Source organism: Flavobacterium sp. KACC 22758 (genome assembly GCF_028736135.1).
Taxonomy (GTDB): domain Bacteria; phylum Bacteroidota; class Bacteroidia; order Flavobacteriales; family Flavobacteriaceae; genus Flavobacterium; species Flavobacterium johnsoniae.
Window position 1 is genome coordinate 4208806 of the sequence record NZ_CP117878.1, and the last position, 115343, is coordinate 4324148.

94 protein-coding genes and 1 other RNA gene (2 of these 95 only partly in view) are annotated in these 115343 nt (G+C 34.1%); 51 read left to right on the forward strand and 44 right to left on the reverse strand.

Going from position 1 to position 115343, the window contains the following annotated elements:
* The 4 genes from PQ462_RS17520 to PQ462_RS17535 all read left to right on the forward strand — a co-directional run.
* On the forward strand, positions 1-1131 hold the 3' portion of the coding sequence (locus tag PQ462_RS17520; RefSeq protein WP_274250971.1) for an SRPBCC family protein. The gene continues 51 nt to the left of window position 1, outside the view; the window shows 1131 of its 1182 coding nt (coding positions 52-1182); its start codon lies off the left edge, out of view; its stop codon occupies positions 1129-1131.
* Positions 1132-1208: 77 nt separating this feature from the next.
* On the forward strand, positions 1209-1751 hold the full coding sequence (locus tag PQ462_RS17525; RefSeq protein ID WP_274250972.1) for an RNA polymerase sigma factor: 543 nt from the start codon (positions 1209-1211) through the stop codon (positions 1749-1751).
* Positions 1752-1784: 33 nt separating this feature from the next.
* Positions 1785-2198, forward strand: coding sequence for a hypothetical protein (locus PQ462_RS17530; protein WP_274250973.1), 414 nt, complete (start codon positions 1785-1787; stop codon positions 2196-2198).
* Between the two features lie 19 nt (positions 2199-2217).
* Entirely contained in the window at positions 2218-2676 is a 459-nt protein-coding gene (locus tag PQ462_RS17535) for a hypothetical protein (RefSeq protein WP_012026742.1), read from the forward strand.
* Between the two features lie 76 nt (positions 2677-2752).
* Here PQ462_RS17535 and PQ462_RS17540 read toward each other — a convergent pair whose 3' ends face one another.
* Entirely contained in the window at positions 2753-3814 is a 1062-nt protein-coding gene (locus PQ462_RS17540; RefSeq protein ID WP_274250974.1) for a WD40/YVTN/BNR-like repeat-containing protein, read from the reverse strand.
* 239 nt (positions 3815-4053) lie between these two features.
* On the opposite strand from PQ462_RS17540, the gene PQ462_RS17545 reads away from it, so the two are divergent.
* From PQ462_RS17545 to PQ462_RS17555, 3 genes are all read left to right on the forward strand, one after another.
* Positions 4054-5331 carry a hypothetical protein gene (locus PQ462_RS17545; RefSeq protein ID WP_274250975.1) on the forward strand — a complete coding sequence of 426 codons (1278 nt, stop codon included), beginning with the start codon at positions 4054-4056 and terminating at the stop codon, positions 5329-5331.
* A gap of 135 nt (positions 5332-5466) precedes the next feature.
* The gene (locus PQ462_RS17550) at positions 5467-7440 is read left to right on the forward strand and encodes a KUP/HAK/KT family potassium transporter (protein ID WP_274250976.1); all 1974 of its coding nucleotides are present in this window, start codon (positions 5467-5469) and stop codon (positions 7438-7440) included.
* 150 nt (positions 7441-7590) lie between these two features.
* The gene (locus PQ462_RS17555) at positions 7591-8805 is read left to right on the forward strand and encodes an RsmB/NOP family class I SAM-dependent RNA methyltransferase (protein WP_073408590.1); all 1215 of its coding nucleotides are present in this window, start codon (positions 7591-7593) and stop codon (positions 8803-8805) included.
* Positions 8806-8989: 184 nt separating this feature from the next.
* Here PQ462_RS17555 and PQ462_RS17560 read toward each other — a convergent pair whose 3' ends face one another.
* Together PQ462_RS17560 and PQ462_RS17565 are read right to left on the reverse strand one after the other, a co-directional pair.
* Positions 8990-10036 carry an AMP-binding protein gene (locus PQ462_RS17560; RefSeq protein WP_274250977.1) on the reverse strand — a complete coding sequence of 349 codons (1047 nt, stop codon included), beginning with the start codon at positions 10034-10036 and terminating at the stop codon, positions 8990-8992.
* A gap of 8 nt (positions 10037-10044) precedes the next feature.
* Positions 10045-10998 carry a CPBP family intramembrane glutamic endopeptidase gene (locus PQ462_RS17565; protein WP_274250978.1) on the reverse strand — a complete coding sequence of 318 codons (954 nt, stop codon included), beginning with the start codon at positions 10996-10998 and terminating at the stop codon, positions 10045-10047.
* 111 nt (positions 10999-11109) lie between these two features.
* On the opposite strand from PQ462_RS17565, the gene arsC reads away from it, so the two are divergent.
* Together arsC and PQ462_RS17575 are read left to right on the forward strand one after the other, a co-directional pair.
* Entirely contained in the window at positions 11110-11454 is a 345-nt protein-coding gene (gene arsC, locus PQ462_RS17570) for an arsenate reductase (glutaredoxin) (protein WP_073408594.1), read from the forward strand.
* Between the two features lie 94 nt (positions 11455-11548).
* Positions 11549-14017: an outer membrane beta-barrel family protein gene (locus PQ462_RS17575; protein ID WP_274250979.1), complete on the forward strand. Its 2469-nt coding sequence runs from the start codon at positions 11549-11551 to the stop codon at positions 14015-14017.
* A 124-nt stretch (positions 14018-14141) separates the two neighbouring features.
* Here the strand turns inward: PQ462_RS17575 and PQ462_RS17580 are convergent, their stop codons facing one another.
* Entirely contained in the window at positions 14142-14315 is a 174-nt protein-coding gene (locus PQ462_RS17580; RefSeq protein ID WP_044048118.1) for a hypothetical protein, read from the reverse strand.
* A 344-nt stretch (positions 14316-14659) separates the two neighbouring features.
* Between PQ462_RS17580 and fumC the strand changes: the two genes are divergently transcribed.
* Positions 14660-16045 (forward strand): class II fumarate hydratase, encoded by a 1386-nt coding sequence (gene fumC / locus PQ462_RS17585; protein ID WP_073408596.1) that lies wholly within the window; start codon positions 14660-14662, stop codon positions 16043-16045.
* Positions 16046-16223: 178 nt separating this feature from the next.
* On the opposite strand, the gene PQ462_RS17590 is transcribed toward fumC, so the two are convergent.
* Complete coding sequence (locus PQ462_RS17590; protein WP_274250980.1) at positions 16224-17426, reverse strand: NAD(P)-dependent oxidoreductase; 1203 nt, start codon at positions 17424-17426, stop codon at positions 16224-16226.
* 241 nt (positions 17427-17667) lie between these two features.
* Here PQ462_RS17590 and PQ462_RS17595 point away from each other — a divergent pair, with 241 nt between their 5' ends.
* Together PQ462_RS17595 and ssrA are read left to right on the forward strand one after the other, a co-directional pair.
* A complete protein-coding gene (locus PQ462_RS17595; RefSeq protein WP_274250981.1) occupies positions 17668-18870 on the forward strand; it encodes a serine hydrolase domain-containing protein in 1203 nt (400 codons plus the stop codon).
* 155 nt (positions 18871-19025) lie between these two features.
* Positions 19026-19423: a transfer-messenger RNA gene (ssrA, locus tag PQ462_RS17600) on the forward strand.
* Between the two features lie 42 nt (positions 19424-19465).
* On the opposite strand, the gene PQ462_RS17605 is transcribed toward ssrA, so the two are convergent.
* The 8 genes from PQ462_RS17605 to PQ462_RS17640 form a co-directional block, all read right to left on the reverse strand.
* Positions 19466-21229 (reverse strand): hypothetical protein, encoded by a 1764-nt coding sequence (locus PQ462_RS17605; RefSeq protein ID WP_274250982.1) that lies wholly within the window; start codon positions 21227-21229, stop codon positions 19466-19468.
* Between the two features lie 11 nt (positions 21230-21240).
* Complete coding sequence (locus tag PQ462_RS17610) at positions 21241-22215, reverse strand: FecR family protein (RefSeq protein ID WP_274250983.1); 975 nt, start codon at positions 22213-22215, stop codon at positions 21241-21243.
* Positions 22212-22760, reverse strand: a complete 549-nt coding sequence (locus PQ462_RS17615; protein ID WP_274250984.1) for an RNA polymerase sigma-70 factor — start codon at positions 22758-22760, stop codon at positions 22212-22214. Before PQ462_RS17615 ends, PQ462_RS17610 begins: the two co-directional genes overlap by 4 nt.
* Before the next feature lie 349 nt (positions 22761-23109).
* A complete protein-coding gene (locus tag PQ462_RS17620; protein ID WP_274250985.1) occupies positions 23110-24402 on the reverse strand; it encodes an HlyD family secretion protein in 1293 nt (430 codons plus the stop codon).
* 3 nt (positions 24403-24405) lie between these two features.
* Complete coding sequence (locus PQ462_RS17625; protein ID WP_274250986.1) at positions 24406-26631, reverse strand: peptidase domain-containing ABC transporter; 2226 nt, start codon at positions 26629-26631, stop codon at positions 24406-24408.
* Between the two features lie 12 nt (positions 26632-26643).
* Positions 26644-27474 (reverse strand): DUF6625 family protein, encoded by an 831-nt coding sequence (locus tag PQ462_RS17630; protein WP_274250987.1) that lies wholly within the window; start codon positions 27472-27474, stop codon positions 26644-26646.
* A gap of 11 nt (positions 27475-27485) precedes the next feature.
* Positions 27486-29042: a vitamin K epoxide reductase family protein gene (locus PQ462_RS17635; RefSeq protein WP_274250988.1), complete on the reverse strand. Its 1557-nt coding sequence runs from the start codon at positions 29040-29042 to the stop codon at positions 27486-27488.
* Positions 29043-29260: 218 nt separating this feature from the next.
* Positions 29261-29437, reverse strand: coding sequence for a hypothetical protein (locus tag PQ462_RS17640; protein ID WP_274250989.1), 177 nt, complete (start codon positions 29435-29437; stop codon positions 29261-29263).
* Between the two features lie 377 nt (positions 29438-29814).
* Here PQ462_RS17640 and PQ462_RS17645 point away from each other — a divergent pair, with 377 nt between their 5' ends.
* From PQ462_RS17645 to PQ462_RS17670, 6 genes are all read left to right on the forward strand, one after another.
* Positions 29815-30168 (forward strand): helix-turn-helix transcriptional regulator, encoded by a 354-nt coding sequence (locus PQ462_RS17645; protein ID WP_012026763.1) that lies wholly within the window; start codon positions 29815-29817, stop codon positions 30166-30168.
* Between the two features lie 432 nt (positions 30169-30600).
* Positions 30601-32010 carry an NADP-dependent phosphogluconate dehydrogenase gene (gndA, locus tag PQ462_RS17650; protein WP_012026764.1) on the forward strand — a complete coding sequence of 470 codons (1410 nt, stop codon included), beginning with the start codon at positions 30601-30603 and terminating at the stop codon, positions 32008-32010.
* 31 nt (positions 32011-32041) lie between these two features.
* The gene (gene zwf / locus PQ462_RS17655) at positions 32042-33571 is read left to right on the forward strand and encodes a glucose-6-phosphate dehydrogenase (RefSeq protein WP_274250990.1); all 1530 of its coding nucleotides are present in this window, start codon (positions 32042-32044) and stop codon (positions 33569-33571) included.
* Positions 33555-34271 (forward strand): 6-phosphogluconolactonase, encoded by a 717-nt coding sequence (gene pgl / locus PQ462_RS17660; RefSeq protein ID WP_274250991.1) that lies wholly within the window; start codon positions 33555-33557, stop codon positions 34269-34271. The genes zwf and pgl overlap by 17 nt, the downstream gene beginning before the upstream one ends.
* A gap of 329 nt (positions 34272-34600) precedes the next feature.
* On the forward strand, positions 34601-35824 hold the full coding sequence (locus PQ462_RS17665; protein ID WP_274250992.1) for a hypothetical protein: 1224 nt from the start codon (positions 34601-34603) through the stop codon (positions 35822-35824).
* On the forward strand, positions 35815-36846 hold the full coding sequence (locus PQ462_RS17670; protein WP_274250993.1) for a hypothetical protein: 1032 nt from the start codon (positions 35815-35817) through the stop codon (positions 36844-36846). Before PQ462_RS17665 ends, PQ462_RS17670 begins: the two co-directional genes overlap by 10 nt.
* Positions 36847-36936: 90 nt before the next feature.
* Here PQ462_RS17670 and PQ462_RS17675 read toward each other — a convergent pair whose 3' ends face one another.
* The 10 genes from PQ462_RS17675 to PQ462_RS17720 form a co-directional block, all read right to left on the reverse strand.
* Complete coding sequence (locus tag PQ462_RS17675; RefSeq protein ID WP_274250994.1) at positions 36937-38049, reverse strand: acyltransferase family protein; 1113 nt, start codon at positions 38047-38049, stop codon at positions 36937-36939.
* Between the two features lie 53 nt (positions 38050-38102).
* Positions 38103-39509: an MFS transporter gene (locus PQ462_RS17680; protein ID WP_274250995.1), complete on the reverse strand. Its 1407-nt coding sequence runs from the start codon at positions 39507-39509 to the stop codon at positions 38103-38105.
* 622 nt (positions 39510-40131) lie between these two features.
* Positions 40132-41271 (reverse strand): exo-beta-N-acetylmuramidase NamZ family protein, encoded by a 1140-nt coding sequence (locus PQ462_RS17685; RefSeq protein WP_274250996.1) that lies wholly within the window; start codon positions 41269-41271, stop codon positions 40132-40134.
* Between the two features lie 307 nt (positions 41272-41578).
* The gene (locus tag PQ462_RS17690; protein ID WP_274250997.1) at positions 41579-42883 is read right to left on the reverse strand and encodes a serine hydrolase domain-containing protein; all 1305 of its coding nucleotides are present in this window, start codon (positions 42881-42883) and stop codon (positions 41579-41581) included.
* A 3-nt stretch (positions 42884-42886) separates the two neighbouring features.
* Entirely contained in the window at positions 42887-45391 is a 2505-nt protein-coding gene (locus tag PQ462_RS17695; protein WP_274250998.1) for a beta-N-acetylhexosaminidase, read from the reverse strand.
* A 12-nt stretch (positions 45392-45403) separates the two neighbouring features.
* Positions 45404-46885, reverse strand: a complete 1482-nt coding sequence (locus tag PQ462_RS17700; RefSeq protein WP_274250999.1) for a glycoside hydrolase family 10 protein — start codon at positions 46883-46885, stop codon at positions 45404-45406.
* A gap of 281 nt (positions 46886-47166) precedes the next feature.
* Entirely contained in the window at positions 47167-47988 is an 822-nt protein-coding gene (locus PQ462_RS17705) for an alpha/beta hydrolase (RefSeq protein WP_274251000.1), read from the reverse strand.
* Between the two features lie 42 nt (positions 47989-48030).
* The gene (locus tag PQ462_RS17710) at positions 48031-50946 is read right to left on the reverse strand and encodes an FAD-binding and (Fe-S)-binding domain-containing protein (protein ID WP_274251001.1); all 2916 of its coding nucleotides are present in this window, start codon (positions 50944-50946) and stop codon (positions 48031-48033) included.
* A gap of 234 nt (positions 50947-51180) precedes the next feature.
* Positions 51181-53109: a glucosamine-6-phosphate deaminase gene (gene nagB / locus PQ462_RS17715; protein ID WP_274251002.1), complete on the reverse strand. Its 1929-nt coding sequence runs from the start codon at positions 53107-53109 to the stop codon at positions 51181-51183.
* Positions 53110-53248: 139 nt separating this feature from the next.
* Positions 53249-53998 (reverse strand): DeoR/GlpR family DNA-binding transcription regulator, encoded by a 750-nt coding sequence (locus PQ462_RS17720; protein WP_274251003.1) that lies wholly within the window; start codon positions 53996-53998, stop codon positions 53249-53251.
* A 244-nt stretch (positions 53999-54242) separates the two neighbouring features.
* Here PQ462_RS17720 and PQ462_RS17725 point away from each other — a divergent pair, with 244 nt between their 5' ends.
* From PQ462_RS17725 to PQ462_RS17760, 8 genes are all read left to right on the forward strand, one after another.
* A complete protein-coding gene (locus PQ462_RS17725; RefSeq protein ID WP_274251004.1) occupies positions 54243-57530 on the forward strand; it encodes a SusC/RagA family TonB-linked outer membrane protein in 3288 nt (1095 codons plus the stop codon).
* A 24-nt stretch (positions 57531-57554) separates the two neighbouring features.
* The gene (locus tag PQ462_RS17730; RefSeq protein WP_121360454.1) at positions 57555-59288 is read left to right on the forward strand and encodes a RagB/SusD family nutrient uptake outer membrane protein; all 1734 of its coding nucleotides are present in this window, start codon (positions 57555-57557) and stop codon (positions 59286-59288) included.
* 260 nt (positions 59289-59548) lie between these two features.
* Positions 59549-60748: an exo-beta-N-acetylmuramidase NamZ family protein gene (locus PQ462_RS17735; RefSeq protein ID WP_274251005.1), complete on the forward strand. Its 1200-nt coding sequence runs from the start codon at positions 59549-59551 to the stop codon at positions 60746-60748.
* 130 nt (positions 60749-60878) lie between these two features.
* Positions 60879-61706 carry an N-acetylmuramic acid 6-phosphate etherase gene (murQ, locus tag PQ462_RS17740; RefSeq protein WP_274251006.1) on the forward strand — a complete coding sequence of 276 codons (828 nt, stop codon included), beginning with the start codon at positions 60879-60881 and terminating at the stop codon, positions 61704-61706.
* 329 nt (positions 61707-62035) lie between these two features.
* Positions 62036-63541, forward strand: coding sequence for a sodium:solute symporter (locus tag PQ462_RS17745; protein ID WP_274251007.1), 1506 nt, complete (start codon positions 62036-62038; stop codon positions 63539-63541).
* Positions 63542-63619: 78 nt separating this feature from the next.
* Entirely contained in the window at positions 63620-66613 is a 2994-nt protein-coding gene (locus tag PQ462_RS17750; protein WP_274251008.1) for a glycoside hydrolase family 3 N-terminal domain-containing protein, read from the forward strand.
* Between the two features lie 69 nt (positions 66614-66682).
* Positions 66683-67954 carry an acyltransferase family protein gene (locus PQ462_RS17755; protein WP_274251009.1) on the forward strand — a complete coding sequence of 424 codons (1272 nt, stop codon included), beginning with the start codon at positions 66683-66685 and terminating at the stop codon, positions 67952-67954.
* A gap of 45 nt (positions 67955-67999) precedes the next feature.
* On the forward strand, positions 68000-68854 hold the full coding sequence (locus PQ462_RS17760; RefSeq protein ID WP_274251010.1) for a penicillin-binding transpeptidase domain-containing protein: 855 nt from the start codon (positions 68000-68002) through the stop codon (positions 68852-68854).
* A gap of 72 nt (positions 68855-68926) precedes the next feature.
* On the opposite strand, the gene PQ462_RS17765 is transcribed toward PQ462_RS17760, so the two are convergent.
* Entirely contained in the window at positions 68927-70792 is a 1866-nt protein-coding gene (locus tag PQ462_RS17765; RefSeq protein WP_274251011.1) for a TonB-dependent receptor plug domain-containing protein, read from the reverse strand.
* A 66-nt stretch (positions 70793-70858) separates the two neighbouring features.
* On the opposite strand from PQ462_RS17765, the gene PQ462_RS17770 reads away from it, so the two are divergent.
* On the forward strand, positions 70859-72346 hold the full coding sequence (locus PQ462_RS17770) for an aminotransferase-like domain-containing protein (protein WP_274251012.1): 1488 nt from the start codon (positions 70859-70861) through the stop codon (positions 72344-72346).
* 61 nt (positions 72347-72407) lie between these two features.
* Here PQ462_RS17770 and PQ462_RS17775 read toward each other — a convergent pair whose 3' ends face one another.
* Entirely contained in the window at positions 72408-73607 is a 1200-nt protein-coding gene (locus PQ462_RS17775; RefSeq protein WP_274251013.1) for an MFS transporter, read from the reverse strand.
* Positions 73608-73669: 62 nt separating this feature from the next.
* Positions 73670-74251, reverse strand: a complete 582-nt coding sequence (locus PQ462_RS17780; RefSeq protein ID WP_274251015.1) for a TetR/AcrR family transcriptional regulator — start codon at positions 74249-74251, stop codon at positions 73670-73672.
* Between the two features lie 203 nt (positions 74252-74454).
* On the opposite strand from PQ462_RS17780, the gene PQ462_RS17785 reads away from it, so the two are divergent.
* From PQ462_RS17785 to PQ462_RS17800, 4 genes are all read left to right on the forward strand, one after another.
* The gene (locus PQ462_RS17785) at positions 74455-75333 is read left to right on the forward strand and encodes a helix-turn-helix domain-containing protein (RefSeq protein ID WP_274251016.1); all 879 of its coding nucleotides are present in this window, start codon (positions 74455-74457) and stop codon (positions 75331-75333) included.
* Positions 75334-75407: 74 nt separating this feature from the next.
* Positions 75408-76238 (forward strand): SDR family oxidoreductase, encoded by an 831-nt coding sequence (locus PQ462_RS17790; protein ID WP_274251018.1) that lies wholly within the window; start codon positions 75408-75410, stop codon positions 76236-76238.
* A 4-nt stretch (positions 76239-76242) separates the two neighbouring features.
* The gene (locus PQ462_RS17795) at positions 76243-76638 is read left to right on the forward strand and encodes a DUF5367 family protein (protein WP_274251019.1); all 396 of its coding nucleotides are present in this window, start codon (positions 76243-76245) and stop codon (positions 76636-76638) included.
* Positions 76639-76971: 333 nt separating this feature from the next.
* The gene (locus PQ462_RS17800; protein ID WP_121360445.1) at positions 76972-77862 is read left to right on the forward strand and encodes a helix-turn-helix domain-containing protein; all 891 of its coding nucleotides are present in this window, start codon (positions 76972-76974) and stop codon (positions 77860-77862) included.
* A 70-nt stretch (positions 77863-77932) separates the two neighbouring features.
* Here PQ462_RS17800 and PQ462_RS17805 read toward each other — a convergent pair whose 3' ends face one another.
* From PQ462_RS17805 to PQ462_RS17860, 12 genes are all read right to left on the reverse strand, one after another.
* Entirely contained in the window at positions 77933-80155 is a 2223-nt protein-coding gene (locus PQ462_RS17805) for a TonB-dependent receptor (RefSeq protein WP_274251020.1), read from the reverse strand.
* Positions 80156-80208: 53 nt separating this feature from the next.
* Positions 80209-81471 carry a hypothetical protein gene (locus PQ462_RS17810; protein WP_274251021.1) on the reverse strand — a complete coding sequence of 421 codons (1263 nt, stop codon included), beginning with the start codon at positions 81469-81471 and terminating at the stop codon, positions 80209-80211.
* 34 nt (positions 81472-81505) lie between these two features.
* Complete coding sequence (locus PQ462_RS17815) at positions 81506-82366, reverse strand: urea transporter (RefSeq protein ID WP_274251022.1); 861 nt, start codon at positions 82364-82366, stop codon at positions 81506-81508.
* A 12-nt stretch (positions 82367-82378) separates the two neighbouring features.
* Positions 82379-83080 (reverse strand): membrane protein, encoded by a 702-nt coding sequence (locus PQ462_RS17820; protein ID WP_012026795.1) that lies wholly within the window; start codon positions 83078-83080, stop codon positions 82379-82381.
* Positions 83080-83913, reverse strand: a complete 834-nt coding sequence (locus PQ462_RS17825; protein ID WP_274251023.1) for an urease accessory protein UreD — start codon at positions 83911-83913, stop codon at positions 83080-83082. Before PQ462_RS17825 ends, PQ462_RS17820 begins: the two co-directional genes overlap by 1 nt.
* Before the next feature lie 33 nt (positions 83914-83946).
* Positions 83947-84585: an urease accessory protein UreG gene (ureG, locus tag PQ462_RS17830; RefSeq protein WP_012026797.1), complete on the reverse strand. Its 639-nt coding sequence runs from the start codon at positions 84583-84585 to the stop codon at positions 83947-83949.
* A gap of 70 nt (positions 84586-84655) precedes the next feature.
* Complete coding sequence (locus PQ462_RS17835) at positions 84656-85342, reverse strand: urease accessory protein UreF (protein WP_274251024.1); 687 nt, start codon at positions 85340-85342, stop codon at positions 84656-84658.
* 29 nt (positions 85343-85371) lie between these two features.
* Positions 85372-85869, reverse strand: a complete 498-nt coding sequence (ureE, locus tag PQ462_RS17840; RefSeq protein WP_274251025.1) for an urease accessory protein UreE — start codon at positions 85867-85869, stop codon at positions 85372-85374.
* Between the two features lie 149 nt (positions 85870-86018).
* The gene (gene ureC / locus PQ462_RS17845) at positions 86019-87740 is read right to left on the reverse strand and encodes an urease subunit alpha (protein WP_274251026.1); all 1722 of its coding nucleotides are present in this window, start codon (positions 87738-87740) and stop codon (positions 86019-86021) included.
* 2 nt (positions 87741-87742) lie between these two features.
* Complete coding sequence (gene ureB, locus PQ462_RS17850) at positions 87743-88111, reverse strand: urease subunit beta (RefSeq protein ID WP_012026801.1); 369 nt, start codon at positions 88109-88111, stop codon at positions 87743-87745.
* Positions 88112-88129: 18 nt separating this feature from the next.
* Positions 88130-88432, reverse strand: a complete 303-nt coding sequence (ureA, locus tag PQ462_RS17855) for an urease subunit gamma (RefSeq protein ID WP_012026802.1) — start codon at positions 88430-88432, stop codon at positions 88130-88132.
* Positions 88433-88623: 191 nt separating this feature from the next.
* Positions 88624-89013: a hypothetical protein gene (locus tag PQ462_RS17860; RefSeq protein WP_274251027.1), complete on the reverse strand. Its 390-nt coding sequence runs from the start codon at positions 89011-89013 to the stop codon at positions 88624-88626.
* Between the two features lie 300 nt (positions 89014-89313).
* On the opposite strand from PQ462_RS17860, the gene PQ462_RS17865 reads away from it, so the two are divergent.
* Positions 89314-90057: a hypothetical protein gene (locus tag PQ462_RS17865; RefSeq protein ID WP_121360438.1), complete on the forward strand. Its 744-nt coding sequence runs from the start codon at positions 89314-89316 to the stop codon at positions 90055-90057.
* A gap of 76 nt (positions 90058-90133) precedes the next feature.
* Here the strand turns inward: PQ462_RS17865 and PQ462_RS17870 are convergent, their stop codons facing one another.
* Positions 90134-91570 (reverse strand): glycosyltransferase, encoded by a 1437-nt coding sequence (locus PQ462_RS17870; protein ID WP_012026805.1) that lies wholly within the window; start codon positions 91568-91570, stop codon positions 90134-90136.
* Positions 91571-92118: 548 nt separating this feature from the next.
* Between PQ462_RS17870 and PQ462_RS17875 the strand changes: the two genes are divergently transcribed.
* Together PQ462_RS17875 and PQ462_RS17880 are read left to right on the forward strand one after the other, a co-directional pair.
* Positions 92119-92568 carry a response regulator gene (locus PQ462_RS17875; protein WP_274251028.1) on the forward strand — a complete coding sequence of 150 codons (450 nt, stop codon included), beginning with the start codon at positions 92119-92121 and terminating at the stop codon, positions 92566-92568.
* An 11-nt stretch (positions 92569-92579) separates the two neighbouring features.
* A complete protein-coding gene (locus PQ462_RS17880; RefSeq protein ID WP_274251029.1) occupies positions 92580-96599 on the forward strand; it encodes a PAS domain S-box protein in 4020 nt (1339 codons plus the stop codon).
* A gap of 79 nt (positions 96600-96678) precedes the next feature.
* On the opposite strand, the gene PQ462_RS17885 is transcribed toward PQ462_RS17880, so the two are convergent.
* Together PQ462_RS17885 and PQ462_RS17890 are read right to left on the reverse strand one after the other, a co-directional pair.
* The gene (locus PQ462_RS17885) at positions 96679-97095 is read right to left on the reverse strand and encodes a lipocalin family protein (protein ID WP_012026808.1); all 417 of its coding nucleotides are present in this window, start codon (positions 97093-97095) and stop codon (positions 96679-96681) included.
* Positions 97096-97228: 133 nt separating this feature from the next.
* Positions 97229-98338: a hypothetical protein gene (locus PQ462_RS17890; protein WP_274251030.1), complete on the reverse strand. Its 1110-nt coding sequence runs from the start codon at positions 98336-98338 to the stop codon at positions 97229-97231.
* Positions 98339-98693: 355 nt separating this feature from the next.
* Here PQ462_RS17890 and PQ462_RS17895 point away from each other — a divergent pair, with 355 nt between their 5' ends.
* From PQ462_RS17895 to PQ462_RS17970, 16 genes are all read left to right on the forward strand, one after another.
* Entirely contained in the window at positions 98694-98891 is a 198-nt protein-coding gene (locus tag PQ462_RS17895; protein WP_044048132.1) for a hypothetical protein, read from the forward strand.
* 175 nt (positions 98892-99066) lie between these two features.
* A complete protein-coding gene (locus PQ462_RS17900) occupies positions 99067-100662 on the forward strand; it encodes a tetratricopeptide repeat-containing sensor histidine kinase (RefSeq protein ID WP_337992965.1) in 1596 nt (531 codons plus the stop codon).
* 6 nt (positions 100663-100668) lie between these two features.
* Positions 100669-101337, forward strand: a complete 669-nt coding sequence (locus tag PQ462_RS17905) for a response regulator transcription factor (RefSeq protein ID WP_121360433.1) — start codon at positions 100669-100671, stop codon at positions 101335-101337.
* A 142-nt stretch (positions 101338-101479) separates the two neighbouring features.
* The gene (locus tag PQ462_RS17910) at positions 101480-101638 is read left to right on the forward strand and encodes a hypothetical protein (RefSeq protein ID WP_187775497.1); all 159 of its coding nucleotides are present in this window, start codon (positions 101480-101482) and stop codon (positions 101636-101638) included.
* 91 nt (positions 101639-101729) lie between these two features.
* Entirely contained in the window at positions 101730-101954 is a 225-nt protein-coding gene (locus PQ462_RS17915; RefSeq protein WP_274251032.1) for a DUF4236 domain-containing protein, read from the forward strand.
* Between the two features lie 8 nt (positions 101955-101962).
* Positions 101963-102214: an excalibur calcium-binding domain-containing protein gene (locus PQ462_RS17920; protein WP_274251033.1), complete on the forward strand. Its 252-nt coding sequence runs from the start codon at positions 101963-101965 to the stop codon at positions 102212-102214.
* Between the two features lie 15 nt (positions 102215-102229).
* Positions 102230-102625: a tellurite resistance TerB family protein gene (locus PQ462_RS17925; protein ID WP_274251034.1), complete on the forward strand. Its 396-nt coding sequence runs from the start codon at positions 102230-102232 to the stop codon at positions 102623-102625.
* A gap of 3 nt (positions 102626-102628) precedes the next feature.
* On the forward strand, positions 102629-103897 hold the full coding sequence (locus PQ462_RS17930; RefSeq protein ID WP_274251035.1) for an ABC transporter permease: 1269 nt from the start codon (positions 102629-102631) through the stop codon (positions 103895-103897).
* Between the two features lie 4 nt (positions 103898-103901).
* On the forward strand, positions 103902-104801 hold the full coding sequence (locus PQ462_RS17935) for a hypothetical protein (protein WP_274251036.1): 900 nt from the start codon (positions 103902-103904) through the stop codon (positions 104799-104801).
* A 167-nt stretch (positions 104802-104968) separates the two neighbouring features.
* A complete protein-coding gene (locus PQ462_RS17940) occupies positions 104969-105199 on the forward strand; it encodes a hypothetical protein (protein WP_274251037.1) in 231 nt (76 codons plus the stop codon).
* Complete coding sequence (gene yidD / locus PQ462_RS17945) at positions 105196-105474, forward strand: membrane protein insertion efficiency factor YidD (protein ID WP_274251038.1); 279 nt, start codon at positions 105196-105198, stop codon at positions 105472-105474. The genes PQ462_RS17940 and yidD overlap by 4 nt, the downstream gene beginning before the upstream one ends.
* 91 nt (positions 105475-105565) lie before the next feature.
* A complete protein-coding gene (locus PQ462_RS17950; protein WP_274251039.1) occupies positions 105566-105976 on the forward strand; it encodes a hypothetical protein in 411 nt (136 codons plus the stop codon).
* Positions 105977-105987: 11 nt separating this feature from the next.
* A complete protein-coding gene (locus tag PQ462_RS17955) occupies positions 105988-106197 on the forward strand; it encodes a hypothetical protein (RefSeq protein ID WP_012026821.1) in 210 nt (69 codons plus the stop codon).
* 210 nt (positions 106198-106407) lie between these two features.
* A complete protein-coding gene (locus tag PQ462_RS17960; protein WP_274251040.1) occupies positions 106408-107760 on the forward strand; it encodes a GH1 family beta-glucosidase in 1353 nt (450 codons plus the stop codon).
* 1044 nt (positions 107761-108804) lie between these two features.
* The gene (locus PQ462_RS17965; protein ID WP_274251041.1) at positions 108805-108951 is read left to right on the forward strand and encodes a hypothetical protein; all 147 of its coding nucleotides are present in this window, start codon (positions 108805-108807) and stop codon (positions 108949-108951) included.
* Between the two features lie 56 nt (positions 108952-109007).
* A complete protein-coding gene (locus PQ462_RS17970) occupies positions 109008-110762 on the forward strand; it encodes a tetratricopeptide repeat-containing sensor histidine kinase (RefSeq protein ID WP_274251042.1) in 1755 nt (584 codons plus the stop codon).
* Between the two features lie 73 nt (positions 110763-110835).
* On the opposite strand, the gene PQ462_RS17975 is transcribed toward PQ462_RS17970, so the two are convergent.
* On the reverse strand, positions 110836-111369 hold the full coding sequence (locus PQ462_RS17975) for a 5' nucleotidase, NT5C type (RefSeq protein ID WP_012026824.1): 534 nt from the start codon (positions 111367-111369) through the stop codon (positions 110836-110838).
* 90 nt (positions 111370-111459) lie between these two features.
* On the opposite strand from PQ462_RS17975, the gene PQ462_RS17980 reads away from it, so the two are divergent.
* Entirely contained in the window at positions 111460-112209 is a 750-nt protein-coding gene (locus PQ462_RS17980) for a DeoR/GlpR family DNA-binding transcription regulator (protein ID WP_274251043.1), read from the forward strand.
* Between the two features lie 72 nt (positions 112210-112281).
* Here PQ462_RS17980 and PQ462_RS17985 read toward each other — a convergent pair whose 3' ends face one another.
* Together PQ462_RS17985 and PQ462_RS17990 are read right to left on the reverse strand one after the other, a co-directional pair.
* Positions 112282-113721 (reverse strand): TolC family protein, encoded by a 1440-nt coding sequence (locus tag PQ462_RS17985; protein ID WP_012026826.1) that lies wholly within the window; start codon positions 113719-113721, stop codon positions 112282-112284.
* Positions 113714-115343, reverse strand: the 3' portion of a protein-coding gene (locus PQ462_RS17990) for an efflux RND transporter permease subunit (RefSeq protein WP_012026827.1). The gene runs 1538 nt beyond the window's last position; only the last 1630 of its 3168 coding nucleotides appear in the window; its start codon lies beyond the right edge, outside the window — the gene reads right to left on this strand; it ends in the stop codon at positions 113714-113716. The genes PQ462_RS17985 and PQ462_RS17990 overlap by 8 nt, the downstream gene beginning before the upstream one ends.

A 115343-nucleotide genomic window follows, 5' to 3' on the forward strand; every position in this document is an offset into this window, starting at 1 on the left:
CTAACCGTTTTTGTTGCTACCCAAAAAGGGATTTTTTCTGTAGAAAGAAGCAAAGTCATCAATTCGCCAAAAGCTGCTGTATATAATTATGTAAATGATTTTAGAAATTACGAAGATTTTGAATCGTGGGCAGTTGAAGATCCAACATTACAATTTACTTTCCCAAATAAAACTTCCGGTAACGGAGGTTCTTTTTACTGGTCTGGCGAAGAAGGAACAGGAAATGCCGTTACCCTAAAAACAAAAGACGGAGAAAGCATTGAGCAAAAAATGAAATACGACGGTACAGAAGCTGATGTTACCTGGACTTTTAAAGATACTTTAGCAGGAAAAACAAAAGTTACCTGGAAAGCAAAAGGAACAATGAGCTTTTTATTTAAAGTTTATGCAGCCTTAAACGGCGGTTCTGATAAAGTTATTGGAACTATTTATGAAAAGAGTCTTGCCAACATCGACAAGAATCTGGATTACGAAACTAAAACATATGCCGTACAGGTAAACGGAGTAGTAAAAAAAACTGAAACTCCTTATATCAAGCAGACTTTTACAAGTGAAATCCCAAAGATTAATAAAAATGCCCGAATTGTAATTCCAAAGCTTATCCACTTTAGCGAAACTAACGGTTTAAGCACAAGCGGAAAACCTTTCATTATCTATCATACTTATGATACTGCAAAAGGACTGGCGAAAATTTCTATTTGTTTACCAATAAACAAAGAAATTTCTATTAGTTCCGGAAGTGATATTTTATCTGGAAAACTAAATGCTTTTGATGCTGTAAAAACAACTTTAAAAGGCGATTACAGTCATACAAATGAAGCAATTGCAAAAACAACAGCTTATATTAACAATGAAAAAATAATCCCTGAATTAAGCTGGTCGCATCTGGAAGTTTTAGAAGCAAGCAGACTCGATGTAAAAAGTCCGTCTAAATTAATTACAGATATTTATTTCCCTATTAAACCAAAAGTGGTTCCTGCTGCGGTTACCACACCAGATTACTCAACAGAAACAGGAACCGAAACTGCTCCGGCAAAACCAGCGGTGCAAAAACCTGTTACACAAAAGCCTGCAGTACCTGCAGCGGCTACTCCAGCCGCAAAACAAGAAGAAGAACAGTCTGAATTTTAATTTTTTTTTGAAGGTTGATTAAACCTTTTGTATAAATTGTATTCTAACTGATTATAAAGTTTGATAAATCAAGAAGTTTGATCGACGAGAAGGAATTTATACAACAATTATTAGATCCTAAAACGCAGAACACAGCGTTTCAAAAACTTATATCTGATTATCAAAAACCTTTGTATTCTCATATTCGAAACATTGTTTTGAATCATGATGATGCAGATGATGTTTTGCAGAATACTTTCGTAAAGGTATTTCAGTACTTAAAAAACTTTAAGGGAGAAAGTAAACTTTTCTCGTGGATGTATCGAATTGCAACAAACGAAGCGTTGACTTTTTTAAATCAAAAAGCAAAATTAAAAGGCATAACTTCTGAAGATTTACAAAATAAAACTATCGACAATTTAAAGTCTGATGTTTATTTTGACGGCAATGAAATCCAGATCAAACTTCAAAAAGCAATTGTTACACTGCCCGAAAAGCAGCAATTGGTTTTTAAAATGAAATATTTCGAAGAATTAAAATACGAAGAAATCGCAGAAATTTTAGGAACGTCAGTTGGCGCCTTAAAAGCATCTTACCACCATGCGGTAAAAAAAATTGAATTATATGTTACGTCAAATTAAACCTTTTATAGCTAATATTATCTTATAGACATTATGAAAGAATTTAAATTAGAAAACGAACCGAAATTAGCTGCTGGATTTAAAACCCCAGATCATTATTTTGATACTTTTTCGGCAAAAGTTTTAGAACAGATAAATGAAAGAGAAGTAAAAGTAATTCCTCTTTATAAACGAAAAAAAGTCATTTCGATCGCAGCGGCGGCAGCAATTTTTATTGCCTTTATGATTCCAACTGCGAACCATTATTATAAGGCATCAAAAGAACTCGACGAAGCAACTTTAGAAAATTACCTTGCTTATCAGTCAAATTTAAATCAATACGATTTAATTAAAGAATTAGACACAAAAGACATTGACAAACTAAATAAAAATGTTGCATTAGAAGAAGAAACCTTAGAGGATATTTTAGCAACAAATCCAAATATTGAAAATTTAATTTCTGAATAAAAAACAAAATTATATAAATATGAAAATCAAAAATATATTAACGGTAGTTCTGTTTTTAGCGACTTTATCATTTTATGCTCAAAGTGATAAAATCGATGAAAAGCGAGAAAAAGTTAAAGCGTTTAAAGTTTCATTTTTGACAACAGAACTTGAGCTTACTTCGACAGAAGCAGAAAAATTCTGGCCAATTTACAATGCATACGATGACAAACAGTTTGAACTGCGTCATGATAAAATGAAAACGTATCTGCGTAAACTGGATGACGATAATTTGAATTCTCTTTCAGAAAAAGAAGCGGTAGTATTGCTGTCACAAATTGAAAGCACAGACAAAGAATTATATCTTTTACGCGAAAAATTCATGTCAAACCTAAAAAAGGTGCTTCCGGCAAAAAAAATATTAAAGCTTAAAAAATCTGAAGATGATTTTAATCGAAAATTGTTAAAGCAATACCGAGATAAAGCAGGCAAAAATTAATTGCCATTACAATACAACAGCGATAAGAACCCTATATAATAATACTTACTTTATTATTTAGGGTTCTTGTTTTTTTTTATTTAAAGTTAAGACGAACAACTTTGTTATACCCGGCTGCAATTGCAGTATTTCTATTTACGAAACGAATCGTAAAAAACTTTGAATCTGTAGAAAGCTGTGTCCAGTTTTCTCCTCCATTTTGAGAATATTGTATCCCCTCAGAACCTACGCAAATGATTTCTCTTCCATTTCCTCCTGGAACATACTGTACACATGATGCGTAGCCAAAGCCCATTTCCTGTCCTATTAATTCCCAGGTTTTTCCGCCGTCTTTAGTAAAAGCTTTATTATTAATTTTACTATTTGGTTTGTCGTAATCTCCTCCCGCAATAAATCCTTGCTTAGAATCGTAAAAATCTGCTGTAAAAATACCAGTCATTTGTTTGCCCTGAACAATTGGAGTTTCAACCACTTTCCAGGTTTTTGCTTTATCAGGAGAATAAAAAACACGTGCTTTTTTTCCGCCCGAAACCAGCCAGGTATCGTTTCCTTTTATCACGATATTGGTATTACTTGCAGCAAAAGCGGCCTCACCGGCTGCATTTGTCGGCAGTTTATCTGACAATAATTTTGTCCAGGTTTCTCCACCGTCACGCGTTACAATTACTGAAAAAGTATCTTCTGTTGGATCGCCAATAGCAATTCCTTCCTTATCGTTCCAAAACTGCATACTGTCGTAAAACACCTTTGGATTAACTTCTTTATAAACCAATTTAACTTTATGATCTTTTTTGGAAACAGAATATAGGAGTGCAGGATTTGCAACACTCAGTAAAAAAATATCTTTAGAAGTTTGTGCAATGCTTCTAAATTCTAATTTAAGTGTATCACGGTAAATATGCTCTTCAAATTTTTCTTTTTTATCTAAATCATAAAATCCAAAACGAGAGTTATCTCCGCCATACCAAACTTTATTTTTATCTATTACAATTGCTCTTATACTAATTCTATCATTAAACAAAGTATCAATTGTCATAGAGGTAAATCCGCCGTAAAATGTTTTTTTACTATTGTAATTAAATGAAGTAAAAGACATTAACAAAACAAAAAGACCACAAAATAAAATCAGTTTTTTCATATAAATTAAAATTTGTTTCATGCTAAAATACGATTATTTATAACATCTCAAATAGGTTTCCTTTTTTTTCAGAAAATAATAATTTTCAGGCCTTATTTGTTCAATAAAATCAAGCCCAAAATTCAACAAATCAATAACACCTTAAAAACATGATAGTTAACATCATGAAAGCATAGAAATAAATTTGTGGCACAGTAATTGGACATCTCCTGATACAAATAATTTAATATGATTTTATCATGAAAACGAAATTACTTTTAATAGCCTTTACAGCATTAGTTTTTGGTTCTTGTGCCGCACAAAATCAAACTACGGTGTATGCAAAAAATTCAGATATAAGCGATAATTTAGATTTAAGAGCCGTTGCTTCTATGTTTGGTGAATCTGCAAATCTTCAGGATTTTGAAAGAAGATTAAACGATCCAAAATATCAAATTTCTAACCTTGACTTAAATGGTGATGACCAGGTAGATTATTTACGTGTAATCGAATCTGTAGAAGACAGAACTCACGTTGTAATTATACAAGCGGTTTTAGATCGTGATGTGTATCAGGACGTTGCTACAATTGATGTAGAAAGAGACAACTACAACAAAGTAAGTGTTCAGGTTGTAGGTAACACCTATTTATATGGTGATAATTACATCTACGAACCCGTTTACAGTGTTGCTCCGGTAATTTATACTTCATTCTGGGTTACAAATTACAGACCTTATTATTCTACATGGTATTGGGGATATTACCCAACTTATTACACAGCGTGGAGACCTTATCCTGTTTACAGATACAGAAATAACATAAATGTGTGTATTAATGTTCATAACAGCTACAACTATGTAAATACCAGAAGAAGCTATAGAGCTCCTGTTATTTATGAAACAAGACGTACTTATGGTTACGAAAGAATGAGACCAAACTACAGCTTTGCTGACAGACATTCAAATGTAAGTAACAGATATGACTTAGATCAAAGAAGAGTGGCCAGCAGAGATCTAAACAGAACTCAAAATACGTACAATTATAACAGATCTAACTCAGGAAGAGTTTCTGCAGAAAACAGAAATTATACTGATAACAGATCAACAACTAACAGAAGTTACAACAATACAAATCGTGTAACCAGCAGAGAAAATTCTGCGGCTGTAAACACACCAAGAACTGACAATACTCCAAGAGCAGATTACGGAAGAAATAATTCTAATGCAACTGCGCCAAGAGGAAACTCAGAAAACAGAAATTACACTAACAGAACATCTTCATCAGCAAGTGAATCGCCAAGAAGTTATTCTGAAAACAGAAATACAAACAGATCTTCATCTGCTGCTCCTGTTCAAAGATCAGAATCTCCAAGAAGCTATTCTGAAAGCAGAGGGAATTCTGAAAACAGATCAAATGCATCAAGATCTCAAAATACACAGCGTTCTGAATCTCCTCGTGCAAGCCAGGAGTCAAGAGGAAACAGCCAGCCGCAAAGAGAAAGCGGTTCAAATTCTAGAGGAGGCGGGAGAAGAGGATAATAAATATATTTCAATTTTTACTTAAAATTAAAAGCACAATTTGGGGATTGTGCTTTTTTTTATCTTTTTAATTATTATTGCCGCTAATTTGTTTTAAAACAGTAAATTTGCAACCGTCTTTTATTAAAAATATACATGAGCGCATCGCATAAAAACTTACATAGTAAGTTGTCTATAGGGGGTTTATTGATAACATTAGGGATAATTTATGGAGACATTGGTACTTCTCCATTATATGTAATGAAAGCCATTCTTGGCAATCATACAATTAATGCCGACATTGTTTTAGGAGGTATTTCATGTGTATTTTGGACTTTAACATTACAAACTACAATAAAATACGTTCTTATTACTTTAAGCGCTGATAATCATGGCGAAGGTGGTATTTTTGCACTTTATGCCTTAGTCAAGAAAACTAAAATTCAATGGCTCATTGTACCCGCCATAATTGGAGGAAGCGCACTTCTTGCCGATGGTATTATTACGCCGCCAATTTCAATTTCATCAGCTGTTGAAGGAATCAGGGCGTTTTATCCAACAATGCAGACGCAAACTATTGTTTACATTGTAATTACAATTCTTTTTATACTTTTTACCATACAACAATTTGGAACAAAGCTTGTTGGAAAGTTTTTTGCACCAATGATGCTGATTTGGTTTGCCATGCTTGGTACTTTAGGTTTTATCCAAATTATGCATTTTCCGGAAGTTATTAAAGCTATAAATCCTTATTATGCTTATCACCTTCTTTCGGTTCACCCTGACGGATTCTTCGTATTAGGCTTTGTATTTTTATGTACTACCGGAGCTGAGGCTTTGTACTCTGACATGGGACACTGCGGACGAAAAAATATCCGAATCAGCTGGATCTTTGTAAAAACAACTTTAGTATTAAACTATTTTGGTCAGGCTGCTTATTTAATTCATCACGAAGGAAGTACATTACAGCAATTAGGTGGAGAAAACGGAAATCCGTTTTACCTCATTATGCCGCATTGGTTTTTACCATTTGGAATTGTAGTAGCAACTTTAGCAGCCGTAATTGCATCTCAGGCTCTTATAAGCGGATCATTTACTTTGATCAACGAGGCAATGCGTTTGAATTTCTGGCCTAAAGTAAAAATTAAATACCCTACCGAAGTTAAAGGACAATTATACATTCCGTCAATCAACTGGCTGTTGTTTTTTGGTTGTGTTGGAATTGTATTACACTTCGAAAAATCAGGAAATATGGAACATGCTTATGGTCTTGCCATCATATTATGTATGATTATGACGACTATTTTGCTGAATTATTATTTAATTATGAAGCGTGTAAAACTGTACTTTATGGTACCGCTTATCACGATTTATTTATTAATCGAATTTAGTTTCCTAATTGCCAACATCACCAAATTTGCCGAAGGCGGTTATGTAACTTTAATCATTGCGATCTTGCTTATCTCAATCATGACGATTTGGTATTTAGCTAAGAAAATCAATAAAAACTACACAAAAGTTATCAAAATTGACGACTATAAAAAGGTATTAATGGAATTAAGTGAAGACTTATCAATTCCTAAATATGCTACGCATTTAGTATACATGACAAATGCAAATCGTGTTGATGAGCTGGAGGAAAAAGTAATTTATTCTATTTTACAAAAACGCCCAAAAAGAGCCGATATTTATTGGTTTGTACACGTAAACATCCTTACAGAACCTTATAAAACACAATATAAAGTTACCGAAATTGCTAAAGACGATATTTACAGAATCGATTTTAACTTAGGTTTTAGAGAGCCAACTAAAATCAATTTAATGTTTAGAGAAGTAATTCGTGATATGGTAAAACGCGGCGAAGTGGACATTACCAGCCGTTATGAGTCATTAAACAAAAACAATATTATTGGAGATTTTAAATTTGTATTGTCTGAGAAGTTCTTATCTAATGACAACGATTTAAGATGGCACGAAAATATTATTATGAACTCTTATTTCTTCATTAAAAAACTGAGTTTATCTGAAGAAAGAGCTTTTGGTTTAGACAGCAGCTCTGTAAAAATAGAGAAATTCCCAATGGTGCTTCATGCTCCGGAAAACATTGGACTGACAAGAATAACAAAATAAAAACTGCCTGCAGAAATCTATTTACAAAACACTCTTTTAAAACTTTATCAGAGTGTTTTTTTGTTTTGAGAATGAAAGCTAAACAACAATCCTAATTAAAAATTTAACTTTCAACCAATTAATAGTACCTTTGCAGCTCAAATATTAGAAATGAGATTACACAGAAATTTAGTTTATACTACCATCGACTCTTTAAATGCAATTTTCAATGAAGGAGAATATGCAGATAAAGTGGTAGCCAGAGCATTAAAAAAAGACAAACGTTGGGGAAGTTCTGACAGGAAGTTTGTTGCTGAAACGATATATGAGATTGTTCGCTGGAAACGTTTATACGCAGAAATTGCCGAAGTAAAAGAACCTTACGACAGAGATAATTTATGGAGAATGTTCGCGGTTTGGGCAGTTTTAAGAGGATATCCAATTCCAGATTGGAGACAATTAGAAGGAACTCCTGAAAGAAAAATCAAGGGACGTTTTGACGAGCTTTCAAAAGTTAGAGCTTTAAAGGAATCTATTCCGGACTGGATGGACGAATTGGGCGTAAAAGAACTTGGAGAAAAAATCTGGTCAAAAGAAATTACGGCTCAAAATCAGCCGGCTAAAGTTATTTTAAGAACAAATACTCTTAAAGGAACTAAAGAAAGTCTTAGAAATACTTTGATGGATTTAAATATTGAAACAGAATATTTAAAAGATCAGCCCGAAGCTTTAGTTTTAAAAGAAAGAGCAAACGTATTTTTAACAGATGCTTTTAAACAAGGACTTTTTGAGGTTCAGGATGCTAACTCACAATTAGTTGCTGGTTTCCTTGATGTAAAACCGGGAATGCGTGTTGTAGATACTTGTGCTGGAGCTGGAGGAAAAACATTGCATATTGCTTCTTTAATGGAAAATAAAGGGCAGCTGATTGCAATGGATTTGTACGAAAGCAAACTAAAGCAGTTAAAGTTAAGAGCCAAAAGAAATGGTGCTTTTAATATTGAATACCGCATTATTGACACTACAAAAGTGATTAAAAAACTGCATGAAAAAGCAGACCGTGTTTTAATTGATGCGCCTTGCAGCGGATTAGGTGTTTTAAAAAGAAATCCTGATTCTAAATGGAAATTACAACCTGAATTTATCGATAACATTCGCAAAGTTCAAAGTGAAGTTTTAGAAAGCTATTCTAAAATTGTAAAACCAGGAGGAAAATTAGTTTATGCGACTTGTTCTGTTTTACCATCTGAAAATCAGGAACAAGTAGAGAAATTCTTAAAAACAGAAATAGGACAGCAGTTTACCTTTATTGAAGATCGTAAATTACTGGCTTCAGAATCTGGTTTTGACGGATTTTATATGGCACTTTTGGAAAGAAAAAAATAAGATCAAATTCCAATTTACTTGGAAATCCCAATACAACAAATCCCAAATTTCAATTGTAAAAATTAAAATTTGGGATTTATTTTTTATGGGGTTCTTATCTAGATCTACAACTCCAAAAGGAGTTCTCAAAATATCTCTTAGAGATTATATATTAATAAAAAAGAATACTCCTCAAATTAAAGTTTTAAACTTTCAAACTAGATTTGCGTAATAACTTTCCGTTTTCATTTTCTTTAAATTTCGGAACAAAAACTATTTCTTTGGGTTTTTCAAACTTTCCTAAAACATCAAAAAAATCAGCCGAAAAATCATACTTCTCCCCTTCAATTACTAAAATCAATTTTTCTCCTAAAACTGTATCAGGAACACCAGTTACAAAAAATCGGCTTGTAATTCTGCCTGTTAATTTAGCTTCAATTTGCTCAGGAATCAGCTTTACTCCCCCGCTGTTAATGACATTATCGATTCTTCCCAAAAAAACAAACTGATTTTCATTTACTAAATCAACTAAATCATTGGTTACAATTGGTTCATCAGAAATCGAAGCAACATAAATAACCAGACAACCGCGGTCATCTTTCTCAATTTTGACATTTGGCAGAATCGTAAAAGCAGTTTCACCTACTTTTTTAGCTGCAATATGCGTAATTGTTTCTGTCATTCCATAGGTTTCGTAAATTTCTGTTTTCTTTAACGGTAAAAGCTTTTCTTCGAGAGCACTATCCATTTTTGCACCGCCAATAATCAGCTTTTTGATGTTTCCCAGCTTTTCAATTGAATTTTGCACTTGTAACGGAACCATTGCTACAAAATCATATTGCTTATTATTGTAAGCCAAAGGCTCTGTACTTGGTAGTGTAACATCTAATTCCAGACCTAAAATCAAACTGCGCACAAGCATCATTTTTCCTGCAATAAACTGAGTCGGAAGACATAATAATGCTTTATTTCCCGGCTCTAATCCGAAGAAATCTCCTGTTGCCAATGCAGACTGAATCATGGCTTGTTTTTCTAACCTTACTAATTTAGGAAGTCCGGTTGTTCCGGATGTTGTCATTTCGATATAGTCCTTATGATCGAACCAATCCAGAAAAAATTCACCAATTGCGCGCTCATAGGCATCGCCTTCTTTAATAAAACTGTAGCCAATTCGGCATAAATCAGCTGCGTTTAAATGGTAGCCGTCGAGCTTAAAATAGTTATGTACGTTTTTATGAGTTAAGTTTAGCATAATAAATTTTAATTTAAGTTTAAAAATTCTGCTGTTTCATTATTTTTTTCGTCAATTGTTCCGGTTAGTTTTTCTTTCCAGTTCGTCCATTTGTATTTTTTGCTGAAAATAAAAAGCAAAATAGGATAAACTATAACAACCGGTAAAATGACATCGGCCCCAGCAGAAGGCTCCGACATATCTTTAAAAATAGAATGCGTTTGAAAAACAGACCAATCTGAGGTTACTAATAAGGCTCCAACAAGATTGTTAGCCGCATGAAATCCCAAAGCAAGTTCCATTCCTTCATCCATCAATGTAATTACTCCAAGAAACAATCCGGTTCCTATATAATAAACCATAATTACATATCCCATTTTTTCAACCTCAGGGTTCAGGATGTGCATTGAACCAAATATTATGGAAGTCATCATTAAAGGAAACCATTTATTGCGGGCCAGATTAGCAAATCCCTGCATTAAATATCCTCGAAAAACATATTCTTCGGTACTAGTTTGAATAGGAATTAAAACTGTACCTAACACTACTAAAATTAAAAAGGGAATTAGTTTAAAATTCCACACAAACTCTTCAGGAGATTGAAAATATAAAACTGAAAAACTTATAATGGAGAAAAGTGCCCATAAGAGAAAAGAAAAAACAATTCTGTTCCAATCTACTTTTGCCCTTGATGTTGTTACTGACAATAGCGTTTGATTGTGCAGATATTTTACCACAAAATAAATTCCGGCAAAGGCAAAAAGAAACGAAATCATAACTAAAAACAAAGTCAAATTAGGTTCAAATATTTTTAATGCAGCATCATTATCCGTTGGAAAACCTTTTTTGTCCTTAAAATGTTTAACAAGAACTGCTGCCGAAAAAGGAATCTGACCAATAAATGAAGCTGTTATAATAAAAACTGATCCTATAAGATATTTCCAAAATTTATTTTCTGGTTTAACTCCTTGCTCTAAAAACATATAATTAAAAGTTTTAAAATGAGATTTTAATTTAAATAGTAAGTTCTATTTTTGTTATTCCTAAAATGTAATTTTTAATAAATCAATTTAGTAGACTTTAAATATAAGAAAATGATACAAATTTACCATAACCCACGCTGTGGAAAATCAAGAAATTGTCTGGCTTTTGTTGAAGATACAAAACAAGAGTATGAAATAATTCCTTATTTAACAGAAACTCCAAGTTTTGACGATCTGAAAGAACTTCTTAAAAAACTAAATTTAAAACCAGCTGAATTAGTTCGAACAAAAGAAAAAATCTGGATTGAAAATTACAAAGGAAAAGATTTAACTGAAGATGAAACGATTCAGGCTATGGTCGATAACCCAATTTTAATTGAAAGACCAATTGTTGTAAAAGACGGAAAAGCTATTATTGGGCGAGATTTAGATAAAGTCGCTTCTTTTTTAGATTGATTCTAAAATACACTGTTAACATTTTTTTGTGATCTTTCTCTTTAAACCAAAAGGTACATTTGCCATCTAAGAAGAAAAAGAAACCAGAAAAAAAATGAAACAAATCAATTTTGCTGTAATGCTTGTGCTGTTTTTTACAAGCTTTTACAACTATGCACAACAAGGACCTCCTGCAAAAAACAAGGTTAAGGTTACCGGAAAAGTTTTTGAAAAAGTAACTAAACAACCTCTAGAATATGCTACGATTTCGATCATGGCACCAAATGATACAAAAGTTATTGCAGGCGGTATAACCAACCCTAAAGGAGAATTTGAAGTTGCCGTTGCTCCGGGAACGTACAATATAAAAGTAGAATTCATTTCGTTTAAATCTACTGAAATTAAACAAAAAAGCATTCAGGACGACACTAATTTAGGTGTTGTAAACTTATCCGAAGATGCTGCACAGCTAAATGAAGTTGTGGTTCGTGCCGAAAAATCGACAGTAGAAATAAAACTTGATAAAAAAGTTTACAATGTTGGTCAGGACATGATGGTAAAAGGCGGAACAGTAAGTGATGTTTTAGATAACGTACCTTCTGTTTCTGTCGATTCTGAAGGAAATGTAAGTTTAAGAGGAAGTGACAATATCCGTATTTTAATTGACGGAAGACCTTCACAAGCCATAAACGTGGCTGAAGCATTGCGTCAGCTTCCTGCAGATGCTATCGAAAAAGTAGAAGTTATCACCAATCCATCTGCACGTTATGACGCCGAAGGTGGATCAGGGATTATTAATATAGTTCTTAAAAAAGGTAAAAATCAAGGTTTCAACGGAACTTTTATTGCTTCAACAGGGCTTCCTGAAACGTATGGTTTAAGTGCCAACGTAAATTATAAAACTGAAAAATTAAACTACTTTACTACCGCAGGTTATAACTACAGAACCAACGAAGGCGGTGGTTTAACAAACACATCTTATTATAATGCCGACGGGTCTCCTAAAGGATATTTAGATGAAGATCGTGACACTAAAAGAATTAGAAATGGTTTTAATGCCAGAGGCGGTGTTGAATGGACAATTACTCCTACTACATTCTGGACAAACGCTATCAATTATCAAAAAAATACAGGAGAAGACAAAGACCTGATTAACTACAATAATTTTGATGCTGCACGTGCTTTTACAGGAAGCACCTATCGCTTAAACAATACTGATACTGGAAGCGAGAACGTAGAATTTACTTCGAACTTAATCAAAAACTTCAACGATAAAGGACATAAACTTACTGCTGATTTATCAGTTTCCAGAAACACTGATAACAGTGATGGTATTATTACAGCTTCGCCAAATTTTAATACAACTTTAAACGATCAGGTACAAAAACAAGTTTTACTACAAGCTGATTATGTACTGCCTTTAGGAAAAGGAAGCCAGTTTGAAGCAGGTTATAAAGGAAGTTTTGGAGACTTAAACAACGAATATTACGTTACAGACGAAAACTATGTTAAAGATCCAAACAAATCAAATACTTTAGAATACAAAGAGAACATCAATGCGCTTTATACACAATATGGTTTAAAAGTGAACAAATTCTCTTATTTATTTGGTTTACGCTGGGAAGACACAAATATTCAGGTAAACTTATTGGATAACAGCCAATTCAATACAAAAAAATACAACAATCTGTTTCCAAGTGCTTTTATCAGCTACGAAATTTCAGATCAGAGCAACTTGACTGCCAGCTATAGTAAACGTTTAACCAGACCAAGAGGACGTTTCATGAATCCGGCGCTTAACTATTCAAGTAACATTAATATTTTTCAGGGAAATCCTGACTTAGATCCATCATTAACAGATAAATATGATGTAGGATATATTAAAAGATGGGAGAAAGTAACTTTCAGTACTTCTGCTTATTTCGAAAACACAAAAGATGTTTTCAGTTTTGTCAGAACGCCAAATGGTGATAATGTAGATGGAATTCCAGTTATTTTAAGCCGTCCTATTAACTTAGGAAGAGAGCAAAAATATGGTTTCGAATTTACCTTTAATTACACTCCATTTAAATGGTGGAGATTAAACAGTAACTTCAATCTTTACAATGTAAAAACAACCGGAGAAAACACTTACACAGATACGCAGGGTAACTTAGTTGTGCAAAATCTTGACAATCAAGCCAACACTTGGTTTGCGAGAATCAACTCAAAAGTTACATTGCCATACAAAATTGACTGGCAGTTAAACGGAACTTACAACGGAGAACAAAAAACTGCACAAGGAAAAAACCTTGATCAGTTTTCAATGAATACAGCTTTAAGCAAAGATATTTTAAAAGACAAAGCTACTATTGCTTTTAACATCAGCGATATCTTTAATTCACGAATTATGAGATCATATACGTATCTTCAAAATGATACTACTCTTGAAAGTCAGAAATCGTATAGTGAAATGCAGTTCCGTAAACGTCAATTTAACTTGTCATTTACCTATCGTTTCAACAAACCGAAAAGCGAAAGAGACAAAAACGCACAGCCTAAAAATGATGGCGGCGGTGAAGGCGGCGGAGATTTCCCTGGATAGCATTTGCTAAATTCCAATATAAAAAATCCAAATTCCAATTGATTAACTCTCATTGGAATTTGGATTTTTTTTGGCACAAAAAAAAGAACCCAAAAGGGTTCTTTTTTAATGAAATCAATTTTAATTAAATTGATTGTTCTTCTTGTCTTTTTTTAGCTCTCTTTTCTTTGATCATTTCCCAGCTAGCTCCCGTAACCCAATAAGATACGAAACCAACCAAGAAAAACATTAACCAAAACCCTATAGTTAGTATGGTTAAGAAAAGTAAAAAGCCTAAGTACTGTGAAAATTCAAACATGTTTTCCGGAATTTTTGAATGTTACCACAAATGTAGGGTATATATTTTTCCTCAGCAATAAAATCTAAATCAATTTTCGTGAAATAACATTTATCCGTATATTTATACTCATTTTAAATAAGGATTTTTTTCGCATATTATTCAACTATCTAAATTAGAAGAACATGAGTATTTTAAGGAGCTGAAACCTGCTGTCCGCTACATCTTTTGCAGCGAACACCGCCACAAAAGGATGCCGCTTCCATCAGGGCTAGACCATCCTTTTCAAAAGAACTTCATTTTTCAACTCAGAAAATCAAAAATTTAACTGAATACATTTTTACAAACAACATATTTACAACAAAATGAAATACAGAATAGAAAAAGACACCATGGGCGAAGTTCAGGTCCCAGCCGATAAATATTGGGGTGCGCAGACAGAACGTTCTCGAAATAATTTTAAAATTGGAAATTCAGGATCGATGCCTCAGGAAATCATCGAAGGTTTTGCATATCTAAAAAAAGCGGCAGCTTACGCCAATTATGATCTAGGTGTACTGCCAATAGAAAAAAGAGATGCTATTGCCGCTGTATGCGACGAAATTCTGGAAGGAAAGCTGGACGATCAATTCCCTCTTGTAATCTGGCAGACAGGTTCAGGAACGCAAAGCAATATGAATGTTAATGAAGTAATTGCTAACCGCGCTCAGGTTCTTAAAGGTTTTGAAATTGGCGAAGGCGAGCAATTCATCAAAGCAAATGATGATGTTAATAAATCGCAGTCATCAAATGACACTTTCCCAACCGGAATGCATATTGCTGCTTATAAAATGGTTGTTGAAACGACAATACCTGGAGTTGAAAAACTGCACGCTACTTTAGTTAAAAAAGCAGCTGAATTTAAAGACGTTGTAAAAATTGGACGTACACACTTAATGGACGCTACGCCTTTAACTTTAGGACAGGAAATTTCAGGTTACGCAGCTCAATTAGCATTTGGATTAAAAGCTTTAAAAAATACTTTAGCACATTTGTCTGAAATCGCTTTGGGAGGAACCGCTGTTGGAACCGGACTGAATACTCCAAAAGGTTACGATGTAAAAGTTGCCGAATATATTGCGAAGTTTACAAATCATCCTTTTGTAACAGCTGAAAATAAATTTGAAGCTTTAGCTGCACACGATGCAATAGTAGAAACACACGGTGCTTTAAAACAACTGGCTGTTTCGTTAAATAAAATCGCAAACGATGTTAGAATGCTGGCATCAGGGCCGCGTTCCGGTATTGGCGAAATTCACATTCCCGAAAACGAACCGGGATCCTCTATTATGCCTGGAAAAGTAAATCCAACGCAATGTGAAGCTTTAACAATGGTTTGTGCTCAGGTTATAGGAAACGATATGGCAATTGCGGTTGGCGGTATGCAGGGACATTATGAACTAAATGTTTTTAAACCTGTTATGGCAGCCAACTTTTTACAATCTGCACGATTATTGGGAGATGCCTGCGTTTCATTTGATGAACATTGCGCGCAAGGAATCGAGCCAAATCATAAACGAATCAAAGAACTGGTAGACAATTCACTTATGCTGGTTACGGCTTTGAATACTAAAATTGGCTATTATAAAGCGGCCGAAATCGCTCAAACTGCTCACAAAAACGGAACTACTTTAAAAGAAGAAGCGGTTCGCTTAGGTTATGTAACATCAGAAGATTTTGATGCCTGGGTTAAACCCGAAGATATGGTTTAATTTAATGTGAATTGTTAATGGTGAATTGTTAATTATCATCATTCAGAAAAAAATGATTCATTGTCAAACTGAGCGAAGTCGAAGTCTTTTATGTGTAAAGCCCTTCGACTTCGCTCAGGGTGACAAAAAATAAAAGCCTGAAATATCAATTTCAGGCTTTTTAATTTATAATTTACAATTAACCATTATTAACATAGTCTTGCAGATAGCTAAATCTCTCCGTCAATTTCCCGTTTTCAGTGATTTTGGCACGTTTTAAGATTCCGTCTTTATCTCCGTTGAAAAAAGCCGGAATAACATGTTCCATAAACTGTTCGCCAAAACCTTCGCTGGCGTCTTTTGGAATTTCACATGGCAGGTTATCAACCGCCATAACGGCAACAGCTGCAGGATGAAAAAAGTCTACTTCTTTATCTTCAAAAGGAAAATAACCGTATAAAGGTTCTTCAATCGTCGAAGAACGAATTGTACATGCAATAGGTCCGTTTACATCACAGGAGATATCGGCTACAACTTTTAATTTACAATCGCTCGCGTTCAGCATTTCTCTCGTTAAAATCATTGGAGCATTATTTGCATGAAAATGACCCGCAAAATAAATATCAGACACTTTTGTAAACTTCTCGAAATCTGAAGTATACTCTTGCGGATGATCGACAAAATCCTTGAAATCTAAAACCTGTCCGTCAAGACGTTTATTATATTCTAAAACATCTAACTGAACATATACAGCTTGTGTATATTTTTTAGTTAGATAATTATCAACTGTAATTTCTTTTACTTTAATAGCGTCCAGAATTTCTTTTGCTCCGCTCCCAACTTTTCCAGTTCCGGTAACTACAAATTTTAAGGCTGGCATTGTAATACGTTTCAGCTGTGCAATTAATGCATCTTTTCCTGAAAGAGATTCAGCTTTTGGCAGTTTAAACAATTCAAACTTAATTCCAAAAGCACGGATTCCGTTATAAACCCCAACCATTCCGGCATATTTCCCAAAACCAATTAAACGATGATCATTTGCATCAACAATGGTTTCGTGATCGTATAAATCAATATTTTTCTCTAAAACTGCCTGAAGTAATTTTCTATTATGAGGCTGTTTTTTAATTGTATGCGAAAAGAAGAAATAGGCTTTATTTGGAATTAAATTTTCTACAGGAACTTCTTTTACTCCAAATAAAACGTCACAGTTCGAAATGTCATCAGTAACCGTTATTCCCATATTTTTATACGCTTCATCAGAGAATATCCTGATATCTGAGCTTTCTACCTCAACAGATGCTTCGTGATAAGACTGCTTTAATTTTGTCAGTTCATTAGGAGAAAAAACAACTCTTCTATCCGGCGGATTTTTTCTTTCTTTAATAATTCCAAACTTCATTTAAATAGGTTTTTGATAGTTTAATAATATAACTTTTTAAAGGTTATTTGTTTCAAATATAACAAATATAGTTAAAATTTTGTTTCGAAAATGTAATTTAGAATGTTTCGAAACCGTTACTAGCTGAAAAACAAAGCTCTAAAAAAACAACCTGTTAAAACTATGTTAAAAAACACGTTTTTAAGCCTCAAAATTGAGAAAACAACAAAATTGAATTCGATATATTTGTTTTTAAAGAACGATGCAAATGATTTTCCTTAAAAAAACAAAGATACCACAAATACTTTTTACAGTATTAGTTTTAAGTTCTTGTGGTAATGACAAAAAAACACAAACAGCTGCTACCCAAACAGTCGAAGATACTTTACCTAAAATGAAGCCGTTAGGTCCTGAACCTAAAGTTTCTCAAGCTTATAAAAACTCCGTTGTTGGAAGAATAAATCATTTTTACAACAAAAACTGGCCTAATAATACAATGAACGGAAGCTTTTTAGTTGCCCGAAATGGCCAGATTATCTTCGAAAGATATAATGGTTTTGCTAATAAAAACGAAGGGACAAAAATAACACCCGAAACTCCGGTACAAATTGCTTCTGTTAGTAAAGTTCTAACTGCTACAGCCGTTTTAAAACTGGTTAATGCAGGTAAAATAGAATTAGACCAAAAAGTAAATACGATTTTAAAAACGTTTCCTTACGAAGAATGCACGATTAGAATGCTTTTAGACCACCGTACCGGAATGCGTAATTATGCTTATTTTACAGATAGAGATAAATCTATTTGGGATAGACACAACCAGCTTACAAACAAAGATATTTTAGATATTCTTGCCACGAAAGATATTGGTTTAGAATCTAAAACAGGAACACGTTTCAGCTATTGCAATACTAATTATGCAATGCTGGCACTTATTATTGAGAAAATTACAGGCTTAAGTTATAAAGAAGCAATGTCTGAAATGATTTTTAAACCTTTGGGAATGACTCATACCTATGTTTTTGATGATGATAAAGACAGAAAAAAAATTGTTCCTTCTTATAAAGGAAATGGTGTAGAAATAGGTTTTGATTATTTAGATAATGTTTACGGAGATAAAAACATTTTCTCGACTGCACGAGATTTGTTAAAATTTGACCGCGCCAGACAATCACCTGACTTTTTGAAACCTGAATTACTGAAACAAGTATATACCGGCTACAGCAACGAGCGTAAAGGAACTAAAAATTACGGTTTAGGAATTAGAATGATTAATTGGGAAACCGGTCAGAATTTTTATTTCCATAATGGCTGGTGGCACGGAAATACCTCATCTTATATTACTTTGATGAAAGAACATGTTACGATCATTGCATTGTCTAATAAGATGACAAGAAACACTTATGCAGTTCGTAAACTGGCTCCTATTTTTGGCGATTATCCTTTTAATTTTAAAGACGAAGAGTAAAATTATTGTCGTAAAGACGAAAGTCAAAAGTCGTAAAGTCTTAAAAACATTGCCAATGCTGACTTTGGACTTTCGACTTTGGACTTTATGACTTTTTTTTAAAAATTTTAGCAGAAAGTAATTTCAAATACTCTAAATTTGCAGACTTATTTTTTGGGGTCGACTGGTTTTGACAGCAAGTCGAATTGAACAGTAAGCACGTCGAGCATTGAGACCTTGCTCGTAAATATAAGATCTCAAACTTTTACACGGCGAAAATAATTACGCTTTAGCTGCATAATCCGAATCATAGTAAGATTGCGCCACGTCTCTACAAGGTAGAGAAGCTGGATTCTCCTGGAAAGCCTTGGTTTGTGGCGTTCCGTTCAGGGGAACCGTAAAAATAAACCTAGATATCCATGAGCTTCGGGTGGGTTTCGAAAATTAAGAAGATAAGTGTTCGGTGGCTGTTTCTGGCCTAGCTTAACATCGAAAATCTAATCAGGAAATAAGCGTGTAGAAAGCTCTTTAGTTGCTTGTTTGGACCCGGGTTCGATTCCCGGCGACTCCACAAAAAAGCGGAAAAACAATATGTTTTTCCGCTTTTTTTATATCATTAAAACAACGTTATTCCAAAACTCCAGCCTATCCATCCAATAATGTCTTTGCTGTTATTATTGATTATATTATAACGTTTGGTACGATCCTGAACAAATGTAGAAGTATTTACACTGCCATTTTTATCTTTCTTTTCAGACCAGTATAAATTAAAAGATGGTCCTGCAGATATAGCTAAACCTTTGAATAATTGAAAAGAAAAAGCAGAATCAAATTTAGATAAGGAATTGTATCGATCCCAATTTCCCAAATAAAGATATTGCGAACTAAATTCGGGATTATAAGTAAAACGTTTCCCTAACGGAATGCTTTTTCCTACTCCAATTCCAAAAGAAAACATTTTTTCTTCTTCTTTTTGTTCGCTTGCGCCAGCCATCAAAATAGTATACATTTTGTGATCTCCGGTTTTTATAGAGAGATTTATATCTGAAATTTCATTACTTGTAATACTGATTTTTTTATAACCGCCTTTTTTAAAGTTTAATAAACCAAAACTATATCCAGATTCTGAATCTGTGATATTTACCAATCCAAACTGAACTCCATGTAATTCTTTGGCATAATTAAAAAGTCCGGTAATTTGAGCACCTCGCACAGTATCTTTTCCAATATTATAAATACCGGATAACTGCAATCCGTTTTGAGAACCATTTACAGTATTATGAATTCCTGCAATTTGAAGTCCTTTTGAATCTTTATAAACATTGTTATAAATACCACTCATTTGCAGACCAATTTGTGAACCTTTTACACTATTATGAATTCCGCTTATTTGTAAACCGTTAAGATTACCAAAAACATTATTATAGATTCCGGCCAATTGAAGTCCGTTTACAGATCCTCCAACAGTATTAAATATTCCTGCTATTTGAAGCGCTTCAACATTCATACGGTTAATATTGTAAAGCCCTGCCATTTCTAATCCGCGCACGCCCGCATTATAACCGCCTAACACATTTAAAGAAAAATTGTTGACAATCTGCGTATTCATCATACCTCGTGTACTGATACTCGGAATTAGGGAAGCCTGTACAGGAACTTTAGAAATAAATCCTCCCAAATTAAGCGATTGTATTTTTTGTTTAGAAGAAATAAAAAAACGGCCAATTCCTGATCTTTCTATTGCCGAAAAATCCCCATCTATATAATCTGATGTCGATTTTCTATTTCCCATCTGAATCTTAATTTCAGAAAGAAACAGCATCGTCACGGTTTTATAATTTTCTTTCACAGCCGTGAGTTCGATAGTCTGGGGAGCATTTTTTAATCGGAGTTCAAAAGCCCCATCTTTATTGGTTAATGTAGACTGCAGGACATTCTTCTCCAGTACACTCACATTTTCGATACGATTGTTAGTCTCTGTATCTATAATATAACCGCTGACGATCTGCTGTCCGTCACTGGTACTATTATTCTTTTCTAACACAAGAGCAAGCTCTAATGGAGCATAACGTACAATAATAAACCCCGGCGATTCTTTATACTCGTATTTATTGCTTAACAGCTGATCTAAAACTCCTTTTATGGTAGATTTATCGGCATGAATGCTGACAACACTATCCTTTACAACTAATTTGCTGTAATAAGCAAATCTAAAATTTCCTTTTTCTTCCATTAAATCCAAAATACTGCCTAATGGTTTCTTATCTGCATGAACAGATATTTCGTTATCTAATATAGATTGAGCATTTACTTTAAAAAAAACACCCGAAATAAGTAGAAATAAAATGGGTGCAAAAATAAACTTTGTGTTGCTGAGCATATAAAAAAGAATTACTCTAATAGTATTTGATTATTTGTACGTTCGATTTTAATGGTAAATGTTTCCTGAATCACTTCTAAAATCTGATCTAATGATTGATCTTTAAATGTTGTCGTTAATGGTTTTTCCTGTAAAGACGTTGATTTAATAACAATGTTAACATTGTATATTTCGTTAAGAGCATCTACTAATTCCTGCAGCGGTGTTTCATCACAGACTAATTCTCTATTGCGGTAAAAATTGTATAAACGGCCTTTGCTGACACTTTTAAATAATCCTGCCAGCTGATTGGCAATGACTACTTTTTCTCCATGTATTAATTCTACCTCATCTTTATTTCTGCTCACTTTTACAATTCCAGTTTCCACATTTACGGTGGTTTTTCCGTTTTTGTTTTTCACATTAAAAGATGTTCCTATTACTTTAACTGTGACATCATTAATATGAATAATAAAAGGTTTTGTTTTATTGGGAGAAACCTTAAAAAAAGCCTCTCCTTTTAGAGTAACAGGTCTGGTACTGCCTGTAAATTTTTTATAAGACAATAACGAGTTTTTGTTCAGTGTGACAATTGTACCATCTGGTAAAGTATCATTTTTAGCCCTGTTTGATGCATATATCTGAATTATTGCATCATCTGATTTATTTTCAAAATAAGTATAACCAAACCATCCTAAACCAATAATTAAGATAATCGAAGCTGCTATCTGCCAATAACTGTATGATTTGTTTAAAATAACCGATGTTTCTTTTTTATGGATACGGTTTTGAAATCGCTCCCACGCTTCATTTTCATTTACAGTTGTATTTTTGGCAGCAATTAAAAGACTATCTTCCCATATTTTCTTAAAATCGTTGTAGTATTTTAAATTGTTATCACTGGCATCCAGCCATTTTTTTACCATTGCATTTTCGTCTGCATCAGTTTCGCCAACTAGATATTTCACTAGTACATCATCATTCATATTCCTATTATTTTGGCTCATGATCTTCGAATTAAATTGATTAAGAACAATAAAAAAGGAAGATATTCAATTAGTTTTAAACGCATTACTTTAAGAGCTTTACCCATTTGATTTTCAACTGTTTTGATGGAAATATTCAATTGATCTGCAATTTGCTGGTATTTAAGCTGCTCAAAACGGCTCATTTGAAAAATGATACGGCACTGCTGTGGTAATTCATTAATTGCTTTTTGAATTTTGGTTTCAAGTTCGGCGGCAATCATTTGATTTGATGCATCCTGATTTAAAGGTTCCATATTACCTGAATACTCTAATTGAAAAGAAGTTTTTACTTTTAAATGTTTAATGTGATTTAAACTTTCGTTATGAACAGATCGATACAAATAAGACTTTAATGAATCATCAATCTGCAATTGTTCCTTTTTTTCCCAAATTCGAAAGAATACATTCTGCACAATTTCTTCTGCAATAATTTCATCTTTTATAAAAGTATAGGCAAATGCATGAAGGCCTTTGAAGTAGGCTTTAAAAACCTTTTCAAAAGCAGCTTCATTTTTATTATTCATAAAAATATGATCTGTATTACTATACTTCACAAAAACAGTTTGACATTCAATCAAAGATAGATACTTTTTATATTTAATATATTTTTTTGATTAAAGCAGACCATTCACAAAAAACATCAACTTAAAAAATAGATAATTAATGATTTTAACCATGATCGAAATAGGTTTTAATTAAATGCACTTTAGAAGTAATACAACCGAATCTTGTTTTACCCCTATTCTATTTTTTTTATTTTTTCAAGTTTTTATAAAATAATTTGAATTAGAAACTCGATTACAATCTCATTAATCCATAAAAAAGCCTGTAAACATTAAGCTTACAGGCTCTATATATAAAAAAAGCAGAAGACTAAACCTGCTCAAAAATACTTTTGAACTGATATAAAATCCTTTCTATTAATCTTAAGTCTTCTGTCAGGATTTCTGCTTTTCCTTTCATTTCCTGCTGAAATGGTATTTTTTTCCTGTAAGATGTCTGCAAACCATCTGGAAGTGAAACGTCTAACAATAAGTTTCCATCTTTGTCCGGAACCAGCGAAATATTATGAATTTTGCCCCTTAAAACACCAAATTCCCTATCGGGAAAATTAGCCAGTCTTATGTTTACGTTTTGACCAACTTTTATTTTTCCTGAGTTTAAAGGTGTTGCTTTTACTTTTCCAACAAAACCATTTTCTTTATCCGGAATAATCGAAAAAACATTATCTCCTTCATTAATCGTTTGGTTTTCTGTCCAAACCTGCAAAAAAGTGACTACGCCGCTAACCGAAGATCTTAAGGTATTTGTAAGCTCCCATTCCTTTATCACTTTTTTCAGCTGATAAAAAGACTGTGCCATATTCCTGTTTAGATTCACTTCTTCTTTAGTGCTGCTTATCTGCAAATTATGTCCCATTTTTGTATTATCGATCAAAGAAGATTTTAACTGTGAAATCGATGACAATAAGGTTTTGTAATTTTTCTGAGCCTGCAGATAGCTGAGCTTTTTAGTTTCCATTTCCTGAGCCGATATAATTCCTTTATTAAAAAGAATTCCAAATCGGCCTATTTCGTTTTTCTGAAGCTGAAGTTCGCTTTCATTAATTTCTTTTTGCTGCTGTAAAATTTCTAATCTTTCTTTAATTTGAGTTTTTTCAGAAACCTGAGCTTTATTTTCAACGTCAAAAGGATGTAAATTTTCATTTAGTTTTTCAACTTCATAGTCTTTTTGAAAAATAGCAAAAGCACTTTCAATTTCACCCAGTTGTTTGTTTTTCATTACGGCAAAAGGAAATTCTTTTTTTGTATCGTTAATATCAAAATCAGCAATAATCTTTTTGAGTAAAAACACATCTTTATAATTTGCCGAATTTTCAATAACTGCCAGTGTCGTATTCTTTTTAACTGTTGCTTTATCGTTAATTAATATGGCTTCTATTCGGCCGGATGATTTAGAGACTAATTTTTCCGGCGGAATATTAGTTGTAATCACAATTTCTGTACTTACAACATCCGGATATCTTATAATGTATGATACATAAAACAGTATAACGATTATTGAAAATATTACAATCGTCCCCCATCGAATCATCCAAATGGGTGTTTTTGAAAGCACATCCTGAATTTCTTCACTTCTTAATTCTAGTGTAATATCCTGCTCCATAATTTAATTTCCAAGCTGTAATTGATTTTTAACCAACTCAAAATAATTTCCTCTCTGCTCTACAAGAGTAGTATGATTTCCTATTTCGATAATTTTTCCTTTGTCTAAAACTACAATCTGATCAGCATTCATTACTGTACTTAATCGGTGTGCAATAACCACAACGGTTTTATCTTTAAAAAAAAGATTCAGTTTATGCATAATTTCTTTTTCATTATTCGCATCAAGTGCCGAAGTAGCTTCATCAAAAAACAACATTTCGGGATTTTTGTAAACCGCTCTTGCAATAAGAAGTCTTTGTTTTTGTCCTGTACTCATTCCTATTCCTTCAGAACCAATCATAGTATTAAAACCCAAAGGCTGTTCATTAATGTAACTCATTATATTAGCCACATCTGCAGCATACAGCAGTCTTTTTTTATCAATCCTGTCTTCACCAATTGCAATATTGTTTGCGATTGTATCATTAAAAATAAAGCCTTCCTGCATAACAGCGCCAATACAGCCGCGCCACGCTTTTTGCGCTATCATTGAAAGAGATGTTGAATAAAAGGCATTTTCACTTTGAGCCGCAAGAATTATCTCTCCTTTATCCGGCTCGTAAAACTTGAGCAGCAGTTTCATTAAAGTTGTTTTACCGCTGCCGCTTGTTCCTACTATAGCCGTAATTTTATTGGCTGGTATGGTAAGATTTAAATCTTTAAGAACAGGGGTGTCTGATCCTGTGTAACGAAAAGACAAATTATTAATAATCATATCAAAATCTTTTGGAACATCATGAGTCTGATGCTGTTCCTGCTCAACCTCGTCTTCTCTTTGGTGTATTTCAGATAAGCGCCCCATCGATATTTTAGCATCCTGAAATTCTCTCACAAAATCAACCAGCTGCGTTATCGGGCCGTTTAAGCTTCCAACAATTGAACTAATTGCGAGCATCATACCTAGTGTAATGGAACCGTCAATAACCAGTTTTGCCGAGAAGAAAATTATAATTATGTTTTTTAATTCATTAATAAAGTTTGAACCTACGGTTTGTGTCTGTTCTAATATTAATGCTTTCATAGAAACTCTAAAAAGTCTTGCCTGTATATATTCCCAGCCCCAACGTTTTTGTTTTTCGGCATTATGAAGCTTTATTTCCTGCATACCGTTTACAAGCTCAATAACTTTACTCTGCTCGTTGCTTATTTCTGCAAAACGTTTATAATCGAGAACTTCTCTTTTTTTAAGAAAAAGTGCCATCCAAAGAAAATAAAAGAAACTCCCAAGAAAAAACACTACAAAAATCTGGATATTATAATACGCCAAAACGCATCCCATGATTACCATATTAATCGTAGAAAACAAAACATTAAGTGACGAAGTGGTTAATATACGCTCTATTCTGTGATGATCATTAATACGCTGCAGAATATCTCCAGTCATTCTTACATCAAAAAATGAAATGGGAAGATTCATTAATTTAATAAAGAAATCTGAAATAAGCGAGATGTTTATTCGGGTAGAAAGATGCAGCAGTATCCAGCTGCGGATAAGATCTAAAGCTGATTTTCCAAAAAACAGAAATAACTGCGCAAAAAGAATTAAATAAATAAAATGAATACTTCTGTTTTGTACACCAATATCTATAATACTCTGCGTAAGAAAAGGAAAAATAAGCTGCAAAAAACTCCCCGCTATTAAGCCAATAACCAGCTGTACAACAAAAGACTTATAAGGCAGTATGTATTTGGCTAACAAAGAAAATCCAACTGTATTTTTTTCTTCCGCATCAAATTCACTTTGATAAAATTTTGGAGTAGGTTCTAAAAATAAAGCAATTCCCTCTGATGTTGTTTCATTGGCTTTTCTCCCAATCCAATTTTTTACAAAATCTTCTTTAGAATATTTCACCAAACCAATCGCCGGGTCAGAAACGTAGTAAAAATTATTTTTAATATTATACAGTACAACATAGTGGCAGTTATCCCAAAACAAGATACAAGGCAGAGGCATTTCATCAAGTCTTTTTAAATTTAACTTAATACCTATAGACCTAAACCCTATTTTTTCGACAGCATCACTTAATGATAATAAATTACTCCCGCCTCGATTTGTCTCACTGTAATCACGAAGTTCCTGAATATTAACAGTTTTTCCATAATATTTTGCAATCATTTTAATGCAGGTTGGCCCGCAGTCTTTAGACTCTTCCTGTTTAAAATTCGGAAACTTTTTTAAATTTTTCATTTATTTCTACACTTATCTTGAATGATAAATTTTGGTTTTACTTAAATAATATTTGTTTGGAATTTTTCTCTGTGTTTTCTCAGGTATATAATCCTTTTTAAACCAAAACAAATGATACATTATTCCTTCAAATTGATTTTTATAGTAAATCCGTCCATTATCAAAAGTTATTCTGCCGGTTAATCCTTCCAGAAGAATAAAATCAAAATGAGCTTCAATCTCTTTTTCCTGTTCGGCTTTTTTAATAAGATGCGTAAAACTTTCAACCTCTGTTTGTAAATCAAATATTGACATTCCGGCTGTCAACGCATCCCAGGCAAAACTGCATTCGTCAAAACAAAAATGTTTTGATTCAGAAAATACCTTCTTATAATCTTTACTTCTCATAAAAAAAGTATTCATTACTTCATTATTTCTGTATAAAGCAAAACATCCCGTTGTGTAATCATGTCTCACACTGATAAAATCAAACTTATCGAGCATTTCGTCTGTTATAAAATCCCTGACATTTCCATAAATAATATCCAAATCGCTCTGGCCCCAAAAATCATAACCTTTAATAATTTCCGGAAAAAAGAAACCATACGCAGGTTTAAAATCACAAAGCTTGTAAGGGTCGTCAATATTTACAGTAAATCCCAATTTTGCAGAAGCATTGGCAATTATCTCGGCTTTTGTTTTATATATAATGATAACATTATCCGGTTTTCCGGGTATAAAGTCAGTATTGTCTGTTATAATATAAAAATCCACAGTTGGATTAAATGTACAGGAGTGTATAAAATAGGGAAAATACCACGGATATTTTCCATACCAGCAGGTTAGTACAGCTATTGATTTCATTTTGTCAATATTTAAAATTCGTCTTCGATGAAATCCTTTATAAAAAATGGCAAAGTCTTTCTATCATACATTTTTGGATATTCATATCCGTTTATAAGAATAGCCGGCGTGAAATTAAAATCGTTTTCTTCGCACCATTTGTATTGAAAATCAAATATTGAATCAAATTCTGATGTTATATTTCTAGGAAATCTTTCAAGCCATACTGTTAGGTTCGTATTTTCAAACCATGCCTGCAGTGCTGTCAAAAAGCTTTTTTCGCCTTCATTCATATAAATATTGATCAGACTTCTAAATAATTTTACAGAATGCTCGTTTTCGCGTTCCAGGTCTGCTTTTAAAACAAGTTCTATTTGTACATCATCTGAATATTTTTCCAGAATAGTTTCTATTACAGTATGTGCATCTTTGCAATAACCACAGAAAGGATTTGAGATAAGAACAATTTTTGTTGAACTTTCTCTGTTGCCAAATAACAGCGGACTTTGCAGCATCTCTGTTTTTTCTTTTGCGAGCAGAGAATTTCTAAAAACATCATAATTTTTTTCAAATCGAATGGCTTTTAGCTGATATTCTTTTAATTCTTTTTGTTTGATAAGTATTTCTTTAAGCGAAATCCAAATGGTTACAACAGTCAGAACAACCAATGAAAAAACAATTATGGAAACAGGAGAAAAAGCCAAAACAGTATTCTCAAATACAAACAAATAAGTTAACTCCAGCAGTACAACGCTCATTATAGTGAGACAAATTGGACACCATTTTTTTTCTACCATTTTTTGAAAGTACAAAGACAACAATAAAATAGGCAGTGCCCCTAAAAGCAGGACTTTTTGTATTGAAAAATAGGTTGCTGTGTCACCCAGAAGCAGTAAAGAAAAAAAGCCTGTTAATTGAGAAACAAAGAAAACTACACTTAAATCACTAAAATTTATGATTTCAAAAATTTTCCATTTATCAGAATTTACAACCGTCGAACAGCTTGTTGACGAAGCCATATTGCAAAAACTATTCAGCAGTTTTATTTTTGTTCCAAATAAATCCTTAAGCGCTGCAATAGAAAACAAAATTCCCATAGCAGGAAAAACAAAAAATAGTTTAGTTATCAGATTACTTGGCGTATAAAACAAATAAGAAGAAAACAAAACAAAACACAAGACTGGTAACAGCCAGCTAAAACTTTTTTTAGAAGCTGTTGGCAATACTTCATTTTCTGGTTTTTCTAATAACAAAATAAATCCGCTCCATACTTCGGGTGTAAGCGTATACTCATCAGTTGTATTACTTACTTTTTTATAAATATAGTTTTCTCCTTTTTTTTCTATAAAACAAAGCTGCTGCCCGCCCAGATTTAAGAGTGCGACGAAATGATCCGGTAAAGCATCAATTTCTGCATAATCAACCTGAAGAACACCATTTTTAATATTAAAAAAACTTAAAGTATCAACCACAGATAATAAAGTTGGGTAATCCGGATGTGACTGTATCTGAAAATCAAATTCAGATTTATCAATAACTATATTTTCTTTTTCCAAATATTGAAAAAGGTAATTAAAATCTTCATTCATAAAATTTTATATTTCTGTGTGGCAAGGAATATTTAACAGCATTTTGCCCAGTAATTACCTGGCATCTTTATATTAAATAAGCTATAAGCAAAATTTTGAAATAGTGCTTATAGCTTAAAAAATTATCAATTAGTAAGCATTCAAAAATTCTTGACTTGTTTAAGTATAATTTAAAAACACTTTACTAAATATTAACTTTAGAAGTTAACGATCACTTATTATCTAGGACAAGCATCCCAGCATTCTTGTACACTGCTTTTACATCCATTATAATTACCATTACAGTAGCAAGGAAAAGTTCCAGAAGGACATCCGCTTCCTGCCATAATTGTTTTCATTTCGTTTCTTGATAATTTTCCCTGTGCGTTAGCAAGGCTCATTTTTTGAGTTTTCATAATCTGATTTTTTTGTTATTGTTAATAATAATGTTTAAAAAATGTAGTATTGAAAATTAAGAAACGACTCTGCGCACAAATCATTAGAAAATTAACAGTTGTTACATTTTTTCCAAAATTGAAATTTAAATATTTCTCCTACAATGCTTTTTCAAGCATAAAATATGCTTATTCTGACATATTTGTTGTCAATATTAAATTTTTAATGGTGTTTGATGTGTTTTTGTAGTGCTTTTTATCTTATATATCCTACGATTTTTTTTCTTCGATAAAATAAAATTTTCTAAGTTTCCACTCTCTTAAAGTCAGAAAAAACATAGAAAAATACCCTGATTTTAAGAGAAACCCAAAAAACAAAATATCAAACAATAACCACTATGATTAAACAAAAACTAATTACTAAACGAATTGAGAAAAATAAAACGCAGGAAGAAATTGCGCATCTTTTAGGAATGACACAATCTCAGTACAGCCGCAGAGAATCTGGAATAACTAAAATTACCAAAAGTGAATGGGACAGTCTTGCAAAAATTTTGGGAACAAATATGGAAGCAATTTATGAACCTGAAGACGGCATATACATTCTAAACAATGAAAAAAACACTAGTAATACAAACAGCCAAAATACTGACTACAATAACTTTACACTTGATGTAATGAAAAAATATATTGAAAAATTAGAGTATGAAAACAGATATCTAAAATCACAGCTTGAAAAATTCTCATTATAATGTTAAAATAAATCAAGATTTTTAAATTTAAAGCATAATTAGTCCTTTAGTAAGCATAAGCAATTCTAGAAAAAAGCCTGTAAACAAATAAGTCTACAGGCTTTTTTTTATGAATCATCAAATCAAAAACTTTTAAATTGGTATGATTATCAAAGTATAAATTAATTATTGTGTTTTTTTTAGATTCAATACTCTGCATTTTAAATTAAGTGTGTTTTTTATACTTAAAAACTATCACAACAAACCCCAAAAGCGGACTATTTTACCCCTAGTTTTTCATCATTTTTCTCTAACTTAGCAGAGTCAATCTTAAATAGTAAGATTAAAACAAATCTTGTTTTTCTGCAAAGAACTGATTGAAAAAGCATTACTGATTTTTTTCTTACTTTTTCCAGAAAAACATTCTTTAATAATTTTAGTTAATTGAAAACTATGAGCAAATTTGATTTTGGAATTGTAGGACTCGGTGTAATGGGCCGTAACTTACTTTTAAATATCGCCAGCCACAACTTTGCGGCTGCAGGTTTAGACTTAGATACCGAAAAAGTCAACTCTCTTCAACAAGAAGCTGACGCCGCCCACACAATTGAAGCGACAACAGATGTAAAACATTTCGTAGAGCTTATTCAACAACCTAGAGCGATTATGCTTTTAGTTCCTGCCGGAAAACCGGTCGACAGCGCTATAGCCAGTTTATTACCACATTTAGACAAAGGTGACATCATAATCGATGGCGGAAACACTTATTTTACAGATACTGACAGAAGATTTATAGAATTATCTGAAAAAGGTATTCATTTCTTCGGAATGGGAATTTCAGGCGGAGAAAAAGGCGCAAGATTCGGTCCTGCTATGATGCCGGGCGGTGATCAAAAAGCATACGAAAGACTTCGTCCTATTTTTGAGGCTATTGCTGCAAAAGTAGACGGCGAACCTTGTGTAGAATATTTAGGAAACGGTTCTGCAGGAAACTATGTAAAAATGGTTCATAACGGAATCGAATACGGAATTATGCAGTTAATTTCTGAGATTTATGATCTTATGAAAAGAGGTTATAACTTAGACGATGAAACGATTCAGAAAACTTTTGAAGAATGGAATCAAACTGATGACCTAAGATCGTATCTGATTGAAATTACCGGAAAAATTTTAAAACAAAAAGACGAAGACGGAAGCCTTCTTATCAATAAAATTTCAGATTGGGCAAAATCTAAAGGAACAGGAAAATGGACTTCTCAAAACGCAATGGATTTACAGGTTCCGGTTCCAACTATCGACGCCGCTGTTATAATGCGCGATATGTCTAAAACAAAACCTGAAAGAATTGAAGCTGCAAAAAACTTAGTTTGGAATACTCCTGAAAGCAATGTAAATACCAGCGAAGCAATTGCTGCTTTAAAATCGGCATTATACCTTTCTATTGTTGTAACGTATGCTCAGGGATTAGCTCAGCTACATACTGCTTCTAAAGAATACAATTACGGATTAAACCTGGAAACTGTTGCTAAAATCTGGCGCGGAGGCTGTATCATTCGTGCAACTATTCTGGAAGATTTCAGAAAAGCGTATGTCGCAAAATCTGATTTACCAAACTTACTTTTAGATTCTGGAATCGCTTCAAAATTAACCGAAAACCAAGCAGGAATGAGAGCTGTAATTCAGTTTGCCGTTCAAAAAGGATTACCTGCTGCTGGTTTGATGAATTCGTTAGCTTATTTTGACTCTTACAGATCTGCAAATCTGCCTACAAATTTAATTCAGGCACAGCGCGATTTCTTTGGGGCTCATACATACGAACGCATCGACAAAGAAGGTGTTTTCCACACACAATGGGCTGAATAAGCAACTTAAAAAAGCAACACAACTACACACAATGACTAAAAATAAACTTAAAAATCCAACAATCATTGTCATTTTTGGAGGAACCGGAGACTTAGCAAAAAGAAAGCTCTTTCCCGCATTTCAAAATCTGTATCTTGACGGACGTATGTCTGAAAAATTCCAGATTATTGCACTTGGAAGAGCAGAAAAAACCAATGAAGATTTCCGCAGTTATGTTTTAGAAAATTTAGAAAATTTTTCAAGAAAAAAAGGCAAGTCAGATCCTGAAACAGAAAAATTTCTGTCACACATAACATATCACAGCCTTGATATTGATAAAGAAGAATCTTATCTAAGTTTGAATGAAAAGATAAATGGTTTTGATGAAGCGTTTGGAGAACGTGCCAATCGTCTTTTCTATCTTTCTATAACACCTTCTTTTATTTCTACTATTTCCAGCAATATCAAGAAAATTGGTCTTGCTGCAAACCCTAAGCAGGATCGTATTATTATTGAGAAACCATTTGGTTATGATAAAACTTCGGCAATTGAGCTGAACGAAATGCTTTCGCAGACTTTTAAAGAAGAACAGATATACAGAATCGATCATTATTTAGGTAAAGAAACAGTTCAGAACATTCTGGCTTTCCGATTTGGAAATTCAATGTTCGAACCTTTATGGAGCCGTAATTTTATTGACTTTGTTCAGATTACAGTAGCAGAAGAAGTGGGTGTAGAAGAACGAGGCGGTTTTTATGAAGGCGTTGGTGCATTAAAAGATATGATTCAAAATCACCTGCTTCAAATATTATGTATGACGGCAATGGAAGCACCAGCTTCATTAAGTGCCGATGATATTCGTAACCGTAAAGCCGATGTTTTAAAATCTATACGACGCATTAAACCAGAAGAAGTAGATCATTATATAGTAAGAGGTCAGTACGATGCCGGTACTATAAAAGGAAAACCTGTTCCCGGATATCGTCAGGATAAAGGAATCGCTCCAGATTCTAATACTGAAACGTATGTGGCAATGAAGATCTATCTGGATAACTGGAGATGGCAGGGAATTCCGTTTTACCTTCGTACAGGAAAAAGAATGGAAGAAAAACAATCATCCATTATAATTCAGTTTAAACCAGTTCCGCATTCTTCATTTTCTTATGGAAAAGAAGGCATGACACCAAACCGACTGATTATTAACATTCAGCCGGCAATGGATATTAAACTGCAGTTTATGACCAAAAAACCAGGTCTGTCACTTTCTTTAAGACCGGCAGAAATGATATTTGATTATTTTTCTTGTTCTACCATGTCGCCGGAAGCTTATGAAACCTTAATTGCAGACGCTTTATTGGGCGATCCTACCCTATTTATGCGCTGGGATCAGGTAGAAGAAGCATGGGATGCAATCGACACTATCCAGCAGGTATGGAAAACTACAGCTCCTGTAAATTTCCCGAATTACAAAGCCGGAAGCTGGGGACCAGAAGAAGCTGATGAACTATTGGCACGTCAGGGACACAAATGGATTCCGAATACACAAACAAAAGAAGAACTTTTAGATGATACAGATATATAATACTACAGAAGAAATTAATACTGCAGCAGCAGATCTTTTTACAACAGCAGCACAAGATGCCATTGCTAAAAGAGGAAAATTTACAGCTGTTCTTACAGGAGGTTCTTCTCCTGCAGGAATTTACAAACTGCTGGCTTCTGATGCATACAAAAACAAAATAGACTGGAGTAAAGTCTATATATTTTGGGGCGACGAACGCTGGGTGTCGCTAAATGATGATTTGAGCAACGCAAAAATGTCTTATGCAGCATTATTAAGCCACGTTCCTATTCCGTCTGAAAATATTTTTGAAATGTACAAAGACGGTGTAACACCAGAAGATTATGCAGTTACATACGAACAATCAATTCGAAAAATTTTAGGAGAAGAAGGAAAATTTGACTTTATCTTTTTAGGAATGGGAGATGACGGACACACGGCTTCTCTTTTTCCAGGTGAAGCAGTATTAAACGAACAAAACAAGTGGGTTGATGCCTATTTTCTGGCACCGCAGAACATGCACCGCATTACGCTTACTGCTCCATTAATTAACAAAGCCGAAAAGATTATTGTAGTAACTTTTGGAGAGAAAAAAGCACATGCTTTAAAAGAAGTAACAAAAGGAGAATACAATCCTTCACTTTACCCTACGCAGCTGATTAAACCTGTCTCTGGAGAATTAGTATTTCTCGTAGATAAAAGTGCTGCAGGAACAAATTAAAATACCAGAAAGTCCGAAAATGTTTTTCGGACTTTTTTTATGCTTTATCTTCATCCTTTATTTTCGTATTTGATTAAATCTGGAGTTATCTGCTAATCGTAAAGCTTTAGCATTCAAAATTCAAACTCCTCATACGTAATATCTTATAGTTTTTTACCTTTAAAAACAGTCAAGTTCAGGCAAAGATTACAAATATGTCGTATTTGACCATGCAAAAGCCCTTTTATCGTTTATTTTTGCCAGCCTATCTTATTATAAAACTTTAAAATTTAATTGAAAAGAATGCGTTAAAAAATTAAGTAACAAACCCCAAATCAAAACAAAACCACATGAAAAAAAACTTTTATTATTTTTTACTTACGCTCTCGGCAGGTATCCTATTAAGCTCCTGCAGCGACGACAATGAAGACGGCAAATACAAACCTGCTTATCTGCCTTCTATCGATGCAAGTGCCTTACCTGACGGAAACAAACCTATGACAATGTTTGAAGATGACGAAAATTCATCTAAAATGTACGACAATAAAGACCGCTGGTTTCGTGTCAATCAGCCTATGCAGGTAATTCAAAAAGGAAAAGATTCTGTACAGATTTCCCTTTATTCGCCTGTTGGCTTAACCGACGTAAAAGTCTACGCAAAACTGCCGAATTATGACAAACGATTTGTACTTTTTCATTTTTCTAAAGTTCCGGCTTTTCACAGATCTTTTCATAAAATTCCGTTGACGGAAGGCAAAAATGATTATGAACTCGAAAAAGGAAATACGGTAACTATTGATAAAATCGAAGGGTTTTCATCTGGTGCAATCGAGTTTTCTGTTGAATCGAGCGATCCTTTATTCCAGAAATTCAAAAAAATAAAATCGGCAAGATTGGTTCAGTTCAGCGATCAATATCACAAAAACGAATATGGAAAATACCTGCCAATGAATCCTGTTCTGGCAAAAGAAGCGATAACGATGATTATCAATTTCTCGTATGCAATCAGTCATCCTATGTATTACGATACTTTCATGAATTTTGACCGATACAAAAAAGAACAGGCAGAAACTGCAGGCACAGCAATAAACGGTGCTTTAAACTGGCACGGAAATGCCGATGATGCTGACGGTGTTTATGATTATTTAACTAAAGTTCAAATTGAACAGGCATACGGAACTTATATTGACAGCCGAACTTTGAATATGGCAATGGTGGGCGGAGATTCTGCCTGGGGAGGCGGACCTTTGGCTTCACAATGGGAATCTGGTTATGTAACCGGCCACTGGGTTGGCGAAATGTCGGTTTGGTCACACGAATACTCACATCACAGCGGCTATAACCACAGCAGTAATTTAGCAAACAGCGGCGAAGGCGGTGGACAGCAGGAAATGCTTACTCATTTTTATAAATATTTAATTTATTTAAATGATCTTCCGTTTACAGATCCTGATATTTTAAAAGGATATACAAAAACAAGCTATCTATCTGGAAGCTACAAAAAACCTGTGTTTACAATTAGTCAAAAAAATCCATTTTTATTAAAATATAAAGGAGAAGGAAAATGGAACTAAACAATATAATCAAGATGAACAAACTGCCATTTTTACTACTATTGCTTTGTTTTTTTACAAGCTGCAGTAAAGACAACGACATAGAAGCCATAAACTACGATTACTACTACCCTACCGAAAGCGCCGAAATTACCGCTAAACAAATTGGCGATGGTACGGGAACATTAGATCCAAAAGGAATCGCAATCTCTAAAGAAAAACTGTATGTATGCAACGGCAGTACTTTAGAAGTATTTGATGCTTTAACTCTGGCACATTTAAAAACAATTTCCAATTATACTAAAGGAAGCAACACTATACCATTGACTTTATTAACATCGATAAGTATTGATAACGGCCGAATTTATTTAGGAAGCGAAGAATCAAGACTTTTTGTTTTGGATGAAGCTACCGGTTTAGGAATCAACACAGTTGGAAACGGACAATGGTGGCAGACTTTTGTTCATGTTTTTGGTGTTGTGGTAAAAGACGGATTGGTGTTTGTAAAAGAAAAAGAAAAAAGCATCAAAGTGTTTGAAACTTCTCAAATTACCGAAACAAGTAATTGGAACTTAACTCCAATCGCCAAACTAAATACATTAAACGGATGGACAGAAGCTTACTCTATGGATGTACAATCTGGAAATCTAATTGTTGCAGGAAGAGATGCTAAAAGTTATTTGTACTATGATATTGCCAATATTAAAGCAAATGCTGCAAACTCTTTAACAACTCCAATTGAACCTTCAACAGCTCCGTTTGCCAACAACAAACCTATTTCTGTAACTTTCAGTAATGATTTTGCTGTAACTTCAGAAAATTCAGGAAGCACAAATTATGTGCGTTTGTATTCAAAAGAAGCTTTTATGAATAAAAATTATAAAGCTGTAATGAGTGCATCTGATATTTTAGGACAGAATCCTTTTGGGGTTATTGTAGGCAATGCACAACTGGACGATCGTATTTTCTTATCTGATAATACCAATAAAAAAATCAGAATCATCAAACTCAATAAATCTACAATTGCTGAACAGAAAAACTAATCAATTTTAGAAATTCAGGATTTATAAAAAACAAAAGGGAAGACATAAAAATCTTCCCTTTCTTTATTTACAGCATTCTAAAAATAGTTTCTATATGTTTTCGGTCTTAAGCTTTGCCAGTTTTTCTTTTCGTTTATCAGTTAAATATTTTCTCAGCGGAATATCATAAACCACCATTACCAAATAAGCAAATCCAACAAGCAGAATCACTCCAGATATAACAACAAATGTCAATTTTGTCGTATCTGGTTTATAATTCGTATAATAATTTCCGAACATCCATAAAGCTGCATAATGTGTCATGTATAACGGATAAGATATATTGCCAGAGAAAACACAAACCTTTTTCAATCCCGGATTTAAAACCGATCCGGCTCCTAAAGATACCAGCAGAGGAAAATAAAACAATACAATTAAAGGTTCTGTTATCCAGTTCATTGCAGAAGAAGGCATCATAAAAGCTAATAACAGTAATACAGACAAACCCGCAAATCCAAGTTTGTTTTTAATAATCCAGTTTGAACGGTAAATAAGTAATCCAGCTAAAAATGAATACGATATTCTGGCGAATCCATCCCAAAAAGTCGGACCGCTCCAGCCTCCTAATAAATTCCCCGAATTATAACCGACATAACAAATCGCTGCTGCAGCAATTATAGTCAAGATTAAAAGGTAACTGCGTGCTATTCTGTAAAGCACAAAAGCGTAGACAATATTTGCAATATATTCCCAAAATAACGACCAGGCCGGCGCATTGAAACTGAACAAATTAAAACCTCGATCTGCAATTACAGGCAAAGGAATCATAAATAAGGAACAGATAAAAGTTAAAATAATTTTACCTGTGCTGTACAATTCAAGATTGCCTCCAAACGGATCGAACAAAAAAGCCAGTAAACCTAATACAGATCCTGCCGCAACAAGCGGATGAAGTCTTATAATTCGGGATATAAAAAAATTCCGAAGTCCCATTTTTGCAATACGATCGTCATAAGCATAACCAATTACAAATCCTGAAAGACAGAAAAAGAAATCGACAGCCAAAAAACCATGCCCGATAAAATTCTTGCTTGGGTCTGTAAAAATCCATTCCATAAAATGGAAAATAACTACTGCCAGTGCTGCTACGCCTCGCAGTCCGTCTAGAATTTCAAAATGTTGTTTGGTTTGTAAAATAGGAATTGAAGAATTGTTTGCAGTCATTACTAAGGTTTATGCGAAATGGTTAAGTTAAGTTAATTTATGATTTGGTTTAATTAATTGGCTGGTTTTAAATTGTCTCCATCTTTAAAATGAAGTCTTCTAAAAACCAATCCGGATAAAATGGTTAAAGAGCCCACTACCAGAAAAGTATATCGAAATGCATTGTGAATTTCGTGATGAATAAGTTTTACATCTCCCTGAAAAACCTTTAAAACCAATAATCCAAAAGCGATTCCAAAACCAATTGCCAGCTGTTGATTTACTGAAATTAAAGAATTACCGCTGCTGGTATGATACTGTCTTAAATCGGCAATAGAAATAGAATTCATAGAGGTAAACTGTATTGAGTTAAAGAAACCTAATATCGAAATTATAGGAACGTACCAATAAATTGAAGTATGAATAGATGGAATAGCCAGACAGCAGATTAAAAAACCAATAATAAAAGTATTGACCATTAAGGTTTTTCGATAACCAAAAGTATTTAAAATCCCAATTACAGCCGATTTTCCAAACATCGCTGTCAGAGCCATTGGCGCTACAATCCACCCAGACACAACTGCGGACTGACCATAAGCGATCTGGATCATCATAGGCAGTAATAATGGAATAGAACTGATCCCCAAACGTGTAGCCAGATTACCAACAATGCCCACTCGAAATGTTCTTACCTGAAAAAGATTTAAAGGAAAAATAGGATTGTTGTCTTTTGATGCATGATGATAGTACCAATACAGCATTAAAAATCCCGACATTAAAATCATTAAAACAGGCGAAACCCGAACGGTATTGCCAAATAATTCCAATGAAATAGATAATAAAAGGGAAGCAGCCGCAAAAATAAAAAAGCCTTTTAAATCAAAATCGATTATTTTAGATTTATAATTAGGCATATATTTCAAACTTAAAAGAATACCGATAAGGCCAAATGGAATGTTTATTAAAAAAATCCAGTGCCAGGATAAATAATCAACCATATAACCTCCAACCAAAGGCCCTAATACCGGCCCAATTAAAGCGGGAATAATAGCAAAGTTCATGGCTTTGAGTAATTCTTTTTTAGGAAATGTTTTAATTAGAGCCAGCTTTCCTACCGGAGTCATTAAACTTCCTCCCACTCCCTGAACAATTCGGGCTAAAACTAAATGCATCAGGTTTTGAGAAAGTGAACAAAATAAGGAGCCGAGACTGAACAAAACCAAAGCAACAATAAAAACTTTCTTGGTCCCGAATTTATCTGATAAAAACCCGCTCACGGGCATAAAAAGCGCCAGAGTCAAAACATAACTGATAATTGCGTTCTGCATATCCAGCGGTGATTCGTGAAGATCTTTGGCAATAGAAGGCAGTGAAGTATTCAAAATTGTCGAATCAAGCATCTGCATAAAAATAGAAGTCGCTAAAATAATGGGTAATACCTTTTTTATTGCTTCATTATTTTGCTCTGTAATCACTGTCATCCTGTTTATTTTAAGACTTTATTTTTATTCTGTGAGGAAAAAAATTTGATCTGCAAACTTCTATTTCATCCTAAAATTAAAGGTACAAAAACATTCTTGTCTATCCACCCTATCCTTGCTTACAATTTGATTAATGTAACAGTGAAAAATAATTGATAATACATAATCCCTAAATTTTATGCTCCAGAGGAGCTAAATATTTATGGCATAATTATTTTCCAATACATAAAGCTCCAGCGGAACGGCATCTATGGACAATATATATATATCGCTCCGCAGCAGCTTGAAATCAGAGGGTGCTTAATTGCTATAAATATTATGCTCTTCCAGAGCATTTTTTTTAATGATAAATTAAATATGGAGCTCTCATTTTCTTAAAGTTTTTCAAACCTTCCTGCTCTTATCCTAACCTGCAATTTTATTAATGTGACCTTGCGTATAATGACAAATTTCATTTATTATAAAAGCTCCGGAGGAGCTAAATATTTATAGGAATTATGCACCCCCTGATTTCAAGCTCCAGAGGAGCGATATATATTATTTATAAATATGCCGCTCCGCTGGAGCTTTATGCATGGGAAATAATTATGCCGTAAATATTTAGCTCTTCCAGAGCATTTTTTTAATGATAAATTAAATAAGGCGCTCTCATTTTCTTAAAGTCTTTCAAACCTTCCTGCCAGCTTTTTCTAATTTCATCTTCAGATGTTCCGGCTTCAATTTGCTGCTGTAATTTTTCATTTCCGGCTCTGATAGAAAACTTTCTTTTGTCGAAAAATTTCGATTTATCCGAAGTAGTTTGATACGCTTTAATCAGCCATTTTATTTCAAGTCTGTTAATTTTCGGAATGGATGACAAATCTTCTCCATTACATTCTACGCCGTTATACAAAGGATCTTTATCTCCAAAATTAGGTTTTGGGGTAAAAGTAAAATCACTTTTTGGCAGATAAGGTGAACCATAAATCTGGAATTGTTTTTCAGTGCCGCGTCCCATACTTACATTCGTCCCTTCAAAAAGACATAAACTCACATATAAATTTACCGATTGGTCGTTTGGCAAATTTGGCGAAGGGCGAACTGGAAGGCTGTAACTCATATTTCTGCCATAATTCAAACATGGAACAACGGTAAGTTTACACTGCACACCATTTTTAAGCCATTTTTGTCCGTTAATCATTTTCGCTTCTTCCCCCAAAGTCATACCATGAAGCAGAGGCGTTGGATGCATTCCGATACCGCTTTGAAAAGCAATGTCCAAAACCGGACCGTCGACAATCGCAATATTCGGATTTGGACGGTCCAGTACAATCAGCGGAACATTATTCTCTGCGCAGGCTTCCATAATTCTGTGCATCGTAGAAACATAAGTGTATAATCTTGTCCCAACATCCTGTAAATCAAAAACCATGATATCAATATCTTTCAATTGTTCAGGAGTTGGTTTATTGTTTTTGCCATAAAGTGAAGTAATCGACAAACCTGTTTTAGCGTCGATTTCGTCAGACACATGTTCCCCAGCATCGGCAGTGCCTCTAAAGCCATGTTCAGGAGCAAAAATGGTTTTGATCTCGACATTTTTCTGAACCAAAAAATCAACCAAATGGGTTTTATCTTCCATAATTCCGGTTTGGTTCGTTACAATGCCTACACTTTTACCTTTTAATAAAGGCAGATAAACGGTATAGTTATCAGCACCTGTTTTTATTTTCTGTGCAAAAGATACTGTTGAAATTAGTATGCAGATTATTAAATTTCTCATAGTTATTATTTTTTTCACGCAGATTAAGTGGATAAAAAGGATTTTTTATTTAGTTAACGCTCAGTTTTTCACGTAGATTTTGCAGATTTAATTTATAATCTGTGTTGATCTGCTTGAATTTGCAAAATCTGCGTGAAACAAAAATCATTTTAATATTTATAATCTGCGGCTAAATTTTTCGCCTGCAGATTTGGCAGATTGAACAGATTAAATTCATGGAAATTTGTGAATTGCTTCGCCTGTTCGCTATCACTCGTGTTGCTACGAAAAAAATCCTTCTAATCTGTTTAATCTGTGGCTAAAAAAATTACTTATTAATCTGCCTCCAAATTTTAGCACTAAAATCATCTTTATACATCAATCTGTTTGTTCTCGTTGGGTTTACGCGATTGGTTAGGATGATTAAAAATCTGTTTGTGTCTGGATTCATAAAGAAAAAAGTTCCTGTAAAACCTGTGTGCCCAAAATCATTAGCTTTAAAAAACTCATCTGGTTTTCGTTTATCAAAACCCAATCCGCGGTAAATCCCTTCTTTGGCAAGAGGAGAATTTGTAAATTCTTTTACAACTTTTGCTTTTAAAATTTCTTTTCCTTGATATTTTCCGTCATTCAACAGCATCTGACAGATAACCGAGATTGATTGTGCATTGGCAAACAATCCGGCATTTCCGGAAACACCGCCAAAAATCGCCGCAGCTTCATCGTGAACGTAACCTCTTATTGTATCTTTTCTAAAGAAATTATCCAATTCTGTCGGCGTTACATTTTCTTCTGAAGTCCATTTTAACGGATTGTAACCGATTTTTGAAATTCCTAATTCCGTATAAATTTCTTTTGTTAATTCATCTAATTTCAAACCTGTTTTGGCTTCAATCATTTGTTTTACCAAAAGCAAATTCAGGTCGCTGTAAACATATTTCCCTCTTGTGTTGGTATTTGCAGTTGAAATTTGCTCATAAACCGTTTTATAAAATTCCGGATTTAACCACATATTTTTATAAATCTGAACCCAATTTTCTTTGGGAGTAAACGAAAGATAATTGGCATCATACACCATATTCTTGTTCACATACATCGTATCAAACAAATTAGGATAAACATCTGATTTTTCTTTGCTTAACAAAGGAGAACCATCTGGAGTTGAAAGCAGACTTTGGTAAAACGTAATACTCGCTTTTAATCCTGAAGTATGCGTTAATAATTCCAAAAGATTTAAATCGGCAATGGGAGTATTTTTATAAATTTCAACCACATCGCCTACTTTGTCTTTTAAATTTATTTTATCTTCTCCAACTAATCGCATGGTCACAAGCGTCGCTCCTAAAACTTTCGACATAGAAGCCAGATCGTAAACGTCATCTGATTTTATGGGCTGTTTTTTCGAATAATCCTGAAAGCCATAATTTTTCGAAATAAAAACAGCGTCTTTATTTCCAACTATAATCTGTGCTCCGGGAAAAAATCCTTTTTCGAGCGCATTTGTCATCATCGAATCGATGTAAACTTCATTTCGTTTTACATCAAAAGATTTCTTTGATTTTTTCTGAGAATAAACATTTATTCCAAAAAAAGTCATAGAAATTAATATGATTCCTGCCGTTATCTTTTTCATATTTTACGGATTAATTCTTATGTCCTGTCCTGCCATAAGAGGTTCGTTGTTGGTTCCCGTAATGACAATTTTTACTGCTTTTACAGGCTGTTTTGGATAAATCGATGCATTGCCATAATCAAAAGCATCTCCTTTTATAAAATCGATTCCGTTACACGAATATTCTACATATCCATTATTGACAATGAACCTCGGGTGATGCGGAATTCCGGTTAACACATCAATTTTAGAAGAAGTTACAGGATTTGTAAAAGTGTATAAAATCCAGTCGCCATTTGCACATGCAATATCTGTACGCAAGTAAGTTTCAACATTATAATCTTCTAAATTCGAAATCGGGAATTTAGGATTTTCAGCCATCGATGATGTTACTTTTACTTCCGGCTCTAAATAAGGCGAGCAATTGAAATTTACTTTTGCTGCTGATTCTTTTGCTTCTTTATTTTCTACTGTAAAGTCTAAACGATACGTATTTTTTTCATTGTAATTTTCAATTACAAATCGCAGGCGAGGTTTTGATTTGAGCATTTTTTCTTCCGGAAAACTCTGTATCAGTTTATCATTTTCATAAAGAGAAATTGTTTTTACAACTCCGTTGGCACTCGCATCTGCATCAGGTGTAAAAGTTAAATACCAAATTCCGTTTTTGTCTACATGTTCTGAAATATTTTCAGAAATATTCAAAACTTCTGCTTTTGAAGTATTCCAAACCGCAACAGGCAGTTTTTCTACTTTTACTGCCGGACTTGCCACATCTTCATTAAAAAAAGTACGGAACATATAATGCTCGTAATCCTTTGTTTGAATTGGTTTTGTATACAAAGGCGATTGTCTTGTTGGTTCATTACCTTGTGCATCATAACGTACAACTGCACCTTCATAAGGCGGTGTTACGGTAATTGTTCCGTTTTGATAAATTGCGGCTGGCGGAAAATCCCTAAAAGCAATTCCCATATCAGCCAAACGCTGTAAATGACTGTGTGTTAATCTTCCGTAGAAATCCTCCCAGTTTTTATCTTCTTTTTTAGACCAGCCGATTTCAGACAAAGCGCTGATTCTCGGATAACTTTGGTATTCCATAATTCTGGCCGGACGGTCTAAATATTCACTCCACAAGGCACCCTGAACACCTATTATATTTTTTTGCTGTTCTGGTGTTAAATCATCAGTAGGAATTGGCTCAAACGAATACGCTCTTTTCGTATCTGTAATAGCTGCCCAGCGATGACCGCGTTCTGTTTCAGACTGCGCCATATCAAAATACGTATATTGTCCAGGCATCATAATAGTCTGATATCCTTTCTTTGCCGATTCAATTCCGTAACTAATTCCCTGCCAGGCAGAAATCAAAGTATTTGGATCGATTTCTCCGCCTTTTAAAATTTCGTTCCAGCCATCTGTCTTTTTATGGTATTTATCTACAATTTTTTGAACCCTTCTAAAGAAATAGTTTTGAAGCTGAAAACTGTCTGTAAATCCTTCTTTTGCCATCAAAGCCTGACATTTTGGGCAATGCTCCCAATTGGCACGATTAACCTCATCTCCGGCAACATGAATATATTCAAAAGGAAAAAGTCCCGAAACTTCTCTAATGATTGAATCCAGAAGAACATAATTTTCTTCACGACCCACACACCAAACGTTTTTTACTTCGCCCTGAACACTTTTAAGTTCCTGAGTAATGGCGCAGCCTACTTCCGGATACGAAGCGGTTACGGCACGCGAATGTCCCGGAATTTCAATTTCGGGCATAACTGATATACCGCGATTTCCTGCATACGCCACTACTTCTTTAATATCTTCCTGCGTATAAAACCCTCCGTAACGTTTGTCTCCTGAACCATAAGATGGCAGTAAAACTTCTCCCGGACCTCTCCAGGCACCTTTTAAAGTTAAATCAGGCATCGATTTGATTTCAATTCTCCAGCCATTATCATCAGTTAAATGCCAGTGAAAAACATTCATTTTGTGCGCCGCCAGCCAGTCGATATAATTTTTAACGGTTTGTTTATCAAAAAACTGTCTTGAACAGTCGAGCATCATACCGCGCCATTCAAAACGAGGATAATCTTCTATTTTTACAAATGGGATATTTCCTTTTTTAATGTCTTTTGCAGAAGAAATTTGCAATAGGGTCTGCAGACCGTTTAAAACTCCGTTTGCAGATTTTCCTTTTACCAAAATTCCTTTTTTGTTGATATTCAATTTATAACCATCATTGGGAAGGTTCATTTTTTCATCGACCAAAAATGCTATGGTATTTTTTTTATGTTTATTTCCGATAGAAACGATCGCGTTAATCCCTGTGTATTTCGAAAAAGAGGTCTTAATATATTCAGCACTTTTTTCTGCTTTTTTGTCTACAATAATTTGTACCGATGACGGAATAATAAATGCGCCTTCATTTTGTTCAACCTTTACCGGTTTTGGAATTATATCTAGTTTCTGTGCTTGTATGGTACTTAAAGAACTCAGAAAAATGGCTATCAGCAATACACTTTTTTTCATGGCTTTTATTTTTTATTTTATTGAAAATTCTATTGGAGCGCTTTCTGTCTGTGTCTGACTTAAAGCGGAAACGGCGTAGATATAATTCTCCAAATCAGCATTTGAAACTTCTAATTTTGAAGCGGTTGTTACGTAGTAAATATTCGCCGGATTCGAAAAATCGGTTATTTTTCCTTTTGGGAATTTATAAATTACAAATTTCTTATCGTCTGATTCTGGTTTCCAGCTCAAAAGGGCTTTATCTCCTTTTTTATCAATTACAGCATTTGAAGGTACTTGTGGTTTTATTCTTGTAATTCTGTTTGCCTCTGGCGTTAATGCGATATATTTATATGGTTTTTGAATAAGCGGATTTCGAAGTGTATCGCCTTTTTTAAGAAAAGTTGAAGCTGTAAAATGCATCGAACCGTCTATTTGCGGCAGTTTTCGAATCATTTCAATCTGTTTTACAATTTGATCCGGACTTCTCCACTCTGGCTCTTTGGCGGTATTCGAAATCTTGTAATCGCCGTGGCCTACGTAAACATTGGTTCCGTATTTGTGTGCTGCCCACCATTTTGCCAGCACTTCAAAATTAGCTCTGTCAAAGCCAATGTGCCAGTACAATTGCGGTGTAACATAATCGATCCAGTTTTCTTTCTGCCATTTTAAAATATTGGCATACAAATCGTCATAATTGGTTGCACCCGCCACCGTATTAGATCCGTCTGAATCTTTTGCAATATTGCGCCAAACACCAAAAGGTGAAATTCCGAATTCTACTTCAGGTTTATTAGCAATTATGGTATCTCTGATTTGCTTGATGATTAAATCGACATTGTCTCTTCGCCAGTCGTCTTTGTCTTTAAACTGACGCGGTTCTTTGGCAAATGCTTTCTCATCCGGGAATTCCTGTCCGGCGATTTTATACGGATAAAAATAATCGTCCATGTGAACGGCCTGAATATCATAATTTCGAACTATTTCGCCTACTACAGACGAAACGAAATCTCTGGTTTCTTTGTAACCCGGATTAAAATATCTTGATTTTCCGTAGGTCAGGAATAATTCTGGTTTCTTAAAATACAAATGCGTTTTGGTCAATACATCTTTTACGGTATCTTTTTGCACTCGATATGGATTGAGCCAGACATGAACGTTCATTCCTCTTTTTCCGGCTTCGTCAATCATCATTTGCAGCGGATCAAATCCCGGAGCAACGCCCTGAGTTCCCGTTATCCAATGTGAAGCAGGCTCTTTTGTCGATTTGTAATACGCATCGGCAGTTGGGCGGATTTGAAAAATTACGGTGTTTAGGTTGTTAGATCGTAAATTATCTAAAATGACAGTCATTTCAGATTTCATCTGCTTGTCTGATAATCCTGGTTTAGACGGCCAGTCAATATTGTCTACTGTAGAAATCCATGCTGCTCGCATTTCTCTTTTTGGTGATTCCTGACTGAAAAGTTTCGTTTGAAACAGCAGTATTAGAATTAAAATTTTTAGACTTTTCATAAGTTACTATTTTTGGTTAGTTAGTATGTTATTTATTTGTGGCTTAAAATTTAACCGCAAAGAACGCAAAGGTTTACGCAGGGTTCGCAATGTTTTTAAAGCTGTATTTTTTTAATCTCTTGCTATTTTTCCATCATGATAAAAAATCATTTCAATCCTTTAATCTGCGGCTAAAATATATTGAGGCGGTTAAAAAGTTCCTAACAGGTTTTAAAAACCTGTTAGGATAGGTAACCAACCTAATTTTATATGCGGCTTAATCGTATCGCAGCACATAACTTTTATTTATTTTTTTCTTTGAAAAAATTATCAAAGAACAGTAATTGAAACTTTAATGAATTTTCCCAATATGCCAGATTATGTTCTCCCGGACGTTCGATATAATCATGGTTTATTTTTAATGTCAGCATTTTTTGATGAAGCTGTCTGTTTACTTCCATAAAAAAATCATCGACACCGCAGTCTATAATCATTTTTAACTTGTTGTCTTTTACCAGATCAAGGAGATTGGTAACGGTATTTTTATCCCAGTTTTCAGGAAATTCTGTTATAGAACCCAAACGTTTTTTAATATCCCAATTGTTTGGAAACGGACGAAAATCGACTCCGCCGCTCATACTTCCTGCTGCACCAAATACATCCTGATGTTTAAATGATAAATACAAAGCTCCGTGTCCGCCCATGCTTAAACCTGTTATGGCTCTGCCATCGCGGTTGGAAATAGTTTTGTAATTTTTATCTATAAAAGGAACTAATTCATTTATTACATAAGTTTCATATTTAAAACTAGGATCTATCGGGCTGTCAAAATACCAGCTTGAATAATTTCCGTCAACACCAATTGCTATAAAACCGTATTGATCAACTTGTTTTGCCAGGTCTTTAAAATCTTTTGCCCAGCTTCCGTAATTGCCGCTGTAACCATGAAGAAGATACACTACCGGAAATCTATCTTTGCTTTTTTTATAATTATCAGGAACTATTACAGAGGTTTTTATATTCTTATTCATTGAAGGACTGAAAACCTGAATTGTGTCAATTTTTGCTGCTTTTGCAGAAAAAAATACGAATGCCAGAAGTAAAGTGCAGATTGCTTTTTTCATAAAATCTTGTTTTAAACTATTAGATCTTCAAATTTGAGAAACTTATTTCAAACAATCTCTTAAAATTGTTACGGGATGCATTGCTTTTCTGTTTGTACCGTCAAAAATCTGGTGTCGGCAGCTGGTTCCGGCCGCTGCAATTGCGGTTTCAGGTTCCGTTGCCCGAATTTTTGGAAACAAAGTATCTTCTCCCATCTGCATACTGATTTCGTAATGCTCTTTTTCATAACCAAAAGATCCTGCCATACCACAGCAGCCCGAATTGTAAATTGTAACAGTGCTGTTTTTTGGTAAATTCAACATAGCAAACGAAGCTTCAACGGTGCTTAATGATTTTTGATGGCAATGCCCGTGAATCTTTATTGTTTTTGCGGTATCCGAAAATTGCCCGGAATGGATTTTTCCGGCTGTAATTTCTTTTTTGAAAAATTCCTCAACGGTAAAAGTATTTTTAGACAGTTTTTCGGCACCTTCTTTATCTTTTGCTAATCGAATATATTCATCCCTGAAAGTCAATATCGCCGATGGCTCAATCCCAATTAAAGGTGTGTTTTCAGAAATTAACTCTTTAAAAATATTGACGTTTTTATTCGCGATTTCCTGTGCTTCTTCCAGGAAACCTTTTGACAGAAAAGCTCTTCCGCTTTCTTCATGATCTGTAACAATGACTTCGTAACCTAAAGCGGTCAGCAATTCATACGCATCTATACCAACTGAAACATCATAATAATTGGTAAACTCATCACAAAAAAGATATACTTTTCCGTTTTTAAATGAATTGTTTTCTGCCGACTTTTTATTTTTTTCGTACCATTTTTTAAAGGTCTTTGGCGCTAAAAGCGGTACTTGTCTTTTTGGAGCAATTCCCATGCTTTTTTTAACCAAAGACAGATTGGCAACAAAATTGGTCATCGATGGGGCAATGCTTCCAAACTTATTCAGTTTTGAATTGAAAGCAAATATTTTATTGCGGACAGAAAATCCGTTTGCTTTTTGGTATTGGTATAAAAATTCTGCTTTTAAAGTTGCCACATCCACATTGCTTGGGCATTCACTGGCACAGGCTTTACAGCTCACGCACAACTCAAATACTTTATATAATTCTTGGTGGTCGAATTTATTTTCTTTTTCAGAATTGGTTAGATATTCTCTCAGCGCATTGGCTCTGGCGCGAGTAGTATCTTTTTCATTTCGGGTCGCACGATAACTAGGACATAGAGTTCCTCCTGCTGATGGCAGTTTTCGACAGTCGCCAGAACCGTTACACTTTTCGGCAGCACGCAAAATTCCTAAACTGTCTGAGAAATCCTGAATTGTTTTAATGTCCGGCTCTACTCTTCCCGCTTCAAAACGAAGATTTTCATCCATTTTTGAAGCATTTACAATTTTCCCAACATTCAAAATAGTGTTAGGATCAAATGCTTTTTTTATTCGTTTGAGCAGTTCGTAGTTTTTATCACCAATCATAAAAGGCAGAAACTCTCCGCGTAAAATTCCGTCGCCGTGCTCACCGCTTAGTGAACCTTTGTATTTTTTTACCAAATGAGCTACCTCTGTAGAAATATTTCTAAACTGGTGTAAACCTTCTTTTGTTTTTAAATTTATCTTCGGGCGCAAATGCAATTCTCCTGCTCCGGCATGTGCATAATAAATGGCACTTTGTCCGTGTCTTTCCATCATTGCAGCAAAGTCGGCAATATAATTTGGGAGATCACTGAGTTCGACTGCTGTATCTTCAATAGAATCGGCCGCTTTATCATCGCCTACAATACTTCCTAAAAGTCCCAGACCTGCTTTTCGAACCTCATTTACTTTATCAATATCGGCACCGTAAATTTTAGGCAGTGCATATCCAAAATTATTGTCCTGAAGATCCTTAATCAAAGCATCTGCCTGTAATTCTGCATCTTCCATACTGCTATGCGATCCTACTTCAAGCATAATAACTGCTTTTGGTTCTCCTACAATAAAAAATCGGTTTTTAGCTTGTTCCCTATTGGTTTTAGTACAATCTAAAATCGTATCATCCATCATTTCGCAAGTGTACAAATGATGTTTCATTGCAACAACAACGGCTTCTAGACTTTCCTGAATAGTATGAAAATGCGCCACAACCATGATATTGTTTGTTGGCGGTAAATCATCTACTTTCAAGGTAATTTCGGTTGTAAATGCAAGAGTTCCTTCACTTCCGCAAAGTAATTTCCCTAAATTGATTGTGTTTTCTTTTCCCGAAAACAGTTCTGATTTTAGTAAGGCATCAATCGCATAACCTGTATTTCGTCTGTGAATTTCAGGTTTTGGAAATTCTTTCGTAATTTCTTCCTGATTGTCTTTATTCGAAAGTTCCTCGTAAATCGTTTTATAAATTTTATTCTCTAAAGAATCGCCTTTTGTCTTCTCAATAAATTCTTCAGAAGTTAAATCTTTAAAAACGGCAAGACTGCCATCACTCAAAACCGCTTTTATCTCTACAATTTTATCTCGCGTAACGCCGTAACGTATTGAAGTTGTTCCAGATGAATTATTCCCTACCATTCCGCCGATCATACACCGATTTGTGGTTGAAGTAGTTGGACTAAAAAACAATCCGTGTGGCTTTAAAAATAAATTCAGTTCATCTCTAATTACTCCGGGCTGTACGGTAATGGTCTTCTTTTCGGCATCAAAAGCAACAATTTTGGTAAAATGTTTCGAAACGTCTACAATAATTCCGTTTCCAATGGTTTGACCCGCCAGAGAAGTTCCAGCCGTTCTTGGTGTTATCGAAATTTTGTTTTCTGAGGCAAAACGAATGATTTTTACAATATCTTCTTCAGTTTTAGGAATAGCAACGGCTTGCGGCATAATTCTGTAAGCAGAAGCATCTGTGGCATACAGTTTTTTATGAAGTTCATCATAAAAAAGCGTTCCTTCTAAGGAATTAGATAGTTGTTGTAATTGGAGAGAATTGAGCATTGATTTGGTTTATTGCTTTTGGTTGGTAATTTTAAAAGTTTATTTTGATTGTGTTAACCATTGGATGTAATTAATTTCAACACATAGAAACATAGATTTAACTCTTTTAAAAAAGGCGTTTCACTTATTTAAAAAAAACATAGAGAGCTATGTGTTAGAAACATGTTTCTTTTTATATTCTTTTACACACAATAAAATCTATGTTTCTATGTGTTAAATATTTTTTATTAATTACTAATAATCAAAACGTTTAAAAGCTTCAATAGCTTCATATTCTGCCAATCCTAATTCATCATACAGAATTGCAGTATTTTTATTTCGGTCTTCGGCCCTAACCCAGAATTCTCTTGAATCATTTCCCTGAAACATTACACGGTCTTTTTGAGACTGGTGATACAAGATTGCGTGGCGTTTTAGCAATACTTCTGAAGGGCTTAACGGAACTGCCATATCAATTTCGTGGATATCCCATTCATGCCAAGCGCCTCTGTACAACCATAGCCAGCAGTCGTCCATGTATTTTTCTGGTTTCAATTCTTTCATTGCGGCAAAAATCGCATTCAGACAAACTTCATGTGTTCCGTGCGGATCTGCCAAATCTCCTGCAGCAAAAACCTGATGTGGTTTTATTCTGGCAATGATTTCTTTTACAATTTCGATATCTTCCTGACCCAGCGGATTTTTTTTAACCTGCCCTGTTTCGTAAAACGGAAGATCTAAAAAGTGTGTATTTTCATCTTTTAGTCCAATGTATCTTGTTGCCGCGTAAGATTCTCTTCTTCTGATTAATCCTTTTAGTTTTCGAACCTCAAGAGAATCAATCTGATTTTCTGATTTGTTATTCAAAAATTCAATCACTGATTTGAAGTTGATGTCTTTTGGAAGATCAGCACCAACAAAATCATTGCATACTTCTGCAAATTTCAGTGCCTCATCATCTGTAACGGCAATATTTCCGGAGGTTTGATATACTACGTGTACATCATGGCCTTGTTTTATCAATTTTGAAAAAGTTCCTCCCATCGAAATCACGTCATCATCTGGATGCGGGCTAAACAGGATTATTCGTTTTTTAGCAGGATTGGCTCTTTCCGGACGGTGTGAATCATCAGTATTTGGTTTTCCTCCCGGCCAGCCTGTAATAGTGTGCTGCAGGATATTAAACATATTGATATTCAAATCGTAGGCAGAACTTCCAAGTGCTAATAAATCAGACATTCCATTGTTGTTATAATCACGGTCTGTCAGTTTTAAAATAGATTGTTTTGTTTTTTTACAAAGCCAAACGATTGCTTTGCTCTTTAATTCTTCTGTCCAGATACATTCTCCAACCAGCCAAGGTGTTTTAAAGCGTGTTAATTCTGATGCTGCAGATTGGTCTAAAACGAAAGTAGCATTTGGATGATTTTGTAAAAACGTTGCAGGAACATCAGAACTTATTTCGCCCTGAATTGTTCTCTTTATAATAGACGCTTTGTTTTGTCCCCACGCCATTAATACAATTCTTTTTGATCTCATAATGGTAGAAACTCCCATCGTGATAGCTCTTTTTGGAACATTGTCAATTCCGTTAAAGTCAGATGAAGCATCTACTCTTGTAATATGATCCAAAGTAATAATTCTGGTTCCTGAATTAATGTGCGATCCAGGCTCGTTGAAACCAACATGTCCTGTACGCCCAATTCCTAATAATTGAAAATCAAGTCCGCCTGCTTGTTTAATTTTCAATTCATAATCAATACAGTATTGATTTAATTGTTCTAAAGCAATTGTTCCATCAGGAATATTAACATTTTCAGGTTTAATATCGATATGATTAAAAAGATGCTGATGCATGAAATAATGATAGCTTTGACGGTTTTCTTTATTCATTGGATAATATTCATCCAAATTAAAAGTGATTACGTTACTAAAGCTAAGACCTTCTTCCTTATGCATTCGAACCAGTTCTTCGTATACTTTAATTGGTGAAGAGCCTGTTGCAAGACCAAGTACACATGATTCGTTGTTAGTTTGTTTTAAACGTATTAATTCAGCTATTTCTTGAGCGACATTTTTTGAAGCTTCGGCAGAGTTTTCAAAGATCACATTATGATTTTTTTCAAATCGTGTTTCTTCAAATTTTCCCGGAATATCGTAAGCCAAAGAAGTAGTGGTTTTCATAATATATCTGTTGTAGTTAAAATTAGTTTTAACAAATATATATACAAAAAAGATAACAAATACATTATTTTGCGTTATTTAACAAAATTAAATTCAAATAACGCAAAAAAACGCAGAAAAGTTTGACTTAGTTTTTAAACTACAGTATAAACACACCAGATTTCCTATATTCTTCCAGTCTTATATCTTCTGGTTCCAGATTGGTAACTATAGTATCTAATTGATTTAAATCGCAGACAACATGCGGCATTTTGGTATTTAATTTATTAGAAGAAAACATTGACACAACCTTATCAGAAGCTTCTATCATTGCTTTTTTAACCATTGAGACTTCATAACCAACTTCTGTCAGTCCCTGTTTTATATTAATACTGCTCGCTCCTATAAAACAAATATCGGCCTTAATTTTTGATACAACCTGAATTACATCTATACCAATTGTAACCATTGCGTTTTTCTGCATTTTTCCGCCAATAAATATTAAATCTATATTAGGATGCTGAGACAGCTGCATTGCGATTGGAAGACTATACGTATATATTGTAGCTTTTAAATCTGAAGGAATAAGTTTTGCAAATACCAAATTTGTACTTCCGCCGCTCATTATAATAACCTGGTCGTCATGAAGTAACGACAATGCTTTTGTTACGATCTGTTTTTTTTCTTCTTCACCAGAAATATGAATATCAAAAACATCTGCAGATTTTTCTTGAACCTGCACTGCTCCGCCATATACCTTTTCCAGTAGTTTCTTACTATCAAGTTCGTTTAAATCCCTTCTAATGGTATCTTCAGACAAATCCAGAGCCAAAGCTAAATCAGTTGTGACAACTTTCTGTTCTTCAACAAGCTTAGTCATTATATATTTATGTCTTTCGGCTTTCAGCATTTTTTAAAAAGTTAAAATTCAGGACAAATATATCAAATAATTCTATTGAAAGCGTAGGACTAACCAGAAACTGCAATAGTTTGCGTTTTTTAATTTTAAAAGTGAAAGCAGAAAAAATTAACATATAAAATCTGCGTTATTTTGCGTTATTTAAGTTAATTTTTGAAATATTTTGTAAAAAACTGCATTTGTATGCAATAAATAAATATATTTGCTCAACAACCATTAAAAAAACCAAATAATCATGAAAAAATTATTTCTTATTTCATTGTTGGTTTTGTTCATTCAAACAACATTTGGGCAGACAAAAACAATTACTGGAAATGTAAAAGGCAAAGCAGACGGAATTCCAATTCCCGGAGTTACTGTACTGATTCAGGGAACATCAAATGGCACAACCACCGATTTTGATGGAAACTACAGTATCAGCGTCGCGCCAGGACGCAGCCTTGTTTTTAGCTATATGGGTTTTGAAACCTCTGTAGTTAAAGTAGAAGGACAACAAAAAATTAATGTTGCTCTTTCTGAAAGTACTTCAAAATTAGACGAAGTTGTAGTCGTCGGATTTGCTTCTCAAAAGAAAACAAATTTAACCGGAGCTGTTGCTTCAATCGATGTAGCCAAAACAATTGGAAGCAGACCGCTTACAGATGTAAGCAAAGCTCTGCAAGGAACAACACCGGGTGTAAATGTTAGTTTTAACTCTGGAAATATTAACCGTACAGCCAACATTAATATTCGTGGTGCCGGTACTATTAATGGTTCTGATGCTCCTTTAATATTGGTTGACGGAGTACCGACAGATTTATCACTTATTAATCCAAATGACATTGCCACAATGTCTGTACTTAAAGATGCTGCTTCGGCTTCTATTTATGGAGCTCGTGCTGCTTTTGGTGTGGTTCTTATTACGACTAAAGGAGGTAAAACAGGTGAAGGCAAAGTGAGATTTTCTTATTCTGCTAATACTGCTTTTACTAATCCAATTTCTACTTTAAAATTCTTAGATCCAACAGAAGAAATTCCGGGATTAATCGCTGCAGGTACTCGTACTGATGGTGCTGTACCGGAAATTTTTGGTGCAAACTACAATACTTTATTAGCCGGAATTAAAAACTGGAAAGAAAAATATGCAAATAATCGTACTAGTCATGAAATGGTTTATGGTGAAGACTGGGAAATTAAAAATGGTACGCCTTATTTCTACAGAGTTTGGGATGCTAATAAAGAATTATATGCAAGCAATGCTCTGCAAACAACACATAACTTATCTGCACAAGGTAATTTAGGAGAAAAAAGTTCTTTCTTCGCTTCTATTGCCCTTACTAACCAAGAGGGTATGTTAAGAGTAAATCAGGAACAAAGACAAAGAACCAATATTAACTTAGGTTTCACTACTAAATTAGCCGACTGGTTAACTGGAGACTTCAAAGTAATGACAATTAACAGTACTTACGATCAGCCGTTTAACTACTATGGCGGTTCTGGTACAGATGATACCAGTTATGGAGGTTATTTTGGTTATGCACTTCGCTGGGGACAGTATTTTCCAAACTTTGGAACGTATAGAGGATATAATTTCCGTACTGCGGGAGGATATATTTCTAATGCATCAAGAAACGAAAACATCAAACGTAATAACAGGCTGAGTGCTAAATTAACAGCAGATATTACCAAAGATTTTAATGTTATAGCCGAAGTAAGTAATGTAACTGAATTCTATAACAGAAAGCAAAATGGCGGTAAATTCCTGGCTTGGGACAGCTGGTCTGCTATGCCTTATGATGCAACTACAATTCAGACTGCTACACCTGCAACTCTTGAAGCAGGAAATGATTATGTAGCACAGTCAAAATCTGAGTCAACTACAAATGTGGTAAACATTTATGGTAACTACAAAAAACAATTAGGCGGTCACAATTTTAAAGTTTTAGGAGGTTTTAACTCAGAGTGGCAGGATTTCTCTCGTAATTATGCAAGAAGAAATACACTTTTAGACAAAACAAAACCAGAATTTAATCTTGCGGTAGGAGAACAATTTGTTTCTGGTTCTGCAAATACCTCTCTTAATCCAGCAGAAACAACGTATTCAATCGCAGGTTTCTTTGCTCGTTTAAATTATGATTACAACGGAATTTATTTATTAGAATTAAATGCCCGTTACGATGGTTCTTCAAAATTCCCTACTAACGAACAATGGGGATTCTTCCCTTCTGCTTCTGTAGGATATAAAATTGTGAATGAAAAATTCATGGAAGGTACACGCAGCTGGTTAAACGACCTTAAACTTCGTGCTTCTATTGGATCAATTGGAAACCAAAACGTAGGAAACAATGCGTTCTTATCTATATTAAATTCAACTAATCCTTCATGGGTAAACAGCGGTTCTACACTTCCTCCTTCTACAGGATTGCCAACAAACGTTGACCCTGCTTTAACTTGGGAAAAAGTATATACTAAAGATGTAGGTATCGATATTAAAATATTTGACATGTTAGGCGCTTCTTTTGACTGGTACCAGCGTGATACAAAAGGAATGCTTGCTCCTGGTATAACACTTCCGGGTTCATTTGGCCAAAGTGCTGCTCAAACTAATTCTGGAAACATGAGAACCAGAGGCTGGGAATTGTCTCTAAACTTCAACAAACAATTAAGCGAAACAGCTTCGGTATTTGTTGATGTAGCTTTATCTGATTACAAATCTGTAATCACTAAATGGAACAATACTTCTAAACTATTAGGTTTAGTTACACCAACTACATATCCATATTATGATGGTTACGAAATTGGACAAATCTGGGGTTTAACCAGCGACAGACTTCTTCAGGCTGATGACGTAATCACGAATAATGGCAAAACGGTAAATGGTGTTGATTACTCTAAAACAATGGTGGGTAACTTTAAATACGGAGCAGGAGATGTTCATTATTTAGATCTTGACGGCGACGGAGTTATAAGCCGTGGTGCAGGAACTGCAGACGATCACGGAGATTTGAAAAAAATTGGTAATACAACGCCGCGTTACAAATACGGTATTACTTTAGGTGGAAAATACCGCGGATTTGATGTTTCTGGTTTCTTCCAGGGAGTTGGAAAACGTGATTACTGGGCGGCTTCAGATGCTGTACTGCCTTTCTTCCGTGCACCACAGCAAATGTATGCAAACCAGGCTGATTACTGGACGCCAGAAAACACTGATGCTTACTGGCCAAATCCATATTATGGAAACGAAGCCAATACACTTGGCTCAGGTACTGCGGGTTCAAACAACTTTGTTACTTCAACAAGATATTTATTAAACATGTCTTATTTGCGTCTAAAAAATGTTACTCTTGGATATTCACTTCCAAAAGAACTTGTACAAAGAGCACGTTTAGAGAAAGTGAGAATTTATGCTTCGGGTGAAAATTTAGTGACTTGGGCTGACAAACGTCTTCCTGTTGACCCTGAAATTGATGAAACAGAAGTTTTCTGGGGAAGAGCTTATCCTTATACCAAAACAGTATCTTTTGGTGTTGAGCTTTCTTTCTAATCCTAACAATACAAAACTTTTACAATGAAAAAATCAAATATAAAATCAAGATTTCTGCTTCTATTTGCTGTTGCTGCAACATCAATGACCGCAGTAAGCTGTTCAGATTATCTTACAGATGATCCTGCAGATAAATTTACAAACGATAACTTTTGGCAGTCAGAAGACAACGTAAAAACATTTTCGTGGGTAAACTATGATACTTTTTACGGTTATGGTAACGGAACAACAATCGGGCTTTCTTTTTTCTATTATCATGGAAGTGATTACAGAGTAGATGATAACTTGTCTGCCTTTACATTCTATCAAATGCCGGTTACAGCTGCCACTACCAATGTTTATTCATGGAACGAGTACTACACGCTTATCCGCCGTTGTAACTTGATGCTGGATAAAATCCCTACGGTGCCAATGGCTCAGGAAAAAAAGAACCACTATATTGGAGTTGCTAAATTCTTTAGAGCTTACACCTATTTCCGTTTAGTGCAAAAATTTGGTGATGTTCCTTACACAGATAAATTTTTAGCTCAGGCAGACGCAGAAGTATATGCTCCCGCAAAACCAAGAGCAGAAATTATGGATAAAGTAATTGCTGAATTACAAGAAGCGGCAGACTTAATGCTTGCAGCAGATGATAAAAACGTTACTGTTAACAAATACACTGCTTATGCTGCTTTAAGCAATGCCTGCCTGTATGAAGGAACATATAGAAAATACCATTTAGGACAAGATGGAAGTGTTTATCTTAACAAGGCAAAAACAGCTTCGTTAGCGATCATGAACAATCCTTCATATAAATTAAATGCTGACTGGAAAGGACTTTATAACTCAGTTGAATTACTTGGAAATACAGAAGTTATATTGGCTAAGCGTTACTTAACAAACGTATTAATGCACTCTCTTCAAAACTATACAAATACCTCAACTATTCAGTACGGTTTAACAAAATGGGCTGCAGACAGCTATGTAACAACAAATGGATTGCCAATTCAGCAGACTGGAAACAGCCAGTTTACAGGAGATGATACTGCTGCAAAAACATTTGCTAACAGAGATCCGCGTTTTGGTAAAACTGTAAATCCTGCTAATTATGGTTACAAAGGAAAACCTTTTGGTACAACAGCTTTAGTTTCAATGTCTGGTTATGTATTCGAATTGTACAACAATCCGGCTACAACTGGTCCTGATGTTACAACAGGAGGACGTAACTATACTGATGCGCCATTATTTACCTTAAGTGAAGTATATTTAAATTATGCTGAGGCTTGTGCCGAATTAGGAACTGCTACAAACTCAGATCTTGATTTATCTATCAATAAAGTACGTACTCGTGCCGGAATTGCTCCTTTAACTACAGACGGAGTAAATGCTTCTGCTGGTGGTGTGCAAATTAACGACCCAAGAAGAACTTCTTCTTTAGAGCAGTTAACCGGAGTAGTAAATCCATTAATCTGGGAAGTTCGTCGTGAGCGTCAAATCGAATTTATGAGCTGGACAACTTTAAGACAAGCTGATATTTACCGTTGGAAAAAAGGTGATTATTTAGATACTAATAAAAACCCTGATGTAAACTTAGGAGCAAGAATTGGAACTCCTGTTGGATCACAAACTGTGGTAGATGCAAACGGATACGTAAAAATTTATCCTGTCAGCACCAGAACTTTTGAACCAAAGCATTATTTAATGAATATACCTACAAACGATATCGACTTATACAAAGCTCAGGGTGTAGAGTTAAAACAAAACCCAGGCTGGTAATTCGAAATTCATAATAACATTTTGCCCCTCCCAATATTAAAACTGCCTCCGGAAATTAAACTTACCGGAGGCAGTATTTAAAAATCTTTTTTCAACACCAGTTGAGACAAAACCAACTAATAAATTATAATCTGACCAAAATCAGTCAGATATTTATTTTCTACAAACCACACGACAACAATCAAAAAACATCAAAAGCAATCAAATAATAATCTAATTTTATTTAGTCAATTTTTGTCTTAACTATAACTGTAATAAAAATGATAAAATTCATAGCAAAAAGTGTTCTTATTGTAACTTCTTTCATATTTACATCTTCTTATTCTAATTCGTTTTCAGCAGTTGCAAAAAATAACACATCAGAAACAAATCCGCCCGCAATAAAAACCGGAGCCGATAATTATGAGAAATATTTACCACTTTTAAAGAATGAAAAAATAGGAATTGTAACCAATCAAACTGGTATTTTGTCTGACAAAACCCATTTGGTCGATTTTTTATTAGAGAAAAAAATTGCAGTACAAACCATTTTTGCTCCTGAACACGGATTTAGAGGAACTGCCGATGCAGGCGAACATATTGTTGACGGAAAAGATCCTAAAACCGGATTATCTATCATTTCTCTTTATGGAGATAATAAAAAACCAAAACCTGAACAGTTAGCCGGAATCGATATTATGATTTTCGATTTACAGGATGTCGGCGCTCGTTTTTACACTTATATTTCTTCTTTGCATTATGTAATGGAAGCCTGTGCAGAAAACAATGTACCGCTTATAATTCTGGATCGCCCAAATCCAAACGGAAGTATTGTTGACGGTCCGCTTTTAGAAAAAGAATTTACAAGTTTTGTAGGCATGCACCCTATTCCGCTTCTTCACGGAATGACGATTGGTGAATATGCGCAGATGGTAAACGGACAAAAATGGCTGAAAAATGACGCGCAATGCAAACTGACAGTAATTCCATGTGTAAATTATAAACGAACAATGCCTTATAGTTTATTGATAAAACCATCTCCAAACCTTCCAAACGATCAATCTATTAACTTGTATGCAAGTTTATGTCTTTTTGAAGGAACAAACGTGAGCATGGGACGCGGCACTGAAAAACAATTTCAAATTTACGGTTCGCCTTACTTAACAAAAACCAATTTCAGTTTTACGCCAAAACCAAATTTTGGTGCTAAAGATCCGCTTTATAACGGAAAAGAATGTTTTGGCGAAGATTTAACTTCTTATCCTAAACTAACCCAATTAGAATTAAAATGGCTCATCAAAGCCTATCAAAACACCAGCGATAAAACGAAATTTTTTAATGCTTTTTTTACCAAACTTGCCGGAACCAAAAAACTGCAGCAGCAAATTGAATCGGGAGTTTCAGAAAAAGACATTCGTGCAGGCTGGAAAAAAGACCTGGAAGCTTTTCTAATCATGAGAAAACCTTATCTGCTCTATTAAGCACAGCTTTTAAATCTCCCCAAATCATTACAAACCGACTACTTTACACAAAAGTAGAGGAACCTCATACAAAATATCGAAATCATAAATATCAAAATCTGCTGTTTCAAAATCAAAAAAGAAAAGAAAAATGAAAAATAAAAATCCTGAAACTGAACAAGAATCTTTCTACAAAGACTTGGATCAAATGAGCGTGAAAGAACTTCTTACTAACATCAACACAGAAGACAAAAAAGTACCCCATATTATTGAAGAACAGATTCCGAAAATTGAAAAATTGGTTAAAGCAATCGTAAAAAAAATGCAGCTTGGAGGCCGATTATTTTATATTGGAGCTGGAACTTCGGGACGTATTGGAATTTTAGATGCATCAGAATGTCCGCCTACTTTTGGCGTACCGCATGATATGATAATCGGAATTATTGCCGGAGGTGACACTGCCATTCGCAAAGCAGTTGAAAATGCTGAAGATGATACAGAACAGGCATGGAAGGATTTAGCCAAGTTTGAAATTTCAAGTCTGGATATGATTATCGGAATTGCAGCTTCTGGAAACACACCGTATGTTTTGGGAGCTTTAAAAAAAGCGAAAGAACACAATATTAAAACAGGGAGTATTTCCTGCATCAGCAACGGACTTATTGCTCAGGAAGCTGATTATCCAATTGAATTAATTGTAGGACCTGAATTCTTAACCGGAAGTACGAGAATGAAAGCTGGAACGGCTCAAAAACTGACTTTAAACATGATTTCTACTTCGGTAATGATAAAACTGGGAAAAGTAAAAGGCAACAAAATGGTCGATATGCAGCTGTCTAACGAAAAACTGGTAAAGCGAGGCATTAAAATGATTATGGAAGAACTAAACATTGAGTATGACTTAGCCGAAGAATTACTGCACAAACACAAAAGCGTACGAGCTGTTTTATTAGCTCAAAACAAAAATCAGGAAATCTAAAAACTGCAGTATTTAATTAAACACATAGAAACATAGATCTAACACTATAAAAAAGGCGTTTTCACTTATTTAAACACACAGAGACAGCTATGAGTTAGAAACATGTTTCTTTTTAAATTCTTTACACATATAAAACCTATGTTCCTATGTGTTAAATATTTTTTTTATGAATTAATCCAATACGTTTTTATAGATTTATACAAATCAAAAACTGAATTTTCATTTTTTGAGTTTTTAACGGCGACCTGACGGATTAACAATCTGTCAGGTCAAATTAAAATCCGTTATTTGAATAAATTATAAAAAACCAAAACCACCAAAACTACAAAATGACACCAACTACCATTCTTCTCCTTATCATCGTTTATTTCGGAACCTTATTCTATATCTCACACAGGGTGAGCAGAAAAGACAGCGGAAATGATGCTTTTTTTACAGCCAATAAAAACTCCAAATGGTATTTAGTTGCTTTTGGAATGATTGGAACTGCTCTTTCCGGAGTAACCTTTATATCCGTTCCCGGAGAAGTTGGCGCACCAAGCGGTGAACAATTTAAATATTTTCAGTTCGTTTTAGGAAATGCTCTTGGTTTTATTGTAATTACAAAACTATTGCTGCCGTTGTATTACCGAATGAACCTGACTTCAATTTATGGTTATATTGAACAAAGAATGGGGCTTTACAGTTACAAAACTGCTGCTTCTATTTTCTTAATCAGCAGAACCATAAGTTCAGCATTCAGGCTTTATCTTGTTGTAATTGTATTGCAGCGTTTTGTATTCGATTATTTTCATATTCCATTTGCCCTGACAGTATTAATCTCTTTACTTCTTATTTTTTCTTATACGTACAGAGGCGGATTAAAAACGATTATTATTACTGATACTTTACAAACGTTTTTTCTTGTAACATCGGTTTTCCTTACTATTTATTTCATCTGCGACCGTATGGACTTAAGTGCTGTCAGTGCATTCGAAGAAGTAAAAAACAGCAACTATTCTAAAATATTTTTCTTTGATGATTTCTTCGGAAGCAAATTCCATTTTGTAAAACAAATTTTAGGCGGAATGTTCGTAACCATCGCCATGACAGGTCTGGATCAGGATTTAATGCAAAAAAACCTGAGCTGTAAAAACATTGGCGAAGCACAAAAAAACATGTTCACTTTTACAGGAATCTTTGTAGTTATTAATATTTTCTTTTTAAGTGTTGGTGCTCTATTATATATTTACGCTAATAAAAACGGAATCGCTATTCCAACTGATTTGGTTACAGGAAAACCCAGAACCGATTTACTTTTTCCTGAAATTGCCTTAAATCATTTAGCTGTAGTTCCTGCCATTGTATTTTTACTGGGAATTATCGCGGCGACTTTTGCTACAACAGATTCGGCATTAACAGCTTTAACAACTTCTTTTTGTGTTGACTTTTTAGGAATGGATAAAAGTGAAAATACCAAAAAAAATACCGTTAGAACCAGACATTTGGTACACATCAGCTTTTCAGTATTAATTTTCTTTGTCATTATTATTTTCAATACCATCAACGACAGTTCTGTTGTGGGAATGATTTTCAAAGTTGCTTCTTATACTTACGGACCATTATTAGGATTATATGCTTTTGGATTGTTCCAAAAATCAAGACATGTAAACGATAAGTTAGTACCGTTTATTTGTCTCTTGGCTCCTTTTCTAACCTATTTAATAAATGAAAACTCGAAACTGTTATTTTCAGGATATGTTTTCGACAATGAATTAATCGTACTGAACGGATTAATTACCTATTTAGGGTTATATATTACAAGTTCTCGAAGCCATGAAAAAATAAGTTTTTAATCGGTTTAAAAACGTAAATAATTTACCCAGCCAATTGACGTTTAAAACAAAACTTCAATTGATTCAAAACAAAATAATATGAAAGATTACATCATAAAGATCAGCCTTTGTGCTTCATTTTTATTTTTAATCACCAATTGTGCTGTCAAAAAAAACAACGCAGTTACAGATTCAAAAAAAGACATTCCGTTAAAAGATACCATTGTTTACAAAGAAGATAAATCAGAGAAAAAAACCTTTTTCAAAGATTCTGATAAAGAAACGGCATGGGTTGACAGCATTTACAGCAAAATGCCGCTTCGCGAAAAAGTAGGCCAATTATTTATGGTTTCGGCTTATTCAAATAAAGATTCCGTTCATGTCAATCAAGTTTCAAAGTTAATTGAAGAATACAAAGTAGGAAGCGTTATCTTTTTTCAGGGCGGTCCGGTTCGTCAGGCAAAATTGACCAATTTATATCAGTCAAAAGCAAAAGTACCTTTGTTCGTAGGAATCGATGCCGAATGGGGATTAGCCATGCGTTTAGATTCTACATACCGCTATCCGTGGAATATGACTTTGGGTGCAATTCAGGATTTAAAATTAATTGAAAAAGTGGGCCGAAATATGGCCAATGAAAACAAGCGAATTGGCGTTCACTTCAATTTCGCTCCCGTTTTAGACATCAATACCAATCCTAAAAACCCTATTATCGGAAACCGTTCTTTTGGCGAAGACAAAGTAAATGTAAGTGAAAAAGCCATTGCGTTAATGAACGGAATACAAGGGAACGGCGTTTTCTGCACCGGAAAACATTTTCCCGGACACGGCGATACAGCAACAGATTCTCATCATGCTTTACCAACCGTTAATTTTTCTAAAGAACGTCTTGATTTAGTCGAATTATATCCATACAAACGAATGTTTGATGAAGGTTTGGTTTCTGTAATGGTGGCACACCTTAATATTCCAAGTTTAGAACCAATTCCAAATCTGCCATCTTCGGCTTCTTATAATGTCGTTACCAATCTGCTTCAAAAAGAATTAGGTTTCGATGGTTTAATTTTTACCGATGGTTTAGCCATGAAAGGAGCAGCAAATTTTAAAGGTCCCGGCGATTTAGAAATTGCGGTGCTTTTGGCTGGAAATGACATTTTATTGTGTCCTGAAAATGTTCCGGTTGCAGTTCAAAAATTAGAAGAAGCTTATAACAATAATATTATAACCGAAGAACGTTTAGCACATTCTGTTAAAAAAATTCTGCATTATAAATACAAAGCCGGACTAAATCATTACAAGCCTATTGATATGGCAAACATTTACAATGATCTTAATCCGCCGCAAAATGATGCACTGCATTATCAATTGTATGAAAATGCCGTTACTGTTTTAAAAAATGAAAAGGAAATACTTCCTATAAAGGAACTGGATCAAAAAATTGCCTATATAAAATTAGGCGACGATACAAACAGCACTTTTATTTCTACCTTAAAAAAATATACAGAAATCACAGAGGTCAAAGATACCAATCTTGACAGTCTGAATAAGGAATTGAAAAAGTTTGACAAGGTTATCATCAGTTTTCATAAAGTAAACAAACCTTGGGAAAAACAAGAATTTACATTAACTGAAATGCTTTGGCTGAAAGAAATAGCCAAACACAACAAAGTAATTCTGGATGTTTTTGCAAAACCATATTCATTATTGTCAATTACTGATTTTGATGATATTGAAGGTTTAGTGGTTTCTTACCAAAATTCAGATATAAGTCAGGTAGTTTCTGCCGAATTACTTTTTGGAGCAATAGATGCCAAAGGAAAACTGCCGGTTTCGATTAATAATTCTTTCAAGGTAAATGATGGATTGACAACTGAAAAACTAAATCGTCTGGCTTTTACAGCTCCTGAAAATGTCAATATGAATCCTGCCATTCTTTCAAAAATTGATGCTGTCGCGCAAAAAGCAATCGACGGAAAAATGGCACCGGGAATGCAGGTTTTGGTTGCGAGAAAAGGAAATGTGATTTTCCAGAAATCATACGGATCTCAAACCTACGATAACGGAAGAAAAGTGACCAATACTGATTTGTATGATGTGGCTTCAATCTCAAAAATGATTTCGACACTGCCAAATGTGATGCAGCTGTATGATAAAAACAAAGTGACGCTCGATACGAAGTTGAAAGATATGGTGCCTTTTTTTGCTAAAACAAACAAAGAAAACATCATTTTTAAAGACCTGTTAAACCATTACGCAGGACTTCAGGCATGGATTCCGTTTTACAAAGCAACATTAGACAGCAATACTAATCCTTCTGAAAAATACTATCGAAAAACAGCCGAAAATGGCTTTACAACAAAAGCAGCGGACAATCTTTATATTCGAAATGACTATCACGACACGATTATGAAAATTATTGCCGATAGTCCTGTATCTCCTAAAATTGAATACAAATACAGTGATTTTACTTTCATCATTCTAAAAGAATATTTAGAAAGAAAAACACATAAAAAACTGGAAGATTTAAGCAAAGAGAATTTCTACAGCACGCTGGGAATGAATTATACGCTTTACAATCCGCTGGATAAATTCGAAAAAAACAGCATTGCTCCTACTGAAATCGATAATTATTTTAGACATCAGACTATTCAGGGTTATGTTCATGATATGGCAGCAGCAATGGAAGGCGGTGTTGCAGGCCACGCCGGAATTTTTTCTAATGCGATGGACGTTGCTAAAATGATGCAGCTGTTTTTACAAAAAGGAAATTATGGCGGTATTCAGTATTTTTCACCGCAGACTTTCGATGCTTTTAATACCTGCTATTACAAAGACAAAGGCGTTTTAAGAGGTTTGGGTTTTGATAAAAGAATTGGTAAAGACGGACCAACCTGCGGCTGTGTTTCAGAATCTAGTTTTGGTCACACCGGATTTACCGGAAACATGGCTTGGGTTGACCCCGAAACTGAAATTGTGTATGTATTTCTATCCAACAGAACCTATCCAGAAGTAGTTAATGATGAAAATAAATTAGCCAAAGGAAAAATCAGAGAAGAAATTCAAAAAATAATACAGGAAGCAATAATAAAATAATTCAAGCCAAAAGTCTTGCTTCTTTATTCTGTCTTCTTCAAAAAATCTAACATCTAAAATATTAACCCAATGACAAAAGAACGTTTAACCTCGCTGGATGTATTTAGAGGATTTACTATTTTATTGATGACGATAGTAAATAATCCCGGAAGCTGGTCTTCAATATATCCGCCGTTAGAACACGCCGAATGGCACGGCTGTACACCAACTGATTTAGTATTTCCTTTTTTTGTTTTTATAATGGGAACTGCAATACCATTTGCAATGCCGGTAAAATATTTTGATGGAGCGGTTTTTAATAAAATTTTGGTTCGTTCACTGCGAATTTTCTGTTTAGGATTGTTCTTGAGCGTTTTCAGCAGAATCCATTTATTTGGTCTCGAAGGAATTCCGTTATTAGGAGTAAGACTGGTTATTGCATTTGCAGTCGCTTATGCCCTTTTAGGAAACTTTTCGATAAAAGTTAAAACCATTCTTGCAGTTGGAATTTTTATTATACTGCTTTCTTTAGCGTTTAGTGGTCTTGAACATTTTGAAGATACCAGAATACCGGGCGTTTTACAGCGAATTGCAATTGTCTATTTCTTTGCTTCTATTCTATATCTAAAAACAAATTTAAAAACACAGCTTGGGGTTGTGGCGTCAATTTTAGTTATTTATTATCTTTTAATGGCTTTTGTTCCCGTTCCGGGATTTGGTCCGGCTAATTTTGATAAAGGAACTAATCTTGCAGCGTGGCTGGATAACTTGGTTTTAAACGGACATTTATGGAGCGTTTCTAAAACCTGGGATCCGGAAGGAATTTTAAGTACACTGCCTGCTATTGGCACTGGAATTCTTGGAATGTATATTGGCCAGTTATTGAACCTACAGACAAACAGGACTGAAATTCTAAAAAAGACAGCAGTTACAGGAGTTATTTTGTTAATTGGAGGTTTGCTTTGGAATATCATTTTTCCAATCAACAAATCACTTTGGACTAGTTCTTATGTATTGTACACTGCCGGAATCGCAACTTTGTGTTTAAGTTTATTGTATTATATAATCGACATTCAGGGTTATAAAAAATGGGCTAAACTGTTTTTAATCTGGGGAGTAAATCCTATGATTGTGTTTTTCTTTTCGGGAATAATACCGAGGGTTCTTGGTTCTATTCAAGTTCAAAATCCGGAAACAGGCGGAGAAGAAATCAGTGTATTAACTTTAATTTACAAACATGGAATTGCGCCTTGTTTTGAAAATCCATTAAATGCATCATTAGCTTATGCGCTTTCATACGCTGTTTTCTGGTCGGTAATACTTTGGATTTTCTATAAAAAGAAAATGATTTTTAAGGTTTAAGGTTTTCAAGCCGAGAATATTTCGTTTCTTCTCACAACAAAGATTATGGTAAAATTGAAACATTTTTTCGGATTCCTGTTTATAGTATTTCTCTTTTCTTGTTCATCAAACAATAAGAAAGTCAATTCATTATCAAATATTGATTCTGTTGAAATACATCCAGAGTTTAAAAAATATTTTAACAATTGCAATGTCGAAGGCGCATCTGTCATTTATGATAATAACAACCATAAATGGATTTTATCTGATACTATTAATACTAGAAAAGAAACACTTCCGGCATCAACTTTTAAAATCATTAATTTGCTTATTGCCTTAGAAACCAAAACTATTTCTAGTGAAAATGAGATTGTAAAATGGCCCGGAAGTATTGACACGATTAAATACGATTATCGCCCGGATATTTATCATGATATCTCTGTAAAAGAAGCTTTTGAAGTTTCGGCAGGCTGGGCTTTTATTGAATTGGCCAAGAAAATTGGAAAACAGAATTATCAAAAATACCTCAAACTCTCCCATTATGGAAATCAGGATCTCTCGCAGACTGATGCCGATTTTTGGAATTTCGGCGCTTTCGGAATTTCTCCTGTTAATCAGGTTGAGTTTCTAAAAAAACTATACGAAGAAAAACTTCCGTTTTCTAAACGAAACATCGAAATCGTAAAAAGAGTTATGATTTCTGAGCAAAACAGCGGCTATACAATTCGCTCAAAAACTGGCTGGACGAGAGAAAACGAAATCAATACCGGCTGGTGGGTTGGTTATATCGAAAATAAAAATGGAGTTTACTTTTTTGCCACACGTCTTTTACAAGACAGAAAAATGAATCGATCTGATTTTGGGAATTGCAGAAAAGAAATCACAAAATTTATTTTTAGGGATTTAGATATTGTAAATTAAAATTTGTTTATGGTAAACAAAAAAGGGAAGACATTAAACGTCTTCCCTTTTTATATAACTAACCTTTATAATTTAAAAACTCACAAATTTTACACCTGCGCTAAACCATCTTGACGGCAACGGAAAAGCTCCAACTTCAAAATAAGTTGTATTAAAAATATTTTGAGCATCTACGAAAAATGTAAACTTTTTAACTGACTGACTTACTCTAAAATCATTAATCCAGTAAGAAGCTCCTGTAACTCTTTCATTAAAACGAGTGGCAAACAAAATTGAAAAATCTTTATGCTGGAAATCAATTGTGTTTGTAATTTGATGTTTTAAAGAAGAAATCAAATATTTAGAAAATGGTTCAGAACGAGTGTCTTTAAATTTCGAATCTAAATACGAATAACCTAAAGTGAAATTTAATTTAGAATCTGCAGAAAAATCAATTCTGTAACTGCCGCGCATATTGATTCCGTTTGTAATCAAATCGCCGTAGTTTTGACTCTGCCACGGCACCGCTGTAGTCATACGGGTCCAATCGATATAATTGCTGATTTCTCTGTAGAAATAATTCACATTAAGATTTAAATTCTTTCTGTTGAATTTAAACCCAACTTCACTTTGAAAAGCATTTTCAGAATCAAGATCAGGATTTCCAATATTTCCCGGACGCTGGTTTAAATATAAATCTGTAAAAGACGGAATTCTTTGGCTTGTGCCGATGTTTCCAATAATTTTAAATTCATCCGTTAATTCATAACTCGCATCAATTCCAGGATAAATCTGCCATTTATAATCTGAATTGTAATTTAAATACGTTCCTACATTCACATTTAATTTTTCAAACAAATACGTTCTGTATTCGGCATAAATTCCAACATTTTCGCGATCGTGATCTCCAATATTAGACGAATGAATATCTTCGTTTCTAAATTCGGCACCAAAACCAATTTCACCGTTTTCTGTTTTAATAGACGAGTTTAATTCTGCTGCAATAGAATTCGTATAGTGCTGGCTTCTTCCTGCATTTAAATTTCCGTTTCCTAAATACCTGTAATCGTCATAATTATATCTGTAGGTAACTCTCGGCATAATTTTCCATCTGTCTGTAATAGCATGTCTGGATTGAATATTGGCAAAAGTAGTCTGGACTATTTCAGTAGAATTTCTGTCGCCCGGTGCAGCGTAAAATCCGTTGGCACCAAATCCGTTTTTAACATATCCAAATGAACCTAAAATTTCGTTAGAATCATTGATCTGAACATTTCCCTGATACAATAATTTATTGTTTTCAAAACCCGTATTGTAACGGTATCCGTTGCTTTTATCATGCGATGCAAAAATCGAATGCTGTTGTTTTTCTTTTCCTAAAACAGCTCCGGCCTGAATACCGGTTCCGTAAAAAGTATCGCCTGTGTTTTCTGTATCTTTTTCAAAATTAGAACCTGCGTAAGTACTTACCATAAAACCTGAATCGGTTGTTTTTTTGGTAATAATATTAATGGCTCCAGTTAAACTGTTAATTCCAAAAATTCTGGCAGCCGGACCACGCAAAACTTCAATTCTTTCAATAACTTCTACCGGAAGAGGCAGATTTAACATATTATGAGCCGTTTGCGAATCAATAATTTTGGCTCCGTTTAGCAAAACTACTGTTTGTTCAAAGCTTCCGCCGTCGACACTTACGTCGGCCTGACCGCCAAAAGGGCCTCTTTGTCTAATATCAACTCCGTTAGCATATTGCAATACTTCCTGTAAAGTACGGCCCGGTAATTTTTTTATTGTTTCGCTGTTTATAACGTATACGTTTCTGTTTTGTTTAGAAATTGGTGTGCTTAAACGGTTTTCGTTAATAATCACTTCATCAATTTCTATTATAGAATCCCTTTTGGTTTGGGCATAAAAATTTGTGCAAACTAATGTAAAGACTGCAAAATAGATTTTTTTCATTTTGGTTTAAATTTTTTGCAAAAGTAGTATCTTGCCGTACTAATAAAGTATACCAGTTTTGTAATTATGAGTAGTCCGGTTGAAATTCCTTTTAAAAGCTTCATCGAGCTTAAGCCCAAAGAAAATACGGCAATCTATCTGCAAATCGTTTTTGAATTTATAAAAGCGATACAAACTGGATTTCTTCCCGAAGGAACAAAACTTCCCGGCACGCGTATATTATGCAGACAGCTTTCTGTAAACCGAAATACGTTAATTAAAGCTTTTCAGGATCTGGAATCACAGGGCTGGATTGAAACTCTGCCAAATAAAGGGACATTTATATTGTCTCAGCATAAGCAAAAAAGCAAAGATGAATTTATTGCTCCTTCCAATCAAAAACATTCAGAAAATAATATTGGATTTACTTTTAAAAAATCAACAATACTTGAAAACCCAACAGAAACCAGTACTCTTCCGTATCAGTTTAATGACGGAATGCCTGATTTAAGATTGGTTCAAAATGAGATTTTGGCCAGATTGTATGTTTCAAAATTAAAAAGGCAGAAAACTTCTAAAACTTACGAGCAGATTCAGATTCAGTCGCACTTAAATTTTAAAACTCATTTTTCGAATTACTTAAATCTTACGCGGGGTTTACGTATTTCTACATCAAATCTGCTTACGGCAAGCAGTCATGAAATTAGTTTGTATCTGGTTACCAAAGCGCTTATTTCTCCGGGTGATAAAGTTGTGGTCGCTTCGCCGGGTTATTATATTTCAAATATGACTTTGACTAATACCGGAGCACAGATTATTACAATTCCCGTTGATCAGGACGGAATTGATACGAACCGATTAAAGGAGATTTGTAAGGAAACAGAAATCAGGATTTTGTACCTGACTTCAAATTATCATTATCCTACTACGGTTTCTTTAAGTGCTAAAAGACGAATGGAAGTTTTGGAATTGGCGAATCAATATGGATTTGTGATTTTAGAAGACGATTACGATTTTGATTTTCATTACGATAATAATCCAATTCTGCCTTTAGCTGCATTTGATTCTAACCAAAAAGTAGTTTACATAGGCTCTTTTGGGAGATCGCTTCCGTCGGGATTTAGTTATGGATTTGTGGCCGCGCCTTCTGAATTTATATTGGAACTGGAAAAACATCAAAACATTCTCGAACCCGGAATTGATGTTCTTAAAGAGCAGGTTTTATCTGAATGGATTAATGAAGGCGAAGTGCACAGACTTTCAAAAAAGAATAAAAAGATATATAAAGAACGTCGGGATTATTTTGTTTCCTTATTAAATGAAAAATTAAGTTCTAAAATTAAATTTAAAGTGCCGCTTAGAGGATTAGCCGTTTGGATTGAATGGCTTGATAAATTTAATTTAATAACGCTTCAAAAAGAATGTGCTGCAAACGGATTGTTTCTGCCTAAAACCATTTTGTACCAAACCAAAGACCTTACGGCTACACGTTTAGGATTTGGACATTTAGAAAAAGAAGAAATGGAAAAAGCGGTTTCGATTTTATGTGAATCGGCAGAAGCGATTTCAAAATAAATTACGCAATAAACCCGACACGTTTCAAAACCTGTCGGGTTTACACATTTACAATGTTATATTACGAAACAGCATTTTTAATCCTGTGTTTATTAAAAACGATAAAAACAATTCCAACAATTACGATTAAGGAAATATTTGCCAATCCTAATAAAAACTGGCTTTTTACAGTATATAAATTTACAAAACTATAGCTGAAAAGTGCACTTACCATATAGGCTCCTCCGCCAGTTAATCCGCTGGCAATTCCGGCATTTTTTGAAAATCGGCTTAAACAGTAACTAAGAACAATATTATATATAAAACCGCCGCAGATATTTAGTCCCATAGTAAAGATTACTAAAGTATAAATATTACTTTCTAAAGAAGATGTAAAAATCATCAGCAAAGCCAAAATAAGCTGTATTGTAATGGCGGTTCCAACTTTTTTTGCCAAAGGCTTCTGAAGCATATTTTTAGCTGTAATACCGCCAATCATAACCGATAATCCAGATAATAAAGCACTGTAACCCGTTGTTATGGCCGAAAAACCAAAAATACGTTCTATTATAAAGGGACTCGATAAATTAAACATTATTACTATCGCAAAAGTGATTCCCAGAATTACAAATCCCAGCGTAAAATCGGCAGATTGCAGCATATTAGAATAAGTTTTTGAAATAGATTTTAATTTAAACGGATGGAATTCTTTAATAGTTTCTCCGCTGTAGCGAAGTTCTAAAAGCAGAATAAGAAATGATAATAACCCAAGGAAATAAAAATTGGATTTCCAGCCAAAACTATGCTCTAAATAACCGCCCAAAAATGGGGCTATAATAGGCGCACTAGCCCAGATTATAGAAAACAGGCTAATGTAACTTTTTAATTTTTCGCCTTTAAATAAATCTACAAAATAAGCTCGTTTTGCAATTACAATAAATGCAATGGCAATTCCCTGAATAATTCGCATGGCATATATTATATAAATATCCGGAACAAGTGCAATTACAAAACTGGCAATTGAAAATACGGCAAGCGAAGCAATATTGATTTTAAACCGACCAAAACTGTCTAATATACTGCCAATAAAAATCTGGCTTACGCCGAGGCTGAACATAAAAAATACTAATGTAAGCTGAACAGCAGATGCCGAAACATTTAAATCTTTTGCCATTGCCGGAAGCGACGGCAGATAAACATCGGTTGCAAAACCGGATAACGGAATTAAGGCCAAAGCCAATATGGTGCTGAATCCTTTATGATCCTCTTTTAAATTTCTCATTCTTATTAAATTAATTATTACAAAATAGACCAATCGGTCTAAAATATTTCAAAAAAAATATGTTAGATAACATATCTTTCAAAATCATTTTTAATGCTTTCTAAAACTATTTTCATCTGATCGTTATTATCAAAAACTTTTCTGCATAAAATAGCGCCTTCAATCCTTGTAAAAGCATTTGTGCCAAATTTTTCCGGGTTGATCTCTGCAGACAATTCTTTGTTTTCGATTCCTGATACAGCTATATCAGAAAATCTTTTTTGTGCAGAAAGAATGGCTTTTTTTACCTGCTCTTTTATAAACGGGTTTGTATCGTCTGCTTCTACTCCAAAATTTAAAATCGGACAGCCGTCGGTCATATTATTTTTGTCCTCATAAACTGATAGAAGATTAAATAATTTTTCTTTTGCTGTTTTTCCCTGCGAAACCGCATGGTCTAGTTTTCCGGCTAATTGAGATCTTAAATACAAAAACGATTCTTTGCAGATTTCTTCTTTGTTTTCAAAATTTCCGTAAATCCCTCCTTTAGCCAGTTTTGTAGCTTCCATAATATCAGAAAGAGAAGTTCCGGCCATTCCTTTTTTATTAATAATAGGAGCCGTTTTTTCAATTATAAACTGTTTCGTACGTTCTGCTTTGCTCATGATCATTCAGTTTGAAAGTGCAAATTTAGACCGATCGGTCTAAATTTGCAAGTTTTTTTTAATTTATTTCAATAAATCCTTAAAAATCAATAGATAACAAAGCGTATCAAGTCTTATAAATTTCGATTTATTTATATAAGAAAGGGAATTTTGAAAATAAATAGTACCTTTTGAAACGTTTTATTCTAACCTCAACTTCAATTATGACGACAGATATTCTAGAATTACATGATTGTATTGTTTTAATCGAGCATTCGAATACCACAAAAACAATTGTTCAAAAATGTGAAATCGACGGCGATGCGCTGGGTTTTGCTTTTTATGGTTCGGGAAATGTTGAGTTAGAAATTAAACACAATAAACAGACTAAATATCTGGTAAATACAACAGGGCTGGCAATTTGTTTTTTTGGAAATCAAAAAGTCGAATTCTCACATAAAATTGAACCCGACAGACCTTTGCAGTCTATCAGTATTTTTACTAAACTAAAAAATCTCAATTCTTTACCGCAGGCCGAAAAAGAGATCTTCGAAAATCATTTACCGCAATTATTAAATCCAAAAGAACATTTTGTAAAAGGCCCGTCGTTTTACATGACACTCGAAATGCAGCTGGCGGTTCAAAAAATATTCAATACAACCTACACCGGAAATACACGTTTGTTGTTTTTAAAAAGTCAGGTCAATGAACTTCTGGCACATTTTTATGCGCTTTTAGCTTCTGAGAAAAAACTGGATTTGTCTGAAACAGATAAAAACAAACTTTTTCAGGCCAAAGAAATTGTTACTATCAATTATTCGACACCGCCGTCTATAACACAGTTATCACAAATGGTTGGACTCAACAGCAATAAATTAAAGAAGAATTTCAAGGAACTTTTTGGGATTCCGGTTTTTAAATTTGTTCAGGAAGAACGATTAAATAAGGCGTATGAACTACTCCGCGAAAGCGGAAAAACAGTTCAGGAATCGGCTTGGGAAGTGGGTTACGAAAGTTTGAGCTCTTTTTCGAATGCTTTTTATAAAAAATTCGGCATGCGTCCCAACGATGTAAAACAGCAGTTCTTTTCAAACAAATCATAATTCCTTTGCGACAAATGATTGTTTTTTAATCTCAACAAATTTGTATCAGTAATCATCATTAAAAAACTACTGATATGAAAAAGAAAATTTTAGTTCTGGGATCTAATGGAAAAACAGGACGCAGAGTTGTAACCAGATTAGAAAATAATCCAGATGTTGAAATTCGTTTAGGTTCACGAAACGAAAAAATTCCGTTTGACTGGGAAAATGCTGAAACCTGGAAAAATGTTGTAAAAGATATTGATACGGTTTATATAACTTTTCAGCCGGATCTTGCTGTTCCTTTTGCTGCAGAAGCTATAGAAAATTTCACAAAACTTGCAGTAAAATCGGGAGTAGAAAAAATCGTTTTACTTTCGGGCAGAGGCGAAAAAGAAGCTCAGGTTTGCGAGGAAATCGTAAAGAAAAATGCCAAAAACTGGACAATTGTCCGTGCGAGCTGGTTTAATCAAAATTTCAGCGAAAGCTTTTTCTTAGATCCAATTCTTTACGGAATCGTTGCCTTGCCAAGAGCCGAAGCACTTGAACCTTTTACAGATGCGGATGATATTGCCGATGTTGTTACAGAAGCTCTTTTAGACGAAAATCATAACGGAAAAACGTATGAATTGACTGGGCCAAGATTGTTAACTTTTAAAGAAGCGGTAAATGAAATTGCTAATGCCAGCGGCAGAAATATTAGTTTTCAGGGTTTAAGTTTAGAAGAATACACGCAGATGCTGAAAGAATATCAGATTCCTGACGATCATATCTGGCTGGTAAATTATCTTTTTGAACAGGTTTTGGACGGAAGAAACTCGAGCGTTACTTCAGACATTGAAAAAGTTTTGGGAAGAAAGGCGAAAGATTTTAGCGCTTACGCGGAAGAAACAGCCAAAACCGGAATCTGGAATCCTGAAAATTAAAAAGATGAAATACATCAGAGCCATTTTTTCGGGTATTTTGGTTTGGATTGCGGTTAGTTTGTCTTTTTATATTTTAGAACAAATTCTATTTGTAAAAGATTCTTTTTTCTGGCAGTCGTTTATGGTCACAATTTGGATTGTATTTTTCGCCATTGGTTCTGCGAAGTTTTATTATTCGAAAAATTACAATATGAGCGGTTTGCAGCTTGGCATTATAATGTCGCTTACCGCTTTATTTCTGGATATAATTATTACAGTTCCTTTTGTAGAAATTCCAAACGGAAGAAGTTCTGAAAGTTTTTTTACCACTCCCGTTTTATGGATTCTGGCTTTTGTAAATGCATTTTCAGTCTTTCTCTGGGAAAAAGGGAGCAAAGTCAAGAAATCAGTCAGCTTATAAAAACTTTTTTTATTATTATTTATCAAAACTTATCAGAAAAAGGAAAGACTGCCTGACGTTTTTCCTTTTTCTTTTGGTTTAAATTTACCCAAAAACACCTCTTAAAGCCTTAAATTTCCTAACATTTAGTTAAAAATTGAAGCTGAAACGAACTTAAAACAGCCCCTAGAAGATTTATTTATGTCAAATTAAGTTCAAATTATTCGCTACAGGCTTTAAAAGAGAGAAAATACTTATAAAATATAAAGACAGCTGTTTAATGAGCTCATTTTTGCATTAGTTTTACATTGAAATTTTTTAAATAAAAATACAATTAATACAATATAGTCATTAATGGAAAAACCTATTCAAATTCTTAGTGCTTATGAGTACAAGTTACAGTTTTTGCCATGTATAAACAGTGTTACTTTACAAGATAAATCACAGCTTCAATTGTATAAAATAGAAGAGTATCTTAAACAAATTGTAATACCGGTTGCTCCTTACAGAACCTCTTTTAATTTTTTATTATTTGTTTCTGAAGGTTATGTAAAGCAGCAGTTAGAATCAGAAAATCACTTAATAGGTCCTGGACAAATATTAAACATTAAACAAGGCAGTATTACGAGAACTCATGAATTGTCTCCCGATGTAAAAGGTTTTTATCTGATTTATGAAAATGATATTTTATCCTCTATTTCTTTAAGCAGGCAGGACCAAATTTTTCTTACTTCAGATCCTGTTATTCTGCTTCAGGAGAGTGCTTACAACTGCATGGTCAAGACTTTTGAACTTCTGGATGCTGAGCTTCATACAGATTATGTACAGGAGGAAATATGTCTGACTTTTTTTAAGGCAATTATGCTTAAAATCAGCAGACAGACTTCTCATAAACCATTATTATCTATGGCGAGAGAACTTTATATCACTTATAAATTTAGAGAGAAACTGCAACAAGAGCATAAGGAACATAAAAATGTTATTTTTTATGCCCAGCAGCTGAATATTTCTGAAACTTATCTCAACAAGTGTATCAAGAAAGCAACCGGAAAACCTCCTAAACAATGGATTAATGAAATATGCGTGCAGCACAGTCAAATTCTGCTTCGTGATTTAGGACGCGAAATTGCAGATGTGGCTTATGAACTGAATTTTCATTCTCTATCACATTTTTCAAGAGTTTTTAAAAAAGTAACTCATCTGTCTCCATCAGAGTTTCGTTTGCAGGTATTAAATCAATACTAGTTAACATAGATAAAAAAAAGGGAATTCGGCTCGATTGGCAGAATTCCCTTTTTTCTTTTTCTTTAAAGATTTAAATCTTGTAAGTGAGCCCTATTTTAATCATAAATGGCGTTCCTGGCGTAAATGTCAATTCTTCTACACTAGCCGATTCTCCTTTTAATCTTGTCTCCTGAGCAAACATTGCTTCGTTCCATTTTGCATTAAACAGGTTTTGTATTTGTAGATTTATTCCCCATTTTTTTGCCTGATATCCTGAGATTAAATCATTAACAAAATATCCTTGTGCGACAATGCTGGCATCTTGTACAGCAGGACGATCGTGCATGTAGCGATAACGTAAATTAGCATAAAGCCCGTTTTGAAACTGAAAACCAAGTCCGCCTGTACTGGTTAATGTAGGTGCGAGTTCTACATAATTATCTCCTCTAGGCGCGCCTACAAAACGAGGCACAGCCCAATTAATATCATTATCGAGATAAAGAAAAGGAAGAATTTGATAACGCGTAGAAATATCTACTCCATATCTTCTGGTTGCTCCTGCATCGCTGGTTCCGTAACTATCGCCATTCCAGACAAATTCATGATTTAAATAACTATTCCATAAAATGGGCTGTAAAACTAAACCTTTGGCTGGTTTTAAAATACATCCAACATCTACTCCAAATGAATAAGGAAGTATATTGGTTCCTTGCTGCAATACTACATCGCGTACATCATTTGAGTGAAATCCTAAACCAGATTTAACATACAATGTAAGCTGATCTGACGCATTATAAAATAGACTAAGTTTAGGGCTGATTCGAGCTTTGTTATAGGAAGAAGCGGCGTAATCCGGCTGTAGTTTATCGTAATAATTAAAATAAAACCAATCAGCACGTAAACCTGCGTTTAATCTCCATTTTCCAGTACTCAAATCTGCAGAAATAAAAGAATTAGCATTGGCTTCTTTTGCAGCTCCCCAGGCAAGACGTTCATTAAGTGTATATCTTGCTGTTACATAACTTAGTTCTAAGTCTTTTATATCATCAAATCTGCCTCCAAATCCTGCATTTAGGTTGAGATGAAAACGATCAAATGTAAAATAATTGGTATAAACAGTATTCATTCCGTATACCACTCTGTTATCATATTGATTTATTTCGTCTCCTGCATCTGGATGTACGAGGTAAAAAGTGAAATTTGAATATAAATTGAATAAATAATTAATGTAATAAAAAGTAGTTTTAAATGTCTGATTTTCGCTGGCTTTGTACGTGTATGAAGCTAAAAGATTTGTTCTGTGCGTATTTCCTCCTTCTGTAGGATCGATAGAACCAAATCTGCCCACGAGACCTTCTGCAACAGCTCTTTCAGGAATTTGACCAGAAGCATTCCAGCTGGAATTAAAGCAGGAAGCTTCTAGTCTCAATTGTCCTTGTGAACCAATTTTTTGATTGTATTTTCCAAATAAATTAAATCTTTTAAAATCTTGTTTTACATCAAATGGTCCATCTGTATAATTGTATTCTCCGGCAATAAAAGCGTTCTGCTGTAAAGAATTACCTTTAAGCAAATCCGCCATTCCCATTATTCTCATGGTATTAAAATTTCCTGCTTCGGCTTTCACGTAACTCTGACTTATAGAGTCGTAAGTGTGAAAGTTTACATAACCTGAGGTATTAAAATCGCCTTTATCTGCATAGTAGGATCCTTTTCCAAAATCGATGTTTTGAATAGTCTCCGGAATTAAAAAGTGTAAGTCAGAATATCCCTGTCCATGTGCATGAGAAGGCATATTTACAGGCATATCATCAGCACTAATCGCAATATCTGTTCCATGGTCATTATCAAACCCACGCAGAAATATCTGTTCGGCTTTTCCTCCTCCGGCATGCTGTGCAATAAACAGACCCGGCACTTTACGAAGCAGATCCTGGGCTGTATTTACGGGAGTTTTTTCTAAGTCTATTTTTATAAGTTGTTTATCTACTTTTTTCGATTTTATAACAACTTCATCCAGTGTACCTATATGTGATATTAAAACTATGTTTAAATATTTCTCGTCTGTCACAGCGTAAAACTGTGGTTTAAATCCCGTAGAGGTAATTGTCAGCGTATCCGGCAGTTTTTTTAAACTTATCGTAAAACTGCCGTTTTTCATTGTATTCGTCTGACTGGAATTGTCTTTGCTGCTAATTATTGCATTAACAGGTAATCCATCTTCATCAGTAACAATTCCGCTGACCATTTTTTGCGCAAAAAGCGACAATGATGTAATTAAAAATAGAAATATAAAAATGAAATTCTTCTTCATGCAATCTCTTTTACCATTTTTCATTTTGATAAACAACTGCGTTTGTTTTACTTTTAAAAACCAACCTTTATACCCGCTGCAATACGATTAACCATAGAACTTTGAGAAATTGAATTGTTGATTTGTTTAGCTCCGCCATCATACTCAATACCCATTGTAAATATTTTTGTAATATCATACATTAAGTTTATCGAGCCGTAAGTCAAAGCAGTATGTGTTGTAGATTCGTTATTCTTGTTTAAAAAATCACCAGCTGCATTATCATTAATTACTTTATTCTGAACTAATGAAAGAGGTGATGCGTGATATGCCATATTAGTATATCCAAGTACTAGATTAGAATGCAGATTCTTTTTTGTTCCAAAGAAATATTCAATTCCCGCAGAACCTCCATAGACTGGAACTGTTTTAAAACTGCCATTTTGATCGTAAATACCATCATACATAACTGCAGCTCCGCTATTACTAAATAATGCTCCGGATAAGGTATACGATCCTGCAATACCAGAACCTACAAGTCCCTGAGCCATAAAATAGCTTTTATCACTGATTTTGTTTTTTAAGTTAGCATTAATACCCCATCCCATTTGAAGTGCATTTTCTGCATTTTCTTTGGTGTAACGAATACTTCGTCCCATTAATGCCAGACGAATAAAACTTCCATCCTGTGTATATTTAGTAAATGCTGCAATTGGATCTACAGAAAATTGCCCGGGAACATTACCGCCGGCTACTTTTAGGTATTGTGCCGATGTTTCCATTCCTCCTTCAAATCTCCATAATTTATCTTTTCCAAAATTATTGTAGTATTTAACCTGAAGGTGTCTTGCCCAAGTTCCTGAATTAGGCCCTTCCCAATCTAATGTATTGTACCATGTAGGAACTCCGCCGCCAAAGAAACTCCAATCCTGACCAACGTGCCAATGGTTATAATCTACATAGGCTACTCTCAATTGCAGGTTTCCTCCAGATCCTGGTCCTCCCCACCATTGCCCTTCAATATAAGTTTCTAATGGTCCTTTTTCAAAACCGTTATAAGTAGTTTTCCAAGCCAGCTGTGTTTGGTACATATTGGCGTCAGCATTTTTGTCTTTCAGCGAATTGTACGGATCTGCTGAATTTAAGTTTAATGATTGAGAGGCGCTGGCATCATTTCCTCCTAAATTGACATAACCGTTTAATTTTAAACGAGGTGAAAATTCCATTTCATAAAGTGGTTTATCTCCTGCCGCTGCTTTAGATTCAAACGAAACCTGAGCGCAGGCTGAATAGCACACTGCAAAAAACAATGTGCTTAATAAGGCATATTTTTTCATTTTAATTTGATTATTTAATTTGAAGATTTTTCAATTATCTATATTTTGCAGGAACACTTTTTTTAAGCAAAAGGGTAATCCAGCTGGAGGCCACAAAAGGAAAAGTAAGAGGAGGCCATCCCATTTTTACCATATAAATATCGAATAAGGTTGAAACCAAAATTGAAAACAGTACATAAATTCCGTCTCTAACGCGGGTTCCTGAGAAAGTTATAGCACAAAGCACCGCATTGAAACTAAACAATCCCATGTGTATATCGGTTTGCGGTTCTGAAAACTGAAGCGATATGTAAGCACTCAATACTCCTGATGCTATAGCATATAAAGCCGCTACAGGATTATTGATAAATACTGCCAAAATAAAGATAACTCCGGCAAGAATACTGCCCTGAAAAATTACTTCTCCAAAGCCGTGGGCCACTGTAGCCAGTTCGTTTTGATCATTTAAAAGTTCTGATCCTGACGCAGGCCCCCCAATAATAAATACATTGTGAAAAATATACAATCCAATCCAGGTAATAATTATGAATGGCAATGTAAATACCGGTATTTTTCTTTTTATAAAAATATGCTGTAAAATAGCCGCTAATGAAGATCCTGCAATAATAGCAATCCATATTACAGGTTCTGGTTTAAAAAAGAAGATTAACGCAACTCCTACAAGTGTGGCACTAAAACCATAAAGCCCCTGCTCTATCTCATTTTTATCAAATTTTAATAGCAAAGCTGTAATTAATGCTGTTACTGCAGATAAAATTGCCGCAATTCCCATTGCTACAGATCCGTAAAATATACCGGCTAGAAAAAGTAATCCTGTCCACGGATTTTCCTGCAGCATGATTTGACCTATACTGGTCAAAATTGTTTTACTATAAAGACTAATTTTTGATTTCATAATTTTAAAATTTTACCATCCTAGAAATACCATTCCAATACCGCATATTGTCACGACTCCGCCGCCAATTGCATGCACATAACGCTCTAGTTTGTCTGTTTTGAAAAAAGAGTAACCATAACAGCCTATCAGCACCATAATAAGCATGGTAAGAACTGTAAAGACTGCAAAAACAACAATTAAAATGATTACTTCTATTGAAGATCGGCGCACACCCGAATAAAATAATAACGGTACAAGAGGTTCACTGGGTCCCATAACGAAAATAACAAACAAAATCCAGGGTGTAATTTTGATTCGGCTTTGAGGGGCAACTACTTCTCCATGTCTATGTTCATAAACATATATATCCTCATCATTATATACCTCAAAATGTTTGTGGGGTTTGTTTAGATAAGCGCTTCTTAACCCCCAGATAAAATAAACAAGACCAAACAGCAGTAAACACCAGCCTGAAACATTTCCCCTCACATCCTGAAACATAGACAGTTTTGATAACTGCCAGCCTACCACAACCCCAATAAGTCCCAGTACAACAGAACTTAATATGTGCCCAAGACCGCAGACAATAGTTAGCCAGACCGTTTTTGTTATGGACCATTTTCTGGATCTTGATAATACAATAAATGGCAGATAATGATCCGGCCCTGATGCTGTGTGCAGACAGCTTATTGTAATAGCTGATAATACCAGCGTAGTTAATGTAGTATCCATTAGATATAATTTTCAGCAAGATCAGTCACCTGACTTTTAATATTCATTTTCTCTTCTGCGATCCAAAGCTTACGCTGTATTTTACGGAATGCATTATAAAGCTGTTCTCCGCCATTGCCCAAAACACGTACTATCATGCCATTTGCAAAAGGCTTGGAAACTCCAAAAGCAATATTTTCTTCAGACTGCAGTTCGGCATAAGCCAATTCAATACACGACTCAACATCCTCAATTCCAGCATTGATATACATAAGAGTTGCCTGATGTGTAAAACCTTCCATCTGTCCTAAAGTTTGAACATCTGCCAAAAGTGGCTGCAAAAGCACATTGTCTTTTACTACCAATTTTCCATTATGAAATACTTCGGTTAGATTTTGGAATTTTGAAAAAAGAAATACTTCTCCAGAATGTTTTCGGCCGCAAGTAATGATCTCTCCCACAGTCAGACTGCAATTGCCAGTTAGATTAAAGACATTGTGTGCTTTAAAAATAGACTGCTCGTGAGGTACGATGGGATGCTGCACATAACTGAAAGTACTTTTGTCTGCTAATGAAACATTCATTTGCTGTACAGCACCGTTCTGCATATTAAACAATCTTTGATACGATTGAGACTCTAGCATTAAACGGCTTTCAGATTCGATTTGAATGTTTATATCGTAATGATCATTATCGAGTATTCCGGGAGAAGAGCTCATCAGCATTAGATAAAGAGAAGGATCTGTTTTGTCTTCTTTTATATCTGCTATGCGAAAAGGACGGGTAAAGAAGGCATCTTTTAGATAAGAACGTCCTTCTTTAAATCCACTAACAATATTTAGTTTATTGATCATTTAAAATAGTTGAATGTTGTACACTAAATAGAATTATCGAACCAGCTGCGGTTCTTCTATATTTTCCAGTAAGGCATATTTTTTAATCCAGCCTATAACAACATCAAGTCCTTGAAGACTCATAAGATTTGTAAAAACAAAAGGCTGTCCGTTTCGCATTTTTCTGGCATCACGTTCCATAACTCCAAGATCTGCATTTACATAAGGAGCAAGGTCAATTTTATTAATTACAAGTAAATCTGATCTTGTAATTCCAGGTCCTCCTTTACGTGGAATTTTATCTCCTTCGGCAACATCAATTACAAATATGCTTATATCTGCCAGGTCAGGACTAAAAGTAGCTGACAGGTTATCACCGCCGCTTTCAATTAATATAATTTCAATTTCAGGAAAACGTGAAGCCATTTCTTCTACTGCTTCCAGATTCATACTGGCATCTTCACGAATTGCAGTGTGCGGGCATCCTCCAGTTTCTACACCAATGATACGTTCTTTAGGAAGCATACTGTTTTTAGTAAGGAATTCAGCATCTTCTTTTGTATAAATATCGTTCGTGATTACTCCAATGCTGTATTCGTTCATCAATTTGCGAGACAAACGTTCAATTAAAGCCGTTTTTCCTGAACCAACTGGTCCGGCTATTCCAATTTTGATATAATTTCTTTCTTTCATTTTTTCTAATTTTTTAATTGTAACACTGAGTTTTTAGCTCTTGGTTGCTACTTTATTTTTATTGTTTTTTTTAAGACATATATAATCTTGAATACAATTGCTCATGCTGCATACATCTTACATCCAGACCAATATTGCATAAGCCCACATGATTTCGATCAAGCTCAATGGTCTTTCCGGCTACAGTTTCAATTACTTCCTGCATATCATGCAGTATATCTTGTCCATCCAGCTGTCCCAGCGGAACAAGCTTTACGGCATTGGTTACCATTCCAACAGCTGCATTGTATAAGAATGCAAAAAGAGCTTCATACAACGGAATATTTAATAAGCTTGCATAAATTCCAAAAACGATACAATAATGTCCTTCGGATTTTTTATCAAAAATTGCTTTTTCGTATTCGTTAATTATCTCATCTGCAACTTGGCGTTTAAAGATTTTGATAAGTCTTACTCCTAGTTTTTGGCTTGCCTGCCTAATTTCACGGGCAGTTTTTAATGCTGCACACTCATCATCAAGTAAAAACAATGCGCTGGTATTTTTAGACTGTGCCGCTTCATAAGCGAGTTTTACAAATGCCGCATCATTGTATAATAAATTGTTTGTAAGCATATTGCTAACAAATAACATAGCAGATTCCCTATCTTTTACTAATCCCTGCTGTACATAAGTTTCCAGTCCGTTTGAGTGTGTGTAACCTCCAATTGGCAATGTTGGATCACTTAAGTGTAATAAGCTGCCTATAAAATTTTTCATTATATATTTTATTAAAAATAAATCCCTTGTTACTTAGCGATATTCATAATTTTAAAAAACAGCGAACTACTTTCTGAATGTCCATGTGGCTGCACAGTAGAGTTTACTATGTTAGTTAATCTTGTAAAGACTTTTTCTGTATGATAACCGCTCGCCGAAAGCCATTTAAAAATAGGCTCTTCAAAAGGAAGCAATACCTCATCATTTTGTATAAACATTGGAAGATGCTTGTTTCCAATCTCGTAGCATACGCTGCCCATTTCAAGCAATGATTTTGGTTTTACCACAATTGCATCGCAGGGAATAATATCAACTACTATTATTTTTTGATCATCTGCATATACTACATCTCCATGTTTTAACCGCTGCCCTTCTTTCAAAAATTTAATGGCAACTTCTTGTCCGTTTTTAGATTTTTTCCGCTGAATTCGTTTAGTAGACTCAAACCATTCTATTTCCAGATAATCTACAACACGATTTGTGATATCAAATTCCCTAAGGCTTCCTTCAATTTCATTTATAATCATATCTTCTATTTTAAATCATACATTTTTCAAGTATGCCTTGTTTCTTTTTCATATCATTCTAAAGGTTCAATTAGATAGAAACTGCTGCCGGATTAACCAGCAGCGTTTCTTTCTTTTTTAGGCTGAACCGCTATTTTAAACTCTAATATTTAAAATAAGAAATAGCGCTGTGCCATTGGAAGATCTGTTGCCGGTTCGCAAATGATTTTCTCACCATCAACACGTACTTCATAATTTTCCGGATTCACAGTAATTTCAGGTGTTTTATCATTATGGATCAGATGTTTTTTTGAAATGTTTCTACAGCCTGTTACTGGTAAAATCATTTTTTCTAATCCATACTCTTCTGCAATATTGTTTTTAATAGAAGCCTGAGAAACAAAAGTGGCACATGTTTTAGAAAGTGCTTTTCCAAAAGCTCCAAACATATTACGATAAAGAACTGGCTGTGGTGTAGGTATAGAAGCATTTGGATCTCCCATACGAGCTGCAATAATCATCCCTCCTTTAATAATAATTTCAGGTTTTGTACCAAACAGCATTGGTTTCCATAATACAAGGTCTGCCATTTTTCCTACCTCAATAGATCCTACATACTGTGAAATACCATGTGCAATAGCAGGGTTAATTGTATATTTTGCCACGTAACGTTTTGCACGGAAATTGTCATTTTTGTTTCCTTTATCTTCTGCAAGGTCACCGCGTTGTTTTCTCATTTTATCAGCAGTCTGCCAAGTACGGGTAACCACCTCTCCTACACGTCCCATAGCTTGTGAGTCAGAACTCATGATACTAAACACTCCCATATCATGCAGGATATCTTCGGCTGCAATGGTTTCCGGACGAATACGAGAATCTGCAAATGAAACGTCCTCAGGAATATTTTTGCTTAAGTGATGGCATACCATCAACATATCTAAGTGTTCGTCGATTGTATTTACAGTATAAGGACGAGTTGGATTTGTTGAAGCCGGCAATACATTAGGATACATTGCAGCTTTAATAATATCCGGAGCGTGACCACCTCCAGCACCTTCTGTATGAAAAGTATGAATCACACGTCCGTTAATTGCATTCATTGTATCTTCAAGGAAACCTGCTTCGTTAAGAGTATCAGTATGAATTGCCACCTGAACATCATATTTATCAGCAACTTTTAATGAAGCATCAATTACTGCAGGCGAAGCACCCCAATCCTCATGAATTTTTAAACCTAAAGCACCAGCCTCAATCTGCTCATCCAATGGCGCTTCGGTTGAACAGTTTCCTTTTCCAAAAAATCCAAGATTCATAGGGAATGCTTCTGCAGCTTGCAGCATTTTTTCAATATACCATTTACCCGGTGTAATAGTAGTGGCATTTGTACCATCAGCAGGTCCTGTACCACCGCCAATCATTGTGGTTATACCGCTATATAAAGCAGTTTCGATTTGCTGAGGGCTGATAAAGTGAATATGGGTATCAATTCCACCAGCCGTAACAATTAAATTTTCACCGCCGTGAGCTTCTGTACTCGCACCTATAATCATGTGAGGTTCAACACCATCCATTGTATCTGGATTACCAGCTTTACCAATTCCTGCTATTTTACCATCTTTAATTCCAATATCTGCTTTTACAATACCCCAGTGGTCGATAATAGTAGCATTGGTAATTACAAGATCTAAAACTCCCTGATCGCGCGTAGCAGTACTAGACTGAGCCATACCGTCTCTGATGGTTTTTCCCCCGCCAAATTTATTTTCATCCCCATAAACGGTAAAATCTTTTTCTATCTCAACAATGATATCTGTGTCGGCCAGTCTAATTTTATCTCCTTTTGTAGGACCATACATGCTGGCATATTTCAGCTTATTTATTTTCAGGCTCATAATTATTTATTTTTAAAGTTTTCAGTTTTCAGTTTTGCCAAACTATGTTGTTTGTTTATTTCGAGTGTAGTATCTCCGTTAACGATATTGTTGATACCAAATGCACGTCGTGCTCCACTAAATGCAACTAATTCTACTTCTTTTTCTTCGCCGGGTTCAAAACGAACTGCTGTTCCGGCGGCAATGTTCAGACGCATTCCAAAAGCTTCACTGCGATCGAAACTCATCATACGATTGATTTCAAAAAAATGGCAGTGAGATCCTACTTGTATCGGACGGTCACCTGTGTTGATTACTTTTATTTTAGTTGTTTTTCGGTCAACATTACACTCAATGTCTCCCTTACTGATAAAATATTCTCCCGGAATCATAATATTAATTTTTTGAGTTTAACGAATAGGACTGTGAACTGTAACTAATTTTGTACCGTCAGGAAATGTTGCCTCGATTTGAACATCATGTATCATCTCAGCAATACCTTCCATAACATCATCTCTGGTCAGAAGGGTAGCTCCATAATTCATCAGTTCTGCTACTGATTTTCCGTCTCTTGCTGCCTCCAGTAAATGACTGCTGATATAAGCAATCGTTTCTGGGTAATTTAATTTAAGACCTCTTGCCTTTCTTTTTGCCGCTAACTCTCCGGCTAGATGCAATAGCAGTTTTTCACTCTCTCTTGGTGTAAGATGCATAGTGTTTAAAATTTAAAATGTTTAACAATTTTTAAAAATAGAGTCCCATTAACAGCACTAAAATTGTCAATGCTGAGAAAAAACAGACTATACGATTTTGGAAGAAATACAACAGAAGAATATGATTATGAGATCATAATCTGTCTAATTGAAATGATTTCCTAAAAAAAGAAGTAATAGTAAAACCAGATTTAATTCGCCGAAGGAATAATCATGGAATGAAATAAAATGTAAAGTGGAATTGTTGCTGCATGCACTATTTGGTGAGAACCATTGGCATACGAAGCTGGCTTATAAGACTGCTGGCTGCAGATAAAACTAAATACTGCATTAGAATCTAGAAAGGCGAAATGATCAAAACCATAATCGCCCAAATCAATATCTTCAATATCTTCAGAATAAGAATCATCGTTAATATCAGCAAAAACAGCTGAATCATTTTGAGATACAGACTGATCATTACCCAAAATATTACTGCCGCTTAAATGCTGATTGTTGTGTATATGAACTTTTTGAACATTTTTTGCAGCTGCAAAAAACACCAATAATAAAAAACAAGTTATATACAGTAATCGTTTCATTCTTTTAAATAGTTCCTTTTAAAAACCAGAAACAAAATTAGGAAAGAGCTCACCTGTTTTGCTTTCACAAATCACGACTTTTGTATCCTTTTTCTGTAATTTTGATGTGTTTTTTAGTTTGAAAAAAAATCCTCTTTTATTGTCCGAAAAAAATGATTTTGTCGTAAAAAAAAACCTACTTTTGCCCGCTTAAAACTTCTAAAATAAATTTTAATACTATTGATTTTTAAGAATTTTACCCCCGTAAAATACTCATTATCAACAGACAATCATAAAAAATTTTGTATAAATTTTCGATACATGAAAAAAAGAGAGAAACTCGACATCATCCGCCAATATTATCCAAATGCCTTAACTACGATTGATTACATAAACAAGATAATTGATTATGTTGAAGACAAATTAGATTTAGAACCATCGCAGATAATATTGGCAGACAGCATTTGCAGTGATGATGTTAATAGTATTCAATATCCTGCAAGGGCTCTGGAATTTTTAGGTCCGTTTAAAATGGGAGGATTAGATGGATTTCCTTTTACCGGTTTAACAGGTATGGCCGCTTTTGCCAGTCATGTACCCGATGATGGCGCCGTATTTATTTATTACGGGCCTCATATTGGTATTTCAAAAGAAGGTATAGTGGGAGAAATAAATCGTTTTGGGCAAAACAATAATTCCCTTTGCTGCGGAGCCGCAAAAGGAGCATTGAACAAACTGACGCACAATGCTATTCAGCCAAATAATATTACTGAACTTGATTATCAAATGAATATAATTGAACAAATTCTTTATAATCAAAAAGATAAGATTTTAAATTCTGAAATTCCTTTGTATGAAGCAACAGAGGTAATTTATGAAGCTATCGACAAACGAATTCAGGAACTTATTGCTTCTACAAGATACAATTGTAAATATATTATTTTGGTTGGCGCTATTTTAATCAACAGCGACAGCGATGTAGGATCATTTTCGTCTACCAAAAGATTTGAAGTAATCGATTTAAAAACCGGAGTTAGAGAAAACGTAATAGCATCACTGCAATAAAAGCATAAAAAAACTCCTGCTTAGTGGAACAGGAGTTTTTCAGGATTAAATATAAAATAGTAGTTGTGGAAATTTCTTAACCTCTAGTCAGCCATCCTCTTTTATGAGCTGTAATGATTGAATATGGAGCAATCCAAAACAATCCGAATGTGTAGAAAACACTATATGAATACGCCCAGAATGCTTCTGTAAAAGAATATCTTTTTGCATAAAACAATACTGAAAAGCTTGATACAATTAATATTCCTAATAACGCTGAACTAATAAATAATAATGGATGCGTTGCAATAAAATAGAACATAAAGATAAAGAAAGGATACGTCATGATGATTCTGATAGACTGTTCTGTAAACAATAATCTTGCTCCAACTTTAGATTCTTTTCTAAAATCTTTCCAAACGTATTTTGCCATCATAATGTTTTCACGAACATTACTTCTTCCCCATCTAATGAACATTTTGTATAAACCTTTGTAATCTTCAGGAACATTTGTTAAAACATATGCATTACGCTGAAACAATACATGGTGTCCTTGTTTTAAGATCATATTTGTCATGGCACGGTCTTCACCAATATCAGACGGCTGTCCCATAAAAGTCTGGTCGATCCATTCTGGCAGACAGGCAAAAACGGCATTTCTTCTGTAAGCAGCCAAAGCTCCCGGAGTACAAAGTACTGAACCTAACGAACTTTCTGCAGAACGCATGAACTCAAAACTCATTACAAAACTTACATTAAGCATTTTTGGCAGAATTGCTTTTTCGTTGTTCAAAACCTGAACATTTCCTGCAACGGCACCGCATTTTTCGTCAACAACAAACGGGCTTACTAAGTTTCTTAAAGTATCTTTTTTTACAATTGAATCACTATCAACTGTTACAAAAACTTCTCCTTTTCCTAAGTTAAATCCACGGTATAATGCGTGACGTTTACCTTTATTTTGAGGTTGTTGAAAAATTGAAACACGATCTCCCAATTTAATTTTAGCCTGCTGAATCCAGTACCATGTATCATCTTTACTTCCATCATCAATAGCTAAAAGCTCTAATTTGTGTGCTGGAAAATCACTTTCTGCTAAACTCATTAAAGTTTCGTAAACCAATTTTCCTTCGTTGTAAGCCGGAACAATCACGGTACAAGTTGGCAGTAATTCATCAGAAACTGATTCAATTGGTTTGTATTTAAAATAAAGGTATAAATTGTAAAGAAACATACCGCCTTTAAAAAGGAATAATGCTACCGTTACGGCAAGAAAAATAATTCCGCCTGTAGAATTTAATCTTTCTAAATGAAGCTGATCAAAATCCGGCTGAAATTGAAAAACGAAAAAAGCTCCGGTCAGCAGTAACAAAAATGTACCTGCAAGGATCATAAATCCGAAAGCACTTTTTGGTCTTTCAATATGTTTTTTGGTTGAGTTGTTGTTTATTTTAAAAATAGAAGGGCTTATTTGTACATCGGCGCTGTTGCTGCCAGTGTAAAATTGTTTCGAGATAATTGTTTCGCTTTCCATGTCCTGTTTGTTTTAATTCTCTAAAATGGCTTTTATCAAATGCTCTCTTTCTTTTGTAATTTGTTTAGTAAACAATTAAAAGTTAAAGAGTGACACTATCCCAATTTGCAAGCGACGTGCCATTTAGGTTTTAAACTGACTTTAAGCGTTTTACGTTTTAAACACAGATTTAATGTGTGTAAAAATTTTACACTTTGTAGAATGTTTATACAGTTTTTAGTGTGTAAACAGTAGTAAAATAAGGGATTTTTGTTATGGCGAAGTAATGCCTTAAAATATAAAAACGCAAAATTGAATCGAAAATTGTATGCGCTTTCTTAAGATTTAATGTAATTTTTATCTTTAGAAAAAAAGTAAAAACTTTACTTACAAAAAATCCGTAAATAAAACTATTCGACTTAATGTTTTTAAATTATCGATTAAATACGTTAATTTTATAGGTATTTATTTAATTATACTGCGAAAATTAATTTTATCTTAGCAGGAAAACATTCATTTTCGCTTTTACTTTTTAAACCTAGCAGAATACCCAAAATATTTTATACTGAATGAACAAACAGATTTACAACATTTTACTAGCCGATGACGATGAGGATGACTGCTCTTTTTTTGAAGAAGCTTTAGATGAATTATCGCTTGCCACAACTCTTGTAACTGTAAATGACGGAGTTCAATTAATGGACTTGCTGGCAGATAAATCTGGAAATGATTTACCTGATATCCTTTTCTTAGATTTGAATATGCCAAGAAAAAACGGTTCAGAATGTCTTACAGAAATTAGACAGATTGAAAAACTAAAAGATTTTCCGATAGTAATTTTTTCGACTTCTCTGGACAGTGAAATTGTAGACGTTATGTACGATAAAGATGCAACGTATTACATTCGTAAACCCGGCGATTTTTCAAAATTAAAATCGGTTATAGAAAATGCCCTTATTACTGCCTCCGAAAATAATTTCAAAAAACCTGCACGAGCACATTTTATAATTCAACCCTAAATCCTTTTGTAATGAGCCACGCCAATAAGGAACATTATTTTCTAGCCGATGGCGGAGAAATGGGCGAATTAATACGCTCCAAAGACTGGAGCAAAACTCCCATAGGTGATCCTGAAAACTGGCCTCAAAGTCTGCGTACCATAACTTCGGTAATGCTCAATAACCCGTTTGGAATGTATATTGCGTGGGGAAATGAATTTACGCAGTTATACAATGATGCTTTTCGTAAAATTATTGGTTCAGATAAACATCCTGATGCTTTAGGAAGTTCTCCGGAAAAAACATTTTCTGAAATCTGGCATATTACAAGTCCTATGTTTGAGGAAATAATGAGCGGAAAATCAATCAGTTTTCCAGATTTTGTAGTTCCGCTAAACAGAAATGGCATTGTTGAAACCTGTTATTTTGATTTTTCTTATTCACCAATACGAATAGAAAATGGCAAAGTAGGCGGTATTTTAGTAACCGTAATTGAAACTACTGCAAAGAAAAAAGCTGCTGATCTTTTAAAAGAAAAAAATGAGCGTTTTAAAAACAACATCATGCAGGCGCCATTGGCAATGTGCATTTTTAGAGGAAAAGATCATATTGTAGAAATTGCCAACGAGAAAATGATACAGCTCTGGGGAACCACTTCAGAAAAAGTACTCAACAAATCTATTTTTGAAGTTCTGCCCGAAATTAAAGATCAGGGATTAGAAGAGCTTATTCAAAACGTTTACACAACCGGAAAAAAGTTTATTGCCAATGAACGTTTAGTTGAGCTTTCTCGAGATGGAAAAACAGAACATACTTATGTCAATTTTATTTATGAAGCCTTAACCGAATGTACCGGAAGTATTTCGGGCGTTGTCGCTATTGCAATAGAAGTTACAGATCAGGTTGAGGCCCGATCAAAATTACAGCAAAGCGAGCAAAAAATCAGACAGCTTGTAGAAAATGCACCATTTCCTATTGGTGTTTATGTTGGCAGAGAAATGCGTATTGAACTTGCCAACGATTCTATCATAAAAGTCTGGGGAAAAGGTCCGGATGTTATTGGAAAATCATACAGAGAAATTCTGCCGGAACTTAATAATCAATCGGTTTTTGAACAGGTCGAAAGTGTTTTAAACACCGGGAAATCCTTTCACAATAAAAATGCCCGCATTGATATAATGATTAACAATAAACTAGAAACTTTTTATTTCAATTACAGTTTTACACCTTTGTTTGACACAAACGGAAAAGTATATGCCGTAATGAACACCGCAGCCGATGTTACTGATTTGCATCTGGCATCTAAAAAAATTGAAATTGCAGATAAACGTTTCCGTGATACCGTAAAACAAGCACCTCTTGGAATTACAATTCTCCGCGGACCAGAATATATTGTAGAATCAGCAAACGAAGCGTATCTAAAATTGGTTGACAAGGAAGAAAACAGTTTTGTTGGAAAACCTTTGTTTGATTCTCTCCCGGAAGTAAAAGAAACCGTAGATTCTTTATTAAAAAATGTTTTTACAACCGGTATTCCATATCATGGAAATGAAGTTCCTGTTCCTTTAAACCGATATGGAAAACAAGGAATCTGGCATTTTGATTTTCTGTATTACCCGCTTAGAGAAGAAAACGGTGAAATAACCGGAATCATTGTAACGGTAACAGAAGTAAGTGAAAAAGTCGATGCCCGAAAAAAAATCGAGCAAAACGAAGACCGCTTAAATATTATAGTTGAAGCCAGCGAATTAGGAACCTGGGATTTAAACGTAAAAACCGGTGAACTTCATTATTCTCAAAGATATCTGGAAATTCTGGGCAATTACAAGGATCCTATTATTTTATCTCACGAAGAAATATTAAAACACCTGCATCCGGATGATATGCAAATTCGAAATGCAGCTTTTAAAGAAGCTATTTTATCCGGAAATCTTCATTATGAAGCCCGAATTATCTGGCCTGACAATTCTATTCACTGGGTAGAAGGAAAAGGAAAAGTTTTTTATGATAAAAATGATAATCCCGACAAGTTAATTGGAACGGTACGCGATATTACAAGCGAAAAAAATCATCAGCAGGAATTAGAACAAAGCGAAAAAAGATTTAGAAATCTGGTAATGCAGTCCCCTATTCCAAAAGCCATTTTAAAAGGAAGCGATATGGTTGTGGAGATAGCCAACTTAGCTTTACTTAAAAATATTTGGAAGAAAAAAGAAAGCGATGTTCAGGGTAAAAAACTCTTAGAAATTTTCCCGGAACTCTCTTCTCAAAAATACAGCAGAATACTAAATGAAGTATATCTTTCCGGAGAAGTACATTCTGAAATAGAATCTCCTATTCTTATCAATGGTGACGATGGCGAGCATTTGTTTTATATTGATTTTGAATATGCTCCAATGTACGATACTGATAATAGTATATCCGGAATTAGAGCCACAATTGTAGATGTGACAGAAAAAGTTCAGGCACGAAACAAAATTGCAGAAAGCGAAAAACGTTTCCGTTCTTTAACTGAAAGTATTCCGCAGTTAATTTGGGAAACCGATGAAAAAGGAAAAGGTTTATTTGCCTCTGGAAAATGGGCTGAATATACCGGAATAAAACCAACTGGCGATGCTGAATGGAAATCTATGATTCATCCCGAAGATTTTAAAGAAAATATAAAAATCTGGAACCATAGTTTACATACAGGACAAGTTTTTAGATCTGATGTCAGAGTACTTAGAAAAGACGGCAGTTACAGATGGCATACCGTATTGGGCGAACCTGTTTTAGATGCCGATAATAAAATTGTAAAATGGGTTGGCGCCTTTACTGATATTCATACCGAAAAAGCTTTTACAAACGAGCTGGAACAACAAGTTACAGCAAGAACGCGGGAATTAAGCCAAATGTACGAGTCACTTAAAAAGAGTGAAGAACGTTACCATTTAATGGTTGAAGAAGTACAGGATTACGCCATTTTATATTTAAGCCGCGACGGCATAGTTGAAAACTGGAATATTGGTGCTGAAAAAATTAAAGGCTATAAAGCACAGGAAATTACCGGAAAATATTTTGGCATATTTTACACACCCGAAGATCAAAAAAGCAATGTTCCAAGTACCTTACTAGAACTAGCCAGACAAAAAGGAAGAGCTGTTCAGCAAGGCTGGCGCGTGCGTAAAAATGGCACTTTATTTTGGGCCAGTGTAGTAATTACAGCCATTCATAATAAAGATAATGAGGTTATTGGATTCTCAAAAGTAACGCATGACTTAACCGAGAAAAAAAGAGCCGATGATAAAATAAAACTGAATGCTCTCGAACTGGAACAAAAAAATGCAGAACTGGAACACATGAACAAAGAACTTCAGTCCTTTGCTTATATTTCCAGTCATGATTTACAGGAACCGCTTCGAAAAATTCAGACTTTTGCTTCGCAGATTATTGAAAAAGAATTTGAAAATTTATCTGATTCTGGAAAAGATAAATTTCAAAGAATGCAAAATGCGGCTAAACGCATGCAGACTTTAATTCATGATTTGTTATCTTATTCAAGAACAAATATTCAGGACAGAACATTTGAAAAAACCAGTCTTTCAAAAATTATTGAAGAAGTAAAAGAAGATCTCCGTGAAGAACTCGAACAAAAAAATGCCGTAATTGAAAGTAATGAAATTGCAGATGTAAGTATTATACCGTTTCAGTTTAGGCAATTGCTTTATAATCTGGTCAGCAATTCGCTTAAATTTTCAAAACCAGATGTACCAGCATTAATAAAAATTGAAAGCAAAATTGCAAAAGGTTCTGAGTTTGAAGAAAAGTCATTAGAAAGTGAAACTCAATATTGCCATATTAAAGTTTCTGACAACGGAATTGGTTTTGAACCGCAGTACAGCAAAAAAATCTTTGATGTTTTTCAGCGTTTACATGGCAGAGATCAATATAACGGAACTGGAATTGGTTTAGCAATCGTAAAAAAAATTGTTGAAAACCACAACGGAATTATAACTGCCAAAGGCGAACAAAACCAAGGAGCATCTTTTGATATTTATATTCCGGTATCATAATCTTAAAAAAAAAACTCATAAAAAAACGGAAATAACAATAAAGTTATTTCCGTTTTTTATTTCCACTAATTCAATCTAATTATCTGCTGTAAACTGTAATTACACCAGTAGTTTTGTCTTTAATTTTTAACTCTTTATTAGTTAAATTCATGATATCGCTTGTTGAACTTACATTACCAACAGTAATCGTTAAATCGTTATGAGATCTTACATAAGTACCTGTAGTTTCTGTTAAAGCACAATCAGACCCATTATAATCCCCCATTACAGCAGTATTACTTAATCTTAGATCTAAATAATCTCCAGGACATCCACTTTGATTTTGCGGTGCATCTACCAAAACTTCCTGTCCATTAATAATTGTCCCTGTTTGGCGCAAGTTATATTTCCCTTGAATTGGAACTATTGTTTCTCCTTCATTGTCATCGTTACTACAAGATGTTGCGAACATTCCCACGCTTAAGGCTAATACGAATAATATACTTCTACTTTTCATGTTGATTTGTTTTTTATTGATTTAATTTAATAATGCTAAATTAAAAGGATATACTTACAAAAAATTTCATGATTTAAAGAATTTTTTACATAAATCGCATTTTAGAGATTTATAAAATTATTTTTAAAAATTGTTACTCACATGGCTTGCCCTTTAAATATTTATTAAACATATAACTTGTTACCGGTCTTAAAGATACATTTGTTTCTGGATGTCTTCCATTACCATTATCATTAAAAAAGTCAACACCATTTGCTGTTTTACCATACCAAACAAAAGCTTCTCCATTTTTCTTGAAACAAGTTGTAGTGTCACAGGCTTTTAATTTTTTAAAATCCAAAAGACTTTCATCAAGTGGGATTATTACTCCAGAACCTGGCTTTGTGCTTGACGAACAATCTACAACTTCATAATGATCATCTGTCCACTGCATACAATGCTTTTTAAAGAAGGCAAAATAAACTACTCCAGCAATGGAACTAAAAATTAAAACTACAACTGCAGCTGTCTTTCCTAATCGCTTTAGGAGATTTTCAAATAAAATCTGCCTAATTCTCCTAAAAAGCTTTTCCCTTTTTCTTTTGGATTGCTGTGGTTTAGATTTATTTGTTTCATCACAATTGCTCTCGATAGGATTTGTTTCAGATTGAGAAGTCTGTGTAATTTCATATTCTTTTATATTAGCACCATAACTGTCTTTTGCTATAAATGGGAGAGGCACGTATGTTTTTTCTTTTTCTGTTTCCTCGTTTTTTAAATTAGTTTTTTTTTCAATTTCGACCTCATCAATAAAACCAATAGAAGAAATTTCAGGCTTGTAATGTTTATTTTTTCTTAGTTCTTCTATCAATTTCAAATTCTGTGGATCAATTTCTTTTCTAAACTTATTAAAAGGTCTAGGTTGAAAATCTACCAAAATTGCTGCTAATTCAACCGTACTAATTTTAGCTGTTTCTCTTTCCGCTTTAAAAAAAGCACCTACCTTTTTAAACTTATCTGTGTATTGCTGTGAAGTATCTACCTCTCTTGGGATAAAATCAGCTTTAAAAAAGTTACGATATACTGCAAGGTCATCAACTGTAGGTTCTGAATTGAAAATTTCCCAGCATAAATCTCTTAAAGCTGCTTGTGAAGGATTGCTTAAGTAATCAGAATATTTTCCTTCATTTTTTTCAACTCTATATTTCTCTCGAATCGCTTCTTTATAGTCACTTTGAATATCATCTTGAGTAATTTTTCTCATAAGCTATTAGGATTTTCAGGATTTATTATCGGTTTTTTCAAGTTTTTATCGGACGTCATCGGAGAATCAGGAAATCCCGGAAATCCGTATCAATACAGGCTCTAAACCGTTGTTACTTTGCTTCAACAAAATTAGTTAACGTTTTGATCTGCAGGTCAAAAACAAATGTACAAAACTAGTTCAATCAACAAGTGCGGAAAACCGTAAAGCGGAGTTTATCCGGGAAGTATAAATAATGTTTTATAGTTCTACGCACTTCACTTCCCAAACAAAATTTGGTATTGCTCCTAACACAAAATCCGGAAAAGTTCCGGCAGGCAATACCCAATGTTTAATCCTTTAATAATTAAAAAAAATGAGAACATTATATCTATTGGGAGCGTGCGCGCTGTTGTCAACTACATTATTTTCTTGTACTGCTGACGAATTCGAAAATGAAACAAAAAAGACTGAGGTAAAAAAAGAGGTAATTCCTAATGGCGGTCAAGCCAGCGATCCACCTCCTCCAGGACCAGATGATGATCCAATTAATGTTAAACCACCAAAAAAATAATAAATTGAAGCCGCAATATTAAATTAATTACTAAATATTGTTAAATTCGGGGAAAGTAACTTTTATGCTGCGTTCCCCGTTTTTTTATGTAGTTATTGTACTCTCTTTTATTTCTTGCAAAGAGAAAACACCTGCATTGATTAAGCCCAATATCTCCAAAAAAACGGCTAAACTTATGCAGGAAAAAGCACTGAATGAACTTGAAAAAAGTAATTACAACAGCTCATTTTATTATTTTAATAAATCAAAAGTAATATTTGAAGCCGCAAAAGACAGCTCGAATATAGTTTTCAACTTACTTCAAATGGCTACCATTCAACAAATAAATGGCGATTATTATGGCAGTAAAGAAACTTTAACCGAAGCATTACCTTTCTTTAAAAAAAACGATGACTATAAAGCTCCAGTTGATAATCTTTTTGGTATTGCAGACAAAGAACTTTCACTTTATGATGATGCCGTATTTTATTACAATGAAGCTTTAAAAGATGCTAAAGACGAGGCATCAAGACAATCTCCGTTAAACAATATAGCCGTTATTTACATTAAGCAGAAAAAATACGATAAGGCGATTAAAATTTTAGAATCCATTTTAGACACAAAAGCACTTGATGAATTTGTAAAAAGTAAATCGAGAGTTATGGACAATCTTGGATTTGCTTATTTTAAAAAAGGAATTAAGGATAAAAGTCTTCAGTTTCTAAATGAAGCATTAAAATTAAGAATACAAGCCGATGACTCTTATGGAAGTATTGGAAGCTATCTTCATCTGGCAGAATTTTACTCAGAAACCAATCTCCAAAAATCAAATAAATATGCTGAACAGGCCTATCAAACAGCCAGCAAATTAAACAGCGTAGATGAACGTCTAAAGTCCCTCGCAATTTTAATTTCTAATGGATCAGGTACAATATATTCAAAAAAATATATAGCAATAAACGACAGCATCACAAATATCCGCAACAACTTTAAAAACAAATTCGCAAAAATTAAATACGATTCTAAAAAGGAAAAAGATGAAAACCAAAAACTTCGACTAGAAAAAGCTGAAAATTTAGTAGCACTGAAAGAAGCCGAAAAGGATAAAGTAATCTTATTTGCCACCATAATTGCCACTTTAATTTCTCTTGTGTCTTTAGGTCTTTATCTAAGAAAACGTTACAAACACAAAACTCGGCTTGTTGCTATAAAAACAGCATACAACACCGAAACCCGAATTGCCAAAGACATTCATGACGGATTAGCAAATGATGTTTTTCATGCGATAACATATACACAAACTCAGCCTTTAACCAACGACAATAACAAAGAAAACCTGTTACAAAAACTCGATGATATTTATTCACGAGTACGCGGAATTTCACGTGAAAATAATGATATCAATACTGGCCCCAATTATCCAAATTATTTAAAGGAAATGCTTTCTACTTATAATAGTACTCAAACAAACGTTATTATTAATAGCATCGAAAAAATAAATTGGGATTCGGTTGAAGATTTAAAAAAGATTGCCATTCAGCGTGTATTGCATGAATTAATGGTTAATATGAAAAAACACAGCGAAGCTTCTATCGTTGTTATAAAATTTGAAAGCAGTTCAAATACCTTATTTATAAATTACTCGGATAATGGAAAAGGCTGCGAAAAATCAAAAATTATCAAAAATGGTCTGCAAAATATGGAAATCCGTATTCTAACCATAAAGGGAACTATTACTTTTGAAACTGAACCAGATAAAGGTTTTAAAGTAAAAATAACAATGCCTAAATAAAAGCCTATGTTTAAAAAAGTAATAATTGCTGAAGATATCGATGCAATGAATTTAGGAATTCAACAAGTTTTAAAAGATTTAAATATTGTCAATTTTCAACATTCCAGATTTTGCGATGATGCATTTCTAAAAATACGCGCTGCAATTCAGCAAAATGAACCTTATGATTTATTAATCAGCGATCTTTCTTTTAAAACAGATCATCGCAAATCTGACATTACCAGTGGAGACGAACTGGTTCAAAAAGTTCGAGAACTGCAGCCGGATATTAAAATCATTGCTTACTCAGTAGAAGATAAAAGTTACCGTATCAAATCACTTTTTGAAGATGCCGAAATAGATGCTTTTGTATTAAAAGGTTTAAATAGTATCGAAGAGTTAAAAAAAGCGATTAGTATTATTTCGACTTCAGATCAAAAATTTATTTCTCCGGAAGTTGCTTCGGCATTACTGGAAAAAAACAATTTCGAAATTGACGATGTCGATATTAAAATCCTAAAATATTTATCAGCCGGAACGTCGCAGGATGAAATTATCGAAATTTTTAAAAACAGCGATGTAAAACCAAACAGTAAAAGTGCCATGGAAAAAAGATTAGCAAAACTCAAAGACTTTTTTAAAGCCAATAATACCGTTCATTTGGTTTCGATTACAAAAGATATGGGAATTATTTAAACTCCCAATTACTTCATTTTCAAAGCTCCTTCGGGAGCTTTTTTTATTCCTGAAATTTAAAATTTTCAGATTATGGTTTTCCGTAATATACTGGTTTTGATTGGTTTTACTTTTGAATTATTAATCATTTAAAATTAAAATTATGAAAAAATTAATCGTTTTATGTAGTTTATTCTTCCTTGTTCTTGGAGGAAGTATTGAAGCCCAAAGTGGTCATTACAAAGGAGGAAAAGGTAGTTCTCATAAAGGAGGAAAATATAAAAATTCAACTACCAAAAACCACTATAAAAAAAGAAAATAATATTTCTGACTTCAATTGACATGAAACAAAGGGAAAGGTCAAAAGAAGTTTCTGAGTAATAAAAAACTTTAATTAACTAAACCTAAAAATCATGGGATTTCGATTTCAAAAAAGAATAAAATTTGGAGGAGGACTTGGTTTAAATATCAGCAAATCTGGAATTTCTCCAAGTTATAGAACCAAAATGGGCACATTTAGTAAAAATGGCTATTCAACAAAAACAGGTATTCCTGGCATTCGATATCAAAACAGCGGTTGCCTTGTATTCTTTGTCTTTTCAGGACTTCTTACATTTTTAATTTATCATCTAAAATAATATCAACCATGAAACTTAAAAACATTACAACACTTCTATTTTCACTTTTGGCAGCTGTAGTATTCGCCATTTCTTGTTCAGATTCAGCCGATTCAGGAGAAACAAGTTCAAATTCTGGTTCGAACTCAAACTGTCCAACAAAAACCTGCGGTGATTTCGCAACTAGGGCGCAGGCACAAGCAGCATATAATAGTAATAAAAGTTGTTACAAAAATCTAGATGCAGATGGAGACGGAATTGCATGTGAAAATCTAAAATAAACAAACCTAAAAACCATGATAACACTAGAATTAAAAAGTCATTTTTTAAGATTATATCAAATGGCATTATCTGATGATCAATTTGATGTATTAGAACTTCAAATGCTGTATCACTTTGCAGATGAAAGAGGAATTCCTAAAGAGGAACTTGATAAACTTTTTCAGAATCCAATAAATACAGAATTCATTGTTCCCGAAGCTTTACATACAAAAATTGAATATCTGTATGATCTTACCAGAATTATTTGGGCTGATGGAAAAATAACCGACGACGAATTAAATATGCTGAGAAAGTATTGTCGGAAATTTGATTTTGTCGAAGAAAACATCAATGATTTATCTGATTATCTTATTGATTGTGTTCAGAAAAACATTGGTAAAGAAGAAATTATTAGTCAACTAAACACTTAATTTATGAAACCACTTGCCCAATTATTTAGTTTAAAAAAATCTGAAGATTCTTCTTTTAAAGTTTTAGAAGAAAATGAAGAAGACAGAGAACAAATCAGAATTACGTATTATCAAAGCGGTTTTGCTGCATCCGTTAAAGCAACCGGAAAACCAATTGTTTTAAAAGCATGCCTGCAAAATTTGTATATGAGTTTTGAAGACCAATGCCGAAAACAAAAAATGGAACAGGACAAACTGAAACAGCCTTATCGCGAAGAACAGGAAAAAAACAGAACTGAACTTAAAAAATCTGAAGCTGCTATTGGTATATATGAGAAAAAAGAGCAGGATATCAACGATAATATCGACCAGATAAAAAACGAAATTATCGAAGTAAAAAGAAATCCCGACAAATACGGAATCGAAGAAGGAAAAGGTCTAAAAGCACAGTTTTATATTGGTTTGATTCTCTTGCTGCCCATTACACTTTATGTTTTGGTGTTTTATATTTCGGCTTCTTACTCTGCTTTTTTCAAAGAATTTTCAAATGACAGTTTAACCGCTGCCATTTTTGATGCCGATGCTTTTACAAATGCTTTTAAAGCTAGCTGGCTGGAAGGAGTTTTAGTTACCACTATTCCGTTTGTTTTTATGGGGTTAGGCTATGTTATTCATATGGTTCAAAAAGGAAAAGGACTTAAAAACATTTTTAGACTCATTTCACTTTTTGCTATTACATTCTTATTCGATTCCCTTTTGGCTTACATCATTGAGAAAAAAATATATGAGTTTAATAAAACAACCGAATCTTCACCATATAATTTAAACATCGCTCTTGGCGAACCAGAATTCTGGATGATCATATTTGCCGGTTTTGTCGTGTATATAATCTGGGGACTTGTGTTTGATTTCGTAATGAAAGAATTTGAAAACATCGATAAAATACGAGCATTCATAAGAGGCAAAAAAGAAAATTTACTAAATCTGGAAAAACTGAAAACAGAATACGCCAATAAAATCAATGATTTTAAACAGCAGATTGTTACTATAAACGGAAAAATCTCTGAGCTTCAATCTAAAATTGATGGTTTTGTTTTTCCTGTAAAAGAGTATTTACACTATCATCATCAGTATAAAGAAGGCTGGTTTCAGGCAATTGGCACCGAATTAGCTTTACCATACAAAGAGAAAGAAGAACTTTTACAAAGCTGTGAACTTTACTCAGAAGAACATTTAAGTAAACTAAACTTAGTTGATCCGGATTTCCAACATTTAGTATATTCTAAAAACTAGTGCTATGAAAAAAATTATACTAAGAATCTCAATGTCTTTATTATTGATTGTATTTTTTTCGTGCAAGGAAGATCCTAAGAACGAAGAAAAAGAAACAACCGTTAAAAGCTCTGTTTCAGAAAACTATAATATCAGCATTCTAATCGATTTATCAGATCGAATAAGTCTCAAAAAAAATCCAAATTCAACTATGGAAATCTATCAAAGAGATTTAGGATATATCAAATCGGTTTCAGAAGCTTTTACACAGCATTTAAAATCAAAAAGAATGAGGCAGATTGACGACAAAATGCAGTTATTCTTTAACCCTGAACCAGAAAACTCTCAAATTAATTCTATTTCAAAAGAATTAAGAATTTCAGTTGATAAAGACAATGCTTCTAAAAAATTATTAAATTCTATAAACGATACCTATTCTTCAAAAACGGCATCAATTTATGAATCAGCAATTAAAGATGATAAATATATTGGTTCAGATATCTGGAACTTTTTTGACAGTAAAGTTCAAGATCAATGCATAGATAAAGATTACAGAAATATTCTCGTTATTTTGACTGATGGATATATATTTTATGATGGAAACCAAATCAAAGAAGGAAATTTATCCAACTATTTAACTCCGCAATTAATTAAGCAGAATGGCTTAAATACGAACGAATGGCAGAAAAAATTTGATAAAGGAAATTTTGGTTTCACTAAAATCAATGCAGATTTATCGAATCTTGAAGTTTTAGTTTTAGGAATAAATCCAAGTAAAAATAATCCGTTTGAAGAAAAAGTTATAAAAGCATATTGGACCAAATGGCTTTCTGAAATGAATATTAAACATTTTGAAATTAAAAATGCCGATCTGCCTTCTAATATGGATAAAATAATAAATGATTTCATCTTAGAAAAAGAATAAAAAACAAAACCTATTGGTTTAAAGAGGAACTTCGCTGTCCTCTTTTTTCCGTTTAAATCTATTCCTGAAAAAACTTATTTCAAAACTTTCACACATTACGGTTTTCCATAATACACTGGTTTTTATTGGTTTTACATTTGAAAAAATAATTTAACTAAATAAAAATCATGGAATACAAAGTAGTGCCATTTGTGGCTTCAATCGATCCCAAGAAGGGAACATCAGATCATGTAGCAGAACAGCTTGAAAGTTTAATAAAAAATTACACAAATCAAGGATGGGAATATGTTCGTTTAGAAGGAGTATCCACTTATGTTTATCCTCAAACCGGATGTTTTGGAGGAAACAAGCCTGGTTATACTACAGTTAGACAAATGGTTGTTTTTCAAAGAAAATGAAATATTTAATATTATTATTAATAAAAATGTATTGGAAAACTATTCCTCCTTCAAAAAGAAGAAAATGCATTTTTAGAAAATCTTGCTCTAATTACGTTTTTGAAACAGCTGAGAAAGAAGGTTTCATATGTGGATTAAAAGCATTCTGGTTCCGATACCAAAATTGCAGAACTGGTTTTCAAGTCTTTAAAAACCCAATTGATAATAATATTCAAATGATTCTTCCCTCTCAAGTAATTATTGATAGGGAAGAAATTGCTGAAAGATTAATTTAATAAAAGGTATAGAAATCCCGTATAAGTACTCATTTTAAAGAACTTAATTCTAATTAGATTTATCGCTGCTAACCAAATACCACAAGCGCCTATGAAAAAAAACTACTTCATCTTACTGCTGCTTTTTATATTTTATTCCTGCGAAAAAGCATCTGCTCCGCCCCCAGCCCAGATAAATACTTTTTACCAATCAGCAATTACAGCAGATGACCGTAAAACGATTACGCCGGAAGAAGCCAAAACGTATCATGTAAATAACACTTACAAGTACGAATACCGAACCGGAAATCCCGGAAATTATAAATACAATTATGATGTAAAAGGAATAAACATCAAAGGTGATTCGGTTTTTGGCAATATAAATGTTCAGGGAAAATACGGCGCCGGAATTTTAATTGGCGACACCGTTGCCGAGATTGAAATTAATACCGAATGGATTTCATACGGAAAATTAAAAGCTCTCGATAAAAAAGGAAACGAATACAATTTAATTGTAAAATAAAAAACAATCTCATGAAATACACTTTACTCTTACTTTTTGTTTTTACCGTATCTTTTACTCCGCCGCCAGCCAGCGTATTTATCTGCGGATCGACCGGAGCAAAAAAATATCATCTAAAAGAAAACTGCCGGGGTTTATCGAGCTGTCGCAGCGAAATAGTAAAAACATCGCTTAAACAAGCTCAGGGGCTTGGTTTAACATTATGCGGATGGGAAGATTAATTATCTTCCCATTTTTATATTTAATTATTTGATAATAATGACTTTACAATAAATTCACATTGGTTTTATTAATTTGATATAAAACTAATCGTTATGAAATTCTTTAATCTAAAATTCCTGGTATCATTCAAAGAATGGCTTTTTTTAAGAGCTATGCAATCTTCTTTCCTACACTAATAAGCCATTAAAAATAAAGGAAAGTACTATTGAATGAATAAAATTGAAAACTCATTTTTGAACAAAAACCAATTTGGTGAAGACTTCTTGTGGGGTGTTTCTACCGCCGCTTTCCAAATTGAAGGAGCACATGATTCTGATGGAAAAGGTTCTTCTATTTGGGACGTTTTTACTTCTCAAAAAGGAAAAATAAAAAACGGACATCATGCCCTGACTGCCTGCGATTTCTATAACTCGTACCAAAATGATATAGACTTGATTCGGGAATTGAATATTCCGAATTTTAGGTTCTCTATCAGCTGGCCCCGAATTATGCCAACCGGAGTTCATCCGGTAAATCAGGCAGGAATTGATTATTACAATAAAATTATAGACTCTCTGCTGGCATCCGGAATCGAACCCTGGATAACACTTTACCACTGGGATTTACCGCACGCTCTAGAAGTAAAAGGAGGCTGGACTAACCGTGAATCGGTTAACTGGTTTTCAGAATATGTAGAAGTTTGTGTGCAGTATTTTGGCGATCGTGTCAAAAACTGGATGGTAATTAATGAACCATCTGTTTTTACCGGAGCAGGTTATTTCTTAGGAATTCACGCTCCTGGAAAAAAAGGAATCACCAACTATCTAAAGGCGATGCATCACGTTACTTTAGCGACAGCTGCCGGCGCCAGGATATTACGAAACAAGGTTCCAGAAGCAAACATAGGAACGACTTTTTCATGTACGCATATTGAACCGGCAACAGAAAGCGCGAAAGATGTTGAAGCCGCAAAACGTGTCGATACTTTACTCAACAGAACATTTATCGAACCTATTTTAGGATTAGGCTATCCGCAAAAAGATCTTCCTGTACTTAAAAAACTCAACAATTATATTTTAGAAGACGATTTAAACAATCTCGATTTCGACTTTGATTTTATCGGATTACAGTGTTATACCCGCGAAGTTGTAAAATCTTCTATCCTGACTCCCTACATTGGTGCCGAATTAGTAAGCGCCGAAAAAAGAAATGTAATTTCTACCGAAATGGGCTGGGAAGTTTATCCTCCCGCATTGTACCATGTTCTGGAGAAATTCAATAAATACGACAAAATCAAAAAAATCATTATTACCGAAAATGGCGCAGCTTTTCCTGATACGGTTACAAACGGAAAAGTATTCGACATTAAACGAACACATTATATTCAGGACCATTTAGAACAAATCTTAAAGGCCAAAAAAAATGGTTTAAATGTAGAAGGCTATTTTGTGTGGAGTTTAACAGATAACTTCGAATGGGCCGAAGGCTACAACGCCCGTTTCGGACTAATTCATGTCGATTTCGAAACTCAAAAAAGAACCATTAAAAACTCAGGATTATGGTTTAAAGATTTTTTATCTTAAACTCTGTCAATAAAATATTTCATTTTATCGAAAATCAAAAAATCCCGCTGTTCATAGGCGGGATTTTTTTGTTTTAAGACAGCATGTTTCGTTTATGAAATAAAGTAAATATAAAATTAAAAAAAGGCTCAAAACACCAGTAAAACTGCCGTTTTCATTAGGTTTTTCGGTGTTTTTTTCTTATCTTTATTATGTAAATAACAATAAATACATGCCGAAATTTTACTTCAAAAAATTATTCTTTTTATCTCTTCAAGCATTTTATTTTTTAAAATACCTTCGAATTTCATTTCGAAATTATTTCTTCTAATCTTTCGTCTGCGTAAAATACAAATACGCAGAAAACATCGGGACAAACTCTGTCCGCAATTGTAATTATTTTACAGAAATCTATTTTCTGAGCTTTTTTTTTAGAAAACAGATTTTAAAATTTCCCGCAAAGACTTCCTTTTTTAGGAATCTCTTTCGAGTCTTCATTTTCATTTTTCACCAAAACATTTTTTCTATATGCCAATATTTCCTGCTTCTGAAATTAACTTCTTATCGCCCTCTTTAATTTTTACTTCAATTCTGTATTATTTCTGCATTTTTTAATCGTTCGCACCCAACTTTTAGCGGACTTATTTCATCTATATAATATAGAGATTTATTTAAGCTTAAATACCATTTAATAATTTAAACTAGACTTTGTATCCTTTTTTGCGGGAATTTCCGGGAATCCCGGGAAAACGCGGGAATTCTGGGAATCCCTTGCCTGTAAAGGCCTGAAACCGCCTTTACTTTGCACCAAGAAATTAGTTCAAGTTTTGTCTGCAGACTAAAACAATCGTTAAAACTAGTTCTAATTAAGAGTGTAAAAACTGTAAGACCGAGTTTATTCGGGAAGTATAAATAACGTCTTACTGTTCTGCACACTGCACTTCCCAAAACCAAATTGGTATTGTCACAAAAGCCTCTGGGTCATTCCGGACAGCAATACCTATGTCTAATTTCTTAAAATAAATCAAAATGAAAAAACTAATACTATTTATCGCTTTTGCGTTATTGTTCACGATATTTTCTTGTACTCCTGATGAGTATGAGACTACAACAAAGAAAATTGAAAAAGTTGGTACACCATCGGCTTACGAGCCCAATGGTCCTGGTGATACTCCAGGTGGAGCACCGCCTCCACCTCCACCAGCTCCATGATAAAAAAATATTTTTAGTATCAAATTAATTACTATTTTCGGGGAAAGTAAATTTAAATGTTACGATCCCCGTTTTTTTATTTTTTTATTTTGCTTTTTCTTTTTTCCTGCAAAGAAAAAGAAACAATTAACCTTAAAAATAAGTCTATACAAAAGGAGGCTTTTGCTTTGCGAAATAAAGCAATTGAAAGTTTTGATCAACAGAAATTCAATACTTCTTTTTATCAGTTTAATAAATCAAAAGCTCTTTATGAAACCATAAAAGACAGTGCTAATATTTCCTATATACTTATTCGAATTGCAGAAATTCATCAGATTAATGGTGATTATTATGGCAGTAAAGAGATTGTCACCGAAGCATTACCATATATTAAAAAAAAGGGAGATTACACTGCCAGTATTAATACCAAACTTGGAGTTGCAGACAAAGAACTTTCTCTTTATGATGATGCCATTTATTACTACAAACTAGCAGCAAGTGAATATACTGACCCTCTCTTAAAGCAAGCCCCTATACAAAATATTGCAGCTGTTTACATTCACCAAAAAAAGTACGATAAAGCTATCCTTATATTAGATTCTCTTTTACAATCTTTTTCCAGTAAAGATTTAAAGGAGAAAGTTAAAACAAGTGATAAATCTGTACTACTTGATAATTTGGGTTATGCTTATTTTAAAAACGGAGATGAAGTTAAAGGGCTCCATTTGATGAATGAAGGTCTGCAAAACAGAATTGAAAATAATGATACTTACGGTAGCATAGAAAGCTATCTACACTTTGCCGATTATTACTCTAAAAAAGATATTCAAAAATCGGATGAAAATGCTCTTTTAGCCTACAAAGCCGCCACAAAACTAAACAGTGTTGACGAAAGATTAGAAGCGCTGCAAATACTAATTTCAAATGATAATACTTCTAATACCCCAAAATATACTCAGAAGTACTTTACATTAAATGACAGCATCATTAAAGTTCGAAATAATTTTAAAAACAAGTCTGCCAAAATTAAATACGATGCCAAAAAAGAAAAAGATGAAAACGAAAAACTTCGTTTAGAAAAAGCAGAAAATCAATTGTCACTTCAAAGAGCCAAGTATCTGAGAATTGTTTTTGCGATTGTTTTTGTTTTTTTAGTCATTCTAATAGTGATCTTAATACGCTATTATAAAAATAAAAACAAAGCCATCGAATTTAAAACTTCGTACAACACAGAAACCCGAATTGCTAAAAAAATCCACGATGAATTAGCAAACGATGTTTTCCAGGTAATTGCTTTTACTGAATCTCAGCCCTTAGCTGCAGAAAATACCAAAGAAAATCTGCTGCAAAAATTAGATGATATTTACAGCCGCGTAAGAGGAATTTCCAGAGAGAATAATAGTATAGATACCGGAGCAAATTTTACACGCACTATAAAAGAAATGCTTTCAGCTTATAACACACGTGAAAGAAATATCATGGCAACCAATTTAGAAAACATACATTGGGAAAACATTGACGATATTAAAAAGATTACCATCAGCCGAATTCTACAGGAATTAATGGTAAATATGAAAAAACACAGTGAAGCAAAAATTGTGGTAATAAAATTTGAAAGCGATCACAAATCAATTTCAATAAATTATAAGGACAATGGCAAAGGCTGTGATAAAAACATGATCGTGCAAAACGGTCTTCAAAACATGACAAACCGCATCTTGTCTGCTAATGGAACAATTGATATTGACACAGAACCCGGTAAAGGATTTAAAGTAAAAATCTCCATGCCCCAGCAAACTCATATTAAAGTAAAAGAAAAGTTTGCCTCTTAGCAAATTAAAAAAGCCTTTCAGGAATTCCCGAAAGGCTTTTATCTTCAAAAAAAAACTATTATAACCCTTCAGTTTATAATGTTTCGTTTAAAACCGCAACCGCTTCTTTCCAGTTGTTTACCCTTAAATGATGCGTTTGGTTTATATTGTGAAATGCAGTAAACATAATAGGTTTACCCATACAGTAATCTAGGTTTTTGCAGTGATCGTCTATTAAATAATCAGTATTGATGATTCTTTTACTGCCGCATAAAACAATGTTTTCCCATTTAATAAAAGGAAAATGTTCCCCAAGCCAGGCTACTTTTTCAGCTAATGAAATTGGGAATTCTGTTGCAGCAGAAACTATAAAAATCTCAAAATTCTTTTGCAGTTCACGCACACTTTCAACAGCATCTGGCATTACAGGCAGTGTTCTGAAAAAATTATCCTTGTTTAGAATTTCAAATAACAATTCTCTTTCCTTAAAAGCTTCCTCTTCACTTAATCCCTGAATACCTTCTTTTGTTAAATTGGTTCCATACGCTTTATTGTAATGGTCTATTATCTGCGATTCGACATCAGCGAGAACACCATCCATATCTATTGCAATTGTTTTCTTTTTCATTTTGTAATTCTATTTTGCGGTAAAATTATGCAAAAATTGCAAATTATTGCAATTTTTAACTTATTTTTGCAATATAAAACCGCAAATAAAATGAAAAAGGAAGAACGTCAAAAGGCAATTTTAGAATATTTATCTAAAGAGCATCGTGTAACCTCCATAGAATTAAGCGAATACCTAAGTGTTTCTGAAGATACTATCAGACGTGATTTAAAAGAACTTTCAGATCAGGGACTTTTAAAAGCTGTTCGCGGCGGTGCGGTTGCTCCTTCCCCTATTCCATTACATTACAGAAAAAGAGAAAAACACGATATTGAAAACAAAAAGATCATTGCGCAGAAAGCGATTTCTTATTTAAAAGACGGACAAGTTGTTTTTATTGACGGTGGAACAACTTCTCTGGCTTTAGTTGCCAATTTCCCTTACGATTTAAAATTAACAGTAATTACCAACAGTTTTCCGGTTGCTGCATTGGTAGAAGATTTACCCAATATTGATTTAATTTTTGCAGGCGGTAAAATGTGCAAAACTTCCTTCACAACTTCGAGTATTGAAACAGTAGATTTTTTTAGAAGTTTTAGGGCCGATGTCTGTATTTTAGGAATCTGCAGCATTCATCATGAACGCGGTGTTACCGGAATTTTATATGATGATTCAATGCTGAAAAAAAACATGGTTCAGAATTCTAATTTTGTGATCGCATTAAGTTCTATTGAAAAAGTAGAAACTGCAGAATCATATTTTGTCTGCCCAATAAAAGATATTCATGTTTTGGTAACGAATGTGTCACCAGAAGATGAAATTTTAAAAGTGTATCAAAATACAGGTTTGACTATTCTGTAAATTCATAAAACAAAAAAGCCTTTCAGAATTTCACTTCCGAAAGGCTTTTTTTCTACAAATTAATTGGCAAAATTATTTCCATCCGCCGCCCAGGTCTCTGTAAACATGAACTGCAGCATTTAATTGCTCTTTTTTAGTGTCGATTAATTCAAGTTTAGCTTCTAATGCATCTCTCTGCGTCATCAAAACTTCAAAATAATCTACTCTGGCAGATTTAAACAAATCATTTGATACATCAATCGATCTATTCAAAGCATCAACCTGTTGTGATTTTAAATCGTAACCTTTTTGAAGGTTTTCGATTTTAGAAAGTTGTGTTGAAACTTCTAAATATGCATTCAAAATTGTTTTATCGTAATTGTATAAAGCCTGAAGCTGTCTTGCATTAGCGCTAGAAAATTCTGCTTTAATAGCATTTCTATTAATAAGCGGTGCAGCAAGATCTCCTGCTAATGAATACAAAATTGACTCAGGGAATGTAAACAAATAAGAAGGTTTAAAAGCCTGAACTCCAAAAGCAGCAGAAATATCCAATGAAGGATAAAATTCAGCTTTTGCCACTTTTACATCTAGTTTTGCAGCTACTAACTCTAATTCGGCCTGTTTAACATCTGGACGATTTGCAAGTAACTGAGATGGAATTCCAGAGTTTACAACTGCCGGAAGCAAGTCTGTAAAATTGGTTTTCTCTCTTTTAATTTCCTGAGGATAACGTCCTAACAAAAAGTTGATTTTGTTTTCGTTTTCTTTAATTTTCTGAAGAATATCAAACTCTAAACTTTTTGAAGTTAAAACCTCAGCCTGAAATTTCTGAACTCCAAGTTCTGTTGCTCTAGCTGCTTGTTTTTGAACTTTTACAATTTCCAAAGCATTGCTCTGTAATTCAATTGTCTGTTTTACGATTTCCAATTGGCTGTCTAAAGCTAATAATTCATAATACGAATCAGCTATTTCGGCAATTAGATTAGTAATTACAAAGTTTTTACCTTCAACTGTAGCTAAATAACGGTTTACAGCTGCCTTTTTAGAATTACGCAGTTTTTTCCAGATATCTACTTCCCAATTTGCATAAGCTGCAATAGTATAATCCGGTAATGGATCTGGTGTTTCTACTCCGGGTTTTATTTCTGTTGTTGCATCACCTGCTCCCTGACTTGTATATCTACCCACTTTTTCGATTCCTGCACCGGCACGAACACCAACTGTTGGCAGTAAAGCGCCTTTACGAACTCTGATATCATTCTTTGCAATTTCAATTTCCTGCAAAGTCATATTCAGTTCCTGATTGTTTTTGAGCGCAATGTCGATTAGTTCAACTAAATTTTGATCCTTAAAGAAATCTTTCCATTTTAAGGCTGCAGTATTAGTTGTATCCTGAGATTTAACGTTTCCAAATGCTTCAGGAACCGGAGCACTTGTACTTGCTGTTTCAGCTGCAGGAGCTTTACATCCTGCCACGGCAAGACATAAGCCCAATGCAATACTGTATTGATATGTTTTAACTTTATACATGATTGTTATCAATTTCTTCTGTTAATGGATTTTCTTCTTCATGTTTTACCAGTTTGTGTTTCTCAGCAATTTTGGCAAAAATGAAATACAAGCCCGGAATTACAAATACCCCGCAAATTGTACCTATAAGCATACCTCCGGCAGCGGCAGTACCAATGGTTCTGTTACCAATTTTACCCGGACCAGTTGCAAATGTAAGCGGTAATAATCCCGCGATAAATGCAAATGAAGTCATCAAAATTGGACGGAACCTTGCTTTTGCTCCTTCCATTGCAGCTTGTAAAACAGATAATCCTGCAGCATGTCTCTGAATCGCAAACTCTACGATCAGTACGGCATTTTTACCTAATAAACCAATAAGCATTACCATGGCAACCTGTGCATAAATATTGTTTTCTAATCCTGTTAATTTTAATAAAAGGAATGCTCCAAAAATACCTGCAGGCAATGAAAAGATTACTGATAATGGCAGAATAAAACTCTCATATTGTGCTGCTAATACTAAGTAAACGAATCCTAAACAGATCAGGAATACCCAAATAGCCTGATTACCCTGTGCTACCTCATCGGCAGAAATACCTGCCCAGTCAATGTCATATCCTCTCGGTAATTTTTCAGCAGCGATTTTCTGAATAACTTTAATCGCTGTACCAGAGCTGTAACCTGCAGCTGGTGAACCACTAATTTGTGTTGAGGTATACATATTATGACGTGTGATTTCTGAAAGTCCGTATACTTTTTCTAATTTCATAAAAGCAGAAAAAGGAACCATTTCATCACGATCATTTTTTACATACAATTTTAAGATATCATCTGGTTGTGCACGATATTCCGGCGAAGCCTGAACGATTACTTTATAGTTGATACCAAATTTTATAAAACTAATTTCGTAGTTACTTCCCACAAGAGTTGACAAAGTATTCATGGCGTTTTCAATAGAAACTCCTTTTTGCTGTGCCAAATCATTGTCGACTTTCATCATGTATTGAGGGAAACTAGAGCTGTAGAAACTAAATACGTTTGATAATTCTGGCTGTTTGTTTAATTCTGCCACAAAATCATTGTTTACCTGCTCCATTCTCTTATAATCTACAGAACCGGTTTTATCTAACAAACGAAGTTCAAAACCTCCGGCAGCACCATAACCAGGTACAGCAGGCGGTTGGAAAAATTCGATATTAGCTCCTGTAATATCTTTACATTTTTCCTCCATTTCATGCATAATCTCAACTACAGATTCTTTTCTATCATTCCAGTCTTTCAAGTTCACCAAACATGTTCCTGAGTTTGCCCCCGTACCTTCAGAAAGGATTTCATAACCTGCTAATGAAGAAACTGATTTTACTCCGTCGATATCTTCCGCAATTTTTTGAACTCTTTCAGCAATATTGTTAGTTCTTTCTAAAGATGAACCCGGCGGTGTCTGAATTACTGCATAAAACATTCCCTGATCCTCATTCGGGATAAATCCTGAAGGAACTGTGCTGCTTATTAACCATGTTCCGGCACAGAAAACCAAAAGTGCTACAATAGTAACCACTCTTCTGTTAACAATTTTTCCTAATAGATTTTGATATTTCCCTTGTGCTAAGTTGAACTTTTCGTTGAAAGCATCAATAAAT

Bases quoted from the DNA above. Each gene is read 5' to 3' on its own strand.
- PQ462_RS17730 (WP_121360454.1), top strand. From the start codon at position 57,555: ATGAAAAAATCAAATATAAAATCAAGATTTCTGCTTCTATTTGCTGTT.
- PQ462_RS17605 (WP_274250982.1), bottom strand. From the start codon at position 21,229: ATGCTCAGCAACACAAAGTTTATTTTTGCACCCATTTTATTTCTACTT.
- PQ462_RS17985 (WP_012026826.1), bottom strand. From the start codon at position 113,721: ATGTATAAAGTTAAAACATATCAATACAGTATTGCATTGGGCTTATGT.
- PQ462_RS17970 (WP_274251042.1), top strand. From the start codon at position 109,008: ATGTTACGATCCCCGTTTTTTTATTTTTTTATTTTGCTTTTTCTTTTT.
- PQ462_RS17885 (WP_012026808.1), bottom strand. From the start codon at position 97,095: ATGAAAAGTAGAAGTATATTATTCGTATTAGCCTTAAGCGTGGGAATG.
- PQ462_RS17765 (WP_274251011.1), bottom strand. From the start codon at position 70,792: ATGAAAAAAATCTATTTTGCAGTCTTTACATTAGTTTGCACAAATTTT.
- PQ462_RS17580 (WP_044048118.1), bottom strand. From the start codon at position 14,315: ATGTTTGAATTTTCACAGTACTTAGGCTTTTTACTTTTCTTAACCATA.
- ureA (WP_012026802.1), bottom strand. From the start codon at position 88,432: ATGCATCTTACACCAAGAGAGAGTGAAAAACTGCTATTGCATCTAGCC.
- PQ462_RS17820 (WP_012026795.1), bottom strand. From the start codon at position 83,080: ATGGATACTACATTAACTACGCTGGTATTATCAGCTATTACAATAAGC.
- yidD (WP_274251038.1), top strand. From the start codon at position 105,196: ATGAAATATTTAATATTATTATTAATAAAAATGTATTGGAAAACTATT.
- ureB (WP_012026801.1), bottom strand. From the start codon at position 88,111: ATGATTCCGGGAGAATATTTTATCAGTAAGGGAGACATTGAGTGTAAT.
- PQ462_RS17955 (WP_012026821.1), top strand. From the start codon at position 105,988: ATGAAATACACTTTACTCTTACTTTTTGTTTTTACCGTATCTTTTACT.
- PQ462_RS17705 (WP_274251000.1), bottom strand. From the start codon at position 47,988: ATGAAAAAAGCAATCTGCACTTTACTTCTGGCATTCGTATTTTTTTCT.
- PQ462_RS17930 (WP_274251035.1), top strand. From the start codon at position 102,629: ATGAAACCACTTGCCCAATTATTTAGTTTAAAAAAATCTGAAGATTCT.
- PQ462_RS17610 (WP_274250983.1), bottom strand. From the start codon at position 22,215: ATGAGCCAAAATAATAGGAATATGAATGATGATGTACTAGTGAAATAT.
- ureC (WP_274251026.1), bottom strand. From the start codon at position 87,740: ATGAGCCTGAAAATAAATAAGCTGAAATATGCCAGCATGTATGGTCCT.
- PQ462_RS17860 (WP_274251027.1), bottom strand. From the start codon at position 89,013: ATGAAACGATTACTGTATATAACTTGTTTTTTATTATTGGTGTTTTTT.
- pgl (WP_274250991.1), top strand. From the start codon at position 33,555: ATGATACAGATATATAATACTACAGAAGAAATTAATACTGCAGCAGCA.
- gndA (WP_012026764.1), top strand. From the start codon at position 30,601: ATGAGCAAATTTGATTTTGGAATTGTAGGACTCGGTGTAATGGGCCGT.
- PQ462_RS17760 (WP_274251010.1), top strand. From the start codon at position 68,000: ATGGTAAAATTGAAACATTTTTTCGGATTCCTGTTTATAGTATTTCTC.
- PQ462_RS17880 (WP_274251029.1), top strand. From the start codon at position 92,580: ATGAGCCACGCCAATAAGGAACATTATTTTCTAGCCGATGGCGGAGAA.
- PQ462_RS17675 (WP_274250994.1), bottom strand. From the start codon at position 38,049: ATGACTGCAAACAATTCTTCAATTCCTATTTTACAAACCAAACAACAT.
- PQ462_RS17895 (WP_044048132.1), top strand. From the start codon at position 98,694: ATGAGAACATTATATCTATTGGGAGCGTGCGCGCTGTTGTCAACTACA.
- PQ462_RS17800 (WP_121360445.1), top strand. From the start codon at position 76,972: ATGGAAAAACCTATTCAAATTCTTAGTGCTTATGAGTACAAGTTACAG.
- PQ462_RS17905 (WP_121360433.1), top strand. From the start codon at position 100,669: ATGTTTAAAAAAGTAATAATTGCTGAAGATATCGATGCAATGAATTTA.
- PQ462_RS17775 (WP_274251013.1), bottom strand. From the start codon at position 73,607: ATGAGAAATTTAAAAGAGGATCATAAAGGATTCAGCACCATATTGGCT.
- PQ462_RS17555 (WP_073408590.1), top strand. From the start codon at position 7,591: ATGAGATTACACAGAAATTTAGTTTATACTACCATCGACTCTTTAAAT.
- PQ462_RS17915 (WP_274251032.1), top strand. From the start codon at position 101,730: ATGGGATTTCGATTTCAAAAAAGAATAAAATTTGGAGGAGGACTTGGT.
- PQ462_RS17825 (WP_274251023.1), bottom strand. From the start codon at position 83,913: ATGATCAATAAACTAAATATTGTTAGTGGATTTAAAGAAGGACGTTCT.
- PQ462_RS17910 (WP_187775497.1), top strand. From the start codon at position 101,480: ATGAAAAAATTAATCGTTTTATGTAGTTTATTCTTCCTTGTTCTTGGA.
- PQ462_RS17545 (WP_274250975.1), top strand. From the start codon at position 4,054: ATGAAAACGAAATTACTTTTAATAGCCTTTACAGCATTAGTTTTTGGT.
- PQ462_RS17795 (WP_274251019.1), top strand. From the start codon at position 76,243: ATGAAATACATCAGAGCCATTTTTTCGGGTATTTTGGTTTGGATTGCG.
- PQ462_RS17695 (WP_274250998.1), bottom strand. From the start codon at position 45,391: ATGAAAAAAAGTGTATTGCTGATAGCCATTTTTCTGAGTTCTTTAAGT.
- PQ462_RS17785 (WP_274251016.1), top strand. From the start codon at position 74,455: ATGACGACAGATATTCTAGAATTACATGATTGTATTGTTTTAATCGAG.
- PQ462_RS17550 (WP_274250976.1), top strand. From the start codon at position 5,467: ATGAGCGCATCGCATAAAAACTTACATAGTAAGTTGTCTATAGGGGGT.
- PQ462_RS17535 (WP_012026742.1), top strand. From the start codon at position 2,218: ATGAAAATCAAAAATATATTAACGGTAGTTCTGTTTTTAGCGACTTTA.
- PQ462_RS17665 (WP_274250992.1), top strand. From the start codon at position 34,601: ATGAAAAAAAACTTTTATTATTTTTTACTTACGCTCTCGGCAGGTATC.
- PQ462_RS17890 (WP_274251030.1), bottom strand. From the start codon at position 98,338: ATGAGAAAAATTACTCAAGATGATATTCAAAGTGACTATAAAGAAGCG.
- PQ462_RS17620 (WP_274250985.1), bottom strand. From the start codon at position 24,402: ATGGAGCAGGATATTACACTAGAATTAAGAAGTGAAGAAATTCAGGAT.
- PQ462_RS17870 (WP_012026805.1), bottom strand. From the start codon at position 91,570: ATGGAAAGCGAAACAATTATCTCGAAACAATTTTACACTGGCAGCAAC.
- PQ462_RS17900 (WP_337992965.1), top strand. From the start codon at position 99,067: ATGCAGGAAAAAGCACTGAATGAACTTGAAAAAAGTAATTACAACAGC.
- PQ462_RS17690 (WP_274250997.1), bottom strand. From the start codon at position 42,883: ATGAAAAAGATAACGGCAGGAATCATATTAATTTCTATGACTTTTTTT.
- PQ462_RS17590 (WP_274250980.1), bottom strand. From the start codon at position 17,426: ATGAAGTTTGGAATTATTAAAGAAAGAAAAAATCCGCCGGATAGAAGA.
- PQ462_RS17615 (WP_274250984.1), bottom strand. From the start codon at position 22,760: ATGAATAATAAAAATGAAGCTGCTTTTGAAAAGGTTTTTAAAGCCTAC.
- PQ462_RS17940 (WP_274251037.1), top strand. From the start codon at position 104,969: ATGGAATACAAAGTAGTGCCATTTGTGGCTTCAATCGATCCCAAGAAG.
- PQ462_RS17780 (WP_274251015.1), bottom strand. From the start codon at position 74,251: ATGAGCAAAGCAGAACGTACGAAACAGTTTATAATTGAAAAAACGGCT.
- PQ462_RS17925 (WP_274251034.1), top strand. From the start codon at position 102,230: ATGATAACACTAGAATTAAAAAGTCATTTTTTAAGATTATATCAAATG.
- PQ462_RS17975 (WP_012026824.1), bottom strand. From the start codon at position 111,369: ATGAAAAAGAAAACAATTGCAATAGATATGGATGGTGTTCTCGCTGAT.
- fumC (WP_073408596.1), top strand. From the start codon at position 14,660: ATGAAATACAGAATAGAAAAAGACACCATGGGCGAAGTTCAGGTCCCA.
- PQ462_RS17980 (WP_274251043.1), top strand. From the start codon at position 111,460: ATGAAAAAGGAAGAACGTCAAAAGGCAATTTTAGAATATTTATCTAAA.
- PQ462_RS17950 (WP_274251039.1), top strand. From the start codon at position 105,566: ATGAAAAAAAACTACTTCATCTTACTGCTGCTTTTTATATTTTATTCC.
- nagB (WP_274251002.1), bottom strand. From the start codon at position 53,109: ATGAAAACCACTACTTCTTTGGCTTACGATATTCCGGGAAAATTTGAA.
- PQ462_RS17565 (WP_274250978.1), bottom strand. From the start codon at position 10,998: ATGTTTTTAGAGCAAGGAGTTAAACCAGAAAATAAATTTTGGAAATAT.
- PQ462_RS17560 (WP_274250977.1), bottom strand. From the start codon at position 10,036: ATGCTAAACTTAACTCATAAAAACGTACATAACTATTTTAAGCTCGAC.
- ureG (WP_012026797.1), bottom strand. From the start codon at position 84,585: ATGAAAGAAAGAAATTATATCAAAATTGGAATAGCCGGACCAGTTGGT.
- PQ462_RS17770 (WP_274251012.1), top strand. From the start codon at position 70,859: ATGAGTAGTCCGGTTGAAATTCCTTTTAAAAGCTTCATCGAGCTTAAG.
- PQ462_RS17745 (WP_274251007.1), top strand. From the start codon at position 62,036: ATGACACCAACTACCATTCTTCTCCTTATCATCGTTTATTTCGGAACC.
- PQ462_RS17630 (WP_274250987.1), bottom strand. From the start codon at position 27,474: ATGAAATCAATAGCTGTACTAACCTGCTGGTATGGAAAATATCCGTGG.
- PQ462_RS17835 (WP_274251024.1), bottom strand. From the start codon at position 85,342: ATGAAAAATTTTATAGGCAGCTTATTACACTTAAGTGATCCAACATTG.
- PQ462_RS17540 (WP_274250974.1), bottom strand. From the start codon at position 3,814: ATGAAAAAACTGATTTTATTTTGTGGTCTTTTTGTTTTGTTAATGTCT.
- ureE (WP_274251025.1), bottom strand. From the start codon at position 85,869: ATGATTATAAATGAAATTGAAGGAAGCCTTAGGGAATTTGATATCACA.
- PQ462_RS17805 (WP_274251020.1), bottom strand. From the start codon at position 80,155: ATGAAGAAGAATTTCATTTTTATATTTCTATTTTTAATTACATCATTG.
- PQ462_RS17720 (WP_274251003.1), bottom strand. From the start codon at position 53,998: ATGCTGAAAGCCGAAAGACATAAATATATAATGACTAAGCTTGTTGAA.
- PQ462_RS17725 (WP_274251004.1), top strand. From the start codon at position 54,243: ATGAAAAAATTATTTCTTATTTCATTGTTGGTTTTGTTCATTCAAACA.
- PQ462_RS17530 (WP_274250973.1), top strand. From the start codon at position 1,785: ATGAAAGAATTTAAATTAGAAAACGAACCGAAATTAGCTGCTGGATTT.
- PQ462_RS17670 (WP_274250993.1), top strand. From the start codon at position 35,815: ATGGAACTAAACAATATAATCAAGATGAACAAACTGCCATTTTTACTA.
- PQ462_RS17645 (WP_012026763.1), top strand. From the start codon at position 29,815: ATGATTAAACAAAAACTAATTACTAAACGAATTGAGAAAAATAAAACG.
- PQ462_RS17680 (WP_274250995.1), bottom strand. From the start codon at position 39,509: ATGACAGTGATTACAGAGCAAAATAATGAAGCAATAAAAAAGGTATTA.
- PQ462_RS17735 (WP_274251005.1), top strand. From the start codon at position 59,549: ATGATAAAATTCATAGCAAAAAGTGTTCTTATTGTAACTTCTTTCATA.
- PQ462_RS17865 (WP_121360438.1), top strand. From the start codon at position 89,314: ATGAAAAAAAGAGAGAAACTCGACATCATCCGCCAATATTATCCAAAT.
- PQ462_RS17755 (WP_274251009.1), top strand. From the start codon at position 66,683: ATGACAAAAGAACGTTTAACCTCGCTGGATGTATTTAGAGGATTTACT.
- murQ (WP_274251006.1), top strand. From the start codon at position 60,879: ATGAAAAATAAAAATCCTGAAACTGAACAAGAATCTTTCTACAAAGAC.
- PQ462_RS17815 (WP_274251022.1), bottom strand. From the start codon at position 82,366: ATGAAATCAAAAATTAGTCTTTATAGTAAAACAATTTTGACCAGTATA.
- PQ462_RS17750 (WP_274251008.1), top strand. From the start codon at position 63,620: ATGAAAGATTACATCATAAAGATCAGCCTTTGTGCTTCATTTTTATTT.
- PQ462_RS17685 (WP_274250996.1), bottom strand. From the start codon at position 41,271: ATGAGAAATTTAATAATCTGCATACTAATTTCAACAGTATCTTTTGCA.
- PQ462_RS17635 (WP_274250988.1), bottom strand. From the start codon at position 29,042: ATGAATGAAGATTTTAATTACCTTTTTCAATATTTGGAAAAAGAAAAT.
- PQ462_RS17960 (WP_274251040.1), top strand. From the start codon at position 106,408: ATGAATAAAATTGAAAACTCATTTTTGAACAAAAACCAATTTGGTGAA.
- PQ462_RS17920 (WP_274251033.1), top strand. From the start codon at position 101,963: ATGAAACTTAAAAACATTACAACACTTCTATTTTCACTTTTGGCAGCT.
- PQ462_RS17710 (WP_274251001.1), bottom strand. From the start codon at position 50,946: ATGCTCAATTCTCTCCAATTACAACAACTATCTAATTCCTTAGAAGGA.
- PQ462_RS17575 (WP_274250979.1), top strand. From the start codon at position 11,549: ATGAAACAAATCAATTTTGCTGTAATGCTTGTGCTGTTTTTTACAAGC.
- PQ462_RS17935 (WP_274251036.1), top strand. From the start codon at position 103,902: ATGAAAAAAATTATACTAAGAATCTCAATGTCTTTATTATTGATTGTA.
- PQ462_RS17875 (WP_274251028.1), top strand. From the start codon at position 92,119: ATGAACAAACAGATTTACAACATTTTACTAGCCGATGACGATGAGGAT.
- PQ462_RS17595 (WP_274250981.1), top strand. From the start codon at position 17,668: ATGCAAATGATTTTCCTTAAAAAAACAAAGATACCACAAATACTTTTT.
- PQ462_RS17625 (WP_274250986.1), bottom strand. From the start codon at position 26,631: ATGAAAAATTTAAAAAAGTTTCCGAATTTTAAACAGGAAGAGTCTAAA.
- PQ462_RS17810 (WP_274251021.1), bottom strand. From the start codon at position 81,471: ATGAAAAAATATGCCTTATTAAGCACATTGTTTTTTGCAGTGTGCTAT.
- PQ462_RS17640 (WP_274250989.1), bottom strand. From the start codon at position 29,437: ATGAAAACTCAAAAAATGAGCCTTGCTAACGCACAGGGAAAATTATCA.
- zwf (WP_274250990.1), top strand. From the start codon at position 32,042: ATGACTAAAAATAAACTTAAAAATCCAACAATCATTGTCATTTTTGGA.
- PQ462_RS17790 (WP_274251018.1), top strand. From the start codon at position 75,408: ATGAAAAAGAAAATTTTAGTTCTGGGATCTAATGGAAAAACAGGACGC.
- PQ462_RS17700 (WP_274250999.1), bottom strand. From the start codon at position 46,885: ATGAAAAGTCTAAAAATTTTAATTCTAATACTGCTGTTTCAAACGAAA.
- arsC (WP_073408594.1), top strand. From the start codon at position 11,110: ATGATACAAATTTACCATAACCCACGCTGTGGAAAATCAAGAAATTGT.